Here is a 113,001-nt window from a genome sequence, read left to right on the forward strand (position 1 = left end):
CCCTGCACGTCGGCGTCGACCCGGTGCCCATCGCCGATGCCCTGGCCGACGGGGTGCGCACGGTGGCCCGGGTGGCGTCGGCCGGGCGGGGAAGCCCGTACCAGCTCGCCAGCAGCCTCGGCATGCCTGCCTGGAAGATCGAGCGGGCGCAGCGGCAGGGACGCGGCTGGACGCCAGAGGGTCTGGTCCGGGCCATGCAGGTCGCCGCCGAGTGCAACGCCGCAGTCAAGGGCGGCTCCGACGACCGGGCGTACGCCCTGGAGCGGGCGGTCTTCTCGGTCGCGGCAGCCCGGCAGGGCGGGTCCAGGTGACCGGGACGAACCGCCCGGCGTGGGCCACTGTCGCCGTCGACGAGGAGCGCTACCGGCCCCTCTACGCCCGACTCCTCGGTCTGCGGTTCGTTAACCCCGGCGGCGTGCTGTGCTTCCTCTTCTTCGAGGGCACCATCGCGTTGGCCGTGCTGCTCGCCCTCGCCGAGTTGGTCACCTGGTGGGCGGTGCTGGTGCTGCCCGTGGTGGTGGCGGCGATGGTCAAGCTCAACGACATGGTGGCCGCGATCGTGGTCCGTTCCGCCGCGCTCGTGCCCGAGCAGGAACGCGATCGGTTCCGCAGGCAGATGGAACCGGTGGTCGGCCGAGCCCAGGTGGAGTGGATCTCGCACAGCGTCAGCGGCGTGGTTGTCGCTGCCGATCCGGTGCCACCCACCCGCCGCGCCGACCCGTCACGCTGAGCCCACCCCGTCAGGCCGGCCCGTCCCGTCAGGTCGGTCGGGCCAGCATGTCGGACCGGGCGGTTGGATTGAGCGGTGACCGTGCCGGGCGAACCCGATCTCGCCGGATTGGACGGGTGGTCTGCGGACCTGACGCCGGCCTGCGGACACACGGAAGCCCCGGACCGAGGCCCGGGGCTTTCCGAATCAGTCTGACAGTGAAGTCGTCAGGCGGAGAGCGCAACCACGCGCTTCGCGATCGCGGACTTGCGGTTCGCGGCCTGGTTGGAGTGGATCACGCCCTTGCTGACGGCCTTGTCCAGCTTGCGCGAGGCGTCCAGCATGAGCGCGGTCGCCTTCTCGACGTCACCGGCCTCAGCAGCCTCGTGGAACTTCCGGACGGCGGTCTTCAGCGACGACTTGACCGACTTGTTGCGCAGCCGGGCCTTCTCGTTCTGCCGGTTGCGCTTGATCTGGGACTTGATGTTCGCCACGCGACAGCCTCGTCTTGATAGCTCGGGTTGGTCAGCTTGTGCGCTGGGTGACGAACATGCGTCACCGCCGCGCGAAGAGCCAGGTTACCAGGTTGCCCGGGACGAGCCAAAACGGCTCCGCCGAACGCCAGTGCCACGGTCCGCCGCCCACACCGGTGCTGATCCACTCGGCTTCAAGGAAACCGGGGTGTCCGCAGCGAGTTGACACCGCAGTATCCCGGAACCCGAGTCGATCACCCGAAGTCAGGCCGGCACCGGGCGGCGCGGCCCAGCATCGGGCGGCACCGGGCGGGGATCGGCCCAGCACCGGGCGGCGCGGCCCAGCGCGGGGCGGCGCGGCCCAGCGCGGGGCGGCGCGGCCCAGCGCGGGGCGGGCTGGCATCGGGCGGCGCGGCCCAGCGCCGGGGCGGCGCGGGGCCGGGGTCAGCGCCAGCCCTGGCGGCGGGCCAGCCAGGCCAGTGACTGTTCGCCGCTCCACCGCTGGTGGGCGGGCAGGTGCGGGGAGGCCGTCGGGGGTGCCGCCGCGGCACCGGTGAGGTAGTAGCCGGCCAGTGCGGCAAGGGTCGCGTCCAGCGCGTCCGGGGGTGCACCCGCCGCCGCCGGGTGCGCGGCGAAGAGCCGGTCCGCGTCCAGCCCGCTCGCGTACGCGGTGAGCAGCAGACCGGCAATGTCGAACCAGGCGGGCCCCGAGCAGACCCAGGTCCAGTCGCAGAACCAGGCCCGACCGTCCGCGTCGATCAGCACGTTGTCGACCCGCAGATCGCCGTGGATCAGGCCGGTCGCCTCGGCGGCGTACCGGGGAAGGAGGGACTCCAGCGCCACCAGCTCGGCCAGCCGGCCCCGCACCGGCGCGGGCAGTGGTGGGGTCGGCTCGCGGCCGGCGGCGACCTCCTCCCACCAGAGGATGTCCGACCGGGCCAGGTCGGCCAGGTGCGGCAGGCCGAGCGCGGCCAGTCCGGGCGGCGGGTCGGCCAGGGCGGCGGCGACCTCCGCGTACCCGGCGAGGGTGGCGTCCAACTCGGCGGGCGCCCAGGGCAGGCGTGGGGTGTGCCCGTCGACGGCGTCGGTGCAGAGCACGAACCAGCCGGCCTCGGACAGCGTCCACCGGGGGCGGGGCGCCGGAAGGTCGACCGGCAGCCGGTCCAGGATCGCCGCTTCCCGGGCGTACCAGTCGACCAGGTGCGGTTGCTCGGCGGCGGGTGCCGCCTTGACGAAGGCCCGGCCACCGGCGGCGGTCTGGAGCACGGCGGCGAAGCCGCGGGTGAAGCCCGCCGCAGCGACCCGGGCGGTGACCACCGGCGCGCCGAGCCGGTCGGCGACAGCGGCCCGCAGCTCCGCCGGCAACGCCGACCACGACGGACGCTGGGCACTCGCGTGGTACGGCACCGGCGGCAACGGGGGAGAGGACACCACACCATGCTGCCCCGGGGTGCGTGCGCGACGCGCGGCGACACTGCCAGACTGCCAAGCCATGAGGACCGAGGACTTCTGGCAGCTGATCGACGAGGCGCGGGCCGGGGGCGGGGGAGAGCCCGGGCCGGTCGCCGCGCGGGCCGTCGCCCTGCTCGCCGAGCGCGACCCGGAGGACATCATCGGGTACGCGCGGCACCAGTCGCGGGTGCTGGCCGCCTCGCACAAGGCGGATCTGTGGGGTGCGGCGTACCTGATCAACGGGGGTGCCTCGGCCGACGGTTTCGAGTACTTCCGGGGCTGGTTGATGACCCAGGGGCGGGCGGTCTTCGCCCGCGCGGTCGCCGAACCGGACTCGCTTGCCGAGTTGCCCCAGGTGCGGGCGGCCTCGCTCAGCGGCGAGGAGTTCTCCGCCGAGCAGATGCTCTCGGTGCCCTGGGACGCGTACCGGAAGGCCACCGCCAGCGAACTGCCGGCGGACCGCGACCCGGTGCGGACGCCGGACCTCAACGACTTCTGGGACTTCGACGACGAGGAGGAGGCCCGCCGACGACTGCCCCGGCTGGCCGCGCTGTTCGTCGAGCCGCCGATGGAATGACGGGGCCTCGGGCCGATCCATCGCCCGCGCAGCGGGCGTACCCCGGCGGCGTGGGAACATAGAGGGGGTCGGCGGCGCGCCGGCCTGTTCACGTCAGCCGACCAGAACGGACCGCTGTGCCACCGAAGCTCGATCCCGGCGCGAACGCCCCTGGTGCCACCGACCCCGGTCGCATCCGGAACTTCGGCATCATCGCCCACATCGACCACGGGAAGTCGACCCTGGCCGACCGGATGCTGCAGCTCACCGGTGTGGTCGACCCCCGGCAGATGCGCGCCCAGTACCTGGACCGGATGGACATCGAGCGCGAGCGCGGCATCACCATCAAGAGCCAGGCCGTTCGCATGCCGTGGACCATCCGCGAGGGTGAGCGGGCCGGCGAGCACGCGGTCCTCAACATGATCGACACCCCGGGGCACGTCGACTTCACCTACGAGGTGTCCCGGTCGCTGGCCGCCTGCGAGGGCGCCGTGCTGCTCGTCGACGCCGCGCAGGGCATCGAGGCGCAGACCCTGGCCAACCTCTACCTGGCCCTCGAGAACGACCTGCGGATCATCCCGGTGCTCAACAAGATCGACCTGCCGGCCGCGCAGCCGGAGAAGTACGCCGAGGAACTGGCCCACCTGATCGGTGGCGACCCCGCCGACTGCATCCGGGTCTCCGGCAAGACCGGCGAGGGCGTACCGCACCTGCTCGACGAGATCGTCAGGCAGTTCATCCCGCCGGTCGGCGACGCCGAGGCGCCCGCCCGGGCGATGATCTTCGACTCGGTGTACGACGTCTACCGCGGCGTCGTCACCTACGTCCGGGTCATCGACGGCCGGATCAGCGCCCGCGAGCGGATCAAGATGATGTCCACCGGGGCCGTGCACGAGCTGCTGGAGATCGGCGTCATCTCGCCCGAGATGGTCAAGGCCGAGGCGCTCGGCGTCGGCGAGGTCGGCTACCTGATCACCGGTGTGAAGGACGTCCGGCAGTCCCGGGTCGGTGACACGGTCACCATCAACAGCCGGCCGGCGGGCGAGGCGTTGGGTGGCTACAAGGACCCGAAGCCGATGGTCTACTCCGGGCTCTACCCGATCGACGGGTCCGACTACCCCAACCTGCGTGAGGCGCTGGACAAGCTCAAGCTCAACGACGCCGCCCTGGACTACGAGCCGGAGACGTCCGGCGCGCTCGGGTTCGGCTTCCGCTGCGGCTTCCTCGGCCTGCTCCACCTGGAGATCATCCGGGAGCGGCTGGAGCGCGAGTACAACCTCGACCTGATCTCCACCGCGCCGAACGTCGTCTACCGGGCGATCACGGACGACGGCGCGGAGATCGTGGTGACCAACCCGAGCGAGTACCCCACCGGCAAGATCGCCGAGGTGTACGAGCCGGTGGTCCGGGCGACGGTGCTGACGCCGAACGACTACGTGGGCGCCGTGATGGAGCTCTGCCAGGGCCGACGCGGCACCCTGCTCGGCATGGACTACCTGTCCGCCGACCGGGTGGAGTTGCGCTACACGCTGCCCCTCGCGGAGATCATCTACGACTTCTTCGACCAGTTGAAGAGCCGCACCAAGGGCTACGCCTCGCTGGACTACGAGCCCTCCGGCGAGCAGGCGTCCGACCTGGTGAAGGTGGACATCCTGCTGCACGGCGAGCCGGTGGACGCGTTCAGCGCCATCGTGCACAAGGACAAGGCGTACAACTACGGCGTCACCATCGCCGCGAAGCTGCGTACCCTCATCCCCCGCCAGCAGTTCGAGGTGCCCATCCAGGCGGCCATCGGCAGCCGGGTCATCGCCCGCGAGACCATCCGGGCGATCCGCAAGGACGTGCTCGCCAAGTGCTACGGCGGTGACATCAGCCGCAAGCGCAAGCTGCTGGAGAAGCAGAAGGAAGGCAAGAAGCGGATGAAGATGGTCGGCCGGGTCGAGGTCCCGCAGGAGGCCTTCATCGCCGCCCTCTCCTCCGACTCCGGCGACGGCAAGGCCGCCGGAAAGAAGTAGCCCGGACGTCCGGCCCCGCGGTCAAGATCCGCGCAGGTTCGGGGAAGTGTCGCCTGGAGTCAGGTTGAGGCGGCAGTTTCCCCCGAGGTTGCGCGGATCTTGCGTGTCCGCCCTGGCTCGCGTTCGCGTGGCGTGCGTCTGCGGTGGTCCGCGCCTGCCGTGGCTCGCGTCTGCGTGGTCCGCCCTGCGCTGGTCTGACTGTGCTGACCTTCCCCGTTCATGCGGTCTGGCAGACCGTCGTAGGGGCCAGCGGGGGCGGGGTCACCGAGGCGTGACGGAAAAATTTTCTGGGCCGCCGCGAGGGCGGTCGGGCCCGACGAGATGGGCTCCTACCTGTGTGGACGCGCCCGCGCGCCAACCGACGCACCCGTCGGAAATTGACGTCTGACTGTGCCGTTGGCGGTGAGTCGGTTTGGACTTTCGGCCGCTCGGGCACTTAGCGGTCACGACAGGAAGCACACATCGTGTGTCGGACATTCTTTAGAAGGAGGGCGACCGTGGAGTTCACCGTGTGGGGCATCATCACTGCGATCGTTGTTGGTCTCATCGTCGGCGCGCTCGGCCGTCTGGTCGTCCCGGGCCGGCAGAACATGCCGATCTGGCTGCACCTGCTGATCGGTATCGGCGCGGCCCTGCTGGGCACGGTGCTGGCGCGGGCCATCGGCATCGCGACCGAGACGAGCGGTATCGACTGGGGCGAGCTGCTGGTCCAGGTCGTGGTTGCTGCGATCGCGGTCGCCCTGGTGGCCGGCGTGGGTGGCCGCCGCCGAGTGACCCGGTAACACCGAACAGCAGAACTCGTACCACAGCTACACAGTCGATGGGCGCCCGGCCGACAGGCCAGGCGCCCATCGGCGTTCTCGCACCTGCGGCGGCCCTCACCGCGCCGACCAGGCGTTCCGACGCCCGGGTTGGCGTTTTCGGCGCCCCGGACCGCTGTGATCCACTCCGTTTCCCTGGAAGCGGGCTGACCTGCTGGGTCGGTTGCCGCGACGGCGTGGCAGCGCGGCGCTGTGGCGGGGCGGCGGTCTGGTGGAAGGGCGGCCCGGGGCGCGGCGGTCTGGCAGCGCAGCGGCGGCGTGGCGATCCGCCGGCCTGGTGGGACGGCGGCGTGGCGGCCCGGCGGGCGGCGGCGGGGCGGCCTGCCGCGGTTCGGGTACGAGGGCGTCCGGTGGAACCTGCCCTTGTCGGCCAAGACGTGATCGTTTGGTGGCTGAAGTCGGTTTGGATTTTCGGTGGGGCGGGCACTTAGCGGTCACGACAGGAAGCACACATCGCGTGTGTCAGACATTTTGAAGGAGGGTGGCCGTGGAGCTCACCGTGTGGGGCATCATCACTGCGATCGTTGTTGGTCTCATCGTCGGCGCGCTCGGCCGCCTGGTCGTCCCGGGCCGGCAGAACATGCCGATCTGGCTGCACCTGCTGATCGGTATCGGCGCGGCCCTGCTGGGCACGGTGCTGGCGCGGGCCATCGGCATCGCGACCGAGACGAGCGGTATCGACTGGGCCGAGTTGCTGGTCCAGGTCGTGGTTGCCGCGATCGCGGTCGCGCTTGTGGCCGGGGTGGGTCGCCGCCGCAGCCTCACCCGATAACGACCTGGCATCACCTGGCGAGGCAGCAACACCGTAGGACAGCACTACCGAAGGAGCGCCCGGCCGAGAGCCGGGCGCTTTTTCGTGCCATCTGCCCAACTTCGCCCCGAGGTCAGAGCGCCGTTCGTCGGGCCGTTGCGATACCGTCGCCAGACTTTGGTCAATCCTGCCCACTGTCGTAAAGGAATTCTTCGTACTAGGGTGCGGCGGAGAAGGTTAGTTCCATGCGGCGTGAGGGGAGAAGTGGCGTGAACAGGTGGAAGCGGCTGGCCCCGGTCACCGCCGTGGTGGCCTCGGCCGCGATGGTGCTGACCGGCTGTGGAGGCTCCGACGACAAGGCGGGCGACGACAGCAAACTCACGGTCTGGATGATGGGCGAGGGCGGCGACGCGCAGAACAAGTTCCTCGACGGCGTCGAGACCGAGTTCCGCCAGAAGCACCCCGACACCGATGTGGTCGTGCAGTACATCCCCTGGTTGGAGGCGCCCAAGAAGTTCCAGGCCGCGCTCGCCGGCGGTGAGGGACCGGACATCACCGAGCTGGGCAACACCGAGACCCAGGGGTGGGCCGCGCAGGAGGCGCTCGCCGACGTCAGTGCCCGGATGGGCGGCTGGGCCGACGGCAAGGACCTGCTGCCCGACCTGGTGCGCAACGCGCAGCTCGACGGCAAGCAGTACGGCGTGCCCTGGTACGCGGGTGTGCGTGCGATCTACTACCGCACCGACTGGTTCGCCGAGGCCGGTGTGCAGCCGCCGAAGACCTGGGACGACCTGGTCACCGTGGCCAAGGCCGTGCAGGCGAAGAAGAAGGGCACCTACGGCATCGCCCTGCCGGGCAACTCCGAGCTGCCGTTCTACTCCTTCCTCTGGGGTGCCGGCGGCGAGATCGCCAGCAACCAGGGCGGCACCTGGAAGTCCGGCTACACCACGCCGGAGGCGCAGCGGGCCGTCAAGTTCTGGACCGACCTGGTGACCGTGCACAAGGTCGCCCCGCCGGCGGCGGCGGGCTGGAACGAGATCGACGCGCGCACGCAGTTCGCCACCGGCAAGGCCGCGATGGCGTTCGCCGGCAGTTGGCAGCAGGCCGCCATCAAGAAGGACAACCCCGAGATCGAGAAGGTCTGGGGTACGTTCCCGATCCCCGGCCCGGACGGCAAGGCCGCACCCGGGTTCGCCGGCGGCTCGGACGTGGCGATCTGGAAGGACAGTGAGCGCCAGGATCTGGCCTGGGACTACCTGACAGTGCTGCTGAACAAGAAGAACTCGCAGAGCTTCGCGAGCAGCCTCGGCTTCTTCCCGGTCTACCAGGACCTGGTGGCCGGTGACACGTACGCCAACGACAAGGTGATGGCGGCGTTCGCCACCACCATGCAGAACACCAAGCTCACGCCGCTCACCCCGAAGTGGGTGGAGGTCAGCCGGACGAAGACGGTGACCCAGGCGATGAACAGCTCGGTCATGAAGGGTCAGAAGACGGTCGAGAAGGCTACCGCCGATGCGGCCGGTGAGATGGAAAGCATCCTCAACGCCAAGTGACCACGCTGACCGAGGTGCCGGAGACGGCCGCCGCGCGGGAGACCCCCGCGCGGCGGCGTCGCCGGGTGGACCGCCTGCCCTACCTGCTGCTCCTGCCCGCACTGGTGATCATCGGGGTGTTGCTGCTCTGGCCGCTCGGCCAGGTGGTGGTGATGTCCTTCTACCGGCTCGACAGCGTCCGGCAGTTGCGCGGCGACCGGGAGTGGCCGTGGGTGGGGCTGGGCAACTACGCCGACATCCTCTCCGACCCGTTCTTCCTGACCGTGCTGCGCAACACGGTGCTGTTCGCCGCGGCCAACGTGCTACTCACGATGGTGCTCGGCACGCTCGTCGGGCTGCTGCTCAACCGGCTCGGCCGCAAGATGGCGACCTTTGTGGCCAGTTGCGTGATGCTCGCCTGGGCCACGCCCGCGCTGACCGGCACCATCGTCTGGAAATGGATCTTCGACGACACGAGCGGCCTGGTCACGTGGATGTTCAACGCGCTGCCCGACGGGCTCTCCAACAGCCTGTTCGGTCGTAGCGACTGGACCGGCTACGGCTGGTTCAACTCGCCACTGCTCTTCTTCGCCATCCTCACCCTGGTGGTGGTCTGGCACTCGTTCCCGTTCATCGCGGTGAGCGTGCTGGCCGGCCTCAAGAGCGTGCCGAGCGAGCTGCACGAGGCGGCCCGGGTGGACGGTGCCAGCCCTTGGCGGGTCTTCTGGAAGATCACCTTCCCGTTGCTGCGCCCGGTCTTCGGGATCCTGATCGTGCTCTCCACCATCTGGGACTTCAAGGTGTTCACCCAGCAGTTCGTCCTGGCCGGCGGCACCCAGGACCGACCGACGTTCATGCTCGCCATCTACTCGTACGCCGAGGCCTTCTCCCCGCCGCCGAAGTACGGACTCGGTGCGGCCATCGCGGTGATCCTCACGCTGATCCTGCTCGTGGTGACCGGCTTCTACGTACGGATGGTGCTCAGGCAGGAGGACGAGTCGTGAAGAAGGTAGCCCTCAACGCCGCCGGGCTGCTTGTCGCGCTCTTCGCGGCGTTCCCGGTCTACTGGATGATCTCGACCTCGCTGAAGCCGAGCAACGAGATCTTCTCGGCCACCCCGCAGCCGGTGCCGACCCACCCGACGCTTGCGCACTACCGGGAGATCCTGACCGGCAACCTGATCCCCGGTGTGACTTTCTTCGACTTCTTCCTCAACAGCGCGCTTGTCGCGGTCTCCACAGTGGTGCTCAGCGGCCTTGTCGCGTTGCTGGCCGCGACAGCTGTGGCGCGGTTCCGCTTCCGGCTGCGGACCAGCTTCCTGATCATGCTGCTGGTGGTGCAGATGATCCCGCTGGAGGCGTTGGTCATCCCGCTCTTCCTGATGATCCAGCGGCTGGGGCTCTACAACACCCTGCCCAGCCTGATCCTGACGTACCTCGGCTTCTCGCTGCCGTTCGCGGTCTGGATGCTGCGCGGTTTCGTCGCCGCGGTGCCCAAGGAGTTGGAGGAGGCGGCGGCGATCGACGGCGCCAGTCGGGCCCAGATCTTCCGCCGCGTCCTGTTTCCGCTTGTCGCGCCCGGCCTGGTTGCCACAAGCATCTTCTCCTTCATCACCGCGTGGAACGAGCTGATCTTCGCGTTGACGTTCATCAACGACCAGGGCAGCTACACCCTGCCGGTGGCGATGACGTTCTTCTTCGGCCGCGACGACACCAACTGGGGGCCGGTGATGGCCGCGTCCACCCTGTTCACCCTGCCGGTCATCATCTTCTTCCTGCTGGTGCAGCGACGGATGGTCTCCGGCCTGGTGGCCGGCGCCGTCAAGGGCTGACGGGCCGGACCGACGCCCGACGGTCAGGCGGAGGGCGGCTCCGCCAGCCGCTCCATCCGGTTCCAACCGGACCAGCCGCGCTCGCGCATCAGCTCCCGCAGCCGCCGCACCCGCGGGTCGGACTCGACGGCCAGCGCGTCGATCAGGTCGTGCGGGAGATCGTCGTCGACCACCTCGGCGTGCAGGACCTCGCCGGCGGCGTACGCCTGCTCTGCCAAGCAGGCCATGATGTCGGCGGCCTCGGCCAGGCGCGGGTCGTCGGCCTCGTCGCCGTCGAAGATCTCCGAGAGCACCCGGTAGAGCCGGACGACCTGCGGATCGTCGAGGTGGGCGATCTTGCCGGGCATCCACTCGACGATGCGGTCGGGCCAGCGCGCCGCGACCAGGATCCACCCGTCGCGTTCGGCCTCCACCATCCGCTGGGACGCCCCAATGGCCCGGAGCCGGTCGAGATAGGCGGTGACCTCCGGTGGGAGCGCCAGGGCGTCCCCGGCGGCGAGCTGCGCGATGTGTCGGCGGCTGGTCTGGAGCCGTTCGATCTCGTCGCGCAGCTGGTTGTCGATGGTCCGGATGGCGTCGGCAAAGGCTGGCGCGTCGGCTTCGAGCATCCGACTGATCTGCGACAGCGGCACACCGGCGTCGGCGAGGGTGCGGATCTTGATGAGGGACACGACCGCGGTCGCGCCGTACCGCCGGTAGCCGGAAGCGTCCCGCTCCGGCTCCGGCAGCAGGCCGATCTGGTGATAGTGCCGCACCGCCCGCACCGTGACGCCGGCGTACGCCGCGAGTTGGCCGATCGTCAGCATGCTCTGATCCTGCCCGCAGTTGGTTCAGCCCTGGCCGTCACCGGTTCAGGAGATCTTGCGACGGTAGGTGACGTTGGCGAACAGGTAGGCGACGACGAGGATGCCGACGCACCAGGCGAGGGCGATCCAGATGTCCGTACCGACCGGCTGTTGGCTGAACAGGTCCCGGATCGCGTTGACGATGGAGGTCACCGGCTGGTGCTCGGCGAAGGCACGCACCGGGCCGGGCATCGACTCGGTGGGCACGAATGCGGAGCTGACGAACGGCAGGAAGATGAGCGGATAGGAGAAGGCGCTCGCGCCGTCCAGGGTCTTCGCGGTGAGACCGGGGATCACGGCGATCCAGGTCAGGGCCAGGGTGAACAGGACCAGGATGCCGGCGACCGCGAGCCACTGCGACACGCCCGCGCCCGTCCGGAAGCCCATGATCAGGGCGACGCCGACGACGACGACGATCGAGATCAGGTTGGCGACCAGCGAGGTCAGGACGTGCGCCCACAGCACGGATGAGCGGGCGATCGGCATGGACTGGAACCGTTCGAAGATGCCGCCCTTCGTGTCCAGGAAGAGGCGGAAGGCGGTGTAGGAGATTCCCGAGGCGATCGTGATGATCAGGATGCCGGGCAGCAGGTACTTCACGTACGAGTCGGTCCCGGTCTCGATCGCGCCGCCGAAGACGTACACGAACAGCAGCATGAAGGCGATCGGCATGATCGCGGTGGTGATGATGGTGTCCGGGCTGCGGGCGATGTGGCGCAGCGAGCGTCCCAGGAGAACAGCGGTGTCGCCGACGAAATGCCTGTTCATCGTTCTTCCTTGTTGGTTCGGGAGCCGACGAGGGTCAGGAAGACGTCCTCCAGGCTCGGCTGCTTCTCGACGTACTCGATCTTCGCGGGTGGGAGGAGCTGCTTGAGCTCGTCGAGGGTGCCGTTCACGATGATCCGGCCCTCGTGCAGGATCGCGATCCGGTCGGCCAGGTGCTCCGCCTCGTCGAGGTACTGAGTGGTGAGCAGAACGGTCGTACCCCCCTTGACCAGTTCCTTGACGGCATGCCACACCTCGATGCGTGCCTCCGGGTCCAGCCCGGTCGTCGGCTCGTCAAGGAAGATCACCGGCGGGTTGCCGATGAGGCTCATCGCGATGTCCAGCCGGCGGCGCATGCCGCCGGAGTACGTCGCCACCCTCCGGGTGCCCGCTTCGGTCAGCGAGAAGCGCTTCAGCAGGGCGTCCGCGATGGCGCCCGGGTCCTTGAGGTGCCTGAGCCGGGCGACCAGGACGAGGTTCTCCCGTCCGCTGAGGATCTCGTCGACCGCCGCGAACTGCCCGGTGAGACTGATCGACTCGCGCACCTCGGCGGCCTGTGCCGCGACGTCGAAGCCGTTGACCCGGGCGGTTCCCGCGTCGGCCTTGAGCAGCGTGGCCAGGATCTTCACCACAGTGGTCTTGCCGGCTCCGTTGGAGCCGAGCAGGGCGAAGACGGTGCCGCGCGCCACGTCGATGTCCACACCGCGCAGCACCTTCAGTTGCTTGAACGATTTCTCCAGCCCCTGCACGTGTATCACGGCCTGCTGGACCTGATCGGTTGGCGGGATGTTCATGGCCGCCAGCATGGAGGGTTGACGCAGCGTCAAGGTCAAGCCGGAGCCGCGAATTCACCTAGGCTGTCCGTCATGACGGGCAGGGTGGCAGCGGTGAACCTCGGCATCGTGACCGAGGCGGAGTGGGCCGGCGACGCGAGCGGGCGCAGCGGCATCGACAAGCGACCGGTGGACGCGCCGGTGCTGTTCCGCGTCGACGGGGTGGTCGGCGACTTCATCGGCGAGCGCGCCCACCACGGCGGCGAGGACCAGGCGGTCTACGCCTACGCGGAGGAGGACGCCGCCTGGTGGTCTACCGAGCTGGGGCGCGGCATCGGGCCCGGCGGCTTCGGCGAGAACCTCACCACCTACGCGGTGGACCTGACCGGCGCGGTGATCGGTGAGCAGTGGCAGGTCGGGTCGGCAGTGCTTCAGGTGACCAAGCCGCGAACGCCGTGCACCACCTTCGCCGGCTTCTGGGGAGTACCGGATCTGATCAAGCGGTTCACCGTCCGGGCGTTACCCGGGGCCTACCTGCGGGTGCTTCGCGAGGGGGAGGTCGGCCCGGGTGACCCGGTCGAGGTGGTGGACCGGCCCGCGCACGGGGTGACAATCGGTGAGGTGTTCCGGGCCACCAGCCTGGAACCGGAGCTGCTGCCCCGCCTGCTGGAGGCACCCGACCTGCCGGAGTCGATCCGGGACAAGGTCCGCCGCCGTCTCACCGCCCGTTAGCCGCCGTCGAAGGCGCCGAGCGCCCAGGCGGCGCTATCATTCTCATTATCGAGAGTGATATCGTTCGGTCGTGGAGATGTCGAGAGAGCGCTGGGCGGACCTGGCGCTGCATCCGGTGCGGATCCGGATCCTGCGTGCGGTCGCGGGCACGCGCCTGACCACACAGGGGCTGCTCGAGCTGCTGCCCGATGTCCCGCAGGCCACGATGTACCGGCACCTGGCGATCCTGGTCAAGGCAGGGCTGGTCGAGGTGGTCGATGAGCGCAGGGTGCGCGGCGCCGTCGAGCGGGTGTACGCGTTGCCCGCGCACGGCGCGACGCTCGACCCGGCGGCCCTGGCCACGGCCACCCGGGAAGACCACGCGCGTTACTTCACGGCGTTCATGTCGAGTCTGCTGTCGGAGTTCTCCCGCTATCTCACCCGGGAGCGGGTCGACTTCACCGCCGACGGTGTGGGCTATCAGCAACTCGTGCTGCACCTGACCGACGCCGAACTGGGCGAGTTCGCCGCCGGTTTCAACGCACTTGTGGGCCCGCTGCTCGGCAACCAGCCCGGCGGTGGACGGACACCGCGACTGTTGGCGACAGTCCTGCTGCCCACCGATCCGTCGACGGCCGACAGGCGCGCACCGGCACCGACTGACGACTCCGACACGACGAAAGGGGATGACTGATGGCATCGGTCATGGTGACCAACGATGTGATCGACATTCGGTTCACCGGATGGGAGCGGGTCTGGGTCGGGCGGGAGCAGTTCGCACTGCCCCTCACCGCGGTGCGGCAGATCGCCCTGGTGGACAACCCGCTCCGTCTGGCCCGTGGCGCCCGCCGGGGATACGTGGTGTCCGGCTTCGCCAAGATCGGAGTGTGGGGCCTGTACGGCGGTCCTCGGCAGCTCGTGGCAGTCCGCCGGGCGGAACCAGGGCTGCACCTCGTTCTGGACCGGGCTGCGGCAGGCGGTGAGTTCGACGAGGTAGTGCTCTCCGGTCCGGCCGCGCCAGGTCTCGTGGAGACGATCACGCGTGCCATGGCGGCCCGCGCGTGACCGGCGACCACCTCGCGATCGAGGTGTCGTGCCTGACGAAACGCTACGGTGACGTCACCGCCGTGCATGATCTGAGCTTTGTCGTGCAACCCGGCGTGGTCACCGGATTCCTCGGCCCGAACGGCTCCGGCAAGACCACCACGATGCGCATGATGACGGGGCTGGTGTCGCCGACCAGTGGCACCGCCACGATCGGCGGCCTGCCGTACGGCCGACTTGCCCGGCCGTCGCGCACTGTCGGGGCCGTGTTCGACGCCAACGCGTTCCATCCTGGACACACCGCCCGTGAGCACCTGCGCGTCTACGCAGCGATGGGCGGACATCCGGACAGCCGGGTCACCGCCCTGCTCGACCTGCTCGGCCTCGCCGAGGCCGCACACCGTCGTACCCGAGGATTCTCCACTGGCATGCGGCAGCGGCTCAACCTCGCCACGGCGTTGCTCGGCGACCCCCGCGTCCTGCTGCTGGACGAGCCCGGCAACGGTCTGGACCCGGAAGGCGTGTCGTGGCTGCGCGGCTTTCTGCGTCAGCTCGCCGACGAGGGCCGCACCGTGCTGATCTCCAGCCACGCGCTCGGCGAGATCCAGCAGCTCGTGGATGACGTAGTGGTGATCCGGCGTGGCGAACTCGTCGCCGCCGGACCCTGTTCCCGGCTCGCCGGCCCGCCAGCTGTGCTGGTCACCTCACCCGACGCGGACGCGCTCGCTGCCGTTCTGACGGCCGACCCGGTCAACGGCGGCGGCACGGCACCGCACGTCGAAGCCGCCGGGCCCGACCGGCTGCGGGTACGAGGGCTGGACGCGCCGAGCGTCGCCGACCTCGCCGTCGCCCACCACCTTCGGGTGCACGAGCTGGTCGTCGAGACCACCAGCCTCGAAGAACTCTTCCTCCACCTCACCACGGACAAGGCGGTCACCTGATGAACCACCTGATCAGGGCGGAGTTCCGCCGGCTGCTGGCCACCCGGATGTGGGGCGGCCTGCTGATCGCCGCCGCTGTGCTGGGCGGGGGCATGTTCGGGGCCATGGCGCTGGCGGGGCCGGAGAACTTCGACCCACCGATGCCCGGTCTGGACACCGAGGCCGGCCTCCGCGCGATCCTCGGCATTCTCGGTTACACCGCGTTCGTGCCGGCCGCCGCCGGGGCCCTGGCTGTCACCTCCGAGTACCGACACCACACCGCCGCGGTCACCTTTCTCTTCGCTCCGCGCCGTGGGCGGGTGCTCACCGCCAAACTCGCCACCTACGCGGTCGTCGGTCTCGCGTACGGGCTCGTCCTCGCGGGCACGGCCGCGGTGGCGTTGTTCGCTGTCGCCGCCGCCCGCGACGTCTCACTCGGTCTGCCCGCCACCACGGTGCTGGCACTGCTCGGCCGCATCGCCGTCGCGATGGTGGTCTACCTGCTCCTCGGGGCCGGGATGGGCGCCCTCATCCACCACCAGATCGCGGCGCTGTGCGTCGTGATCGGCTATCTGTACGTGGGGGAGCCGGTGCTGATGATGATCCCGGGCGTCAACACGCTCTACCCGATCCTGCCCGGCGGAGCCACCGCCGCGCTCACCGATTTCACCTACGTGGCCGATGCCATCTCCGCGGAACTCGGCAGCGGTGCGGTCCACCTGCTTCCACCGGTGGCCGGCGCTCTCCTGCTCACCGCGTACGCGGTGGCCGCCTCGGTGATCGCCGTGCTGCTGCCCCTGCGTCGGGATGTCACCTGACCGGCCGAGGACGCGCGGCCGGTCGCCCTGCCGAGGCGACACGCCGACGTTGGGCGGCCGGTGGCCGGTAAGAACCGGATGACGGGGCTGGGCGCCAGCCGTTGCCCGTATCGTCCCCCTTGGGGCATGCGGTGGAGGCCGGGTGAAGCGCGATGTCGATGGCAACGGACGGCGGCGCCACGGCAGCGGCGTCCGCAGATTCGGACCTGGAGCGTCCGGCGTTCCTGGAACTCTTCTTCGACCTCGTCTACGTCTTCGCGCTGGTCACCTTGGCGACCATGCTGGCCGGCGACCTGACCTGGACCGGCGTCGTCAAGGTGCTGGTGCTGCTGTTCGCGTTCACGATGATCTGGGCGCTGACCGTGTGGACGGCGGACACCATCGACCTGACCAGTGCTTCCGGGCAGGGGCATCTCATCTGGGTGGCGGCGGCCAGCCTGCTGTTGGCGGCGGTCGCGGCCGACGCGTACGGAGATCGCGCGTTGCTCTTCGCGATCACCTTCGTGATCATCCCCCTGAGCACCACCGCCTACTACGCCGTCGTCGTCTCGAAGGGCCGGCCCCTGCGGCGTTCGACGATCCGGATCCAGACCTGGAAGTCCGTCACCGCTGTCGGCTGGATCGGTGGGGCGCTCGTGGGCGGCTCGGGCCAGTTGCCGATCTGGGCGACCGCTGTCGTCGTGGAGTACGTCGGGGCGGTGTGCGGCTGGCCGCTGCCCCGGATCGGCCGCTCGCGACCGGGGGACTGGCGGCTGATCCACGCGCGGGTGGCCGAGCGCTACCGGCAGTTCGTCATCATCGCGCTCGGGGTGTCGATCTTCGTGACCGGGACGACCTTCAGCAGGAGCGACTACACGCTGGTGAGGGCAGCGGCGTTGCTCGTGGTGTTCAGCACTGTGGTGCTGATGTGGCGGATCTACATCTACCGCGCCGGTGAGCTGCTGACCGACGCGATCGCCCGGTCGACAGACCCGGCGTTGCTCACCCAGTCCGCCGCGGCCACCCATCTGATCATGGTGGCCGGCATCGCCGGCGCGGCGGTCACCAGCGACCTCGTGGTGGGGCGCCCGTTGGGCGAGACCCCGCCGTCGTGGGCCGCGGTCATCCTCGGCAGCCCCGCGTTGTTCCTGCTCGGCCGGGGCCTCCTCGATTTCACCGTGTTCGGACGCATCTCGCGGTCCCGGCTGGCCGGCGTGGTGCTGCTCGCGTGCCTGGCGCCGACCACGCCCGTGCTGCCGCCGGTCATGGTCGCTCTGCTCGCCATGAGCGTGCTGGCCCTGATCGCCGTGGCGAACCTGGTGAGCACCCGACGGCACGCCCGTACGCCAGCGCCGCCGATGCTCGGGTGAGACCCCGCGCGGCGGCGGGGCGACCCTCATCGGGCCGGCGCGGTGGCCTCGACCAGCCCGCGACGTGCGCCCAGCGCTTCCCCGGCCAGGGTGAGCAGCAGGACCAGGTTCGCCACCACCAGGACGGTCAACGGCGGTAGCCGGAACACGCCGGGCGCGACGAGCGCGCACAGCAGCACGGCCGCCAGCAGCACGATCGCCAGCACCCGGGACCAGAGAATCCGGGCCGTCACCACGGCGTCGAACAGCACGCTGCCGAGCAGGAACAGCGCCGGCCCGCCGAGGATGGCAACCATGACATCCACCGGCGTGTGACCGGACGGCCGAGCGATGACCATCGAGGTGCCGGTCGAGACCAACACCACCCCGGCCACCATCACCAGATGGGTGTACGAGGTGGAGGTGCCGGAGCGGACCCGCTCCACAGTCGTGACCCTGGGTCGGGCCAGGATCCGCTGGACGCGCTGGAAGTAGAGCTGGAACAGCAGGACCGCGCTGACGAACGCCACAGCGCTGGCGGTCATCTGACCGACGGTGAACCCGCTGCCGGCCAGCCCCATGCCGGTGCTCAGGATCAACTCACCGAGCGCGACGATGAAGATCGCCCGGTGCCGCTCGGAGAGGTGCACCCCGGTGAAGATCTGGCTGGCGAGTTCGGTGCGCCCCAGCCCCGGTGTCGGCCAGCCGAACCGTGCCGAGCCGAGGTCGACCGCCACCGCGAGCGACCAGAGCACCAGCCGAGCCGTCTCGTCCACGAACACCCCGGCCACCCAGGGCGCCACTGTGACACCGAACCAGAAGAAGACCCGGATGCTCCGGGCCTGGATCCGACGATTGACCCGGGTGCCGGGGATCAGGACGGCGTCCCGGACCAGGTGGATGCCGAAGTACGCGGCGACGAAGAGCCACCCGTACCTGCCGAAGGCGTGCGGCGTGGCGATCGCCATCAGCAGCGTGCCGAGCATGACCAGCAGGACGGTCGCCTGGATGATCGGCAGTCGGGGGTTGAACAGGTCGGTGAGCCACGCCGTGAGCACCCAGACCCACCACGCGGCCAGCAGCAGGACGGCGGTCTGCGCCGCGTTCCGGACGGTGAGGCTCTCGCCCAGGCTGGCCGAGAGCCGGGAGAGCAGGAAGATGTAGACCAGGTCGAAGAAGAGTTCCAGGAAGGTCGGATATTCCGGCTCGCCGCGACGGCGGAGGATCCGGGGGAGCGGAGCGGACGTCACTGCGGCTGCCTCCTGTGCCACCCCCGCGCCCCGGCCAGGCGCTACGCCCCGGCTCTGCCTACCCGTCACGCTACCGACAGCGCGGCGCCTGGTGGCCCGGAAGCGCGCATACGAAAACGGCCCCCCGCCAACGGTGGCGGGGGGCCGTTCTCAGACGCGGGTGATCAGCGGAGCCAGGGGATGTTACGGTCCAGCAGGCCGCGCTCCTTGAGCTCCTTGCGCAGCGGGATCTCGTCGTCGACGTACCCGTCCCAGTTGATGCCCCAGTAGTTGGCGGTGTGGGTGCCCTCACCGATGAGCTGACGCTGCACCGGGGTGCGGTTGCGGTACCACTCGCCGTTCACGTCGGGGTGCAGTTCGTCGAGCGGACGGATCCACCGGTAGGTGTAGCCGACGAAGAGCATCTTGCGGGTGATCGTCGACAGGTTCGTCGAGCGGGAGTGCCACTGCCGGCGGTCGAAGATGAACGCGTCGCCCGGGTTGGCGGTGATCTCTACAGTGCCCTCAGGGTCGGGGTTCTGCACGGTGAGGTCCGCCGGCCGGGGCAGCGAGTTCTTCAGGTGGCTGCCCGGAATGACCTTGGTGGCGCCGCGGCCGGTCTCGGAGAGGTCCGAGAGCACGTACGCGACCTTCAGCGAGAACATCGGCCGGGGCAGGTTCGGGTCCATGGTCTCCGGGTCGGAGTTCTGCCGGTACCCGTCCTGGTGCCAACCCCAGTACGGCTTCTCCGGCTCGGCGGCCGGCGGGGTGACGTCCAGGTGGTTGTGGTGGGTGTAGATGTTCCAGCCGGCCAGCCCCCACATGTACGGGAAGGCGATCGGGTGGGTGAGTAGCTCGCCGAACAGCTCGTCGCGCTCCAGGAAGCCCAGCAGGTGCAGGGTGCCGTCCTTCTTGGTGGTGCCCTTGGCCTGCTCCTCCGCGTAGACGCGGTCGACAGCCGCCTCCAGCGCCGCCCGGTGGTCCTCCGTCAGGACGTTGCGCAGCAGGAGGAAGCCCTGCTCGTGGAACTCCTTGCGGTCAGTGTCGCTGATCGGTTCGTAACCGGTCCGGTCGCCGTAATCGAACACCGCGTCGTACCCCTCCCCATGAGGTGAAACCTTTTCTGGCACAGGCCGCCGATCGTAACGCGGTGGCCAAGGCGCCGGGGAGGCCGCGTTGCGGGAGTGGACCCCGGCTGGAACCCCGTGCAGCGGGAGGGTTGCGCAAAGTGAGATATTCGTGATCGAGGACGAAGTTTGAGGGTTTTTGTCCGATTGTGCGGTGACTGCCGGTTAAGAGATCCAGGGCCGGTCAGCCCTCGTTGAACACCTCGGCCACCACCTGGCCGGCGGAGTTCTGCCGGCCGTCCACCCGACCCCAGGTGCCGCCCCGGGCGGTCCACTCCAGGTCGCCGAACTGCACCCGCTTCACCCCGTGATCCTGGGCGTGCGAGACCAGCCAGTGCGCGTACCGCCAGCCGTCGCGCTGGTCGCCCGGAGTCACCGTCAGCCCGGTCGGATCGTTCGGGTCGAGGCCCTTCAAGCCCCAGTCCAGCCCCAGGTTGCGGGTGAGCTGCGCGGTGGCCGCCGCCCCCTGCATCACCGGGGTACGCCCCACCGTGCAGGCGACCGCGCCGGTGGCGTCGCCCATCAGTGCCCGGCTGAGCACCTCGGAGTTGTCGGCCCACTTCTGGTAGGCCTCCGGAAAGGCCGAGCGCTGCACCCGCTGGGCGGCGTCGGTGACGCGCATCTTCTCCCAGCCGCGGACCTTCTTGAGCGCCGCGTAGAACCGGTTGGCCGCGTAGCGCGGGTCGCGGATCTGTGCCGAGGTGCCCCAGCCCTGACTCGGCCGCTGCTGGAACAGGCCGACCGAGTCGCGGTCGCCGTCGGCGAGGTTGCGCAGCCCCGACTCCTGGTACGCCGTGGCCAGCGCGACCACCACGGCCCGTTCGGGCATGCCGCGTTGGGCGCCGATCGCCGCGATGGTCGCCGCGTTTGCCATCTGGTCGGCGTCCAGGGCGACCCGGCCGTCGGCCTGCACCGTGCACTTGCGTGCCGCCAGCGGCAGTTGTAGGCCACCCCCGACCTGCCGTGCGACGAGCCAGATCGCGATCACGGCGACGAGGATGAGGACCACTCCACCCGCAACGGCTGCCCGAGTTCGCACCCACACCCCCAGATCGACAAGTCTGCCAAGCGTACGTCTCCGTCGCGCCCATCGGGCCGTCCGCGCGGGTTCGGGGTCGGCTCGGCGGCTCCGTCCCGGTTCGGGGTCGGCTCCGCCGACGCGTTCCGATCGAGGCATTCCCGCTGCGGGCGCGCTCTCACCTGCCCGGATAGCCCGCCCGCCCACCCCGGCTCAACGACAATCCGCAGTAGGTGGTGCCGGGGTTGCCGCCGCCCGGGAGGCGTTGCCCCGGGCGGTCGGGCCGCTGCCTGTCGGGTGGGTCGCCGCCCCGACCGCACGGGAAGTGATTGACCGGTCAAGGAGTTGTCACGGTTGACATGTCAATCGCTGGCCCGCCCGGTGGTTCGCGAAGCCGACCGGACCGGGCCACGGAGCGAGGAGGAATGCCATGGGAACGCTCGACGGCAAGGTTGTGCTCATCACCGGCACCGGCGGCGGCCTGGGGCGCGTCGCGGCGCAGATCTTCGCCAGGGAAGGCGCGAAGGTCGTCGGGGCCGACATCCAGGTCGCCGGCAACGACGAGACTGTCGAACTCGTTCGTGGCGCCGGCGGTGAGATGACCGGCATCGCGCCTGTCGACCTCACCGATCCGGAACAGGTGCGGACGTTCGTCGAGGACGCCGCAACGGTCTACGGCGGGCTCGACGTGGTCTACAACAACGCCGCCGCCCTGCGCTTCGGCCCGATGCCGGACTTCTCCGTGGCGGACTGGCGCTACACCATCACCGGTGAACTGGACATGCCGTACTTCGTGTCGAAGTTCGCCTGGCCACATCTGGTTCAGCGGGGCGGCGGCGTCATCATCAACGCTGCCTCCATGGCTGGCATGATCGCCGGTCACGTACCCCCGATGGTGGGTCACACCGCCGCCAACGCCGGCGTGATCGGCCTGACGCGACAGCTTGCGCTCGAAGGCGCACCCCACGGGATCCGCGTGGTGGCGGTCAGCCCGGGGCCGATCATCAGCCCGGCAAGCGAGCGCGACCTGGGCGACAACCAGGCGGCTCGGGACGCGATCACCGGCAAGACGCTGCTCAAGCGGTTCGCTCAACCCGAGGAGGTCGCCGAACTTGTGGTGTTCCTGGCCTCCGACCGGGCGTCGTACATCACCGGAGCGAACTACCCGGTCGACGGCGGCGCGACCGCCTGGTGACCCGACCGAACGGACGCGGGGGCGCCGCGGCTCACCGGCGGCGTCCCGGCGGTCCCCGTCCTACCCGGCATGATCAGCAGAACCACCGCCCAGAGCGGCCACCCATCGAGTCGGTCGTTTGTCGCGGAAGGCCATGACCCCCTCGCGTCCCTCCTCGGAGAGGAAGTAGCCGGTCGACAGGGCGGACAGCCGGGCCAGGTCGGCGCGCAGCTCGGCGGTGCCCGGTCGGCGCAGCAGCTCCTTCGCGCCGGCCAGGGCACCCGGGGCGCCGCGCACCAGCGAGTCGCAGTAGCGCCGCACCGCGTCGTCCAGCCCGTCCGCCGGCACGCTGGCCGTGACCAGGCCGATCTCGGCGGCTCGCCGACCGTCGAAGGTGTCCCCGGTCAGGTACAGCTCGGCGGCGGCGCGCGGGTGCAGCCGGGGCAGCACGGTCGCCGAGATCACCGCCGGGATCACCCCGATCCGCACCTCGGTGAACGCGAACGTCGCCTCGTCGGCGCAGACCGCCAGGTCGGCGGCGGCGATCAGGCCGAGCCCGCCGGCCCGGGCCGGCCCGCCCACCCGGGCCAGCACCGGCTTCGGGCACTCCCAGAGCGCCGCGAGCACGTCACCGAGCATCCCGGCGGGCACTGTGCCGCTGGCGTACGCCGCTGCCGTCTCCTTCAGGTCCGCGCCCGAGCAGAAGACCGGGCCGGTGTGGTCGAGCACGATCACCCGGACCGTCTCGTCGGCGACCGCGTCACCCAGCCCGGCCAGCAGCTGGGTCATCAGGCCGGTGGAGAGCGCGTTGCGGTTGTGCGGGCTGTCCAGGGTGAGGGTGGTCACCCCACGGGCCGTGGCGACCCGCACGAGGACGTCGGGAGAGGTCATGCCGGGCACACTAGTGGCCATGCCCGGCCTCCTTCCAGATGGTGAGACCGTCCCCGTCGACGGATCGCTGCCCGCCACCGCCACCACGGCGGTCGGCGCGCGCGGCTTCGGCGTGTACGTGCACGTGCCGTTCTGCGCCAGCCGCTGCGGCTACTGCGACTTCAACACCTACACGGCCGCCGAGCTGGGCGGCGGTGCCAGCCGCGACGGGTACGCCGACACCGTGCTGGCCGAGCTGGCCCTCGCGGCCCGGGTGCTGGGCGACAGCCCGCCGCCCCGGGTCGACACCGTCTTCGTCGGCGGCGGCACCCCCACCCTGCTCCCCGCCGACGACCTGGCCCGCATCCTCGACGGCATCGACAGCACCTGGGGGCTGGCCGCCGACGCCGAGGTCACCACCGAGGCCAACCCCGAGTCGGTCACCCCGGAATCGTTGAAGCTGCTGCGGGCCGCCGGCTACACCCGGATATCGCTGGGCATGCAGTCCGCCTCCCCGGGGGTGCTGGCGATCCTGGACCGCAAACACAGCGCCGGCCGGGCCACCGCCGCCGCCCTGGAGGCACGCGACGCCGGGTTCGAGCACGTCAACCTGGACCTGATCTACGGCACCCCGGGGGAGCGGGCCGAGGACTTCGCCGCCTCGCTGGAGCAGGTGGTGGCCGCGGGGGTGGACCACGTCAGCGCGTACGCCCTGATCGTCGAGGACGGCACCCGGCTCGCCGCCCGGATGAAGCGCGGCGAGCTGGCGTACCCCAGTGACGACGTGGCGGCGGACCGCTACCTGGCCGCCGAGGCCGCCCTCGACGCGGCCGGGCTCTCCTGGTACGAGGTCTCCAACTGGGCCCGCACCGACGACGCCCGCTGCCGGCACAACCTGCTCTACTGGAGCGGCGCGGACTGGTGGGGGCTCGGGCCGGGCGCGCACAGCCACGTCGGCGGGGTGCGCTGGTGGAACGTCAAACACCCCTCGGCGTACGCCAAGCGGTTGGCCGCTGGTGCGTCTCCCGGCCTGGCCCGGGAGGTGCTCACTGTCGACGAGGCGCACATGGAGGACGTGATGCTGCGGCTGCGGCTCGCCAGTGGCCTGCCGCTGGCGGTGCTCGACGCCGCCGGCCGGGCCGGCGCCGAGCGGGCGCTCGCCGACGGTCTGCTGGCCGCCGACGAGTACGCGGCCGGTCGGGCAGTGCTCACCCTGCGCGGGCGGCTGCTCGCCGACGCGGTAGTGCGCGACCTGCTGCCCTGAGCCAGCCCCGCCGCCCCGGAGCGGGGCAGCGGGGCACCGACCGGCCGGGGGAGCGGCCGGCCGGGTCACTTGATGAAGTTGACCGACATCGGGTAGCGGTAGAGCTGGCCCTCGTTGGCCTTGATGCCGGCGACGATGCCGAACACGGTGCCGAGGATGACGGCCGCTCCGACCCCGAGGAAGCCGATCAGGATGCAGGACAGCACCCAGCCGACCAGGCCGACGATCGACCAGAGGAGCTGGAAGTTGAGCGCCGCCGTAGCGTGCGAGCGCGTCGTGGGGGACTGGTTGCCCCGCGCCAGCAACGCCACAAGCGGGCCGATCCAGCCCAGCACCCCGGCGCTGAGGATCATCCCGGCGGCACCGCCGAAGTGCGCGACGAGCGCCCAGGTCTTGTCCTCGTTGCTGGCGAAACCGCCGCCGGGGCCGCCGTAGGCGCCGCCGGTCGGATATCCGCCACCCGGGTAGCCACCGGGCGGGTAGCCCCCGGGCGGTGGGTAGCCACCTGCCGGTGGGTAGCCGCCCGACGGCGGTTGGTCACCGGCAGGCGGCGGATAGCCACCGGCCGGGGGATAGCCGCCCGGGCCAGGCGCCCCGGACAGTGGTGCGGTGGGTGGCTCGGCCGACGGGTACGAGCCGGGAGAGGTCGGCTCGGGCGGGTAGTTACCAGGGTCACCCGCGCCGGGAGGGCGAGGAGGTTCAGTCATGCGTGTCACGGTAGGTGCCCGTGGCAACGCCGCACCAGTGGACGTTCGTTGATCATCGCGCCGGCGGGTACACCGACGTAGACTGGCACTCGTTACAGTCGAGTGCCAGGACGGCCCGACCGGGGCCACGGCACCGGCGGCCGACGTGCGACAGGAGGTGCGGAGGATGGGTCTCGACGACCGGAAACTCGCAGTGCTCCGCGCGATCGTCGAAGACTACGTCTCCACCCAGGAGCCGGTCGGCAGCAAGGCGCTTGTCGAGCGGCACCAGCTCGGGGTCTCCCCGGCCACGGTCCGCAACGACATGGCCGTGCTGGAGGAGGAGGGCTACATCCGGCAGCCGCACACAAGTGCCGGCCGGGTGCCCACCGACCGCGGCTACCGACTCTTCGTCGACAGGTTGTCCCGGGTCAAGCCGCTCAGCCCGGCGGAACGCCGGGCCATCGAGCGCTTCCTGGTCGGCGCTGTCGACCTCGACGACGTGGTGCACCGCACGGTGCGACTGCTCGCCCAGCTGACCCGGCAGGTGGCCGTCGTGCAGTACCCGAGCCTGGCCCGCTCCTCGGTGCGGCACCTGGAGTTGGTGCCGATCTCCACCACCCGGCTGATGCTCGTCATGATCGCGGACACCGGGCGGGTCGAGCAACGACTTGTGGAGCTGCCCGCTCCGGTGCCGGCCGACGACGTCATCGACCTGCGCCGGCTGGCAAACGAAAAGCTCGCCGGCGCGCGGCTGTCCGACACGCCGCCGTTGGTGCAGGCGCTCGTCGAGGAGGTGCCGGCCGAGTTGCGTCCGGCGATGACCACGCTCTCCACGGTGCTCCTGGAGACGCTCGTCGAGCGGCACGAGGAACGCATCGCGCTGGCCGGCACCGCGAACCTCACCCGCGGCGGCCTGCTCGACTTCCAGGGTTCGCTGCGTCCGATCCTGGAGGCGCTGGAAGAGGAGGTGGTGCTCCTCAAGCTCATCGGCGAGACCGAGCCGAGCACGACCCGGGTGCTGATCGGCGACGAGAACGAGTTCGACAACCTGCGGGCCGCCTCGGTGGTCAGCACCGGGTACGGCCCGGGCGCCACGATCGTCGGTGGCCTGGGGGTGCTGGGGCCGACCCGGATGGACTACCCCGGCACCATCGCCACGGTGCGCGCCGTGGCACGCTACGTGGGCGAGTTGCTGGCCCAGAACTGACCAGTCAGGGCCGACGGCCGGCTGATCGCCGCCGGATCGGCGCAACGCGAGACGAACATGAGGACACGGAACGCAGTGGCCAGGGACTACTACGGCATCCTCGGTGTGAGCCGGGAAGCCTCCGATGACGAGATCAAGCGCGCCTACCGCAAGCTGGCACGCCAGTTCCACCCGGACGTCAATCCGGACCCGGAGGCTCAGGAGAAGTTCAAGGACATCAACGCCGCGTACGAGGTCCTCTCGGACGACCGGAAGCGGCAGATCGTCGACCTGGGTGGCGACCCGCTCGCCCCGGGCGGCGGTGGTGCCGGCGGCCCCGGTGGCCCCGGCGGCGCCGGCCCGTTCGTCGGTTTCCAGGACATCATGGACGCGTTCTTCGGCGGTGCGGGCGGCAACGCCCGCGGCCCTCGACCGCGGACCCGGCCCGGTGCCGACGCGATCCTGCGTCTCGAACTCGACCTGCACGAGACGGCTTTCGGCGTCGAAGCCCCGATCACCGTCGACACCGCGGTGCTCTGCACCACCTGCTCCGGCGCCGGCACGGCCGCCGGCACCCACCTGGCGACCTGCGAGGCGTGCGCCGGTCGGGGCGAGGTGCAGTCGGTGCAGCGCACCTTCCTCGGCCAGGTGGTCTCCGCCCGGCCGTGCACCGTGTGCCAGGGCTACGGCACCACCATCCCGCACCCCTGCCCCACCTGCGCCGGCGACGGCCGGGTGCGCACCCGCCGCTCGCTGACCGTCAAGATCCCAGCCGGCGTCGAGGACGGCATGCGGATCCGGCTGGCCCAGCAGGGCGAGGTCGGCCCGGGTGGCGGCACCGCCGGTGACCTCTACGTGGAGATCCACGAGCGGCCGCACGACGTCTACTCCCGCAAGGGTGACGACCTGCACTGCCGGGTCACCGTGCCGATGACCGCGGCGGCGCTGGGCACCCGGCTGACCATCAAGACCCTGGACAGCGAGGAGACCGTCGACGTCAAGGCCGGCACCCAACCGGCCAGCACACTGCGACTACGCGCCCGGGGCGTGCCGCACCTGCGCGGCACCGGCCGGGGCGACCTCTACGTGCACCTGGACGTGCGGACGCCGACCAAGCTCGACCCGGACCAGGAGAAGATGCTGCGCGACTTCGCCAAGACCCGCGGTGAGGAGGTCGCCGAGTTGTCCAAGCAGGGCGGCTTCTTCTCCCGGATGCGCGACGCGTTCAACGGGCACGCCTGAGGTGTCCGCGCCGCTGTTCCTGGTCGAGGCGCTGCCCACCGGTGACGCGTTGACCCTGGCGGGTCCGGAGGGGCACCACGCGGCCACCGTGCAGCGGCTGCGCGTCGGTGAGGAGCTGCTGCTCGCCGACGGTCGGGGCGGCACGGCCGCCGCAGTGGTCACCGCCGTCGGCCGGGGCAGCCTGGAGGTGGCCGTCACCTCCCGGGGGTACGCGGACGCGCCCGTCCCCCGGCTCGTGGTGGTGCAGGGCATCGCCAAGGGCGACCGGGGTGAGCTGGCCGTGCAGGCGATGACCGAGGTCGGGGTGGACGAGATCGTGCCCTGGGCGGCGTCCCGCTCGGTCACCCAGTGGCGCGGCGACCGGGGCGTACGGGCCAGGGAAAAGTGGTTGGCCACCGCCCGGGAGGCCGCCAAGCAGGCCCGCCGGCCGTGGTTGCCGGTGGTGGCCGGCGCGCCCGACGAGTCCACCGCCACCGTCGCCCGTCGGATCGGCGGCGCCGCCGCGGGGTTCGTGCTGCACGAGGAGGCCGACGAGCGGCTGACCACCGCCGACCTGCCGACCACCGGTGAGGTCGTCCTGGTGGTCGGCCCGGAGGGCGGCATCGCCCCGGCCGAGTTGACAGCGTTCCGCGAGGCCGGCGGTCGGCCGGTGCGGCTCGGCCCGTCGGTCCTGCGTACCTCGACCGCCGGGGTGGCGGCGCTCAGCGTGCTCGCCACCCGCCTCGGCCGCTGGTGACCGTTCAGGGCCGCGGGAACACCGGCACGACCTCCTCCTCCGGCCCCAGGTCCAGCCCGGCCGGCCCGATGATCTGCGGGTCCGGTGTGCCGACCACAGCGGGGTCCTTGCCGGTGTAGTCGAAGCGGTGCAGCACGTGCCGCATCGCCTCGACGCGGGCCCGCTTCTTGTCGTTGCTCTTCACCACCGTCCATGGCGCGTCCGCGGTGTCGGTCCAGAAGAACATCGCCTCCTTGGCCTCGGTGTACTCGTCCCACCGGTCGAGTGAGGCGATGTCCATCGGGGACAGTTTCCACTGTCGGACCGGGTCGACCTGGCGGATCGCGAACCGGGTGCGCTGCTCGTTCTGGGAGACGGAGAACCAGAACTTGACCAACCGGATGCCCGAGCGCACCAGCATCCGTTCCAGCTCCGGGGCCTGCCGCAGGAATTCCAGGTACTCCTTGCGGGAGCAGAAGCCCATCACCCGTTCGACGCCGGCCCGGTTGTACCACGATCTGTCGAACAGCACGATCTCACCGGCGGCCGGCAGATGCGCCAGCCAGCGCTGGAAGTACCACTGGCCAGCCTCCCGCTCGTCCGGCTTGGCCAGCGCCACCACTGACGCGCCGCGCGGGTTGAGGTGCTCCATGAACCGCTTGATGGTGCCGCCCTTGCCGGCGGCGTCCCGACCCTCGAAGAGGATCACCAGGCGCTCGCCGGACTCCTTGATCCAGTCCTGGAGCTTGAGCAGCTCGATCTGCAGCAGCCGCTTGTCGCGGTCGTACTCGTCGCGGTCCATCCGCTCGGCGTACGGATAGTCCTCCCGCCAGGTCTGCACCGGCGTGCCGTCCGGGCGCAGCAGGACGGGGTCGTCGTCGTGGCCATCGGCCACCCGGTAGTCGGCGGTGAGGTCAAGCAGCGCGGGTTCGGCCATGTCGGAGACCTTTACCCGCCCGTGTGCCGCCAGCCACCTGATCGACCAGGTGATCTGCCGCCGGGTGCGGGATCAGCTGCGCAGGTAGGAGGCGCCGTTGAGGTCGACGATCGTGCCGGAGGCCCACTCGGCCTGCGGCGAGGCGAGCCAGTGCACGGCGGCGGCGATCTCCTCCGGTTGGCCCACCCGGTCGAACGGGCTCTGCGCCCGGATCGCCGCACCCTCCGCACCGCGCAGGTACTCGGTGACCATGTCGGTCGCCACGAAGCCCGGCGCGACGGTGGCGACAGCGATGCCGTACGGGGCGAGCGCCACGGCGAGGGACTGGCCCAGCGCGTTCAGCCCCGCCTTGCTGGCGCCGTACGCCGGCTGGTGCGGCTCGCCCCGGAACGCGCCCCGGGACGAGACGTTGACGATCCGCCCGCCGCGTTCCCGCATGTGCTGCGCCGCGCACCAGATGACGTTGCCGGCACCGGTCAGGTTGGTCGCCAGCACCTGTTGCCAACGCTGCTGCCACTGCTCGTACGAGGCGCCGAAGATCGGGTGCGGGTCGTCCCGGTCGCCGTACGTCCCGGCGTTGTTGACAAGCACGTCCAACCCGCCGAGCAGTTCGGCGGCCCGGTCGACCATGGTCCGGACCGCAGCCGGGTCGGTGAGGTCGGCGCGGACCACCACGTGCCCGGTGCCGGGCAGTTGCGTGCGCAGCTCCTCGGCCGCGTCGGCCGAGTCGCGGTGGTGGATCGCCACCCGGTCACCACCGGCCGCGAACGCCGTCGCCACCGCCCGGCCGATCCCGCGTGAGGCCCCGGTCACCAGTACCGCCCGATCCGTCATGCCGGCCATCCTGCCCCAGCCCCGACCGAGGTGTCGGAAGGGCCCCTTCCGACTACCGCAGGCGTTCACGGGGGCCCTTGCGAACAGGCCCATGCTGCGCCGGAGCGCCCCCGGCCCGTTAGTCCTTACACTGCCCCGATGGGATCCGACTGCCTGTTCTGCCGCATCGTCGCCGGGGAGATCCCGGCCACCGTGGTCCGGGAGACCGACACCACGCTCGCGTTCCGTGACATCGACCCGAAGGCGCCGGTGCACGTCCTTGTCATTCCGAAGGAGCACTACGCCGACGTCGCGACGCTCGCCCAGGGTGACCCGGCGCTGGCCGCCGACGTGCTGGCGACGTCCGCCGCGGTGGCCGAGGACGAGGGCCTGCTCGGCGACGGCTTCCGGTTGATGTTCAACACCGGCGCGTACGGCGGGCAGGAAGTGTTCCACGTGCACGCGCACCTGCTCGGTGGCGCGCCGCTCGGCCCGATGCTCGCCCGGAACCTGGCGTGAGCGGGCGGACCGGACGGCTCGGCGTGGCACTACCGCGCCGCGTGCGGCGACGTGGAGCGGTGGCGTGAGCGCGGGTCCGGGGTTCGACGCCCGGCTGGACGAGCGCCTGGGTCGGCTGGTCCGCCGGGTGCAGGCCGACGCCCGGGTGCCCGCGGTGTCGGCGGCGCTGCACCGGGCCGACCGACCGCTGTGGAGCTGCACCGTCGGCGCGACCGGCACCGACAGCCCGTTGCAACCGGGCACCCAGTTCCGGATCGGCTCGGTCACCAAGACGTTCACCGCGGTGCTGGTCCTGCAGTGCCGCGACGACGGGCTGCTGGACCTGGACGGTCCGGTGGGCCGGCACCTGGACCTCCCCGCCCACGGCGAACTGACCGTCCGCCGGTTGTTGTCGCACACCGCTGGCCTGCAACGCGAGCCGTTCGGTGATGTCTGGGACAGCCTGCGCGCGCCGGACGACGACCAACTGGTGGCCGAGCTGGACCGGGCCGAGCGGGTGCTGCCGACGGCCCGGCGGTTCCACTACTCCAACCTCGGCATGGCCGTGCTCGGTCAACTTGTCGCCCGGCTGCGCGGCGAGAGTTGGGCGCAGTCGCTCGCCGACCGGGTCCTGACCCCGCTGGGGCTGGCCGACACCGGCGTGACCCCTCGGCCGACGGCGGCCACCGGGTTCCTGGTCGACGCGTACTCCGACGAGGCACACCCGGAGCCGCCCACCGACTTCGGCGCTGTGGGCCCGGCCGCCCAGCTCTGGAGCACCGCCACCGACATGGCCCGCTGGGCCGCCTTCCTCGCCGACCCGGCCGCCCTGGACCCGGCCGGCGCGGTCCTCGCCCCCAGCACGCTCGACGAGATGCGCTGGCCGGTGACCACCACCGACGAGACCCTCTGGGGCGCGGGCTTCGGTCTCGGGCTGATCCTCATCCCGCAGGGCGAACGCGTGGTGCACGTGGGGCACGACGGGGCGATGCCCGGTTTCCTCGCCGCCGTGTACGGCCGGCGCGGAGGTGACGGCACGGCCGGCGCGATGGGTGCCGCGGTGCTCGGCTCCTCCGGGACGGCGACCGAGGTGCTCGATTTGCCGCACCGGCTGCTCGCGGAGGCGGTCGAGCACGACCCGGCCGAGGTCGAGCCGTGGCAGCCCGGCCCGCCAGCTCCGGCGGCCCTGCGGGGAGTGCTCGGCCGGTGGTGGGGCGAGGGCTTCGAGTACGTCTTCTCCTGGCACGACGGCACCCTGCGGGCGCGCGGGGCCGGCGACCCGGCCGGACGTCCGCCGGCGATCTTCACAGCACTGCCGGACCAGCCGGACGTGTTCCGCACGGTCTCCGGGCGGGAGGCCGGTGAGCTGCTGCGGCTGACCCGGGACGAGGCCGGCGCGGTGGTCCGGATGCACTGGGCGACGTACCGGTTCACCCGTCACCAGGAGACCTTCGACAGGTACGACTTCCGGACCGGGAGTTGATCGCGGCCAGCGGAAATGGGCGCGGTGCGGCCCACGTTCAACAGATACGATGGGTGTAACGTCCGCACGCCGTGCCAGCAGGGCCGGCGCCGAGATCGAGAGCAGGTGCGCAGGGCCCTTCGGCCCAACCTATGACCGGCACCCCACCTCCCGGCCCGCCCCGGGTGCAGACCAGGATCACCGTGCCCGACCCGAAGATCATGGTCAATCTGCTCGGCGCAGGCGACGAGATTCTCCGGCTCGTCGAACGCTCGGTCAGCAGTGACGTGCACGTTCGCGGCAACGAGATCACCATCACCGGTGACCCCGCGGACAACGCCCTCGCCGAGCGGGTCTTCAGTGAGCTGCTCGAACTCATCGAGAAAGGCGAGACCCTGACCACTGACGCCGTCCGGCGTACCGTCGGCATGCTCGAGCAGGGCAGCGCCGAGCGGCCCGCCGAGGTTCTGACGCTCAACATCCTCTCCCGTCGCGGGCGCACCATCCGCCCCAAGACGCTCGGCCAGAAGCGTTACGTCGACGCGATCGACTCGAACACCATCGTCTTCGGCATCGGCCCGGCCGGCACCGGTAAGACCTACCTGGCGATGGCGAAGGCCGTCCAGGCGTTGCAGGCCAAGCAGGTCAACCGGATCATCCTGACCCGGCCGGCGGTGGAGGCGGGGGAGCGACTGGGCTTCCTGCCCGGCACGCTCAACGACAAGATCGACCCGTACCTGCGCCCGCTCTACGACGCGCTGCACGAGATGCTCGACCCGGAGACGATCCCGAAGCTGATGGCCCAGGGGACGATCGAGGTGGCCCCGCTGGCGTACATGCGGGGCAGGACGCTCTCCGACGCGTTCATCATCCTGGACGAGGCCCAGAACACGACGCCCGAGCAGATGAAGATGTTCCTCACCCGGCTCGGCTTCAACTCCAAGATCGTCGTGACCGGTGACATCACCCAGGTGGACCTCCCGGGCGGGACCAGCAGCGGCCTGCGGGTCGTGCGGGAGATCCTGGAAAACGTCGACGACGTGCACTTCTCCCAGTTGTCCAGCTCCGACGTGGTCCGCCACCGGCTGGTGGGGGAGATCGTCGACGCGTACGCCCGCTGGGACGCCGAGCGGGAGAACCAGCAGGCGCAGGGCGTCCACGCCGTGCCCGGGCGACCCGCCCAGGGCGGCCGGGCCGGCCGCCGCCGCTAAAGCAGAGGAAAGCAGTTGTCCATCGAGATCGCCAACGAGTCCGGTGTCGAGGTTGACACCGATGCCGTGCTCGCCGTCGCCCGGCACGCCCTCGACGAGATGGGGGTCAACCCCCTCGCCGAGCTGTCCGTGCTGCTTGTCGACATCGCGTACATGACCGAGCTGAACCATCGCTGGATGGGTGGCGACGGTCCGACCGACGTGCTCGCCTTCCCCATGGACGAGGGCAGCGTCGACCACGGCCCGGGGGAGTCCGCGCCGGCCAGTGGTGAGCCCGCCCTGCTCGGCGACATCGTGCTCTGCCCCGAGGTCGCGGCCAAGCAGGCGGCGACCGCCGGGCACACCCCCGCCGACGAGCTGCACCTGCTCACCGTGCACGGAGTCCTGCACCTGCTCGGCTACGACCACGCCGAGCCGGAGGAGGAACGGGAGATGTTCGCCCTCCAGGCGCGTCTGCTGTCCAGCTGGCGGTCGACCCGCACCCAGTGATGTCCACTCCTCCGTTACTTGCGGCCGGTGCCACCGCCGGCCTGCCCGACCTGCAGCTGATCGTCTTCGCGGCCGGCCTGGTGGTGCTGGCCGGCCTGATCGCGATGACCGAGGCGGCGCTCGCCGCGGTCTCGCCGGCGCGGGCCGCCGAGCTGGCCCGCGACGGGGTGCGGGGCGCCCGCACCCTGCAGACCGTGGCCGGCGACGTCGTCCGGCACCTCAACCTGCTCCTGCTGTTGCGGCTGCTCGCCGAGCTGACCGCCACCACTCTGGTGGCGCTGGTCGCGGTGGACAGCTTCGGCGCCGGCTGGCGGGCCGCGTTGGTGACCGCCGGCGCGATGACAGTGGTCAGCTTCGTGGTGGTCGGCGTCGCGCCGCGCACCATCGGCCGGCAACACGCGTACGCCGTGGGTCGCGCGGTGGCGCCGCTGGTCCGCTGGCTGGGCCGGGCGCTCAACCCGCTCGCCTCGTTGCTGATCCTGATCGGCAACGCGGTCACGCCGGGGCGCGGCTTCCGGGAGGGGCCGTTCGCCAGCCAGGTCGAGTTGCGGGAGCTTGTCGACCTGGCCGAGCAGCGCGGCGTGGTCGAGCACGGCGAACGCCAGATGATCCATTCGGTCTTCGCACTCGGTGACACCATCGCCCGTGAGGTGATGGTCCCGCGTACGGAGATGGTGTGGATCGAGGAGGGCAAGACGCTCGCGCAGGCGCTGGTGCTCTTCCTGCGTTCGGGTTTCTCCCGCATCCCGGTGATCGGCGAGAGCGTCGACGACGTGCTCGGTGTGCTCTACCTCAAGGACCTGATCCGGCGCTCCCGTGGTGGCGACCCGGCAGCCGAACAGTTGCCGGTGGCCGAGCTGATGCGCCCGGCGACCTTCGTGCCGGAGTCCAAGCCGGTCGACGACCTGCTGTCGGAGATGCAGGCGGCCCGCAACCACCTGGTCATCGTCGTCGACGAGTACGGCGGCACCGGCGGTCTGGTCACCATCGAGGACATCCTGGAGGAGATCGTCGGGGAAATCACCGACGAGTACGATGTCGAACGCCCACCCGTCGAACGTCTGACGGACTCCTCGGTGCGGGTGACCGCCCGCCTGCCGGTGGAGACCCTGGGCGAGTTGTTCGACACCGAGTTGCCCACTGACGAGGTGGAGACGGTCGGCGGCCTGCTGGCCCAGTCGCTGGGACGAGTGCCGATCCCCGGCGCGGAGGCCGAGGTCGCCGGGCTTCGGCTGCTCGCCGAGGGCACCACCGGCCGGCGCAACCGGATCGACACAGTCCTGGTGCACCGGGTGGAGCCGGGCCAGGAGCAGGACAGCACGGGGCGCGGCGAGCACGCCGGCCCCGGGGACGACACAGACAACCACCGAGACGACGAGAGGCAATCCGCCGATGCCTGACACACCCGCCGTGCCCGCCGCTCGGTCCGCCCCCGGTGCCCCGGCACCCCTGAGCGCCGAGGACGCCAAGCTCGTCGTCCTGGCCCGGGGAGCCCGTGCCCGGGTCGCCGCCGTGGAGGGTGCCGCGGTCCGAGATCAGGATGGCCGGACGTACGCGGCGGCGAGTGTCGCGCTGCCCTCGCTGACGCTCACCGCGTTGCAGTTGGCAGTCGCGTCGGCGGTGGCGGCCGGGGCGAGTCGGCTGGAGGCCGCGGTGGTGGTGACCGAGGCGTCGACCCTGGACGGCGCCGGGCATGCCGCAGTTCGTGACCTCGCGGCGGATGCGCCGATCCACGTGGCCGCCCCGGACGGCACGGTCCTCGGCACGGTGGCCGAGTGAGCCCGGTGCGGGATCCGGAGACGCGGCCGTACCGGGCCGGTTTCGGCTGCTTCGTCGGCCGGCCCAACGCCGGCAAGTCGACGCTCACCAACGCCATCGTCGGCACCAAGATCGCGATCACCTCGAACAAGCCGCAGACCACCCGGCACGTCATCCGGGCCGTGCTGCACCGACCGGAGTCGCAGCTGGTCCTTGTCGACACCCCGGGCCTGCACCGCCCCCGTACGCTGCTCGGCGAGCGCCTCAACGACCTGGTCCGGTCCACCTGGACGGAGGTCGACGTGATCGGCCTTTGTATCCCGGCCGACGAGCCGGTGGGCCGCGGCGATCGGTTCATCACCGGTGAGCTGGCCGAGTTGAAGGCGACGGTACTGGCGGTGGTCACCAAGACCGACCTGGTCGACAAGCGTCGCCTGGCGGAGCAGTTGCTCGCGGTGAGCCAACTGGGGGAGTTCGCCGAAATCGTGCCGGTGAGCGCGGTCGCCGGGCACCAGGTGGACACCCTTGTCGACGTGATGACCAAATATCTTCCGCCGTCGCCGCAGCTCTACCCGGACGACATGCTGACCGACGATCCCGAGCAGGTGCTCGTCGCGGAGCTGATCCGGGAGGCCGCCCTGGAGGGGGTCCGCGACGAGCTGCCGCACTCCATCGCCGTGGTGGTGGAGGAGATGATCCCCGAGGGTCAGGTCATGAAGATCTACGCCGACCTGTACGTGGAGCGGCCCAGCCAGAAGGCCATCGTGCTCGGGCACAAGGCGAGCCGGCTCAAGGAGGTCGGCACGAACGCCCGCCGGCAGATCGAGGAGCTGCTGGGCAGCCGGGTCTATCTCGACCTGCACGTGCGCGTCGCGAAGGACTGGCAGCGCGACCCGAAGCAGCTGCGCAAGCTGGGTTTCTGATCCACAAGCGCCTACCGGGCGGGTGATCCGGTCCGGTCGGTGCGGGTGGGGCACCGCCGTACCTCATGATTCGGCCCAGAAGCGGACCAGGAACCGTTCCACGTCCGTGATGGGGGTGGGGTGGCCCGGTCGGGCTTCGACGCGGCGCAGCTCGGCACGCCCGGTGACCTCGACCCGGGCGTGGTAGCGGCCCGGCGGACCGAGGGTCAGGATCGGGCTGGCCTGGAACTCCAACATGCCGGAGACGTGCACGGTGCCGTCGCTCAGTGCCAGTGTCACCTGCTGCTGAGCGTCCACGTCCGGCCGGTCGTCCGGCGGGGCGGCGGCCCACGACTCGAGCACTATTCGCGCGCGGTGATAGGAACCCGAAGCGCTCATCAGGTAAAGGACGTCGTCGCCGACGTAGCACAGTGCGCTGGCCCGGCCGGGCAGGTCCAGAAACTCGGCTGCCGCGCCCGCGACGATGATGACGCGGTGAGCTGGCGCCAGCAGCGCCGTCACGCTGTCCAGTGGTTCAGTCATCGTCCCTCACTGTGGTTGCGGGGCCGCCGGCCGAACCGCGACCGGTTACGCTGCCGCGGTGCACCCACAGGCTACGGTCACCGGCCCCGCCTGGGCCGCGTTGGTAGGGCTCGTGCTTGCCGGCCTGGCACTCACGGCCTGTGGGTCGCAGGCCTCGGCGCCACGCGGCGGGTCCACCGCCTCGGTGCCGGCACCGAGGCAGAGTGATCTCGACCCACCTGCTCCGGTCGACACGTCCTCTGCCGTCCTCTGCGCCGGGGCTGGCCCGGCTGGCGGGGACGACTCCCTTGCGTACTGCCAGCGGGTTACGGACGACAAGCTCCGCCGCGGCAACCTCACCTCCGGGCAGCGCGCCGAGGCGGAGACCGCGGCAGCTGCCGTCGCCGCGGCAGTCGGCCGGGTGACGCTGGAGTGTGCCGAGCCCGTCAGCCAGGAGTGCCTGGCGCAGGAGGCCCGCCGGCGGATGTTTCCGGCCACGGGCAGCCCCGAGCAGACCGCCGACCGGATCCAGCGGGCGCTCACCGCCGCCGGCTTCACCGACATCGTGGTACGGCCCGCCGGACCGGCGGATCCCGCACCCCGGCACGCCATCGTCTACGCGGTACGGGCAGGCGCCGGCTGCGTGGTGGGCCACCTCGACGGAGGTGGTCGGAGCGCCGGGCAGCCGCAGGCGGTCGGTGCGCTGCCGCACGGCGGATGCCTCGCCTGAGCGGACGCCCGTCGACAGGCCGGAAACGGGCCCCGGTGGAGCCGGGGTTGCCGCGCCACCCGAGCGCCTGCCGCGTCACCTCGCCCATCGGGTCATCGCGGTTAAGTGGCCGCATGCCGGGCAACCTCATGATCATCTTCGGTCAGCTGGGTGGAAAGACTCACGTTTGGCCGGGGGTGGTGACTGTTTCGCGCGAGCACCGCGCAGGGTAGGGGAGTTACGCCCGGCGTCCCCGACCCAGATGCAGGCTGATGCGCAACCGGTATCTCGATCTGCTCCGTTTCCTGGCCATCGTTCGAGTTGTCGTCTACCACGTCACGGGTTGGGCGACCCTCACCCTCGTCTTCCCCGCCATGTCGGTGATGTTCGCACTGGCCGGCTCGCTGATGGCCGCGTCCCTGACCCGATCCGGGCCGGTGGCGGTCGGGCGGCGGCTGCGGCGGCTGCTGCCGTCGTTGTGGGTGCTCGCTGTGGTCTTCGTGCCGGCCATGCTGCTCAGCGGGATGCCGATGAGCCCTCGGGTGCTGCTGTGGCTGTTACCGGTCGCCGACCCGCCGGCCAACAACTGGGGCGCCCTGGCGCTGAGCATCATCTGGTACCTGCGCGACTACCTGTGGTTCGTGCTCGCCTCACCTGTCGCGTTCTGGCTGTTCCGGCGTGCCCCGCTGCTCACTCTGCTCGCCCCGTACCTCCTGCTGGTGGCGATCGAGGTGGGGATCTACCCGGCGCCTCCGATGCTGCGCGAGTTCGGGCTCTACTTCGGAGCGTGGCTGCTCGGCTTCGCCCACCACGCCGGGATGCTGCGCCGGCTCGCCGGTCGGGTGCTGTACCCGGCGGCGCTCGCGCTCGCGGTGGCCGGCGGCACCTGGATCGTCGGGCATCCCGGCCCGCGCGGGTACGACCTCAACGACAACCACCTCGGCAACGCGCTCTGGTCGGCCGCGTTCATCCTGATCGTGCTGGGTCGAGCGCCCGCCGGGGTGGCCTGGCTGGGCCGAAGCCGGCTGGCCGACCGGGTGGTGACAGTGGTCAACCGGCGGGCACTCACCATCTATCTCTGGCACATGCCGTTCGTGGTGGCGCTCACTCCGCTTGTCGACGTGGTCGGTTGGTCCCATCAGGACCCGGTGGGACTGGCCATCCGGGTGGTGCTGGTCTTCGCGCTGGTCGGGCTGGTCACCCTGGCCGTCGGTTGGGTCGAGGACGTCGCCGCCCGTCGCCGCCCGGAGCTGATCCCCGGCGGCCCGGTCCAGGCCACCGAGCTGGCCGGCCAGCCCGACGCCGAGCGCCGCGACCGTCCCGATACCGTGCGCCGCGACCGTCCCGACACCGAGCGCAGCGACCGTCCCGGCGAGCAGCCGGCCGGGGCCACCCCCGGGCGGGCGGTGGTGCCGCCGCAGCGGGCTGCGGCGGCACGGAGCGACGTCAGCGCTGGACGATCGTGACGTCGCCGCTGCCGGCCGAGCCGTCGAGCACGTCGGTGGCGGCCGGGTCGTGCGTGACGGTGATCCTCGCGTCGCCGGAACCGGTGCTGGAGCGCACCTGGTAGCTGCCTGGCGGCACCAGCATCGTGACGTCGCCGCTGGAGGCGTGCGCCCGGGCCGAGGTGGGCTTTTCCAGCTCGACTGTGACATTGCCGGAGCCGGCCTCGGCGTCCGTCGCGCCACCGAGCCGGCGCGCCGTGATGTCCCCCGAGCCGGCGCGCAGGCGGATCGTCCCGCTGGCCTCGCTCACGTCGATGTTCCCGGACCCGGTCTCCACCCCGACCGTGCCGGAGGCGCCGTTGACCCGGACGTCACCGGAACCCAGCCGCAGGTCCACCGCGCCGATCCGGCTCAGCTCGACATCGCCGGAGCCGGACTCGCCCTCAACGGCGACGCCCTCCGGCACTGCCACCTCGTAGGAGACGCTGCACCGGTCGCCGCAGTCGGTGTCCAGCACCAGCTCGCTGCCCTTGATCTCGTACCGGGCCCGGGGCTCGCCGCCCTGGTAGCGCACCACCCGCTTGATCCGCGCCTCCCCGGCGGCGGCGGTGCCCCGGACGATCAGGTCGCCGGCGCCCGGCAGCACCCTGATGGTGGTGATCTTCACGGACTCGGTGTCGTCGTAGTCGAGCCGGCGCATGGCCAGGTTGTCGCACCCGGCGAGCACGATGAGGGCGGTTGCCAGTCCCAGGGCGATGGGGGCGGCGGCACGACGACGGCGGGCGTCGGTGGTGGATTGCGTTGCCATGGCCAGCACGCTACGGCCGGTGCCGAGCCGGGCACATCGGGGTTCGTCCGCGCATCCACCCCGAACCGACCCTGATTTCACACCCCGAGGGAGAATGGCCCGATGGCCGGGTACCGCCGACAGCTCTACCGCGACGACGCGGTGGTGCTGCGTGTGCAAAAGCTCGGCGAGTCCGATCGGATCATCACCCTGCTGACCCGCCGACATGGCCGGCTGCGCGCGGTGGCCCGAGGGATCCGCCGCACCACAAGCAAGTTCGGCGCCCGGCTGGAGCCGTTCGGCCACGTCGACCTGCAACTCGCCGGTGACCCGAAGGGCAACCACGGCAGCTCACTGCACACCGTCAGCCAGGTCGAGGGCATCGACCTCTACGGCAAGCGGTTCCTCGGGGATTATCCCCGCTACACGGCGGCCAGCGCGATCGCCGAGACCGCCGAGCGGCTGACGCCGGTCGAGCGGGAGCCGTCGCTGCGGCTGTTCCAGCTCACAGTGGGCGCGCTGAAGGCGCTGTCCCGGGGCGAGCACGCCACCACCCTGGTGCTCGACGCGTACCTGCTGCGCGGGATGGCCCTCGCCGGCTGGGCGCCGGCGCTGATCGCCTGCGCGGTCTGTGGCACCCCCGGGCGGCATCGGGCCTTCTCCGTGCCGGCCGGCGGCGCGGTCTGCCCGGACTGCCGGCCACCCGGCGCGGCCCACCCCGCGCCGGCCACCATCGACCTGATGTCCGCGCTCACCACCGGCGACTGGGTGCTCGCCGACGCCACCGACACCGGGGTACGCCGGGAGTGCAGCGGCCTGGTCGCGGCTCACCTGCAATGGCACCTGGAACGCGCGCTACGCTCGCTGCCGCTGGTCGACCGGGGTCCCTCGGCGGCCGGCACGGCCTCGCCGCCGGACGGCACCGGGGTCGTGGTGCTCCGGCCACATGGCGACGTCGAGGCCGGGGCGGACGGCGCGAACAGGGAGTGACCAAGTGATCCGATCGAAGAAGGCTGGCCGGCGCGAGCCGACGCCACCGACACCGCACCCGTCCGGCGCCCGGCCGCCGGCGCTGCCCACCGAGGCGGTGCCGAAGCACGTGGCGGTGGTGATGGATGGCAACGGTCGCTGGGCCAAGGACCGCGGGCTGGCCCGCACCAAGGGGCACGAGGCGGGGGAGCACAGCCTCTTCGACACCATCGAGGGCGCGATCGAGATGGGCATCCCGTACCTGTCGGCGTACGCGTTCTCCACCGAGAACTGGCGGCGCTCGCCCGACGAGGTCCGGTTCCTGATGGGGTTCAACCGGGACGTGATCCGTCGTCGCCGTGACCAGCTGGTCGACCTCGGCGTCCGAGTGGTCTGGTCGGGTCGGTCCGGCCGGTTGTGGAAGAGCGTGATCTCCGAGTTGCAGACGGCCGAGGAGATGTCCCGGGACAACTCGACGTTGACCCTGCAGTTCTGCGTCAACTACGGCGGGCAGGCCGAGATCGGCGACGCGGCTGCCGCGATCGCCCGCGACGTGGCGGCCGGCCGGCTGGATCCCGCCAAGGTCAACGAGAAGACCGTGGCCAAGTACCTCTACCACCCGGAGATCCCGGAGGTGGACCTGTTCCTGCGCCCGTCGGGGGAGGAACGGATCTCCAACTTCATGCTCTGGCAGTCCGCGTACGCCGAGCTGGTCTTCCTGGACACGCTCTGGCCCGACTTCGACCGCCGCCACCTCTGGTATGCGTGCGAGTTGTACGCGCAGCGCGACCGCCGCTTCGGCGGGGCGCTGCCCAACCCGGTCGCCCCGGTGATCTGAGCCGACGCGCTTACGCTCCCGTCACTCTGGGTATCACCCTTGTCAGAAGCCACTGACGGAGGTGAACCCACATGATCCAGAAGCGCATTGCCCAGTGGGCGGTGATGGCGGTCGCGGTACCCCTGGCGGCTGCCGGTGCACGCCGGCTCAGCCACACCCTGGAGGCCCGACGTGGTCCCTCCGGGATGACCCGGCTGCTCACCAAGGGCGCGGACTTCATGCGTCCCCAGAAGGCCAGGCGACGCCGGATTTTCTGACCCCTCGACCTCAGGCGCCGCCCGCACCCCCGCGCGGGCGGCGCCTCCCGCCTCCCCCACCCGCACCCCGCACCCGCACCCCGCGCCCCTTCCCCGTCGATCATGGAGTCGTGGTGGCCGAATTAGGCGGTTTTGCGACCTTTATCCACCACCACAACTCCATGATCGACGGCGGTGGGCGGGCGACGGACGGCGGTGGGCGGGCGGCGGACGGCCGACGGCGGTGGGCGGGCGGTGGGCGGCGGGCGGCGGGGTGGGGCTGGGTTTGGTGGGCTCGGTGTTTTGGGGTGGCGGGGGATTGGGCCGGGTAGGGTCCGAAGGTGGCGGGACGACAGCGGTGGGGGTGGCTGTGCGGGATCTCCGGTACAAAATGATCATGGCGTTGAACGCCGCGGATCTGGGCGAGCCGATCTGTGCGCAGGTGGCCGACATCTGTGCCGAGATCGCCGAGCAGCACTGCGCCGAGTTCGGGCACACGCCGCAGCTGCGCACCGGTGAGATCGCCGAACTGGCCACCGGCGAGCCGGCCCTGACCTGGGCGCCCACCACCCCCGACACCACGCGGAGTGCCTGGTGACCGCTCCCGCGCCCTCGGTCGACGTGCGTCGCGCCGACGACCGCTTCGCCACCCGGATCTCCTGGCTGGACTCCAAGCACTCGTTCTCGTTCTCCCGGCACTACGACCCGGCCAACACCCACCACGGTCTGCTGCTTGTCAACAACGACGACGTGGTGCGCCCGGGGGCCGGCTTCGAGACCCACCCGCACCAGGACATGGAGATCATCACCTGGGTGCTGCGCGGCTCCCTGGTACACCAGGACTCCACCGGCCACTCCGGGGTGATCTACCCGGGCCTGGCCCAGCGGATGAGCGCCGGCACCGGCATCCTGCACTCGGAGAAGAACGACGCCTGGCGACTCGACAACCAGGAACCGCACACCGACCCGGTCCACTTCGTGCAGATGTGGGTGCTCCCCGACGAACAGGGCGTCGACCCCGGCTACGAGCAGCTGGAGATCGAGGACGAACTCCTCCAAGGCGGCCTGGTGCCGATCGCCTCCGGGATGGACCGCTACGACGGTGCGTCCGCGATCCGGATCCGCAACCGGTACGTGACCCTGCACGCCGCCCGGCTCACCCCCGGTGCGGAGGTCACCATCCCCGACGCGCCGTACGTGCACGTCTACGTGCCCAACGGCACGGTGACCCTGGAGGGCAGTGGCCCGCTCGGCACCGGCGACGCGGCTCGCCTCACCATGACCGGCGGCCGGCGGGTCACCGCCGACGAACCGGCCGAGATCCTCGTCTGGGAGATGCACGCCACGATCAACTGACGGGCGCCCGCGCATCCGCCGTCTCCCGTGCCGCGCCGTCTCCCATGATCGTGCCGCAACATGGATGTAGTGGCCTCCCATCATCGGGAGGCCACTACATCAGGGATCGAGCACGATCTTGCCGTGGGCCGTGGGCCGTGGGCCGTGGGCCGTGGGCCGTGGGCCGTGGGCCGTGGGCCGTGGGCCGTGGGCCGTGGGCCGTGGGTTGCGGTGCGGGCCGTCGGCCCTGGGTTGTTTACGCCGGGGACTCGGTCTTGTCGCCGGCCCAGGTGGTGTGGAACGAGCCCTCGCGGTCCACCCGCTGGTAGGTGTGCGCGCCGAAATTGTCCCGCAGGCCCTGGATCAACGCGGCGGGCAGGCGCTCGGCGCGCAGCGCGTCGAAATACGCCAACGACGAGGAGAACGCCGGCGTCGGCACACCCGCCCTGGTCGCGTCGGCCACCACCCGCCGCCAGCTCGGCACGCCAGCGGCGACGGCCTCGGCGAAGTACGGCGCCACCAGCAGCGTCGGCAGGTCAGGCTTCTCGTCGTACGCCTCGCGGATCCGGTCCAGGAAGCGGGCTCGGATGATGCAGCCGCCCCGCCAGATCGTGGCCGTGCCGCCGAGGTCGATGTCCCAGTCGAACTCCTGGCTGCCGGCGCGGATGTGGTCGAAGCCCTGCGCGTACGCGACGATCTTGGAAGCGAGCAGCGCCCGGCGGACGTCCTCGACGAACGCGTCCCGGTCGGCGACCTGCCACTGCTCACCCGAGTCCGGGAACGCCCGCCGGGCCGCCTCGCGCTGGTCGACGTGCCCGGAGAGCGAGCGGGCGAAGGTCGCCTCGGCGATCCCGGTGATCGGAATGCCCAGGTCAAGGGCGCTCTGCACGGTCCAGCGGCCGGTGCCCTTCTGCTCGGCCCGGTCCTGCACGATGTCGACGAACGGACGGCCCGTCGCCGCGTCGGTGTGCGCGAGCACATCGGCGGTGATCTCGATGAGGAACGACTCCAACTCGCCGCCGTTCCAGTCGCGGAAGATCTCCGCGATCTCCGCCGGCTTCGCGCCCAGACCGGCCCGGAGCAGGTCGTACGCCTCGGCGATGAGCTGCATGTCGGCGTACTCGATGCCGTTGTGCACCATCTTGACGAAGTGCCCGGCGCCGTCCGGACCGACGTGCATGCAGCACGACACGCCGTCCACCTGGGCGGCGATCTTCTCGAACATCGGCCCGAGCTTGGCGTACGACTCGGCGGAGCCGCCGGGCATGATGCTCGGCCCGAGCAGCGCGCCCTCCTCGCCACCGGAGACGCCGGTGCCACTGAAGTGCAGCCCCTGCGCGCGCAGCGCCTCCTCCCGACGACGGGTGTCGGCGAAGTGGGCGTTGCCGCAGTCGACGATGATGTCGCCCTCCTCCAGCAGCGGCACCAACTCGTCGATCACCGCGTCGGTGGGCGCACCCGCCTTGACCATCACGATCACCGCGCGGGGCCGTTCCAGCGACGCCACGAAGTCAGCCATCGTCTCGCCGGGCACGAACGTGCCCTCGTCGCCGTGCTCGGCGATCAGGCTCCGGGTACGCGCCGGCGTCCGGTTGTGCACCGCCACCGTGAAGCCGTTGCGGGCCAGGTTGCGGGCCAGATTCCGGCCCATCACCGCCAACCCGGTCACACCGATCTGCGCCGTCGCCTGCTCAGCCATTCGTGCCGCCACCTCTCGCCGTCGAACTTCCGTGCTTGGACCGTATCGCGGTGCGGCGAAACGTGGGCATGTCGTCTCGACAGCCGGTTATCGGCAAATGATGCTCAGCTTTGCCGGGCCAGACGATCCTCCACATGAGCCACCTTCGCGGTGAGCGCGTCCGTCACCCCCGGGCGGACGTCGGCCTTGAGCACCACGCTCACCCGGGGCGCCTGCGCGGCAACCACGTCGACCGCCCGCTTGACGACCGCCATCACCTCGTCCCACTCACCCTCGATCGTGGTGAACATGGCGTCGGTGCGGTTGGGCAGGCCCGAGTCGCGGACCACGCGTACCGCCTCGGCGACCAGGTCACCGACGGACTCACCGACACCGAGCGGGGTTACCGAGAACGCGATAAGCATGCCGTCGATGGTGCCAGGAAAATCGACTGCGCCGACGAACGACCAGCCGATAGTGTGCGGGCATGCGCTACTGACGCCCCTTCTCCGAGCCGGCCCGCCGCCCCGCGTCGCGGTCCGTGCGCTCCCGGGCGTCCCGCATCCCACCCGCAGTTCGGCGGCGCTGGCGCGACCCGACCCCCGGTGAGCAGTCTCTCTCCCGTTCGACCGTCGCGCCGCGGCGGTCACCAGCCGATCCGACCGGCCGCCGAGACGCGGGACCGGCCGAGCCGGTCGGCACCGAAGGAGGCCCGGATGCCTGCCAGGCGCAATCCGAAGAAGTCCCGTACCCCCCGTGCGACGCCGCTCGGCATCGACCCGGCGGCCGAACGCGGCCCGCACCCGCCCACCCGCCCCGACCTCGCCGTCGAACCGATCGAGCCGGCGCTGCCGGCGGCGGCCGTCCCGGACGCGTTGGCGTTGCCGGTCGACGTGCCTGCGGCGGTCGACAACGCGTTGGCGTTGCCGGTCGACGTGCCGGTGGCGGTCGACGCGCCGCCGGTGGAAGGTCTGCCGAAGACAGCCGGGCGACCGCCGGCACCGACGGCCGGTCCGCCGCAGGGTGGCGGCAACCGCTCGGGCGGCGGCGGTCGCGGCCAGCAGGCCGGCCAGACCCGCCGCTACGCCTTCCGCCGCAGCTGACCGATCCGCGCCATCCCATCACGCTGGAGGCGCCGGAGGGTGACAGCAACATCAGGGATGTAGTGGCCTCGGTCGCCGACGAGACCACAACATCCCTGATGTTGTGCCGATCTTGCCCGAGGACAGCGAAGGACGCGCGGGGCGGCGAAGGATGCGCGGGGCGGCGAACGGCGCGCGGGGCGGCGAACGGCGCGCGGGGCGGCGAACGGCGCGCGGGGTGGCGCGGGCTGCGGACAGCGGGCGGGCGGCGAGCAGCGGGCGGCGTGTGCCGGGCGAGTCGGCGTCGTGCGGGCGCCCGGCGGAGGGCTCAGCCGATCAGGGGGCGGAACGTGCCGACCAGGATGCTTGTCGTGAGGGCGGCGCCGGCCAGCACGGCGGACCCGGCGATGAGCAGCGCGTCGGCGCGGGTGAAGCGTTGGTGGCGGGCCACGGTCCGGGGCGTGCCGGCGTCGAAGCCGCGGGCGTCCATCGCGACGGCCAGCCGGGTGCCCCGGCGGATCGCCCCGACGAGCAGCGCGAACGCGGTGGAGGCGAACAGGCGCAGCTTCGCGAGCGGGTTGCGTCCCGCGTCCACGCCGCGCGCACGGCGGGCCATGCTGATCATCTGCCACTCCTGACCGAGCAGCGGCACCAGACGAAACGCGGCGAGTGCCCCGATGGCGAACCGGGCTGGCGCCCTGGCGTTCTGGATCAACGCGTCGGCCAGGTCGGTGGGGTCGGTGGTCGCGAAGACGATCACACCGGGCAGGGCCACCGCGAAGACGCGCAGCACCAGCCCGAGGGCGGTGAGCAGCACGCCGGTGGTCACCAGTACCGGTCCCGCGTCCAGGAGGACCCGGCCGGACCGGTCGGCGGCGAACAGCACCAGGGTGACCAGGATGCCGGCGGCGCTGAGCAGCAGCGGCCAGGCCCGCCGGGCCAGCATCAGGTAGCCGATGCCGAACAGCGGCAGCACGGCGAGTTCGAGGGCGATGGCGATCGCCGGAGCCAGTGGGTCCAGGGTGGCGAGCAGGGTGAAGGAGAAGACCAGCGCCGCGGCGACCTTCGCCACCGGGTTGCGGCGGGCCAACGGCGCACCGGGCGCGGCGATCGGCTCGATGGTGATCATCGGGTGTGGTCCGGGGCGCGTCGCAGGGTGACGGTTCGGTCGGCGAGCGCGGCCACGAAGTCCGCGTCGTGGGTGACCGCGACCACGCCGTGCCCGGCGTCGCGGAGGTCGGCGAGGAGATCGACGAGCTCCCGCCAGGTCCGCCGGTCCTGACCGAAGGTGGGCTCGTCGCAGATCAGCAGGCGGGGCGCGGTGGCCAGGGCGGTCGCCACGCTCAGCCGCCGCGCCTCCCCGCCGGAGAGGGTGTACGGGTTGGCCGCGGCGAGGCGGACCAGTCGCAGCCGTTCCAGCAGCCCGGTCACTGTCTCCTTGACGGCAGTCTCGGGTTGACCGGTCCGGCGCGGGCCGAGCGCCAACTCGTCGAAGACGGTGCTTGTGACGAACTGGTGCTCCGGATCCTGGAAGACCGACCCGATCCGGCGGGCGAGTGCGGGAGCCCGCCAGCGGTGCGGGGGAGTGCGGTGGTCGGCGCCGGCCAGCTCGACGGATGCGGTGACCCGTCCGGCGCCCGGCTTGAGCAACCCGCCGAGCAGCAACGCCAGGGTGGACTTGCCGGCGCCGTTGGGTCCGCGTACGGCGAGTGCCTCACCGGCGCGTACCGCAAGGTCGGTGTGGCTCAGCCGGGGCGGCAGGCCGAGCCGGTCGGCGGTGAGCAACAGGTCGCCCGGCGCGGCGGTGGCCGGCCGGGAGGGGACGGGGTGACCGGGCACCCAGACCCCCTCGGCGGCCAGCGCGGCACCGTGGGCGGCGAAGACCGCATCGGGGGTGCCGTCCGCCCGCACCCCGCCGCCCGGTTCCAGGACCACCACCCGGTCGACCAGGGGCAGCGCCTCGGCGACCCGGTGCTCGACCAGGATCAGCGTGGTGTCGGCGTGCAGCGCGCCGGCCACCGCCTGGCGGACCAGGTCGGCCCCGGCCGGATCGAGGTTGGCGGTCGGCTCGTCGAGCAGCAGCAGTTCGGGACGCAGCGCAAGCGCACCGGCCAGGGCCAGGCGTTGCTGCTCGCCGCCGGAGAGGGCGGCGGTGCGGCGATCCTGGGGGTACGGAAAGCCGACCCGGTGCAGCGCCTCGTCCACCCGGGGCCAGATCTCGTCGGTCGGTACGCCACGGTTTTCCAGCCCGAACGCGACGTCGTCGCCGCAGCGCGCCATCACCAGCTGGGTTTCCGGGTCCTGGAAGACGATGCCGACCCGTTCCCGTCCTTTGCGTGGGTCCAGACCGTCGATCTCGACGATGCCCTCCTGCTCGCCGGAATCGTCGGGCAGCAGCCCCGCCAGTGCGCTGAGCAGGGTGCTCTTACCGGCCCCGGAGGGCCCGAGCAGCAGTACCCGCTCCCCAGCCTCGACCCGGAGGTCAACGCCGCGCAGGGCCCAGGCCCGCCGCCCGGCGTGCCGCCACCCGAACCCGCGCAGGACCACCGCGCCCACCCGACCCCCTCCCATCCCTCGGGCTCCACCCTGCATGGTCGATCATGAGGTTGACGGTGGTTCTGAAGATCCACCCGCCCGTCAACCTCATGATCGACACGAGTGGGCCGGGTTAGATCAGGGCCCGGTCGCGGGCTACCGGGAAGCGGTCCAGGACACCGGTTCTGGCCAGGGCCTGGGTCAGCAGCCAGCCGCCGGCGCCGGCGATCACGGTGGCGCTGACGATGGTGATCAGCGCATACGGGATGCGGTAGTCGACCAACGCGTAGTCGACGTTCCAGATGAAGAAGTCGAAAAGCGCGGCGCTGAGACCGGTGAGCGCGCCGGCCAGCATCGCCGTCGGCAGCCGGTACGACCGGTAGCGGAAGGCGGCGAACGCCAGCTCGGCGCCGATTCCCTGCACGATGCCCTGCGGGATCACCGTGCCGGCCCACTGGCTGCCCAGCAGCGCGGAGAGGACGGCGGCCACCGTCTCGCAGTAGAGCGCCGCGCCGGGCTTGCGGATGACCAGGCCGCCGATCACGGCCGGCATCAGCCACACGCCGTAGAGCAGCGTCTGCGCCGGTGGGAAGAACGCGAACGCACCCTCGGTGGCGCTCCAGACCAGGCCCCAGGCCCAGAAGATGACGCCGAAGGCGACAGCGATCACCGAGGCGACCACGATGTCGATGGTCCGCCAGCGGCCGGTGTCGATGCTCGATTTCATGTGTTGCTCCCAGTTCTGCGTGCGAACCAGGAGAAGACGCACGCCGCGCGTCCGGTGGCACCGGACGGCGGCGCGGCTGGAGGTCGACCGAACTCCCTGCGCTGGCATTACCCAGATCAGGTTCGAGGGTCTGCGGGCGTGCCCGCACTCTCAGCGCTGTGCGCTCCCCTGTCGGATGTGAAGTTGTCTCGATGACGCTAACACCGACAAGGGGTGCCGGCCCAGCAGGGCTTCCGTGCAGCTCGCCGGGCGGCCAGCCGGACGCGGGCTGGGTAGGCTGACGATCATGCGGGTCGACGCGCGAGGTCTCACGTTCGAGGTAACCGCCGGCGGTCCGTCGGACGGCGTACCCGTCCTGCTGCTGCACGGCTTCCCCCAGCACAGCGGCGAATGGGACGACGTGGCGCCCGCCCTGCACGCGGCCGGCCTGCGCACGTACGCGTTGGACCAGCGCGGCTACTCGCCCGGCGCGCGGCCGACGGCGGTGGCCGACTACCGGATCCCCGAACTGGTCGCCGACGTGGTGGCGGTGCTCGACGCCCTGGGGCTGGACGCCGTGCACCTGGTCGGCCACGACTGGGGCGCGATAGTGGCCTGGGCGGTCGCCGCCGGGCGCCCCGACCGGGTCCGCACGCTGATCGCGGTGTCGGTGCCGCATCCGGCCGCCATGGCGTACGCCCTGAGAAACGATGCCCAGCAGAAGGCCCGGTCGTCGTACATCACCCTGTTCCGCAAGCCGGGCACGGCGGAGAAGGTGCTGCTGGCGTGGCACGCGGCAGCGCTGCGCAAGCTGCTCGGCGGAGTGGGCGACGGACCGCGGGTGGACCGATACGCCGCCCCGATGCGCGAGCCGGGGGCGCTCACCGCCGCCCTGAACTGGTACCGGGCGATGTCCCGCGCCGACCTGGCCGGCGTCGGCCCGGTCACGGTGCCCACCACCTACGTCTGGAGTGACCGGGACGTCGCCATCGGCCGGACCGCCGCCGAGGCGTGTGCGGCGAACGTCACCGGGGACTACCGCTTCGTGCAACTGGCCGGTGTGAGCCACTGGATCCCGGACGCGGCCCCGGGCCCGCTCGCCGAGGCGGTCCTGGCCCGAGTCAGCGCAACGGCCTGAGTCGTGCGGGTCAGCAGGGGAGGGCCATCATGACGACGGACGGCAGCGGGCCGGGCAGCCGCCGCTCGATCGCCGCGCAACTACGCCTGCTGGGCGTACGCCCCGGCGCGACGCTGCTGGTGCACGCCGGCCTCCGTCCGCTGGGATTCATCAGCGGTGGTCCGCACGCGGTGGTGCTGGCCCTGCGTGACGCGCTCGGTCCGGACGGCACGATCGTCGTGCCCACCCACACACCGGAGAACAGCGATCCCGCGCAGTGGCGCAGACCGCCGGTGCCGATGGACTGGTGGCCGCTGATCCGCGCCGAGATGCCGGGCTTCGACCCGGCGGTGACCCCGAGCCGGCACATGGGCGCGGTCGCCGAGACGGTTCGCGGCTGGCCCGGTGCCCTGCGCAGCTCGCATCCGCACGTGTCGTTCGCCGCGCTCGGTCCGGCCGCCGAGCAGGTGGTGGCCGGTCATGGCCTGGCCGACATGCTCGGTGAGAGCTCCCCGCTGGCCCGGCTCTACGACCTGGACGCCGACATCCTGCTGCTCGGCGTGGACCATTCCGCGAGCACCTCGCTGCACCTGGCCGAGTACCGTCGCCGGGGTTCGCCCCGCGAGCGGGTCGGCGCCGCGGTGCGGACCGGCGACGGTGGCCGGGAGTGGGTGTGGTGGCAGGACGTCCGGCTCGACGCGGACGACTTCGCCGCGTTGGGCGCGGACCTGGAGGCCACCGGGGCGGTTCGCACCGGGTCGGTCGGCACCGGGACCGGCAGGTTGATGCATCAGCGCGCGGCTGTCGACTTCGCGGTGCGCTGGCTGGACCAGAACCGGACGACGGAGGACGCATGACGGTGAGTGCCGAGGCCTACCTGGCCGTGGTGACCGAGACGATCGGCAGGGTGGCAGCCAGCCAGCGGGAGGCGGTGGGGCGGGCCGCCGACCTGATCGCCGACGCCGTCCGGGCCGACGGGGTGGTGCACGCGTTCGGCACCGGGCACTCCGAGGCGCTCGCCATGGAGATCGCCGGCCGGGCCGGAGGGCTGGTGCCGACCAACCGGATCGCGCTGCGTGACCTGGTGCTGATCGGCGGCGAACCGGCCGAGCGGCTCGGCCCGCTGCTGGAGCGGGACCCGGCGGTCGCGCACCGGCTCTACGAGCTGGCGCCGGTGCGGCCCGCCGACGTCTTCGTGCTCGCCTCGAACTCCGGGGTCAACGGCGCGATGGTGGAGTTCGCCACCCTGGTCAAGCAACGCGGCCACGCCCTGGTGGCGATCACCTCCGCGCAGCACTCGGGCCGGATGACCTCCCGGCACCCGTCCGGGCGCAAGCTCGCCGACCTCGCCGACGTCGTCCTCGACAACGGTGCTCCGTACGGTGACGCGACGCTGCCGCTGCCCGGCGGCGGCGCGGTCGGCGCGGTCTCCTCGATCACCGCGGCGCTGCTGGCCCAGCAGGTGACGGTGGAGGTGGTGGCCCGGCTGCTGGCGGCGGGGGAACGGCCACCGGTCTACCTGTCGGCGAACATCCCGGACGGCGACGCGCACAACACGGAGCTGGAGGCCCGGTACGCCGGTCGGATCCGACGCGGGTCCTGACCCTGGGGCGGCCGACATCGTCCGGCATCCACCCAGCCGGCCGGTGCGGTGTGAACCGGTGATGAACAGCGGATGTCGTGAACTTGTTTCGCGCTCAGCCGGGTGGGGCATTGGCGTTGCTGCCGGCGGCCGGGACCGTCGGCAGTACCGTCGCACCGGAGGTAGCGCGTGTCCAAGGAGACCGAGAAGCAGCGTTGGCAGCGAAATTTCGCCGACCTGTTGCAGGAGTTGCGGGTCGCACAGACGGGCGTGCAGATCCTCTTCGCCTTCCTGCTCACCCTGCCGTTCAGCAACGGGTTCACCCGGACCAGTGAGTTCCAGCGGGACGTCTACATCGTCGCGCTGCTCGCGGCGGCCGCCGCCACCGCGATGATCATTTCGCCGGTGGCGTTCCACAGGGCGTTGTTCCGGCAGGGGCGCAAGCCGGAGCTGGTGCGCTTCGCGCACCGGATGGCCACCGGCGGTCTCGCCTTCATGCTCATCTCCATGGTCAGCGCGGTGCTGCTGATCACCGACTTCGTGCTGGACCGGCCGATCGCCTTCGTGCTCAGCGCGCTGACCGGGCTCTGGTTCCTGACGTTCTGGGTTGCCCTGCCGTTCGCCCGCCGCAGCTGGGGTGAGGACGACATCGACGACGAGGACGACGACCCGGACGAGGTCGCCGGCCGCTGATCGAGCGGTTCTCCACCGAGCGCTACCCCTGGGTAACACCCGGGGGTAGCGTGACGGTAGTCGCACACCGAGCAGCCGCACCGAGGTTCGAGGGGGCAGCCGTGACCACGACACAGGACGGTCGACAAGCACCGGACGGGCCGGATTCCGAAACCACACCGCAGACCGTCGGTGCCGCCGCACCGCTGCCGACGGAGGCCGGGCAGGTTTCCGAGAAGGAGGCCCGGCGGGTCGCCGAGGCCGCTCGCGAGTCCTCCTGGGACCGGCCCAGCTTCGGCAAGGAGTTGTTCCTCGGCCGCCTCCGACTCGACCTGATCAACCCATGGCCACGGTCCGACCCCGACGACATGGCCCGCGCCGAGGAGTTCCTCGGTCGGTTCCGCGCGTTCCTCACCTCCGAGGTGGACGGCGCGGCCATCGAACGCGACGCGTCCATTCCAGACTCGGTGTTCCACGGCCTGGCCGACCTCGGCGCGTTCGGCATGAAGATCGACCGGAAGTACGGCGGGCTCGGGCTGAGCAACCTGCACTACTGCCGGGCGCTGATGCTGGCCGGTTCGGTCAGCCCGGCCATCGGCGCGCTGCTCTCCGCACACCAGTCGATCGGGGTGCCGCAGCCGCTGAAGATGTTCGGCACCGCCGAGCAGAAGCAGCGCTTCCTACCCGGGCTCGCCGCCGGCGAGGTGTCCGCGTTCCTGCTCACCGAACCGGACGTCGGCTCCGACCCGGCCCGGCTGGCCACCGTCGCCGAGCCGACCGAGGACGGCACCGGTTACCGGCTCAACGGGGTGAAACTGTGGGCCACCAACGGCATCGTGGCCACCCTGCTGGTGGTGATGGCCCGGGTGCCGGCCACCGAGGGGCGGCGGGGTGGAATCACCGCGTTCGTGGTGGACGGGGACAGCGCCGGCATCACCGTCGAGCGGCGCAACGAGTTCATCGGCCTGCGTGGCCTGGAAAACAGCCTCACCCGGTTCCACGACGTGTTCGTACCCGCCGAGAACGTCATCGGTGGCGAGGGCAAGGGGCTGAAGATCGCCCTGACCACGCTGAACACCGGCCGGCTGTCGCTCCCGGCGATGTGCGTGGGCGCCGGCAAGTGGGCGCTGAACGTGGCCCGGGGCTGGTCGGCCGACCGGGTCCAGTGGGGCCGACCGGTGGGTGCGCACGAGGCGGTGGCGCAGAAGCTCTCCTTCATCGCCGCCACCACGTACGGCATGGAGACCATGCTCGACCTGTGCTGCCTGCTCGCCGACGACGACCGCAACGACATCCGGATCGAGGCCGCGCTGGTCAAGCTGTACGCCAGCGAGATGGCCTGGAAGATCGCCGACGAACTGGTCCAGATCCGGGGCGGGCGTGGCTACGAGACGGCCGACTCGTTGGCCGCCCGCGGCGAACGCCCGGCAAACGTCGAACAGGTGCTCCGTGACCTGCGCATCAACCGGATCTTCGAGGGCTCCACCGAGATCATGCACCTGCTGATCGCACGGGAGGCAGTCGACGCCCATCTGTCGGTGGCCGGCGACATCATCGACCCGGACGCGGGCCTGGGCCGCAAGGCACGCGCCGGCGCCCGAGCCGGTGCCTTCTACGCGAAGTGGCTGCCCACGTTGGCAGTGGGCCGGGGGCAGAGCCCGTCTGCGTACGCCGAGTTCGGGCCGCTCGCCGCCCACCTGCGGCAGGTGGAGCGGTCGTCGCGCAAGCTGGCCCGGTCGACGTTCTACGCGATGTCCCGCTGGCAGGGAAAAATGGAACGTAAGCAGGCGTTCCTCGGCCGCGTGGTGGACATCGGCGCCGAGTTGTTCGCGATGTCGGCGGTCTGTGTCCGGGCCGCCGCCGACCGCGACACCCGACCGGAGAACGTGGAGTTGGCGGACCTGTTCTGCCGGCAGGCGCGCGTGCGGGTGGACGCCCTGTTCTCGGCCCTCTGGGACAACACCGACTCGGTCGACACCGCCGCCGCGAAGCGGATCCTCGCCGGCCGCTACGCGGGTCTGGAGGAGGGTGTGCTCACCCCGTCCGACGAGCTGCCCTGGGTGGCCCGCTGGACGCCCGGCCCGTCCACCGCCGAGGACGTCCGCCGCCGCATCCCGCCGAAACCGTAACCGCACCGCCCGGCGTCACCCGCGCCACCGCTGGGGGCGCGGGTGGTGACGGTGCCGGTCAGCGGGCGACCGCGAAGGCCAGCACCGCCGCCAGGATCAGGCCGTTGAGCGCGGCCAGACCCAGGTAGGCCGCGGGCGGGATCTTCTTGCCCCGACGGACGAAGGAGATCAGGACGGCGGCGTAGCCGAGCAGAAGGACGGCGATGACGACCAGGAAGTAGAACACCCGAAGACCTTAACGGTCCCGGCCGCGCGCACCGAGGCGGTGCGGGATCGCGGGCACGTCGGCCTCAGCGGGTCCGGCCGCGCAGACCGAGGTGGCGCAGCTCCAGCGCGGCCAGCGCGTCGACTGTCGCGTCGTCGCCGCGTCGCCACGCCTCGGCCACGTCGGGAGCGATCCGGGTCAGCTGGCCCAGCGGCTGGGTGGCCAATGCCCGCAGGGCGAGCAGGTCCCGGCCGGCCGGCCCGGCGGCCAGCTTCGCTGCCGACCCGGCCCGCCGCATCCAGCGCAGCCGCAGCGGCAACCAACCGAACAGCACCAGCCCGAGCGGGAAGATCAGCACCGCGACGGTGAGGGCGAGGGCGAGCTGGTCGACAAGGTGCTGCTGGTCCCGGCCGGCGTCGGCGAGCCCCCGGGCGGCGTCGGCGGCCCGCTGGAAGGGCGCGGTCAGCTCGTCGCCGACCAACGGCACCCGGCGAACCTTGCCGCCGGCGTCGGCGAGGTTGTCGGCGAGACCACCGCCGGCACCCTCCAACTTCTGCCCCGGTACGGCGAGCTTCTGCACCAGGTCGTGCAGCCACAGCGCGCCCCGGACCGCCGCGTACACCCAGGCGACGACGAGCAGGTCGGTGAGCAACTGACGGGCGGCGGTCGGAAAGCGATCAGCATAGATTTTCACGCCGGACAGCGTGTCACGAACGCTCAGGTTCTTACAGGTGTGGAATCAGCCCGAGGGCCCGACCGGGCGTCGACTACTCGCAAGATCGTGCATCATCCAGTATGTAGTGGCATCGCGGTGGCCCGCAGGCCCCAGAAACCATGATCGAGCACGATCTTGAGGCGCTGGTCCCGGCGTGGCGCCGGAGTGTGGGCCGCGGCGCGACGCCGGGCGTCGTCAGCGGACGCAGGCCGGGCAGGTGCCGAAGATCTCCACTGTGTGACTGACGTCGGCATAACCGTGCTGCGCGGCGACCCGGTCGGCCCAGCTCTCCACCGCCGGCCCGGCCACCTCCACGGTGTTGCCGCAGACCCGGCAGACCAGGTGGTGGTGGTGCCCCTCGCTGCACCTGCGGTAGAGGTGCTCGCCGCCCGGCGGGCGCATCACGTCGATCTCGCCGGCGTCGGCCAGCCCCTGCAGGGTGCGGTAGACGGTGGTCAGGCCGACCCGCTCGCCGCGCTGACGCAGCATGGCGTGCAGGTCCTGGGCGCTGTGGAAGCCCTCCATCTCGCCAAGCAGCGCGCTGACCGCCGAGCGCTGGCGGGTGTTGCGCACCGCGGCGCCGCTCTCGCTCATGATCCCTCCCCGGCGTGGCTGACCGCGTCCGCCACGATATGCGCGACGTGCTCGTCGACCAGGCTGTAGGCGATCTCCCGGCCACGGCGGGAACCCCGTACCACCCCTGCGCCGCGCAGCACCCGCAGGTGCTGGGAGACCAGCGGTTGCGCGGCCCCGAGCTTGTCCACCAGTTCGTGTACGCACCGCTCACCGCTTGCCAGCTCGCTGACGATGGCCAACCGGATCGGCGCCGACAGGGCGCGGAGCAACTCGCTGGCCCCGTCGAACCCCTCATAGCCCGTCGCGCTGGTCATCCCGCAACGGTAACCAATACCACCGTCATCTCCCCGCTCAGGATCGACCCAGCACTACCTCGTGGGGTTCCGCCGTTGACGCTGCGACAGGCGTCGACCGCTGGCGCAGCTTCCGCCAGACCCCGCCGGCAACGGCGACCACCAGGAAGGAGGCGATCGCCACAAGCACCACCGAGGCGCCCGGCGCGGTGTCCGCGGTAGCCGCCACCCAGATGCCGGAGCCGGCGGCGAAGAGCCCGAGTGCCATCGCGGCCGTCATGGTGCTGCGGAAACCGCGGGTGATCTGTTGGGCGGTGGCGACCGGCACCACCATCAGCGCGCTGATCAGCAGCACCCCGACGGCCCGCATCGCGATGGTCACGGTGACCGCTGTGGAGACCGCGATCAGCAGGTTCAGCGTGCGGACCGGCAGGCCGGAGACCCGGGCGTACTCCTCGTCGTGGCTGACCGCGAAGAGCGCCGGGCGCAGCGCGATCATCGTGACCAGGATCGCCGCGCCGAGCACCGCGATGGTGATCACGTCGGCGCGGGAGGTGGTGATCAGTGACCCGAACAGGTAGGCGTTGAGGTTCGCGCTTGTCGCGTCGGAGAGCCCGACCAGCAGCACGCCGCCCGCGATGCCGCCGTAGAAGAGCAGGGCCAGGGCCAGGTCACCGGAGGTACGCCCACGGGCCCGGACCACCTCGATGGCGATCGCGCCAGCGGTGGCGACGAGCACCGCGACAAGCACCGGCGAGCGGTTGAGCAGCAGGCCGGCCCCGACGCCGGTAAGCGCGACGTGCCCGACCCCGTCGCCGATCAACGCCAGTCGGCGCTGCACCAGGTAGATGCCGAGCGCCGGCGCGGCCAGGCCGATCACCAGTGCGCCGATCAGGGCGTGCTGCATGTAGGAGTACTGGAAGAGTCCCATGGGTCAGTTGCTCCACAGCCCGGCGGGCTCGTCGTAGCAGTGCGGGTGCACGTGGTCGTGGTCGGGCTCCGCGTGATGGCCGGCCGGGTCCGGCACCGCGCCGTCGTGCGCGATGCGACCCTCGTGGACGACCACCGCTCGGCTGATCACCGGTCGCAGTGGGCCCAGCTCGTGGGCGACGAGCAGCACCGTCCCGCCGTCGGCGACGAAGTCGCGCAGCGCGCTGGCGAATGCTTCCTGACTGGCCGCGTCCACCCCGGCGGTGGGTTCGTCGAGGACCAGCAGCTCCGGTTGACCGGCCAGGGCGCGGGCGATCAGGGTGCGCTGCTGCTGGCCACCGGAGAGCGTGGCCACCGGGTCGCCGGCCCGGTCGGCGAGCCCGACCGCCAGCAACGCGGCGTCGACGGCGGCGCGGTCGGCGCGACCCGGCGGGCGGAGCACCCCCCGGCGGGCCAGCCGACCGGAGGCCACCACCTCACGGACGGTGGCCGGTACGCCGCCGCCGGCGCCCAGGCGCTGCGGGACGTACCCGATGCGGGCCCACTGCCGGAACCGGCGCAACGGCCGGTCGAAGAGGGTTACCGAGCCGGCGCTGAGCGGCACCAGCCCGAGCACGGCGCGGATCAGGGTGGACTTGCCGGAGCCGTTGGCCCCGAGTATGGCGACCACCTCACCGGCGGTGACGGTGAGTGAGACGTCCCGGAGCACCGGGCGGCCGTCGTAGCCGACCACCCCGTGCTCGACGGCGATGACAGGTGTGCTCACGAGCAGCCCAGGGCCGTCTGCAGGGTCCGCAGGTTGGTACGCATCACCGAAAGGTAGTCCCCGTCGCTGCCGGCGGCGAGTCCTTCGATCGGGTCCAGAACGGCGGTCTTCGCGCCGACCTGACCGGCGATGGTTTCGGCGACCTTCGGGCTGACCAGGGTCTCGAAGAAGATCGTGGTGGCGTGGTGCTCCTTCGCCTCCTCGATCGTGTCCGCGAGTCGTTGCGGTGCGGGCTCGACGTCGGGGCTCAGCCCGGTGATGCCGACCTGGTCGAGCTGGTAACGGTCAGCGAGGTAGCCGAACGCGGCGTGGCTGGTCACGATCTCCCGCCGTTGGCAGGTCGCCAGGCCGTTCTTGAACTCGCCGTCCAGGGCCGTCAGGTCGGCGCGCAGCGCCTCCGCCCGCGCTGTGTAGTCGGCGGCGTGCGCCGCGTCGGCCTTGCCGAGCCGCTGGGCGAGCTGGTCGCCGATGCCGGCCAGCCGGGTCGGGTCGAGCCAGACGTGCGGGTCCTTGCCGCCGCTCTCGTCGGCGTGTCCCTCTTCGCCGTCGTGGTTGTGCCCACCGGCGGACGCGTCCAACAGCGGCTGCACGCTCGTCACGTCGAACGCCCGGTCGCCGCCGTTCTGGGCGACGGCGTCGTCCACCGCCGGCTGGAAACCCTTCAGGTAGACGATCAGCTCGGCCTCGCTGACCTGGCCGACCTGACTGGGGTTGAGTTCCAGGTCGTGCGGTTCGGCGCCGGGCTTGGCCAGGTTGGTCACCCGGACCGCGTCGCCGCCGATCCGCTCGGCCAGGAACTGGAGGGGGTAGAACGCGGCCACCACGTCGACCCGTTGGGGGTCGGCGCCGCCGGCGCTGCTGGCACAGCCGGCCCCGGCGGCGAGGGCGAGCACTGCGGTAGCGGCGGCCAGGACACGGATCGTGGTGCGGTTACTCATGTCGCCAACTGTCCGTGGCAACGATAATGATTGTCAACAACGCATGATTGCATGTCAGAGCAGCTTCGCGAGGCCCACCGTCACCAGCAGGGTGAGCATCACCAGCCGAATCAGCCGGGTCTGCGGCGCCTGAACCGCCCAGGTCGTCGCCAACAGGGCGATCAGGGCGGCGGCGAGCGCGAGCGTCAGCAGCCCACCGATCACCCCGGGCGTGAAGAACGCCACAAGCACCACCACCAGGGTGAGCAGGAACACCGACGTCGGGTTGGCCCCGGCCAACCGGGCCAACAGAGGGCGCTGCGTACGCTGCATCCCACAGACTCTACGAGGAGGCACCCCCGTTGCTGGTGACCAACCGGTTCGTGGTCGACGTCGATGTCGCCGACGACTTCACCGAACGGGCGCACGCCGCCCTCACCGCACTGGCCGCCTGCCCCGGCTACCTACGCGGTCAACTGGTCCGGGCGCTCGACGACCCCCGGTACTGGTCACTCGTCACCGAATGGGAGTCGGTCGGCACCTACCGTCGGGCACTCGGAGCCTTCGAGGTCAAGGTCAGCGCCGTGCCGCTGCTCGCCGAGTCGGTCGACGAACCCTCCGCCTACGAGGCGCTGGCCACCGCCGCCCCCGGCGGGGCCGTGGTCATCGCCGAGAGTGATCGGGCTGCGGGTCCTTACCGCTGAGCCGCCGGACACTACGCTGCTCCTATGACCGCACCCGCCCCGCCACCCGGTCCCGGCGTGGCTCCGCCGTTCGCCGCGCCCCCCACCGAGGGTCGCCGGACCCGGCTCTGGATCGGCCTCGGCATCGGCGCGCTCGCCGTGGTGCTCTGCTGTGGCGGGGGCGGCAGCGCCGTCATCGGCCTGGCCGTCACCGGCGTGCAGGCCATCGGGGAACAGGCCCGCACCGTGACCGGCGACTACTACCAGGCGCTTGTCGAGCGGGACTACGGGCGGGCGTACGAGCAGCTCTGCGACGACGCGCAGCGGCGCGAGTCCCGGCCCGAGTTCGAACGGCGAGCCGCCGCCGAGCCGCAGGTCACCGGGTTCCGGCTCGGTGAGGTCGACACCATCAACCTGACAGTGCCGGTGGACGTGACGCTCTCCGGTGGCGATCGGGAACAGCAGCAGGTGAGCCTGGGTCGGGACGGTCAGACCGGCGGCGTGGAGGTCTGCGGGGTCAACTGACCCGCCCCCGGTATTCTGCTGGGCTCAGGGCCGCGGTGGTCGTACCGTGGTCCCGAACCGACCGATCCATCCACATCTGCCCCCGCCGACCGCCAGCCGGCGTAGGAGGAAACATGCCAGCCGACCGTATCGACGCCGTCGTCAGCCTCGCCAAGCGTCGAGGCTTCGTCTTCCCCTCCAGCGAGATCTACGGGGGCACCCGATCGGCGTGGGACTACGGTCCGCTCGGCGTGGAGCTCAAGGAGAACGTCCGCCGGCAGTGGTGGAAGACCATGGTCCAGCAGCGTGACGACGTCGTCGGCCTCGACTCCGCGGTGATCCTGGCCCGCAAGGTGTGGGAGGCGTCCGGCCACATCGCCGAGTTCGTCGACCCGCTCACCGAGTGCCAGTTCTGCCACAAGCGGTTCCGGGCCGACCACCTGGAGGAGGCGTACGCCGAGAAGCACGGCAAGCCGCTCACCTCCCTCGCCGAGCTGAACTGCCCCAACTGCGGCAACAAGGGCACCTTCACCGAGCCGAAGATGTTCAACGGCCTGATGAAGACCTACCTGGGCCCGGTGGAGAGCGACGAGGGGCTGCACTACCTGCGCCCGGAGACCGCGCAGGGCATCTTCGTCAACTACAAGAACGTGGAGACTGTCGCCCGCAAGAAGCCGCCGTTCGGCATCGCGCAGACTGGCAAGTCGTTCCGCAACGAGATCACCCCGGGCAACTTCATCTTCCGGACCCGCGAGTTCGAGCAGATGGAGATGGAGTTCTTCGTCGAGCCGGGCACCGACGAGCAGTGGCACGAGTACTGGCTCCAGGAGCGTTGGAACTGGTACCTCGATCTCGGCCTGTCGGCGGACAACCTGCGCCTGTACGAGCACCCCAAGGAGAAGCTGTCGCACTACTCGAAGCGGACCGTCGACATCGAGTACCGCTTCCAGTTCGGCGGCACCGAGTTCGCCGAGCTGGAGGGTGTGGCCAACCGCACCGACTTCGACCTCTCCACCCACAGCAAGCACTCCGGCGTCGACCTGTCGTACTTCGACCAGACCAAGAGTGAGCGCTGGATGCCGTACGTCATCGAGCCGGCCGCCGGTCTGACCCGCGCGGTGCTCGCCTTCCTGCTGGAGGCGTACGACGAGGACGAGGCGCCGAACACCAAGGGCGGCGTGGACAAGCGCACCGTCATGCGGTTCGACCCGCGGCTCGCCCCGGTCAAGGTGGCGGTGCTGCCGCTGTCCCGCAACGAGGCGCTGTCGCCCAAGGCGAAGGACCTCGCCACGCTGCTGCGTAAGCGTTGGGTGGTGGAGTTCGACGACTCGCAGGCGATCGGCCGCCGCTACCGCCGGCAGGACGAGATCGGCACCCCGTTCTGCGTGACAGTCGACTTCGACACCCTGGACGACAACGCCGTGACGGTCCGCAACCGGGACACCATGGCCCAGGAGCGGGTCTCCCTGGACCAGGTCGAGCGCTACCTGATCGAGCGCCTCCCCGGCTGCTGAGACGCTGCGCACGGGGCCTCGGCCGACGCGATGAGCGCCGGTCGGGGCCCCGTACACTTGTGCGGTGACTGCCTCGACCATGCCCGTGCTGCGGCCGTTGACTCTCGGGCCGTACCAGGTGTGGCCGCCGGTGGTGCTCGCGCCGATGGCCGGCATCACGAACGTCGGTTTCCGGCGGCTCTGCCGTGAACAGGGCGGCGGGATCTACGTCTGCGAGATGATCACCACCCGGGCACTTGTCGAGCGGAACCCGAAGACGCTGCGCATGATCGCCTTCGGTGACGACGAGAAGCCGCGCAGCCTCCAGCTCTACGGCACCGACCCGGAGATCACCGCCGCCGCCGTGCGGATCGTCGTCGAGCGCAACCTGGCCGATCACATCGACCTCAACTTCGGCTGCCCGGTCCCCAAGGTCACCAGGCGTGGCGGCGGCGCGGCGCTGCCGTGGCGGCGCCGGCTCTTCGCCCGACTGGTGCGGGCCGCGGTGGACGCCGCCGCACCATCCGGGGTGCCGGTCACTGTCAAGATGCGCAAGGGCATCGACGACGACCACCTGACGTACGTCGAAGCCGGGCTCGCCGCCCAGGAGGCCGGCGTGGCAGCGGTGGCCCTGCACGGGCGCACGGCCTCGCAGCGTTACTCGGGCACCGCCGACTGGGACGCGATCGCCACCCTGAAGCAGGCCCTCGACGTGCCGGTGCTCGGCAACGGTGACATCTGGGAGGCCGACGACGCGCTGCGGATGATCGCGCACACCGGCGTGGACGGCGTGGTCGTCGGTCGCGGCTGCCTGGGCCGCCCCTGGCTCTTCGCCGACCTGGAGGCCGCCTTCAACGGTCGGCCGGAGCGGCGGATGCCGACCCTGGGCGAGGTGGCGGTGACCATGCGGCGGCACGCCGAGCTGCTCGTCGACCAGTTCGTGGCGGGTGCCCGCAATCCGGCCCGGGGCGAACGGGACGGCTGTACCGACTTCCGCAAGCACGTCGCGTGGTACCTGAAGGGTTTCCCGGTCGGCGGCGAACTGCGCCGCTCGCTGGCGATGATCGAGAGCCTGGCCCAGCTCGACGACCTGCTCGGCAAGCTCGACCCGACCGAACCGTTCCCGGTGACCGCGCTGGGCCAGCCGCGCGGGCGCACCAACTCGCCGGGCAAGGTCGCCCTGCCGGACGGCTGGTTGGCCAGCCGGGACGACGACACAGTCCCCGAGGGCGCCGAGATGGACGACTCCGGCGGCTGACGCCGGACCGCGCCTGCCACGCTGCGCGCGGCCTCGCCCCCCGCTGCGGCTGTGCTCCGGTCCCCGCCGTGGCCCGCCCCGGCCGGCGTGGCGCGAGCGGTCGGGCTCTCTGGTTGGCGCGCTTTGGAGCTGATGCTGTAAACGAATCATCTCCTCGTGGCGGCGCTCGTGGCCGTGCCGTCGTGGAGGTCGGGCTCTCTGGTTCGCGTCCTTTGGAGCTGATGTCGTGGACGGATCACCGCCAGTCGGCGGTGTCACCGCGGTCTCACGGTGCCTCGTAGGGTGCCGCGGCGGTCTCACGGTGGCCGCGTAGGGTGCCGCGGCGGTGCTCGCAACAGCATCGGCCGTGGGGTGAATGCTTGCGGCAGTCGGACGTCCGGATCGGACGACCGTCGCCCCGGAACGCGCCCCTTCCTGAACCCCGTTTGTCGTCACGTCAGCCGAGGCCGACTCGGTGCAACGCGAGCGCCACGAACCCGCGCACGGACCGGTCCCAGCCGGGTACGGCGGCGTCGAAGTCCGAGTAACGGGCGTCGGTGAGGACGTCGAGGGCCAGGTCGGGCAGCAGGTCGCCGAGCCGGTACGTCAGCCCGACCGCCGCCGTGACCCGGACGACAGCGGTATTCGCGGACAACAGCTCGCGGAGGCGTGCGTCGATCCGTTCCGACCCGCCCCGACAGTGGCCGAGGGCCAGATTGGCGCTGGCGCGGACGGCGGCGCGGGCGTCATCGTCCGGGATCGCGATGAGCCCGGCCAACGCGGCCTCGTCGAGGGCGAACCAGGCGAGTAGTTCTGCGGCGTATCCGGCCACCTGCCGGTCTGGATCGGTGAGCCAGCGGACGTACCTGTCGGTGTATCGGGCTCCGGCATGGAAGGCGTCGGCCTCCCAGCGGACCACCACGCTGTCGGCCAGCTCCGCGGCCTCCTCGTGGTCGAACAGGTCTTCGGTCTCCAGATGCCGTTCCACGAGCGCCGCCTGCTCGTCGGTGACCCCCTCGGCGGCGGTGAAGGCCCGCTGCGGATCGAAGGGCAGCTCGTCGTCGCGCCGGTCGCCGAGCACCACCGAACGGAGCAGGTCGACCACCGCCGCCCTCTCCGGCGTGTCCTGGTCGTCGGCGAGCGCCACCAGAAACGGCACCACCTGACAGCTCGCCCCCCACCGCGAGCCCTGGTGGTAGACGTTGCCGAACAGCTCGGACAACGCACCACGTCGGACCGGCACCTCCGCCGAGCGCAGTGCCCGCAACTGGTCCGGTACGTCGACGGCCGGCCCGTACGCGTGGTGCAGGGACTCCCACGGGACATCGTCGAGCCCGGTCAGCGGGTCGGTCCGTTGATCCATCCGGCGGTTCTACCACGCGAGCCGGACCGGGAAGGCCCCCTGTGGTGCGGGTGTGCGTGGCGTCGGATCGTGCGACGGCGCTCCACTGATTCGTCTGCGGCATCAGCTCCAAAGGACGTGCGCGCAGAGGTAGGCGGCCCGGGGCGGCGGCGATCGGGACGTGCCGAAGCGCCTGCCCCGAACGGGCCCGGGCCCGTTCGGGGGCAGTCTGGTGCCCGACCTCGCTGGCGGATTTGGCCCCGGCCGAGCGCTCAGTGCCGTCCCGGCGGGCTTCGCGTGCCGGACCCGACCGCGCTCACGGGCGCACCGAGGCTGAGGTCAGGGCGTCGCGGGGCGCTGGCCGGGGATGGTCGGTGCAACCGGCCAGGGAATCTCGGGCGCGCGGTGGAAGGCGATCCCGGCGGTGGCCCAGCGTGGGCCGTGTCCGGCCAGCCGGTCGCGGAACCCGGACCAGTCGTGGGTCGCGCGTGGTGACCAGCCGAGTTCGGCGATGGCGGGCAGGCGGGGCAGCAGCATGAACTCGATCTCGGCGAGCGAGGTGACCGTCTCGGTCCAGAGGGGGGCCTCCACGCCGAGTACGGCGGTGTCGGGAACGTCGGCGACGTGGGCGCCGGGATCCCAGTCGTACGCGGTGCGCACGTCGACAAGCCCCGCCCAGTCGAGCCCGATCGGGGTGTCCGGCGCGTACTTCATGTCCAGGTAGGCGCGGTTGCCGGGGGAGACGATGAGCCGCGCGCCACGACGTACCGCGTCGGCCGTCACCTGGTCCGCACCATCGCCCGTGCCCCACCACTGCAGGACCCGTCCGTCGACGTGGCCGGCGGGCGCGAGCTGGTGCCATCCGACGACGGTCTTGCCGAGGTCGGCGACGATGCGCTGCACCCGCTCGACGAAACCGGTGTAGACCTCGCCCTTGACCTTGAACGCCTCGTCGCCGCCGATGTGCAGCCATGGCCCGGGAGTGAGCGCGGCGACCTCACGCAGCACGTCGCTCACGAAGTCGTACGTCCGCTCGTCGGTCGGGTCGACGTAGCTGAAACCGACCTCGGTGCCGGTGTACGGCGGCGGCGCGACCTTGTCGGGGGCCAGCTCCGGGTACGCGACGAGCGCCGCGTTCGTGTGCCCGGGCAGATCGATCTCCGGTACGACCGTGACGTGCCGGTCGGCCGCGTAGGAGACGATCCGGCGGTAGTCGGCCTTCGTGTAGTGCCCGCCCGGGCCGCCGCCGACCTCGGTGGCCCCGCCGACGGCGCTCAGTGCCGGCCAGGAGTCCACGGCGATCCGCCAGCCCTGGTCGTCGGTGAGGTGCAGATGCAGGTGGTTGATCTTGTAGCGGGCCAGGTGGTCGACGACGCGCAGCACGTCCTCGACGGCGAAGAAGTGTCGTGCCACGTCGAGCATCACGCCCCGGTACGGGAACCGGGGTGCATCGGTGATGGTCCCGCCGGGAAGCGTCCACCGTTCGGTGACCGGGACCGGGCTCTCGATCGCCGCCGGTAGCAGTTGACGCAGTGTCTGCACGCCGTGGAAGAGCCCGGTGGCGGTGCCGGCGGTGACGCGTACCCCGGTGGTGGTGATGTCGAGCCGGTAGCCCTCCGGGCCGAGGGCGGCGGCGGTCTGGTCCAGCACCAGCGCGATGCCGTCGGCCGGTGCCGGGGCGGCGGCGTCGGTGACCGGCAGCGGGTAGCCGGTGGCCGGGCGCAGCAGTTCGGCGAGCTGTTCGGCGACAGCCAGCGCGGCCGGGTCCGCGCTGGCCACGATGACCGCTTCGGCGGGCAGTGTCCAATCTCCGGTCGGGTCCGGCTGGACCTGCCGGGGGGCGGGCACCACGTCGGCCAACCGGTGCGGGGCCGGTGGGGCGAGCGCCTCGCGCGCGGCCCGCTCGGCCGCGCGGGCCAGCGTGGCCGCGTCGGGTTCCACCGCCGGCAACGACACCGGGCTGGCGGCGGGGGTGGCGGTGGGGAGGGGGGAGGGGGTGGTCGACACGGCGGCGACTCCGGGGGGTGTATTCGCGTCGGTTATGGCAAAAGTGAGGTTCACCGGCTGACGTGGCGTCAAGCGTACGACGCTCGGCCGGGATGCGTGATGGTGCGCATGGAAGCGTTCCCAGAAAACGGTACGAACACGGATAGTCGTGATGGCTGTGCCAATTGTCACCGAACGGTCCCAGGTCACCTGATGGTCGCTTAGCCTTCGCCCACCGATCGGCGTCGACTCCGGGATTACCGGTGGTCCGTCCCGGGGTAGGAAAAAACTGAACCTTCGTTAAGTGTCCATCCGGCGCGTGTGTGGAGGCTTTGGTGGCAGCGCAAGAACCCGTCGATCACAAGTACGTCTACGACTTCTCCGAAGGCAACAAGGATCTCAAGGACCTCCTCGGCGGCAAGGGCGCGAACCTCGCCGAGATGACCAATCTCGGCCTGCCCGTTCCCCCCGGCTTCACCATCACCACCGAGGCCTGCCAGGCGTACCTCGCCACGGGACGGGAGCCGGACGGACTCGCCGGGCAGATCGAGGCGCACCTGGAGTCCTTGGAGCGCGCGATGGGCAAACGCCTCGGCGACCCGCAGGACCCCCTGCTGGTGTCCGTCCGCTCCGGCGCGAAGTTCTCCATGCCCGGCATGATGGAGACAGTCCTCAACGTGGGCCTCAACGACCAGAGCGTGGTCGGCCTCTCCGCGCAGGCCGGAGGCAACGACAGGTTCGCCTGGGACTCCTACCGGCGGCTCATCCAGATGTTCGGCAAGACCGTCTGCGAGGTACCCGGCGAGGAGTTCGAGCACGCCCTCGACGAGGCCAAACACGCCAAGGGCACCGCCAACGACCTGGATCTGGACGCCGACGACCTGCGCGGGCTCGTCGACGCGTACAAGAAGATCTTCGTGAAGCACACCGGTCGGGAGTTCCCGCAGCAGCCGCGTGAACAGCTCGACCTCGCCATCCGGGCGGTCTTCGAGTCGTGGAACGCCGAGCGCGCGGTGCTCTACCGCCGCCAGGAGCGCATCCCGGCCGACCTCGGCACCGCTGTCAACGTGGTGACGATGGTCTTCGGCAACCTCGGCCCGGACTCCGGCACCGGCGTCGCGTTCACCCGTGACCCGGGCAGCGGTGCGCAGGGCATCTACGGCGACTACCTGGCCAACGCGCAGGGCGAGGACGTCGTCGCCGGCATCCGCAACACGGTGCCCCTGCAGGAGCTGGAGCAGCTCGACAAGTCCTCCTACGACGAGTTGCTCGGCATCATGGCCCGGCTGGAGGAACACTACAAGGACCTCTGCGACATCGAGTTCACCATCGAGCGCGGCAAGCTGTGGATGTTGCAGACCCGGGTCGGCAAGCGCACCGCAGCCGCCGCGTTCGTCATCGCCGGGCAACTCGTCGACGAGGGCCTGATCGACCTGGACGAGGCGTTGCACCGGGTGAACGGCGCGCAGCTCGCACAGCTGATGTTCCCCCGCTTCCAGCTCGATCATGAGTTCGAGGCGGTCGCCACGGGCATCGGCGCCTCTCCCGGCGCGGCGTCCGGCACCGTGGTCTTCACCTCCGCGCGGGCCGTCGAGCTGGCCGCCGAGGGAAAGTCGGTGATCCTGGTCCGCCGGGAGACCAACCCCGACGACCTGAACGGCATGATCGCCGCGAAGGGCATCCTCACCTCGCGGGGCGGCAAGACCAGCCACGCCGCGGTGGTCGCCCGGGGCATGGGCAAGACCTGCGTCTCCGGTGCCGACGCGATCGAGGTGAACGTTCCGGCGAAGCGGTTCACAGTGGCCGGGCAGACCGTCAACGAGGGCGACGTCGTGTCCATCGACGGCACCACGGGCAAGGTGTACCTGGGTGAGGTCCCGGTCATGCCGTCGGAGGTGGTGCAGTACTTCGAGGGCAGCCTCGACCCCGAGCACATCGACAACGCGCTGGTCCGGGCCGTACACCGGATCATGACGCACGCCGACGGGAAGCGGCGGCTGGCGGTCCGCACGAACGCCGACACCGGCGCGGACGCGGCCCGGGCCCGGCGCTTCGGCGCGGAGGGCATCGGGCTGTGTCGCACCGAGCACATGTTCCTCGGCGACCGGCGGGAGCTGGTCGAGCGCCTGATCCTGGCCCGCGCCGAGGGGGAGCGGGACGAGGCGCTGGCCGCGCTGCTGCCGTTGCAACGGGCCGACTTCGAGGAGATCTTCCGCGAGATGGACGGCCTGCCGGTCACCGTCCGGCTGATCGACCCGCCGCTGCACGAGTTCCTGCCGCCGCTTGAGCAGCTCGCGGTGAACGTCGCGGTCGCCCAGGAGCGCGGCGAGGACGTCGCCAAGGAGGAGGCGTTGCTCGCCGCGGTGCGGCGGATGCACGAGGAGAACCCGATGCTCGGGCTGCGCGGCGTCCGCCTCGGCCTGGTCATCCCGGGCCTGTTCGCGATGCAGGTCCGGGCCATCGCCGAGGCGGCGGTCGCGGTCACCCGCGCGGGCGGCACCGCCCGCCCGGAGATCATGGTGCCGCTTGTCGGTGCCGTGCAGGAGCTGGAGACGGTTCGCGCCGAGGCCGAGAAGATCATCGCCGAGGTGGTCGGGGACAGCGGCGTCGAGGTGCTGATCGGCACGATGATCGAGGTGCCCCGCGCCGCGCTGACCGCCGGCCAGATCGCCGAGGCGGCGCAGTTCTTCTCCTTTGGCACCAACGACCTGACCCAGATGGCCTGGGGTTTCTCCCGGGACGACGTCGAGGGAGCGTTCTTCTGGCGCTACCTGGAGCTGGGCATCTTCGGCATCTCGCCGTTCGAGTCGATCGACCGGGACGGCGTCGGCCGGCTGGTGCGGATCGCCGCCGAGGAGGGCCGGGGCGCCCGCCCCGGGTTGAAGCTCGGGATCTGCGGCGAGCACGGTGGCGACCCGGACTCGGTGCACTTCTTCCACGAGGTCGGCCTGGACTACGTGTCCTGCTCGCCGTTCCGGGTGCCGGTGGCCCGGCTGGAGGCCGGCCGGGCGGCGGTGCAGACCCAGGGTTCGGACAGCCGCTGACGGGGGCCGGCGGCGGACCGGGCGACCCGGCCGCCGCCGGCACCGACGATCAGATCGGTGGGCGCCGCCAGGTCGGTCGCGTCGCGCGGCGCAACTGGGTGGGCAGGGTCGCCATCGGGGTACGCACGGCGAGCGGCGCGTGCCCGTCCGGAACCGCGGAGGCACCGCCGCCACCGGTGGTGCGCGTGTCCACCACCGAGCCGGTCCGCCGCGCCACCGCCCGCGCCTCCTCGTGCAGGGGCTCCAGATCCTCCACCGCCGACGCGGTGACCAGGGTCAGCAGGGCGGTGCGCCCGGCCGGGTAGGTCACCACGCAGCCGGCAGTGGTGCAGACGACCGACTCCCGGAACTCGCCCCGCCGGACGGTGTCGGCCACCCGGTGGCCGAGCCCGAAACTGGCGGCGGCCAGCGCGGCGAGGTGGGTGGCGTCGGTGCTGGGCAGGTCGCTGGAGATGAGCAACCCGTCGGTGCCGGCCAGCACCGTCCCGGCGACCTCCGGTCGGCGTCGACGCAGTCCGCGTAGCTCCGTACCCAGGACGGTGTCTGCGTCCACGAGCTGCTCCCTTACCGGTCGGGATCTGCGTGTCGGTCGGCTCGTCACGTTCCGCGCTGGGAACGCTACCGGTGGCCACCGCCGCCCGCGAGCCCGTAACCCAGGGCGATCGGTTCACAACTCCAGGCCGATCGGCGGTTGTGGACGATTCGCCGACGCGTCGGGGGCACGTCGACAGGCCGTGACGGGCGTAGCCTTGGCTCGCTCGCAAACGGCTGATTGTGTAGGCCGTCGAACGGGAAAGGTGACTGAATGACAAGCGTCTGGGAGAGCCTCACCGTCGATGCCCGTGATCCGGCACGGCTGGCCCGCTGGTGGGCCGAGGCGCTCGGCTATCAGATCGTCACCGAGAAGCCGGGCGGCGTGGAGATCCGCCAGTCCGCGGATCGGTCTCCCGCCCTGTTCTTCGGTCCGGTGACCGAGGGCAAGGAACGCAAGAACCGGCTGCACCTCGACCTGCGGCCCGCCGACCGGGAGGCCGAGGTCGAGCGGCTCGTCGACATGGGCGCCCGGCACGTCGACATCGGCCAGGGCGACGTCGACTGGACGGTGCTCGCCGACCCGGAGGGCAACGAGTTCTGCGTCCTGCGTGAGCGCGAGGAGTGAGCCGGTTTTGCGAGCCCCGCAGTCGCGAACAGCGGCGGCTGCGTGAAGAGTGAGCCGGATGCGCGGCTGGTTGAGGAGGCGCCCAAGGACACCGGGCACCGCCGCTCACCGTACGAGCGCGACCGTGCCCGGGTGCTGCACTCGGCGGCGTTCCGGCGGCTGGCCACCAAGACCCAGGTGCACACCGCCGGGACTGACGACTTCCTGCGTACCCGGCTGACGCACTCGCTCGAGGTGGCGCAGATCGCCCGGGAGATGGGTGCCCGGTTGGGCTGCGACCCGGACGTGGTCGACGTCGCCGGGCTCGCTCACGACCTGGGGCATCCGCCGTTCGGGCACAATGGCGAGTCCGCGCTGGACCTGTTGGCCACGCCCTGCGGTGGCTTCGAGGGCAACGCGCAGACATTGCGGGTGCTGACCCGGCTGGAGGCGAAGGTGCTCGCCCCGGACGGCTCGCCGGCGGGCCTCAACCTGACCCGCGCGTCGCTCGACGCGATCGGCAAGTACCCGTGGCCGCGCCGCCCCGGGCAGCGCAAGTTCGGGGTGTACGCGGACGACGCGCCGGTCTTCGGTTGGATCCGGGCCGGGGCGCCCGGCGACCGGCGCTGTCTGGAGGCGCAGGTGATGGACTGGGCCGACGACGTCGCGTACTCGGTGCACGATGTGGAGGACGGCATCCACGGCGGGTACGTCACGTTGGGCCCGCTGCTCGCGGACGCCGACGAGCGGGCGGCGCTCTGCGCCGACGTGGCCGCCGCCTACTCCGGTGAGTCCGCGGCCGACCTGGCCGAGGTGCTTGTGGACCTGCTCGCCGACCCGCTGCTCGCGCCGCTCGCCGACTACGACGGCAGCCACCGCGCCCAGGTCGCGTTGAAGGCGACCACAAGCGGGCTGACCGGCCGGTTCGTGGCGGCGGCGGTGGCCGCGACGGAGGAGCGCTCCGGTCCCGGCCCGCACCGCCGCTACGACGCCGACCTGGTGGTGCCGAGGCTGGTCCGAGCCCAGTGCGCGCTGCTCAAGGGCATCGCCCTGCGGTACGTGATGCGGCGGTCGGGTTTCCGGGGCCGCTACGAACGGCAGCGGACGATGCTTGCCGAGTTGGTGGCCGCGCTGCTCCGGCGCGCGCCGGACGGGCTCGATCCGATCTTCGCCCCGCTGTGGCGGGCGGCCCCGGACGACACCGCCCGACTGCGGGTGGTGATCGACCAGGTCGCCTCGCTCACCGACCCGGCGGCGGTGACCTGGCACACCAGGCTCGTCAGGCGCTGATCGGTCGACCTGCTGGCCGGGGTTGTGCGGGAGCGGTACGGACAGCTTGACAACAGCGCCGAGACAACGACCGACATCATGCTCTTCCCCAGTGCGAACAATCGACGATCTGGGGGATCTGCATGAAACGAACAATTCTCGGCGGACTGTGTGCCGTGCTGGCGCTGGCCGTCGGCGTCGCTCCTGCCGCCCAATCCGCCGCGGCGGCCTCGCCCGCGCCGGCCGTTGGCGACGAGTTCCCGGCCGCGTCGATGACTGCGGCGTACGCGACGGCTCCCTGCTCCACGAGCGGACCGAGCAGCGCGGACGCCTCGCTGGCCACCAGCCTCAACAGCCGGCTCAGCGGCACTATGGACGGCTACATGACCGCCTACCGGGTGTCCTGTGCCCGCAAGGTGGTGCAGGCGGTACAGGCGCGGGGGTTGGCCGAGCGCGCCGCGGTCATCGCCGTCACCACCACCATCGTCGAGTCGACCATCCAGAACGTGGCGGAAAAGGTCGACCACACCAGTCTCGGCCTGTTCCAGCAGCAGGACTCCTGGGGGTCCGAGTCGCAGCGGCTGGACCCGACGTGGGCGACCAATGCCTTCCTGAACAAGATGATCAGCCTTTATCCGAACAACTCCTGGGCGAGCGAGCCGATCGGCGAGGTCTGCCAGCGGGTGCAGGTCTCGGCCTATCCGGACAGGTACCAGGGGCAGGCCTCGGACGGGCAGATCATCGTCGACGCGCTCTGGACCCCGCCCGCCGTGTCGGTGTACGGGGTGCTGGCCGATGGCAGGTTGACGTACTCGGAGATCGAGTCGGGTACGGGCCGCCGGTTGAAGACGGTGCTGTCGGAGGAGCCTCTGGGTTTCACGCCGAAAGCGTTGGCGACGTTGAATTACAACACGCTGTTGGTGACGTCGACCGCTGGTGATCTGCACCGGGTCAACATCATTACGAACAAGACGGGTGTGGCGTTCGAGAAGCCGTCGAGGATCAAGGTTGGTGGGTGGACGCACACCCAGCTCAGCTACGACGGGCACGGCAGTCTGTACGGCATCAATTCCGTTGGGGAGTTGCTGCGTTATGACGTGACGTCGACGAAGCCGACCGGCGACAACATCGTCAATGGTACGAGGATCGGTGGTGGGTTCGTGCTCAAGACGATGACCACGACGGGTCAGGACTGGATCCTGGGTACGACGGCGGATGGGCGGCTCCTGTCGTACAAGATCAATGGTGCGGGTTCCTGGTCCTCGGGTGAGCTGAAGGACAGCACCTGGCAGGGCATGACCCACCTGGTCTCGCCCGGCGCCGGCATCTACTACGGCCGCACGAGCAACGGTGCGCTGCACCGCTACCTCGATCAGGATCCGTACGACCGCGACGGCAGCGACCTCATCGGGCAGGGCACCGTCGACGACTCCGGCTGGACCCAGACCCTGCTGTCCGCCCAGCCCTTCGCCAACTGAGGCGCCCGACCATGGCCAACCTCCGGTACCTCCAGATCTCCGCCATTGAGGAGCGACGAGACATGACTCAGCCCCACCGGGTACGACGCCTGACGGCGGCAGCCCTGGCCGCCATGGCGCTGGCCGGGACCGGCGTTTCGGCGCTGGACATCGTCGATTCGGCCGCCGCCCAGGCCGCTGGCGCCCGGCCGAACTTCCAGCTTCCGTTCGCCTGCGACGACGTGTGGCGGATGTCCACCTATCCCGGCCACGACGACTACGACATTGACATGTTCGCCACCACGGGGACCACGGCCGGCCGGCCCATTCTCGCCTCTGCCGCGGGCACCGTCGCCTACGCCGGCTATGACAGCGGTGCGGGCAACTACGTCAAACTCAATCACGGCGGCGGCTGGGAGTCGCTCTACCTGCACATGGTCTCGACGCCCGCTGTCTCGACCGGTCAGCAGGTCGGCCAGGGTCAGTTGCTCGGCCGGGTCGGCACCACCGGCAATTCCAGCGGCGAACACCTGCACCACGAGCAGCGACGTGACGGGGCCAAGGTCGAGTCCTACTTCAACGGTGCCCCGTCCGGCATCACCACCGACGGCTCGCCAAGCGGCGAGCCGAAGTCGCCAGAGGTTCGGGCGGTGAGCGCGAACTGCGGCAACATCTTGGTGTACGGGGTGCTGGCCGATGGCAGGTTGACGTACTCGGAGATCGAGTCGGGTACGGGCCGCCGGTTGAAGACGGTGCTGTCGGAGGAGCCTCTGGGTTTCACGCCGAAAGCGTTGGCGACGTTGAATTACAACACGCTGTTGGTGACGTCGACCGCTGGTGATCTGCACCGGGTCAACATCATTACGAACAAGACGGGTGTGGCGTTCGAGAAGCCGTCGAGGATCAAGGTTGGTGGGTGGACGCACACCCAGCTCAGCTACGACGGGCACGGCAGTCTGTACGGCATCAATTCCGTTGGGGAGTTGCTGCGTTATGACGTGACGTCGACGAAGCCGACCGGCGACAACATCGTCAATGGTACGAGGATCGGTGGTGGGTTCGTGCTCAAGACGATGACCACGACGGGTCAGGACTGGATCCTGGGTACGACGGCGGATGGGCGGCTCCTGTCGTACAAGATCAATGGTGCGGGTTCCTGGTCCTCGGGTGAGCTGAAGGACAGCACCTGGCAGGGCATGACCCACCTGGTCTCGCCCGGCGCGGGTACGTACTTTGGTCGTACCGGGACTGGCGGGCTTTTCCGCTACACCGACCGCAACCCCTACGACGGCAGCGGCGGCGACCTCTTCGGTCTGGGCGCGGTGGACGACTCGGGGTGGACGCAGGCGCTCCTTTCCGCGGTGCCCTTCAACAGCTGACCTCCCCGAGCACCGGAAACCGGGTGTCCGCCATCTGAGGCGGACACCCGGTTTCCGCCATCTCCGGAATGAAGTCGATGACCCGCCGACGACGGGGCCGCGCCGGAACAGACCCCGTATTAGAATGGCGTCGATTCACGGGGGTGATCATTTTGATAGATAAATTTTATTGGAAAGACGTCGGTTTCGGTCGATATTTGCAGCGTTTGCGGGAGCGGAGTGGCCTGACGCAGCAGGAGTTGGCCGATCGGTCTGGGCTGAGCGCAGCGACTATTCGCGACCTCGAACAGGGGCGCAGCCGCCGCCCGAGACCGCGCTCCATACGCGCCCTCAGCGTGGCTTTGGGACTGTCCGACCACGAGGCCGCGACTCTGCGGGACTCGGCGCTGGCCGCCGCCGGCCCGAACGACGATCGGGCGGAGTCGCCGACAATCAAGCTGTTCGGTCCTCTCTCGCTGTATCGAGGGTCCACGGCCGTGCCACTCGGCGCCGGCCGGCACCGGGTGGTGCTCGCCCGGCTGGCCCTGACGCCCAACGCGGCGGTGTCCCGCGACGAACTGATCGACCTGCTCTGGGGCGCGCAGCCGCCCTCCACCGCGGTCAACCTGGTGCAGACCTATGTCAGCCGGCTGCGTCGGTCGCTGGAGAGCGGGTGGTCCACGGAACGGGTTCGTCAGCCGTTGGCGCTGGTGCCCGGCGGTTACCGGCTCACCGTGGCCACCGAGCAGCTCGACCTACTGATGGGGCAGGAGTTGCTGGCACGGGCCGATGCGCACGACGACGGGCCAGCCGCGTTCGCCCTGCTCGACGAGGCGATCCAACAGTGGCGCGGCAGCCCGCTCGCGGACGTGCCGGAGCTGCGTGGTGACTCGTTGCTGATCGCGGTCGAGGAGGAGCGCATCGCCGCGACGATCCGCCACGCCAAGCTGGCCGGGCCGCTCGGCCGCTTCGACCGAGCGCTGCGGACCGTGCGGGAACTGTCCGGCCAGTATCCCCTGCACGAACCACTGCAAGCCCAGCTGATCTCCACGTTGGCCGGGGTTGGCCAACAGGCTGCCGCGCTGCGGGCGTACGAGGACGTCCGCCGACGGCTGTCCGAGGACCTCGGCATCGATCCCGGCCGGGAGCTGGTCGAGGCGTACCGGTCGGTGCTCGGACCTCCGGGCCGGCGGGGGTCGGTCGAAACCGGGTCGCCCACGCCACGGGGAGTGCCCTTGCAGACTCCCGCGCCGCCCGCGGACTTCACCGGGCGGGCGGAGCAAATACGCCATCTCCTGCACCTGCTCGGTCGAGATCCGCAGCGACCGTTGCCGGAGTCGGTGACAACCTGTGTGATCACCGGAGCCGCCGGGGTCGGCAAGACGGCACTGACGCTGCGCAGCGCACAGCTGCTGCGGCCGTCGTTTCCGAACGGGCAGCTGTACATCGATCTGCAAGGCTTCGGTCGCCTCCCGGTGTCGCCGCTGGACGCATTGGCCGGTTTTTTGCGCGCGCTCGGCGTGCCCGCCCGCCGGATACCACGCGACGAGGCGGAGTGCTCGGCACTGTTCCGCAGCGTCCTGGCTGACCGCCGGATGCTGATCGTGCTGGACAACCCGCGCAATGCGGCGCAGGTGCGGCCGTTACTGCCAGGAACTGGCGGCAGCGCGGTGCTGGTCGCCAGTCGTCGTCGGCTCGCCGACCTGGCCGGTGCCGTGATCGTCGACCTGGCCGTGCCCTCGGCCGTCGACGCGATCGACATGCTGGCAGCATCGGTGGGTTCGGCCCGCGTGGCGGCGGAGCACGAGGCCGCCGTCGGCGTTGTGCGCGCCTGTGGGCACCTGCCGATCGCCTTGCGCGTGGCGGGCAGCCGATTGGTGAGCCGGCCGTCCTGGACGGTGCGGGCGGTGATGGAGCAGCTGGCCGACCGCCACGTGCGGCTGGACGTGCTCCGGATCGGCGACGTGGGGGTGGAAGCCAGCTTCGACCTCAGCTACCAGCAGCTCCCCGCTGCCACGGCCCGGACGTTTCGCATGTCGGCGCTTCTGCCCGGCGCCCACTTTGGCCTGCCTGCGGCGGCTCGGATGGTGGGCGAGGACGAGGCGCTGGTCGAGGAGGCACTGCACGAACTGGTGGACGGCAACCTCGTGCAGGTCTGCGCGAAGGGCCGCTTCCGCTATCACGACCTGCTGCGCCTTTTTGCCGAGCGGCGGGCGCGGACCACTGATCCGGTGCCGGACCGGACTGCCGGGCTGGACCGGCTGATCGAGTGGTACATCGAACAGGTTGCCGCGGCGCTCCGGGTGGTGCGTCGCGAAACGACGGGCCGAGGCGGCGCCACGGCCTTCACCGACGCGGCCGCGGCGAGCCAGTGGATGGACATTGAGTCGGCCGGTCTCAACGGGGCCATCCGGGCGGCGGCCGACGGCGCCCTGTCGGACCGTGCTCGCACACTCGAGGACGGGCTCAACGCCTATCTGCTTGCCCGGCATCTGCTTGCCCGGCGGAGAGCGGTCCCGGAGCAGATGGCCTGGCGGGACCTCGATTGGCGGCCCGAGCTGGTTAGGCTAGCCTAACCAACATGACCGAACGGCCTAGAGCAGTGACGTCGGTCCGCGTGCTGCGCACCGAGCGGCCCACCCCGCACCTGGTCCGGCTCGTCCTCGGTGGGGACGAGTTGGCCGACCTGCCGGTGGGTGAGTTCACCGACCACTACATCAAGCTGGTGTTCCCGCAGCCCGGCGTCGTCTATCCGCAGCCGATGGATCTCGCCGCGATCCGTCGGGACCTGCCCCGGGAGCAGTGGCCCCGGCTGCGCGCGTACACCGTACGGCGGTGGGATCCGCTTGCCGAGGAGTTGACCGTGGACGTGGTGTACCACGGCGACGAGGGGTTGGCCGGCCCGTGGGCCGCCGCGCTACGGCCGGGCGACCCGGTGCACTTCGTCGGCCCCGGCGGGGCGTACGCGCCGAGCCCGGACGCGGACTGGCACCTGCTGGTCGGCGACGAGAGCGCCCTGCCGGCGATCGCCGCCGCATGCGAACGGCTGCCGCTGGGCGCGCCGGCCCACGTCTTCGTGGAGATCGGCGACCCGGCCGACGAGCAGAAGCTGCTCAGCCCCGGCGCGATCGAGGTGACCTGGGTGCACCGGGGCGAGAGCCCGGTCGGTGCGGCGCTTGTCGCGGCGGTACGGGCGTTGGAGTTCCCGGCCGGTCAGGTGCACGCGTTCGTGCACGGCGAGGCAGCCTTCGTCCGGGACCTGCGCCGGTTGCTGCGCGGCGAGCGGGGCATCCCGCTCGGTCAACTCTCCATCTCCGGCTACTGGCGGCGTGGCATGGACGACGAGGGCTGGCGCTCCACCAAGGCCGACTGGAACAGCCAGGTGACCGCCGAGGAGGCCACCGCCGCCTGAGGGTTGCTCATCCCTCGGGTGTGCGGTTCGCCGCGCCGGCTCTGGCCAGTCGCCGGCTGACCAGGACGGCATAACCGACGACCGCCAGGGCGAGCAGCGACAGCAGCACCCTTGGTTGGCGCACCGTCGTGGTGATCAGCGAGACCGAGACCACGCCGTAGACGGCGATTGCCAACCGGGCGGCGCTGGGTCGGGTCCACAGCCAGTACAGGGCAAGACCACAGAGCGTCCAGATCACCATCGATGCGCCAAGCAGCAGCCGCAGCTCCAGTGGCAGGTGGTCAGCGTTGCTGTCGATCAGCCGGACCACCTGTCCGAGCGCCCAGCCGAGCAGCAGCAGGGCACCGCCGAGCGGAATGTGCAGGTAGCTGTACGCCTGCCCGCCGCGCAGCCGGCGCTGGAGCAGGCGGGTGGTGACGAACGTGGTGTAGACCCACCAGACGGCCGCCGGGATCAGGAAGGCCAACGCGGCGGTGAGGATCATGTGTGGCGGGGGATGGTCCGGCACGGCGAAGAGCAGGCTGGCCAGCGCGCTGCCCAGCACGATGATGGTGAACTGGCCGATCCGTTCCGGTAGGTGCCGGTTGTCCACCGGCCAGCGGTTGAGCCAGCGTACGCCGACCCAGGGCGTGCTCAGTTCGATGACCATCGCGACCACCCACAGCACCGGGCGCAGCTGACTGGGCACGGTCAGCGACACCAGCCAGAGCAGCCAACCGGACCCGAAGCCGATCAGGTAGACAGTCGTCACCGTACGCGCCATCGGGCTGGTCGGACGGGCCCGCAGGTACAGCAGGAGCAGCACGCCCCGCACGATCAGGTACCCGACCGGCAGAAGCACGCTCTCCGGCACCTCGTCGACCCCGAGCGTCATCGCGCCCGCGCCGACCAACGCGACGAGCACCAGCAGCCGGTGCAGCGCGTCGTCCGGGTCGAACCGGGTGTCGTAGTAGACCTGCCCCAGCCAGGCCCACTGGATCACCACGAAGAGCCCGATGACGGCCAGCACCGCCCTCGGCGACGGCGAGGGGTCGTCGCCCAGCCGGGCCGTCACCGCTGCCAGCGCGTACACGAAGATGAGGTCGAGGAAGAGTTCCAGCCAGGTGGCGTGCCGGTGGCCGGCCTCGTCCGTCCGCGGGGCCTGGCCGCGTAGCCCCAACCACGTGCCCAACCAGCTCGGCACGTGCGGGCGGTCGGTCCGTACCCTGCGCATCTGGTCATGGTCCCCGGGTGGGCCCGGCCGGCGGGCCGGAACCGGTGAGCGCGGGGTCACCCGGCCGCACCGGTGACCCCGCGATGGTGCCCGTCAGCCGAGGTTGGCCCAGCTGGACCAGGGACCGCTGGTGGTGGTCTGCCAGGTGCTGTAGAGGCTCCCGTTGCCGCCGACGACGAAGACCTGGAGGCGTCCGTCGGCGTTGGTGGCGACGGCCAGGTCGGTGGTGAGGTCGTTGCCGCCGAGGCTGGTCCAGTCCGCGAACGGGCCGTTAGCCGTGTTCTGCCACTTGTGGTAGAGCCTGGCGTCACCGCCGATGGCGAACAGCTCGATCCGACCGTCGGTCTTGGTGACGGCCTTGACGGCGCTCAGGTCGGTGCCGTCGAGGTTGGTCCAGTCGGCCCAGGAGCCGCTGGTGGTGGTCTGCCAGATGCTGTAGAGGGCGCCGTTGCCGCCGATGACGAAGACCTGGAGGCGTCCGTCGGCGTTGGCGGCGATGGTGAGGTCGGTGGTGAGGTCGTTGCCGCCGAGGCTGGTCCAGTCGGAGAACGGCCCGTTGGCCGTACTCTGCCACTTGTGGTAGAGCTTCCCGTCGCCGCCGATGGCGAACAGTTCGATCCGGCCGTCCTTCTTCTTCACGGCGCTGAGCGAGCGTAGGTCGGTGCCGCCGAGGTTGGTCCAGGCCGACCAGGGGCCGCTGGTGGTGGTCTGCCAGATGCTGTAGAGGCTGCCGTTGCCGCCGATGACGAAGGCTTGCAGGCGTCCGTCGGCGTTGGTGGCGGTGGTGAGGTCGGTGGTGAGATCGTTACCGCCGAGGCTGGCCCAGTCGGCGAACGGCCCGTTCGTGCTGCGCTGCCACTTGTCGTAGAGCTTCGAGTCGCCGCCGATGGCGAGCAGTTCGATCCGGCCGTCCGCCTTCGTCACCGCGGTCGGGGCCTGCAGGTGGGTGCCGCCGAGGTTGGCCCAGTCGCCGAAGACGCCGTTCGGGGAGGTCTGCCAGGTGCTGTACACCGCGCCGGAGCCGCGGGTCTGGAACGCCTGCAACCGGCCGTCGGCATTCAACGCCACCGCCAACGACCGGGCGGACGGCCGGCTACCCCACTGGCCGAAGTCGATGGCCCAGGCCTCGTTGCGGTCACATTGGGCTCCGGCGATGGTCACGTTGTTCTCCACCTGCCGCAGCTGTGCCCGGCTGTCCCACTGGCCGGACGACCAGGCGTACGTCTGCCAGCCCCAGCGGATCTTGCCGGCGTCGAAGAGTCGCTTGATCACGTAGTAGCCGCCGTAGGCGCCGACCCGGGCCCGGCCCAGCACGGAGGCCAACCCGTCGAAGTAGGCGTTGATGACGGTCTGCTGCGACGCCGATGCGTCGAAGTCCACGCTGAAGTAGATCGGCTTGCCCGCCGGCATGCCGCAGGCCAGCGCCTGGCTCTGCGCCTTGGTGGCGTTCTCCACCCCCTTCGCGTACCCCTGCAGCGCCTCGCTGGCGGTGTACTCCCAGTTGCAGACGACGTCGATGCCGGCCGCGATGAGGGCGTCCGCCTCACCGCGGGTGAGGTTCTTGCCATCGGTGCTGTCACTCAGATATCGGCAGGCGAAGGTGTAACCGGCGGCCTTGAGGCCGCTGATGCTCGGGCGACCCCACGAGTAGTCGACACCACGGCGGTAGACGGCCGCGGCCGCCGGGGATCCGAAGGTCAGCCCGGTGACGCCGCCTGCGACAACGGCGGCCAGACCGGCCAGGACGCCACGTCGGGAAATCTGGTTCGGCAGGTGCGGGGCGGAGGAAACACGCATGGAAGAAGTTCCTTTCGAGGGCTACCGGGGCGTACGAGGGCGCGGCTCCGCCGGAGGCGGACCGGTGATCTGCTGTGGAGCGGGGGGCACCGGCGCGGCCGGTGCCCCCCGCGGGTGGTGCTGGGGTCAGCCGAGGTTGGTCCAGTCCGACCAGGAGCCGCTGGTGGTGGTCTGCCAGATGCTGTAGAGGCTGCCGTTGCCGCCGATGACGAAGACCTGGAGTCGTCCGTCGGCGTTGGCGGAGATGGCGAGGTCGGTGGTGAGGCCATTGCCGCCGAGGCTGGTCCAGGGGGAGAACGGCCCGTTCGCTGTGGTCTGCCACTTGTGGTAGAGCTTTGAGTCGCCGCCGATCGCGAACAGTTCCATCCGACCGTCGGCCTTGGTGACAGCCCGGACGGCGCTCAGGTCGGTGCCGTCGAGGTTGGTCCAGTCGGCCCAGGCGCCGCTGGTGGTGGTCTGCCAGATGCTGTAGAGGGCGCCGTTGCCGCCGATGACGAAGACCTGGAGGCGTCCGTCGGCATTGGCGGAGATGGCGAGCTCGGTGGTCAGGTCGTTGCCGCCGAGGCTGGTCCAGTCGGAGAACGGCCCGTTGGCCGTGCTCTGCCACCTGTGGTAGAGCTTCCCGTCGCCGCCGATGGCGAACAGCTCGATCCGGCCGTCCTTCTTCTTCACGGCGCTGAGCGAGCGCAGGTCGGTGCCGCCGAGGTTGGCCCAGGCCGACCAGGGGCCGCTGGTGGTGGTCTGCCAGATGCTGTAGAGGCTGCCGTTGCCGCCGATGACGAAGACCTGCAGGCGCCCGTCGGCGTTCGTGGCGACGTTCAGGTCACTGCTGAGCGCACTGCCGCCGAGGCTGGTCCAGTCGGAGAACGGGCCGTTCACGGTGCTCTGCCACTTGTCGTAGAGCTTCCCGTCGCCGCCGATCGCGAACAACTCGATCCGGCCGTCCGCCTTCGTCACCGCCGTCGGCGACTTCAGGGCGCTGCCGCCGAGGTTGGCCCAGGCGCCGAAGACGCTGTTGGGGGCGGACTGCCAGGTGCTGTACACCGCGCCGGAACCACGGGTCTGGAACGCCTGCATCCGGCCGTCCGCGTTCAGCGCGACCGACAACTTCGTGGCCTGCGGCTTCGCGGGAGCCGACGGGGAGGCGATCAGACCGGTACGGCGGATCGGCTTGAAACTCGCCAGGTCACCCGCGCTGTTGAAGCCCAGGTTGCCTAAATTGCTCCTCTCGCGCGGGTTCTGGACCGTCTCGCCGTCTCTGTTGAACGAATAGACGTAGGCGCCCTTGCTGTGGTCGTTCCGGTCGGCCCAGAAAGCGAACAGTTCGATGTGGCCCGAGCGCACCATCGCGTCGCCGGGCTGCCAGTCGTCTCTGCTGCCGAGAGTGAACCAGCGGGAGTTGGACCCCTCGAAATCGTCCGTGTTGTAGTCCCAACCGCTCGGCTTCTTGTCCAGGTGCCAGACCATGGAAACCAGTCCGGAGCAGTCCCGGCGGTACCTGTGGGAACCCTCTTCGTCGGACGCCGGCTCACTCTGCGCCTGGCTGTAGGTGAGGCCGCGGTCCACCCAGTTCTGGGCGCGGCGCATGATCTCGCCGCGATCGATGGGTCCTTCGAGTGTGGAGGCCTGCGCCGGGGCCGGCGACAGGCCGACCAGTCCCGCGGCGATCATGGCCAGCGCGCCGACGATGCCGCTCGCTCGGCGAGTACGGCCGAATCGTGACTGCACAACTTTTCCCTTCAGGGTGGATGAGTGGGGGGTGGTGGCGCCGGACCGGAATGCATCGAGACTCTTGGCTGAAGTCGACGCGTCCGGATAAGATCCGCGACGCAGGCGTCACCGTGGGTTCCGTCCGCAGTGGTCGGTCCCAGATGGTCCTGCTATGCGGTTGTCGGCCGGCAGCCTTCCCTTCTGATGAGGACACGAGAGCCGTGGCACCGCTGAGTGGTGTCGCGTGCGGTTCGGCGGTGGCTGGCTGGGAAGACCCTCGCAGCCGGATCCGGTAGCGAACCTGAACGGATTCTTGACAACTTGAGCGGCCCGCTCCGGGCCGTGTAGGCACTACGGGCTCGGGGGCGAAGCCGTGGAACTACGTATATTGGGTGACCTGCAGGTTGTGGTCGACGGACGATCGGTGGAGCTGGGTCCGCCGAAGCAGCGGCTGGTGTTCGCCGCGCTCGCCGTTGACGCGGGTCGAAGCGTGCCGATCGAGACCCTTGTCGACCGGGTCTGGGACGAGACGCCGCCAGCCGACGCACGCGGCGTGCTGTACACCTACCTGACCCGCATCCGGCGGATCCTGGCCACCGCCCGGTCGGCCGAGACGGCGCCGATCACCGTGGGGCGCAGTCAGACCGGCTATCTGCTCGCCGCCGACCCGGACCGGGTGGACCTGTACCGACTACGCCGCCTCGCCGAGCAGGCGCAGGGCCTGCCGGTGGAGCATCCGGACCGGCCCGCTCTGCTGCGGGAAGCGATCGACCTGTGGCGCGGGGAGCCCCTCGACGGCCTGCCCGGCGACTGGGCGGCCCGGATCCGGGAAGGGCTGCGTCAGCAACTCACCCGGGTCCTGCTCGACTGGGCCGACAGTGAGATCACCCATGGCCGGCCCGGCCCGGTCACCGAGCGGCTCACAGTGGCCATGGATCGGAGCCCGCTCATCGAGCCGTTGGCGCTGAGCCTGATGCGAGCCCTCTACTTCAATGGACGCCGAGCCGAGGCGCTCGAGGTGTACACCCGGACCCGCGCCCGGCTCGCCGACGATCTCGGGATCGACCCGGGCACGGACCTTCAGGACCTGCACCGGGAGATCCTGCGCGGCACCCTACGGCCACCGGCAGCGCTCGCGACCGCGGCCCCGGCCCCGACGCCGACGCCGGCTCCGGCGCAGCCGTCGGCCGTCGTGCCGACACCGGTCGCGACCGCACCGGAGCATCCGCAGCCCACCAGCGGGGGGCTCGGGTGCCAACTCCCGGCCGACCTGCCCGACCATGTCGGGTGCGAATCGGAGATCTCCCGCGCGCTGAGCGTCCTGCGCCCCGACGGTCGGGGTGACGAGGGGGCCGCCGCACCCGTGCTGATCCTCTCCGGCCCGGGTGGGGTCGGGAAGACGGCCCTCAGCATCCGACTGGCGTATCTGCTGCGGCAGGCGTACCCGGATGGTCAGATTTTCGTCACCCTCAGTGGTCGCGGCCGTGACTCGGGGGAGGCGGTCGACCGGGTGTTGCGCGCCCTCGGCGCCACCAACATCCACCAACTCCCCACGATGGCGGACAAGCTCGGGCAGTACCGGGCCATGCTGAGCGGTCGACGTCTCCTCATCGTGCTCGACTCAGCGGTCAGCGCCGAGGAGGTCCGGCCCCTGGTGCCCGGCGGCCCGGGCAGCGCCCTGATCGTCTCCAGCCGGGCCTGGCTGACCACCGTTCCGGGTGCCGGACACGTCGAGGTGCCGCTGCTGGATCAGGCCGACTCGGTCCACCTGTTGGATCGCATCATCGGGCCGGCCCGGGTGGCGGCGGAACCGGAGGCGGCGGACGCCCTCGTCGAGATGTGCGCGGGGCTACCACTCGCTCTTCGGATCGTCGGCGCGCGGATCGCGGCGCGACCGCACCGCCGGATCGCCCGCCTGGCGGAGCGGATGCGGGACGAACGTGGGCGGCTCGACGAGATGGCCACAGACGGGTTGGCCGTACGGGTCAGCGTCGGAATCGGCTACCAGGCGCTCGACCCGGCGGCCCGCCGGGCGTTGCGGCTGCTCGGCTTCCTCGGGGTGCCGAGCTTCGCGGAGTGGCTGGTGGCGGCGCTCATCGGCGGCTCGGTGGACGAGGCCGAAGAGCTGTTGGAGCAACTCGCCGACGCCCGGCTGGTGACCGCCCTGCCCGACCCGACGCACCGGTTGCTCCGCTACCACATGCACGACCTGGTTCGACTGTTCGCCTGGGAACGCGCCGTCGAGGAGGACGCCGACGGCGCGCTGCGCGCCGCGGTGGCCCGGGTCCTGGCAACCGCCACCGACCTTGCGGAGCGGCTCAACCAGCGGCAGCCGTACGCCGTTCCGCCGCTCTATCGGCAGCGGCCGCAGCCGGTGGACGTGCCGACGGTTCCGCTCCCGACGGACCACCAGCTGCCCGGTTGGCTCGATGTCGAGGCGTCGACACTTGTCGTCGCGGTAGAGCGGGCCGCGGAGCTCGGCATGGACGTGGCGGCGTGCGCGCTGGCCGACGCGCTGGTCTACGCGTCCTTCGCGGTCCGGAACGACTTTGTCGGCTGGGGGCGCACCCACGCGGCGGCGGCCGCGGCGGCCCGGGCTGCCGGGAACTCCGTCGGCGAGGCGGTGATCGCCTGCGGCATCGCGCTGCTGCGCCACAAGGAGGACCGGTTCGTCGAGGCCGAACAGAATTTCCGGAGCGCCATCGAGCTGTTCGAGGCGTCCGGTCATGAGCACGGGTCGGCGGCGGCGCGCAGCGGGCTGGGCGCCGTGCTGCGCGAGGTCGGCCGGCACCGGGAGGCCGTCCCGTTGCTGACCGCGGCGGCCGACGTGCTGAACCGAATCGGCGGCGACAACGCGGCCGCGCACGCCACCTACGGGATCGGTCACTGCCTGCGGGAGCTTGGCGACGACGATGAGGCGATGCGCTACATCAGCCTGGCCATGGACGCCTACCGGGGGCTCGGTCACGTCCGGGGCGAGGCCATCGCTGCTCGGGGGATCGGCCTCGTGCACCGGGCCCGGGGTGAGCTGGACGACGCGCAGCGCTGGTGCGTCCGGGCCCACGAGCTGATCGTGGCGAGCGGTGACGAGCTGCTCGCCTGCTACACCGAGCAGGCGCTGGCGAAGGTGTGGCTCCGGCAGGGGGACGTGGGTCGGGCGCTGGCACCGCTGGAGCGCAGCCTGGCGACGTGCCGTCGGTTGAACGACCGGTTCGGCACGGCGCTGGTCCAGCGAACCATTGGTGAACTGCACCTGGCGGCCGGCCGGCCGGAGGTCGCCCTGGAGGCCCTCCGGCTGGCCCATGACGGCTGGGTCGAGCTACACCATGATCTCGGCGCGGCGCGCACGCTGCGCGACCTCGGCGCGGCGCACGCCGCGTTGGGTGACGTCGAGTCGGCGCACCGGGTGTGGGACACCGCTGCGGCGACCTTTCGGCGGCTCGGCACCCGGGAGGCCCGCGAAGCGCCGGGTTGGCACGAGCGGTGGTGGTGCGAGTGCGCGGCGGCATCTGTGGCGGACCGGATCGAGACCGGTACGCAGCTGGTCTGAGCAGCCGGCGACCTGCGCTTCCAGGTTTCGTCAAGACCACACGCAGGCCGCTTTCCTAGCGTCGGACCAGCACCGGGCATCGCCCCGGACGGCAGTCCGACGCGAGGGAGAAACGATCATGACGATCCGACGCAGTGGCGCGTACCTGGTGGTGGCGGTGGCGCTGGCCCTAACGGTGGCCGGATGCGCGCACGAGGAGCGCACCGGCGGCGCGGCCAGTGCTCCCACGCCGACCTCGAACGGGCCGGTCGCCGCGCCGGAGCCGACCGTTTCCGGATCGCCGGCGACCGCCCCTACCTCCAGCGTCCCCGCGCCACCGGCTTCCGCCCCGGCCCGGCCCGGTGCGGGAGCCGGTCGGGCGGTCGACCCGGCCCCGACCACCGCCAAGCCGATCCGGCTCGACGACCAACACGTCACCGACACCCCGTCCTGCCGCCCGGAGGTCCTGCTCGCGACCACCAGAGCGGCCCTGAGCGGGCAGACTGTGCAGGACGTGGCGGTGTTCTCCTGCCGCAACGGCTACGCCCGGCTGATGGCTGTCGCCCCGCAGGGGGAGATTCCCGACGGCCAGGTGTTCCTGCACCAGGATGCCAAGGGCTGGCAGGTCGTGGCGCGTACCTCGGCAGCCACCGACTGCGGCGACACGGGCCTCAGCGCCGCCATCCAGACGGCCTGCGCCGGCCTGGCCTGATCGCACGAGGCCCGGCCCGCGGGCCGGAACCGCCCAGCCGGCAGCGGTGCCCGCCACACCGGCATCCCCCGGCCGGCGTGTCGTCGGTCCGGCAGGGCAGGATGTACGCCGAGGGGGTGGCGTATGGCTGGGCGGATCCGGGACGAGGACATCGCACTGGTCCGGGAACGCACCTCGATCGGGGATGTGATCTCCGAGACGGTCACCCTCAAGTCCGCAGGTGGCGGCAACCTGAAGGGCCTGTGCCCGTTTCACGACGAGAAGAGTCCGTCGTTCAACGTCTCCCCGGCCCGCAACGTCTGGTACTGCTTCGGCTGCGGGGCCGGCGGCGACGCCATCAAGTTCCTGATGGACGCCGACCACCTCAGTTTCGTGGAGTCCGTGGAGCGGCTGGCCGGCCGCGCCGGCATCCAGCTGCGCTACATCGAGGACGACAAGGGCACCCCGCGCCCCCGCCCCCAGCAGGGGCAACGGCAGCGTCTGGTCGCCGCGCACGCCGCCGCTGTCGAGTTCTACCGGGCGCAGCTGAGCACGGCCGGGGCGCGGCCGGCCCGGGAGTTCCTGGCCAAACGGGGCTTCGACCGGGCCGCCGCCGAGCGCTACGGCTGCGGCTTCGCGCCGGAGGGCTGGGATCTGCTCACCAAGCACCTGCGCCAGCAGGGTTTCACCCACCAGGAGTTGGTCACCGCCGGGCTGTCCCGGGAGTCCCGCTCCGGCACCCTGATCGACAGGTTCCGCCGTCGGCTGCTCTGGCCGATCCGCGACCTCGCGGGCGACGTGATCGGCTTCGGCGCACGCAAGCTCTTCGACGACGACGACGGCCCGAAGTACCTGAACACCCCCGAGACGCCGATCTACAAGAAGTCGCACGTGCTCTACGGCATCGACCAGGCCAAGCGGGAGATCGCCAAGCAGGGCCGGGCGGTCATCGTCGAGGGTTACACCGACGTGATGGCCTGCCACCTCGCCGGGGTGACCACGGCGGTGGCGACCTGCGGCACCGCCTTCGCCGCGGACCACATCTCCGTCCTGCGGCGGCTGCTGTTCGACAGCGACGAGGTGGCCGGCGAGATCATCTTCACCTTCGACGGTGACGCCGCCGGCCAGAAGGCCGCGCTGCGCGCCTTCGAAGACGATCAGCGGTTCGTCGGGCGCACGTTCATCGCGGTCAGCCCGGACAACATGGACCCGTGCGACCTGCGGCTGGCCAAGGGAGACCTGGCGGTGCGGGATCTGGTCGCCCGCCGCGAGCCGCTCGTCGACTTCGCGCTGCGGCACGTGATCGGCCGCTTCGACCTGGACACCGTCGACGGCCGGGTCGAGGCCATGCGCCACGCCGCGCCGCTCGTCGCACGACTCAAGGACCGGGAGAAGCGCCCGGAGTACGTCCGCAAACTCGCAATGGACCTGGGGATGGAGATCGAGCCGGTGCAGCGGGCGGTGCTCGCCGCCGCCAACACCCCGCCACCCGGCACCCGCGACACCGGCCCGGGCAGCCGCGACGCCGCCTCCACCCGGCCCGCCCCGGCTCGTCCCGAGCCGGCCGTGGACAGCCCGCAGTCGATGGTCGAACGGGAGGCGCTGAAGCTCGCCCTCCAACAGCCGGTCCTGGCCGGGCCCATGTTCGACGCGGTCGAGTCGACCGAATACCGCCACCCGGTGCACGTCGCGGTGCGGACCGCCATCGCGGCGGCCGGGGGAGCCGCCTCGGCGACCGGTGGCGCGGTGTGGATCGAGTCGGTCCGGGACGCCTGCGACGATCTGGCCGCGGCGGCGTTGGTCGGCGAGTTGGCGGTGGAGCCGCTGCGCATCGACGGCGAACCGGACCCGCGCTACGTGTCGATCACCATGGCGCGGGTGCAGTTCGGGTCGGTGACCGCCCGCGTCCGGGATCTCAAGTCGCGCATCCAGCGGATCAACCCGGTCAACAACAAGGACGAGTACTTCGCCGCCTTCGGTGAGCTGCTGTCCCTGGAGCAGCACGCCCGGGCGCTGCGCGAGCAGGCTGCGGGAGGCCTCTAGATGGGACTGTTCAGCCGCAAGCCGAAGCTGCCACCGGCCGACCGGCCGCCGCTGGCCCCCGACGAGCGGGTGCTGGCCTGGGCGGCTGCCGGCAACGGCGAGGGCGACGGGGTGGTGGTCGCCAGCAACCTCGGGCTGTGGCTGCCCGGTCGGGGGCACCGGCTCGGCTGGCACACCATCCTCAAGGCGGTCTGGTCGGGCCGGGAGTTGGCCGTCACGCCCGCCGAGACCGTCGTCGAACGCGACGGCTACACGGTGGTCGCCGATGGCCCGACGGAGACCTACCTGCTGCTCGACCCGGGTGAGCTGCCGCACCAGGTGCGGGCGCGGGTGACCCGTTCGGTCGCGTACACCGAGCACCAGCCGGTGCCCGGCGGCGCGGCGCGGGTAGCGGCCCGGCGGGTGGCCGGGGTCGACGGTCTCACCTGGACTGTCCGACTCGACCCCGGCACTCCGGCGGACGACGAGGCACTGCTCGCCGAGACCGACCGGCTGGTCGGTGTGGCCCGCGCCGCCACCGCGCCGGGCGACGTCTGACCGGGCGGGTCAGCTCGCGCCGAGATCGGTGAGCGCCTTCTCCGCGCCTCGGTGCAGCGGCACCGGCAGGGTCCGGCGGGCGGTTTTCAGCGAGATCCCCTTGGCCGCCGGGTTGGCCTGGGCGAGGGCGTCGCGCTTGTCGAAGACCGTCCGGGTGATCGCGCAGGCGACGTTGGCGTCCAGGTCCTTGCGGACCAACAGCACGTTGGGTACGACGATGGTCGGGGTGTCGGTAGCCGTCCGGTACGCGTCCCGCCCGATCGTGCCCTCCTGGTAGCCGGGGCTCAGCGCTGCCATCTTCGGCAGCAACGACGAGAGGTCGACGAACCTCACCGAGTCGCCGGCAGTGGTGAACAGGTCGGTGAGACCTCCGGTGGGCAGGCCACCGGACCAGAAGAAGCCGTCGATGCTGCCGTCCTTGACCCCCTCGACCGTCTTGGTCAGGTCCAGTCGCTGCGCGCGGATGTCCTTGGCCGGGTCGAGGCCGGCGGCCTCCAACAGCCGGTTGGCGATCACCTCGGTGCCGGACTTGGGCGAGCCGGTGGAGATCCGCTTGCCCCGCATGGCGGCCACCGAGGTGATGCCGGAGTCGTTGCGGACCACCACCTGGGTGTAGTTGTCGTAGATGCGGGCCAACGCCTGCACCGGCTGCGGCGTGGTGAAGCTGCCCTGGCCCTGCACCGCGTTGACCGCCGTGTCGAACAGCGAGAACGCCACGTCGTACTGGCCGGCGACCAGTTGTTCGACGTTCTGCACCGACGCGCCGGTCTCGGCGGCGGTGCCGCTGAGTTTGCCGCCGGTCGCCCCGGACAACTGCCCGGCCAGGGCGTTGCCGACCACGTAGTAGACGCCTGTCGCGTTGCCGGTGGCGATGCCGACGCGGGTCTCCTTCGTCACCTCGCAGGTGACCTCACGCGCCGCGTCGTCAGTGGCCGCGCCGCCCTGCTGACCTCCGCAACCCGCGACGAGGGCGAGCACACTGAGACCCGCCGCGAGCCGTACGTCGATTCGTCTCACAGTTTCTCCTCCACAGGGTTGGACGATGGTCGGCCGGCGGATGCGCGTCGGACGAGGACGCCCGCCACCGCGACGGCGGCGAGCGCCGCGCCGACAGTTACCGGCACGGGTTCGAGCCAGAGCAGGGTGACGCCGGCGAGGACGCCCAGCACCCGTTCCGGGGCACCGGCCGGGCCCACGCCGGGCAGCCAACCACCGGCGGCGACGGCGAGCACCGCCACGCTGAGCGCGGTGACCACTGCGGCGAAGGCGATCCGCTGGACGCCACCGATGCCGAGCAGGCCGAGCCCGGCCGGCGTGATGACGAACGCGATCGGGGTCAGGTACGCCGGCAGCGCGTACCGCAGGGTCTGCCACATGGTGGGCACCAGCCGGCCGCCGGTGACCGCGGCGGCGGCCACCGCGGCGAGCGCGGTCGGCGGGGACACCTCGGACAGCACCGCGAAGTAGAAGACGAACATCGCCGCCGCCGGCGCGGTGACGCCCAGGTCGAGCAGGGCCGGGCCGACGATCACCCAACCGATCACGAACGACGCGGTGACCGGCACGGCCAGGCCCAGCAGGCTGAGCGCGACGGCGGCGAGCAGCGCGGTGAGCACCAGCACCAGCGTCGGGTCCGAGGTGGCCGCCTGCGCGCCGCCGATCAGCAGCGCCGCCGCCTGCGGCCCCAGGCCGGTCTTCGTGGTGGTCGCCGTGATGATGCCGGCGGCGGCGCAGACGGCGGTGACGGCGAGGACACCGCGTACGCCGGTGACGAGCGCGGTCACCAGCCGGCCCGGGGTGAGCCGGTGCGCGCGGTCCAGGAAGGAGAGCGCGACGGCCAGGACGGTGGCGAACACCACGGCCCTCGTCGCGGACACTCCTGCCGCGAGGAACGCGATGATGGCGATCAGCGAGGCGAAGTGGTAGCCGAACCGGCCCAGCAGACGCCAGGGCGAGCCGACGTCGACCGCCACCTGGCGTACGCCGGAGCGGCGAGCGTCGATCTCCACGGCGAGCAGAATGCCGAGGTAGTAGAGCACCGTCGGTACGGTTGCCCAGCCCAACACCTGTAGGTAGGAGACGCCCAGGTACTCGGCGATGATGAACGCCGCCGCCCCCAGGGTGGGCGGGGAGAGGATGGCGCCCACGCCGGCCGCCGCCAGCATGCCGCCGGCCCGCTCCGGCGGGTAGCCGGCGCGGCGCAGCAGCGGCCAGGTGACCGCGCCGATGCTCACCGTCGTCGCCGCGCCGGAGCCGGAGACGGTGCCGAGCAGGAAGCCGGAGGCCACCGCCGTCCGGCCGGCGGCGGTACGCGAGCGCCGGAACGCCGCAGCCGACAACTCGACGAAGAACCGCCCCGCCCCGGACAGTTCCAGCACCGCGCCGTAGATGGTGAACAGCACGATGTACGAGGCGGCCACGTCGAGCGGCGTGCCGTAGAAGCCGCTGTCGGAGTTGTAGAACGCGTCGACCAGCTGACCGAAGTCCAGCCCGGCGTGCGCGACCGGCCAGGACTGCGGCAGCAACCCGCCGTAGTAGCCGTAGCCGAGGAAGAGCAGGCAGACCGCGGGCAGGATCCAACCGGTGGTCCGTCGACAGGCTTCGAGCAGCAGGAGCAGCAGGACGGTGCCCAGCACCAGATCCGTCGGCGACAGCAGGCCCTGCCGGTCGAGGAACGCGTTGTAGCCACCGCCACCGCCGCCGATCCGGATCGGCAGGACGGGGTAGAGGCAGGCGGCGACCGCCAGGGCGACCAGAACCCAGTCGATGACTGTGGGTCGCGTCGACGCCGGAGCCGGCAGAGCCGGGTTGTCATCCTCGGTGGCGGGGGCCGTGCGACGCCGCCACGTCGGCAGCCGCAGGCCGGCCGGGTAGGCCAGGAAAACCAACGGGAGTACGCCGGCCAGGAAGATGATCAGGTAATACTTGCTGCCCTGCGACAGGGGGCGGAACACCTGCCACAGGGCGAGGGCGCCGACCGCCAGCGCGGCAGCGGTGAGGAGCAGACCCGCCGGCCCGGAGAGCACCCGGCCCGGCTTCTCGTCCTCGAACTGGGCGGCCAAATCCCGCGTCGCCCGCTCGGTGACGTCAGGCCCGCGCTGCGCCGGCTCTGCTCCCGATCGCGGTCGGGGTGGGCCACCGCTGGGGCTCGCCGCGGTCTCGTCGGCGGGAGAGTTGGCTGGTCGGGCGGGTGGAGACGAACCATCGGGTGTGCTGATGGGCGACACGAGGGGACGATACACGTCAATTGAGCGAGCTGTGGGGCATCGATCGGCGTTTCGTTGTGGTGGGCTCGGGCGGGGCGGCCGGCGTCTCGCCGGGTGCGGGTATTTGCGTGGAGGGTTGTCGCACCGGGCGGTTAGGGTCGGGCGGTGACTTCGGGGCGACCACTGATTCAGGCTCGTGGGCTGGTGAAGCGGTTCGGCGAGTTCACCGCCGTGGACGGCATCGATGTCGAGGTGCGCTCGGGTGAGGCGTTCGGCTTCCTCGGGCCCAACGGCGCGGGCAAGTCGTCCACCATGCGGATGGTCGGCTGCACCTCCCCGCCCAGCGGTGGCCAGCTGCGCATCCTCGACATGGATCCGGTGCGCGACGGGCCGGCGATCCGCGCTCGCCTCGGTGTGTGCCCCCAACTGGACAATCTCGACCCGGAGCTGACCGTCCGGGAAAACCTGACCGTCTACGCCCGCTACTTCGGCATCTCCCGTCGGGCGGCCCGGGAGCGCGCCGCCGAGCTGCTCGACTTCGTCCAGCTCACCGAGCGGGCCGACAGCAAGGTCGAGCCGCTCTCCGGTGGCATGAAGCGGCGGCTGACAATTGCCCGTGCGTTGGTCAACGACCCGGAGATCGTGCTGCTCGACGAGCCGACCACCGGGCTCGACCCGCAGGCCCGGCACCTGGTGTGGGAGCGGCTGTTCCGGCTCAAGCAGCAGGGCGTCACGCTGGTGCTCACCACGCACTACATGGACGAGGCCGAGCAGCTCTGCGACCGGCTGGTGGTGATGGACGGCGGGCGGATCGTCGCGGAGGGCTCGCCCCGGGCGCTCATCGAGCAGCACTCGACCCGCGAGGTTGTCGAGTTGCGCTTCACCGCCGAGTCGCAGGAGCCGTTCGCCAGCAAGCTCGACGGCCTGGGGGAGCGGGTCGAGGTGCTGCCCGACCGGGTGCTGCTCTACGTGTCGGACGGCGACGAGGCGGTCGCCGAGGTCGCCGCGCTGGGGCTGCAACCGGCGAACGTGCTGGTCCGGCGCAGCGGCCTGGAGGACGTCTTCCTGCACCTGACCGGCCGCACCCTGGTCGACTGACCACGGGGGCCCGACGGCCTGCCGAGCCGCCGACGACCACAGTTCAGCGGGCTCTGGCCCAGGTGAGGAAGCGGTCGGTCAGCCCGTCGTGCCCGGGGAGATCCCCGGCCGCCTCGTGGTGCACCGCGGCGAGGTAGACGAGCAGGCCGATCCGATCCTCGCGGTACTCGCCGAGCAGCGCCAGGCGGGCCGGCGAGCAGGGCCACGCCGCGCCGCACACCCGGCAGCGCCAGGACGGCCGGGCCGCCACGTGTGGGCGGTACCGGGGCATCAGTGCCCGCCACCGTGATCAGCCGGCCAGGTGAGTCGCACGGGATCCTCCATCGCTGGGTGGGAGCGCCCCGGATCGGGGGTCACGGGGCGCTCCCGGCCTGGTTCCGCCCGCCGTCCGATCCCGTGAGCGGTTCCGCTGCGTGACAGTCTGGTGACGATCCGACTACGGTGGGAGGTTCCGCACGCCGACGACCAGCGCGTACGGCGATCGGCCCGGCGCGGTACGGGAATGTACGGGGGTTGTCCGTGGAGAGTTCGTCAATGCTGGATCACTTCGCCGAGGAGCTGCGGCTGGCCCGGGCCACCAGTGGGATGTCACAGACGGCGCTGGCCGAGGCGTTGAGCTATTCCGGCGCGCTGGTGGCCAAGGTGGAGACATCCGAGCGCCGGCCGAGTCTGGACTTCGCCCGCCGATGTGACGCCGTGTTCTCAGCCGACGGTCGGTTCGAGCGCATCCAGCGGCGGATCAGCCGGGAGGCGGTGGTGCCGTGGTTCCGCGACTGGGCCGGCATCGAGCAGGAGACCACCGCACTACGGTGGTTCGAGCCGCTCTACGTGCCCGGCCTGGTGCAGACCGAGGGCTACGCCCGCGCCATTCTGGCCGGGGCCGGGCTGTTCGCGGCGGACGAGGTCGAGCAACAGGTGACCGCCCGGCTCGACCGGCAGGGCGTGCTCACCCGGAACCGGCCACCGTTGCTCAGCCTGGTCGTCGACGAGTACGCGCTGCGCCGCCGGGTCGGCGGGCCGGAGGTGATGCGCGAGCAGTTGCGGCACCTGGTGAAGCTCGGCTCGGCCCTGCCCCGGGTCCGAATCCAGGTCGTGCCGCTGTCGGCCGGTGCGTACGCTGGGCTCGATGGTCCCTTCGTGATCGCCACCGCAGCCACCGGCGAGGATGTCGTCTACCTGGACGGGCAGCGCCACGGGCAGGTGATCGACCGGTCCGAGTACGTTCGGCAGATGGTCGAGGTGTGGGAGTCGATCCGGGGTGAGGCACTATCGCAGCAGCAGTCCCTCGACCTGATCACGGAAGTGGCGGAGACATGGAGCTGACCGGCGCCCGCTGGCGCAAGAGCACCCGCAGCAACGGCAGCGGCGGCGCCTGTGTGGAGGTTGCCAGCAACCTGCCTGGGTTCGTCGCTGTCCGCGACTCCAAGGACCCGACCGGCCCCGCGCTCGTCTTCCCGCCGGACGCGTGGCGCGCATTCGTCGAGTCCGACGCGGTTGGCCGGTAGCTGGCGGCCACGCCGTCCAGATCGACTCGGCTTTCAGGAAGTCGGGGCATCGGGGCGGCTCTGACACCGCGGCTTCCTGAAAGCCGAGTCGATCAACCCGCTGAAACCCGGGCGACACGTCGGCGGGGTCGTCGTAGGGTGACCGACGGTTTGTCGTACCCCGGGGGTAGACAGGGTCGTGGTGGGGGGTGGTCGGGTGAGTGTGGCGGGATCGACGCGGTTGCCATGGGTGCCGGCGTGGGCGGTGTTCGAGCACTACCTGGTGGGTCTTCGACGCACCTGGCGGGCCGGGGTGTTCTCCTCGTTCCTGCTGCCGGTGCTGACCGTCCTCGGGTTCGGGCTTGGTGTCGGCGCCTATATCGACCAGGGCGTCGGCGGGGTGCGATACCTCGACTGGCTGGTCCCCGGGCTGATCGCCTCGACCGCGCTGCAAGCGACGATCGGTGAATCGACCTGGCCGGTGTTCAGCAACTTCCAGTGGGTCAAGACCTACTACGCGCAGAGCGCCGCGCCGCTGCGGGTGGGCGACATCGTGGCCGGGCACCTGGCCTTCGTGCTGTTCCGGTCGCTCGCCACCATTACGGCGTTCCTGCTGGTCACCGGGCTGTTCGGCGCATTGCGGTCGCCGTGGGCGGTGGCCACCCTGCCGGTGGTGGCGTTGCTCGGGCTGGCCGTCGCCACGCCGACCTTCGCGTACACGGCGTCGGTGTCGCACGACAGTTGGCTCGCGATGCTGTTCCGGTTCGCGGTCATCCCGATGGCGCTCTTCGCCGGGGTGTTCTTTCCGGTCGAGTCGTTGCCCGACGCACTGCGCTGGCTGGCGTACGCGACGCCGTTGTGGCATGCCGTGGACCTGTGCCGCGCGGCCACGCTCGGCGTTGCCCCGCAGTGGTCGATCGTCGGGCACCTGCTCTACCTGGCGGCCTGGGCGGTCGCCGGCTGGTTGCTGGCGGTGCGGGCGTTCCGTCGCAAGCTCGTGGTCTGAAAACCAACCCGTCGTCTGACGACCAAGCAGAGAGGCTGCCGTGCTCACGCTGATCCTGCCCCGACTGGTGGACGTCATGGCCGCGTCGCGGCGATCGGCGTCGGTGGTGGGGCGCAACGTCGCGGCGCTGAAGTCGGTCTACTGGCTGCTGCTGCTCTCCGGTTTCGTCGAGCCGCTGCTCTACCTGCTCTCCATCGGCGTCGGCGTCGGCACGCTCGTCGGTGACCTGCCGCTGCCCGACGGGCGGCTGGTGTCGTACGCCGAGTTCGTGGCCCCGGCGATGCTCGCCTCATCGGCGATGACCGGGGCGCTCTCGGAGACCATCTTCAACTTCTTCGGCAAGCTGAAGTACCTGAAGCTGTACGACGGGATGATCGCCACCCCGGTCCGGCCGTTCGAGATCGCCACCGGTGAGCTCAGTTGGGCGATGCTGCGGGGCAGCGCCTACTCAGCCGCCTTCCTCGCGGTGATGGTCGGGTTTGACCTGACAAGTGTCGCCCGCGCGGTTGCCGCCCTCCCGGCCGCGGTGCTTGTCGGGTTCACGTTCGGGGCGCTCGGCATGGCGATCTCCACCTTCATGCGCAGTTGGCAGGACTTCGACCTGCTGGCCTCCGCGCAGTTCACCCTCTTCCTCTTCTCCGGCACGTTCGTGCCGGCGCAGGCCTATCCGACACTGCTGCACTGGTTGGTCGAGATCACCCCGCTGTACCGGGCGGTGCACCTGATCCGCGCCCTCGCGCTTGGCGGCGGTGGCTGGGTCGGGCTGCTCGACGTGCTCTACCTGCTGGCGATGATGAGTGTCGGCCTGTGGGTGGCCGCGCGCCGAATGAGCAGGTTGCTCTACCGGTAGGGGTTACCGGCGCCCGTCGACGGGGCATGTCGGAGGTGACACCACCGACGACGAGGAGAGGCGATGACCTCGGACGACTCTGCCGCCGGCCGGGCGCGCACCGACGCCAGCGCGCCGGTCGGCCCGGACGCGGGGCCGGACAGCCCCACCGATCTGCCCGGCAGCGGCTGGCAGGCGGCGCTGCGGCGCACCGTAAGGGAATTCCAGGACGACAGCCTGACCGACTGGGCGGCGGCGCTCACCTACTACGGGGTGCTGTCCATCTTCCCCGGCCTGCTGGTGCTGATCTCGATCCTCGGTCTGCTCGGCGAGAGTGCCACCGACGGCGTCCGGGACACCGTCAACCAGGCCGTGCCCGACGACAGCATCCAGGAGATCATCAACGGTGCGATCGGCACCGCCCAGGAAAACGGCGGGTTGGCCAGCCTCGCGGCGATCATCGGTGTGCTTGCCGCGTTCTGGTCCGCGTCCGGCTACATCGGGGCGTTCATGCGCGCCTCGAACACGATCTACGACGTGCCGGAGGGTCGGCCGATCTGGAAGACGCTGCCGATCCGCCTCGGCGTGACCGCGGTGATCGGAGTGCTGTTGCTGGTCAGCGCGGTGATCGTGGTCTTCACCGGCCGCCTCGCCGAGGCGGTCGGGGACGTGGTCGGCCTCGGCGCGACAGCGGTCACGGTGTGGGACATCGCCAAGTGGCCGGTGCTGCTGATCCTGGTCAGCCTGATGTTCGCGATCCTCTACTGGGCGTCGCCGAATGCCCGGCACGGCGGGTTCCGCTGGGTCAGCCCGGGTGGGGTGCTGGCCGTGGTGATCTGGCTGGTGATCTCCGGTCTGTTCGCCCTCTACGTGAGCAACTTCGGCTCGTACAACAAGACGTACGGGGCACTGGCCGGGGTGATCGTCTTCTTGGTCTGGCTCTGGCTGAGCAACATCGCGATCCTGCTGGGTGCCGAGTTCGACGCCGAGTTGGAGCGGAGCCGGGCCATCGCGGCCGGGCACGCCGTCGACGATGAGCCGTACGTCGAGCTGCGTGACGACCGCAAGCTCCGCAAGAAGCGCAACTCCGCCAACCGCCGCTGACGCCACCGCCCCGCGCCGACCGACCCGCGCACCGACCGACCCGCGCACCGACCGACCGGGCCGCACCGACCGGGCCGCACCGACCGGGCCGCACCGACCGGGCCGCACCGACCGGGCCGCACCGACCGGGCCGCACCGACCGGGCCGAACCGACCACCCAGCGCACCGCGCCGCCCCGCCACCGAAGATCGGCTGGCGGGGCGGTTTGGTCTGCGTCGATGAAACTGCGGGCGAGCGGACGCAGGCGGGCGGTGATCCTTTTCTTGATCGTCTAGTAGCTTTTGTTCTTTCGGACAAAAGTTCATCTCAGAACGGTTGAAGCTCTGGACACGCGGTGCGGAGCGCTCCTACTGTGTCGGACACAACACTTCGACATTGCGTCGATGTGAACGATGCCAATGAAGAGGTGGCCTCCCGGTGCGGACCGTCGACCCCCTGCACGTACGACTGTTGCGGCTGCTCCGCGACGAGGGGGCCGTCTCCCGCGCCGAGTTGGGCGATCGACTCCAGATGCCGCGCCCGCGCATGCTGGCCGAGTTGGATCGCCTGGTCGCGTTGGGTTACGTAGCCGAGGCGGGGCTCGCCGCCTCCCGGGGTGGGCGACGCTCCACCCTGGTCGAGCTGAACCCGAACCTGCGCTTCGCCGCCGTCGACCTCGGCGCCAGCTCGATGGACATCGAGGTGGTGAACGGTCGACTCGAACCGGTCGCCCAGTACGCCGAGCCGGCCGACATCCGCAACGGGCCGAAGGTGACCCTGCAACGGGTAAACGAACTGCTGCACAAGGCTCGGGTCGACGGCGCGTACGAGCGGTTGGATGCGGTGGGCATCGGCGTGCCCGGCCCTGTCAGTTTCCGCGACGGCGTACCGGTCTCGCCGCCGATCATGCCGGGCTGGGACCGCTACCCGGTGCGCGAGCTGCTCAGCCGGGAGCACGGCTGCCCGGCGGTGGTCGACAACGACGTCAACATCATGGCGATCGGCGAGCGGCACGGTGGGGTCGCCCACTCGGTGGACGACTTCCTCTTCGTGAAGATCGGCACCGGCGTCGGGTGCGGCATCTACCTCACCGGCGAGGTCTACCGGGGCACCGACGGCTGCGCCGGCGACATCGGCCACATCCAGGTCGACTCGCACGGTCCGATGTGCTCGTGCGGCAACGTCGGCTGCCTGGAGGCGCTGTTCAGCGGGGCCGCACTGGCCAAGGACGCCGCCGCGGCCGCCCGCAGTGGCACGTCGCCAGCGCTGGCCGAGCGGCTGGCCCTGCGGGGTGTCGTCACCGCGTTGGACGTCGCCGAGGGTGCCGTCGAGGGTGACCTGACCTGCATCCAGCTCATCCGGGACGGCGGACGGCGCATCGGTGGCGTGCTCGCCGGCCTGGTCAGCTTCACCAACCCGTCGATGATCGTGATCGGCGGCGGGTTGGCCCAGCTCGGGCACATCCTGCTCGCCGAGATCCGCAGCGTGGTCTACCGCCGGTCGCTGCCGCTGGCCACCGGCAACCTTCCCGTCGTGCTCTCCGAGCTCGGTGGACGTGCCGGTGTCGCCGGCGCGGCGGTGCTCGCCAGCGACGTCGCCTTCGCGGAAGCCGCATGAACCTGACCGAAATCCTGTCGTGAGCGAGGAGGAGACTGTGGCTCTGCCCGAGGATGACCCCGCCACCGCGTCGGCCGAGGCCGTCGCCGAGGCACCGCTGGTCGAGGCTCCCGCCGACACCGTCGCGGGCGAGGTGGTCCTGCGCCTCACCGATGTGGTCAAGACGTTCCCCGGCGTACGCGCACTCGACGGTGTGCAGTTGGAGGTGCGTGCCGGCGAGGTGCACTGCCTGCTCGGGCAGAACGGCGCCGGCAAGTCGACCCTGATCAAGGTGCTGTCCGGGGTGCACCAACCGGACTCCGGGCAGGTGGAGTGGCGCGGCGAACCAGCCACGTTCGCCAACCCGCAGGCCGCGATGAAGGCCGGCATCGCCACCATCTACCAGGAGCTCGACCTCGTCGAGGACCTGTCGGTGGCGGAAAATGCCTTCCTCGGGCACGAGTACCGCAGCTTCGGATTCGTCCGGCGCGGCCGGATGGCCCGGCACACCCGGCAGATCCTCAGCCGGCTCGGCCACGGTGAGATCCCGCCCGGACGGATGGTCCGGTCGCTGCCCGCCGCCGGCAAGCAGATCGTCAGCATGGCGCGGGCGCTGTCGCACGAGGCCCGACTGATCATCATGGACGAGCCGAGCGCGGTGCTGGCCCACGACGAGGTCGGCAACCTGTTCCGGATCATCCGGGAGCTGACCGCGCAGGGCATCGCCGTCATCTACATCTCCCACCGGATGGAGGAGATCCGCGAGATCGGGGACCGGGTCACCGTACTCAAGGACGGCCGGACCACAGCGGCGAACCTGCCGGCGCGCGAGACCCCGACCCGCGACCTGGTCAGCCGGATGACCGGCCGGACCATCGAGTACGTCTTCCCGGACCGGCCGGCCGACGACCCCGCGGGCGCCGACCTGCTCCAGGTGGAGGGGCTGACCCGCACCGGCGAGTTCGCCGACGTCTCGCTGAACGTGCGGGCCGGGGAGATCGTCGGCATCGCCGGCCTGGTCGGCTCGGGTCGTTCCGAGCTGCTGGAGACGATCTACGGCGCCCGCCTGGCGGAGGCCGGTTCGGTCCGGATGGACGGCAAGGTCCTGCGGCCCGGTGTTGGCGCCGCGGTGCGGGCCGGCATGGGGATGGCTCCGGAGGAGCGCAAGAGTCAGGCGCTGCTGCTCGGCGAGCCGATCTACCGCAACGTCACGCTTGCCACCTTCGGCCGGTACGCGCGGCTCGGCTTCACCAACGCCGCCAAGGAGCGCGCCGAGGCGGACCGGATCGCCGAGAGCCTGGAGCTGCGGCCCCGGGACGTCGACCGGCCGGTACGCACGCTGTCCGGCGGCAACCAGCAGAAGGTGGTGGTCGGGCGGTGGCTGCTCGGCGGCACCAGGTTGTTGCTGCTCGACGAGCCCACCCGGGGTGTGGACGTGGGCGCTCGGGCTGAGCTGTACCAGGTCATCCGGGGTTTGGCCGAGCAGGGCGTCGGGGTGCTGCTGGTCTCCAGCGAGGTGCCCGAGGTGCTGGGTCTGGCCGACCGGGTGCTGGTGATGCGGGAAGGGCGGGTCGTGCGTGAAGCGGCGGCCGGCGAACTCGACGAGAACACTGTGCTCGACCTCGTGATGGCGGGGTCCTTGATGGAAGGCGCACCGGCATGAGCGACGCGACTCCCACTCCCACCGCGACACCGGAGCGCCCGCAGCTTCCGGCCCAGTCGCCGCCGGTGGACCCGGCGGAGACGGCGGTGGCAAGCGACAAGGCAGCATCCTCGGGCCGGCTCTCCTGGTGGCGGGGTGACGGCGGCGACGGCGCCAAGCGCAACCTCGGCCTGGTCGGGGTGCTGGCGGCGCTCATCGTGGTCGGCGCGGTCACCAAGCCGGACCTGTACGGCGACCCGACCTGGGTCTGGAACAACGTGCTGGCCATCCTGCAGCTCGCCTCGGTCGTCGGCGTGGTCACTGTCGGGATGACCTTCGTGATCATCGGCGGCGGGATCGACCTGTCGGTCGGTGCGATCGTCGCGTTGGCCGGCGTCTGGTGCACCACCGTCGCCACCCAGAGCTACGGCGCCGGCGGCATGATCTTCACCGCCCTGGTGGTCGGCATCTGCGTCGGCCTGGTCAACGGTGTGCTCATCTCGTACGGCCGGTTGGTCCCCTTCATCGCGACGCTCGCGATGTTGGTGGCCGCACGAGGGCTCGCGGCATCGATCTCCAACAAGCAGACCCAGGTCTCGAGCAGCACCTTCATCAACGACATCGCGGCGCGCAAGGTGATCGGGATCCCGATCCTCGTCTACATCCTGGGCGCTGTGGTGCTGGCCGGATGGATCCTGCTCAACCGGACGACGTTCGGCCGGCGGACCATCGCCGTCGGCGGCAACCCGGAGGCGGCCCGGCTGGCCGGTATCAACGTCCGGCGGCACACCATGCTGCTCTACGCGCTCTCCGGCCTCTGCTGCGGCATCGCGGCGATCATGCTCACCTCGCAGGCCACCTCGGCGCAGGCGGCGATGGCCAACCTGTACGAGTTGGACGCGATCGCCGCGGCGATCATCGGCGGGACCCTGCTCAGCGGCGGTCGCGGCACGATTGTCGGCTCGCTGCTCGGCGTGATCATCTTCGCCACGATCACCAACCTCTTCGCCATCAACGGCCTCTCCATCGAGGCGCAGAACATGGTCAAGGGCGGCATCATCGTCGCCGCCGTCCTGATCCAGCAGTTCCAGTTCAAGTCCGTCACTCGGCTCTTCGCGCGGAACAGGGTCACCACCGCAACCTGACGCACCGCACCGTTGTCCCTGGCCACGTCGAAACTTTCGACGTGGGCAGGGCCCCGCACACCCTCATCAAGTCAGATACCGTTCCCAGGAGGTCGTTCATGACCCAGCACAGTCGCGACCTGTCGCGCCGCCGGTTGCTCTTCGGTGGAGCCGCAGTTGGCGCCGCCACCCTGTTGACCGCCTGCACCAGTAACGAGACTCCGGCGGCCAGCACCCAGACCAAGGCCGCCGGCAACGCCGAAGGCAACAACGCCCCGGGCAAGAAGGTCGTCATCGGCTTCTCCGCCCCGGCCGCCGACCACGGCTGGATGGGCGCCATCCACGCCAACGCCAAGGCGCAGGCGGCGGCCTACTCCGACGTGGAGTTCAAGGAGGTCGACGGCGGGTCGAACTCGGAGGCCCAGCGCTCCACGCTCGGCACGCTCATCGCCCAGAAGCCGGACATCATCGTCGTGCTGCCGCACGACGGCAAGGAGGTCAACGCCGTTGCCCTCCAGGCGATGCAGGCGGGCATCCCGATCGTCAACCTCGACCGGGCGTTCCCCGACGCGCTTGCCTCGCGGCTGGTGATCAAGGGCGACAACTACGGCATGGGCGTGTCGGCCGGGCACTTCATCGGCAAGCAGCTCAAGGACAAGGGCATCAGCAACCCGATCATCGGTGAGATCGCCGGTCTGGAGATCCCGCTGACCGTCGAGCGCAGCGACGGCTTCAAGGCCGCCCTGGCGACGTACGGGTTCAAGGTGAACAACCGGCGCTCGGCCGAGTTCACCTCGGACAGCGGTCAGCGCGAGGCGGCCCAGCTGCTCCAGGCGCTGCCGAAGATCGACGCCATCTGGAACCACGACGACGACCAGGGCATCGGTGTGCTCGCCGCCATCAAGCAGGCCAACCGGTCGGAGTTCTTCATGGTCGGCGGCGCGGGCTCCAAGCTCGCCATCGACGCCATCAAGGCCGACAACAGCGTGCTCAAGGCGACTGTCACCTACAACCCGTCGATGGCCTCCTCGGCGATCTCGCTCGCGCGGCTCATCGCACAGGGCCGGGGCCTGGGTGACCTGACGGAGCTGCAGGTGCCCAAGGAAGTGACCCTGGCCTCGGAGACGATCACCAAGGAGAACGCGAGCAGCTACGACAAGCTCGGGTTCTGATATATCGGGGGGAGACCCACCTTGTCCACGACAGACAAAGAACTGCGGATCGGCATGGTCGGCTACGCGTTCATGGGCGCCGCGCACTCACAGGCGTGGCGCACCGTGAACCGCGTCTTCGACCTGCCGGCGCGGGCCCGGATGGCGCTGATCTGCGGCCGAGACACCGAGAAGGTGGCTGACGCCGCTGACACGCTCGGCTGGGACGCGTACACCACGGACTGGCGTGACCTGATCAACCGGGACGACATCGACGTTGTCGATATCTGCACACCGGGCGACAGTCACGCCGAGATCGCCCTCGCCGCGCTGGCCGCCGGTAAGCATGTGCTGTGCGAGAAGCCGTTGGCCAACACGGTGGCGGAGGCACGGGCGATGACCGCCGCGGCGGACGTCGCCCGGGCCGCCGGAGTGCGGTCGATGTGCGGGTTCAACTACCGCCGGGTCCCCGCGGTCACGATGATGCGCCAACTGGTCGCCGCCGGACGGCTCGGGGTGATTCGACACGTCCGTGCGACGTACCTGCAGGACTGGATCGTGGACCCGCAGTTCCCGCTGGTCTGGCGGTTGCAGAAGGACAGGGCGGGCTCCGGCGCGCTCGGTGACATCGGTGCGCACATCATCGATCTGACCCAGTTCGTTACCGGTCAGCGGATCAGCGGGGTCAGTGCGGTCACCGAGACCTTCGTCAAGGAGCGGCCGTTGCCGGCCGAATCCAGCGGTCTCGCGGCTACTGTGGACGGCGGCTCGGCGCCCACCGGGCCGGTCACCGTTGACGACGCCGCGGTCTTCGTGGCCCGACTCGACGGTGGCGCCCTGGCCACGTACGAGGCGAGCCGCTTCGCCACCGGTCGCAAGAACGCGCTGCGCGTCGAGATCAACGGTTCGCTGGGCAGCGTGGTCTTCGACCTGGAGCGGCTCAACGAGCTGGAGTTCTACGACGCCAGCCGGCCCAGCGCGGAACAGGGCTTCAGCCGCATCCTGGTGACCGAGGGTGACCATCCGTACATGTCGGCGTGGTGGCCGCCGGGCCACATCATCGGCTACGAGCACTCGTTCACGCACGAGATGCGCGACTTCATCGAGGCGGTCGCCACCGGCGTCGACCCGACTCCCTCGTTCGCCGACGCGTTGCAGGTCCAGCTGGTGCTGGACGCGGTGGCCCGTTCGGCGGAGCTCGGCTCCTCCTGGGCCGAGGTGGAACCGGCGCTGGTTACAGCCGCCGCCTGACAGTTGACCATCCGCGTTGGCGGTGTTCGCACCGCCAACGCCCGACCGGCTTTCCGACGCCGACCGGCGAGGGACCGACAGCGGATTGCGCCCCGCGGTCGGGACGAGGTCGGCGACGGAGAGCGTGCAGCCGGGCCGTACGGCCCGGTGGCGCACGAGCAGGACGGTCGTCCGGTGCGACCGGACCGGGATTCCCCGGCCGCACCGGAGGGCCGCCACCACCTCAGCACGTCGCAGGACGCGGGGGAGACAGGGTCGAGACGCCGACCCGACCCTGTCTGCCAGCCCCGTCTGCCCGCACCCGTACCGGGAACCGGTCCGGCGTCGTCGCCGCCGACGCCGACGTCGGAAACCGGTCTCCTTTCGGTGCGGAGCGGGTGGGCGGGGCCCATCCAGGCGGCCCGAAATGTTTCCGAAACCGGGCCGTATCTTTCTGAAACATATTCTGATATTCCTATATTTAGCGGTACCGACGATTCCTCGTGGACGGGGAGGGAGCACCATGCGAACAGGTGTCTGGCTGGTTGGAGCGCGCGGTTCTGTCGCGACCACCTGCATCGTCGGAGGGCTCGCGTTGCGAGCCAATCTGGCCGGCCCGACCGGCTGCGTCACCGAGTCGCCCGAGCTGCGCGGCCCCGCCCTGCCGGCCTTCGCGGACCTCGTCTTCGGCGGGCACGACCTGACCACCACCCCGCTGTCCAAGCGGGCCGAGGCCCTGGCCGACGCCGGTGTCATCCCCTGGCGGCTGGTCGCCGCGCTCCGCGACGAGCTGGCCGCGGTCGAGCAGGAGCTGCGCCCCGCACCTGTCGGTGCCACCCAGGCCGATCGGGCTGCCGCAGTGGTCCGCGACCTCACCACCTTCCGCGAGCGGCACGGGCTGGAGCGGGTGGTGGTCGTGAACGTCTCCGCCACCGAAGCCGCCCCACCACCGCACCCGGGGCACGCCGACCCCGACGCGCTGCGCGACGCGCTCAGCGGCCCGGACGAGGTGCTGCCACCCAGTTCCCTCTACGCGTACGCGGCGGTGCTCGCCGGCTGCCCGTACGTCGACTTCACCCCGTCCACCGGGCTGCGGCTGCCCGCGCTCGTCGCGCTTGCCGAACAGGCCCGCCTGCCCTACGCCGGGCACGACGGCAAGACCGGGGAGACCCTGGTCAAGTCGGTGCTCGCGCCGATGTTCGCGATGCGCAACCTGGACGTGCGGTCCTGGTCCGGGTTCAACCTGCTCGGCGGCGGCGACGGTGCCACCCTCGCCGACCCGGCCGCGAACGCCGCGAAGGTGCAGAGCAAGCAGAGAGTGCTCGGCGAGACGCTTGGCTACGTCCCGCAGGGCGGCACCCGCATCGAGTACGTCGAAGAGCTTGGCGACTTCAAGACCGCCTGGGATCTGATCACCTTCGCCGGTTTCCTCGGCACCGGCATGCGGATGGAGTTCACCTGGCACGGCTGCGATTCCGCGCTGGCCGCGCCGCTGGTGCTCGACCTGGCCCGGCTCACCGCCGCCGCGCACGCCGCCGGGCACGTCGGGCCGCTCACCGAGCTGGGCTTCTTCTTCAAGGACCCGCTCGGCTCGCCCAGCCACTCGCTGGGCGAGCAGTGGGCCCGGCTCACCGAGTTCACCCGGCTGCTGCACGACGGCGGGAACGGTGCCGATGAGCACGCTGGCTGATCTCGCCGAGCTGGTCCGGGCACCGGCCGCGCTCTCGGTGCCCGGTGACGTGGTCGCCGGAGCGGCGGCAGCCGGCACGCTCGGTGCGCGTACCCCTGCCCTGGCCGGCGCCTCGGTGCTGCTCTACTGGGCCGGCATGGCCGCCAACGACTGGGCCGACCGGGGCCTGGACGCCGTGGAACGGCCCGAGCGGCCGATCCCCAGCGGGCGGGTCACCCCGGCCGCCGCTGTCGGTCTCGCGGCGGGCCTCACGGCCGCCGGCGTGGGCCTGGCCGCCGCCGTGGGCGGTCGCCGCGCCGCCGCGCTCGCCGTGCCGCTGGCCGCCAGCATCTGGGGGTACGACCTAATCGCCAAGAACACCGCCGCCGGGCCGGCAGTGATGGCCGTCTGCCGGGGGCTGGACGTGCTGCTCGGCGCGTCCGGTGGCCGGGTGACACGGGCCCTGCCGGCGGCGGTCACCGTCGCCGCGCACACCTGGACGGTCACCGCGCTGTCCCGCCGGGAGGTCACCGGCGCCGATGCGGCCCTGCCGATGCGTACCCTCGCGGGCACCGCGCTTGTCGCCGCCAGCGCCGCCGTCGCCGTGCCGGGTGCCCGGCGCGCCCGAGCGGCCGACCGGGCCGCTGGCACCAACCGGGCCGGGTCCGTCGACGAGGCCGGCGCGAGACGGTCGGCAGGTGTCGCGGCAGTGCTGCCCGCCGTGCTGGCCGGGTGGTACGCGGCCCGCTACGGCGCGGCCCAGGTCGAGGTGGTCCGGGACCCGTCGGCCGGGCGGGTCCGCGCCGCCGTCGGCGCCGGGATCACCGGCCTGCCCGCCCTGCAGGGAGCGCTCACCGCGCGCGGTGGCGCCGGCCTGCTCGGACTGGCGGTCGCGGCGGCCGCGCCGCTTGGTCGACGGTTGGCCCGGAAGGTCTCCCCGACATGACAGCTCCCCAGCCCCGACCCGCGCCGCCAGCGGCCGACGGCACCCGGTCCCCGTCGCCGTCCGGCGACGCGACGACGCTGCGGTTCGGGTACGGCACCAACGGCTTCAACAACCACCGCCTCGACGATGCGCTCGCCGTCATCGCCGACCTCGGCTACGAGGGGGTGGCGCTCACCCTGGACCACGACTACCTGGACCCGTTCGCGCCCGGCCTCACCCGTCGGGTCGCCGCGGTCAGCCGACGCCTGACCGAGCTGGGTCTGGCCGTGGTGATCGAGACCGGGGCCCGGTACCTGCTCGACCCGTGGCACAAGCACGCGCCCACGTTGCTGCACGACGACCCGACCCGGCGGATCGAGTTCCTGCGCCGGGCCGTGCGGATCGGCGCCGACCTGGGCGCGGAGGCGGTCTCGTTCTGGGCCGGTGTCCGGCCCGAGACGGTGCCGCCGCAGTGCGCCTGGGACCGGCTGGTGGCCGGCTGCGCCACAGTTGTCGACGCCGCCGACACCGCCGGCGTCACCCTCGGCTTCGAGCCCGAACCGGGGATGCTGGTGCAGGACATCGCCGACTGGCGTCGGCTGCGCGCCGCGCTCGGCGACCCGGCCCGGTTCGGCATCACCCTCGACATCGGCCACTGCCGCTGCCTGGAGCCGTGGCCGGTGCCGCAGTGCGTCGCGGAGGTCGCCCCGCACCTGGTCAACGTGCAGATCGACGACATGCGCCGGGGCGTGCACGAACATCTCGAGTTCGGGGTTGGCGAGATCGACTTCCCGCCGGTGCTGAGCGCCCTGGCCGAGGCCGGCTACCGCGGCCTGGTCGCGGTGGAGCTTCCCCGCGACTCACACGCCGCCCCGGCCGTGGCCGCCCGGTCCATCGAGTTCCTGCGTGCCGCCGCCGCGACCGCGGCGGCCCGCCGCACGGAAGACGAGGTGCCCACAGGCACACCTGGGGTGCCCGCGTAGCAACAAGGGGAGGAGACGGGATGACACCGGATTCACTGCGGGCCGCGTTGCGAGGCGTACCCGATCCCGACTGGCTGGACACGGCGCTGCGCCAGGTCACGGCCGAGCCCACCGCGATCACCCGGCTCTTCCCCACCGTCGGCAGGCGTTGCGGTCGGGCCGCGCTGCCGGACGCACCCGGCTGGACCGCCGACGACGCGGCCCGGGTGCTGCTGCTCACCAGCCTGCCCGGCGACCACGCCGCGTACGCCGAAAGCCTCTACCGGCACGGTGACGCCGCCGAGCGGCGGGCCGTGCTGCGGGCCCTGCCGCTGCTGCCGATCGGCGCGGCCGGGGTGCCGCTGCTGCACGACGCGATCCGCACCAACGACACCCGGCTGGTCGGCGCGGCCCTCGGCCCGTACGCCCGGCACCTCGACCCGGCCGCCTGGCGGCAGGCGGTGCTCAAGTGTGTGTTCAGTGGCGTGCCGTTGGCCGTCGTGGCCGACCTGGAGACCCGTGCCGACGGGGAGTTGGCCGCGATGCTGGCGGCGCTTGCCGCCGAGCGGCACGCCGCCGGCCGGGAGTTGCCCGCCGACGCCAGCGACCTGCTCGACCGGCTCACCGCCGCACTGCCCAGAGAGGCGTGACATGCGTATCTTCGACCCGCACATCCACATGACCTCACGTACCACCGACGACTACGAGCGGATGGCCGCCGCCGGCGTACGCGCCGTGGTGGAGCCGTCGTTCTGGCTGGGTCAGCCACGCACCAGCGCCGCCTCGTTCACCGACTACTTCGACTCGCTCATCGGCTGGGAGCCGTTCCGGGCCGGGCAGTTCGGGGTGCGGCACTTCGCCACAGTGGCGCTGAACCCCAAGGAGGCGAACGACCCGCGCTGCCGGCCCGTGCTCGACCTGCTGCCCCGCTACCTGGACAAGGACGCGGTGGTGGCGGTCGGTGAGATCGGGTACGACTCGATGACGCCCGAGGAGGACGAGGCGTTCGCCGCGCAGCTCGCCCTCGCCGTCGCGTACGACCTGCCGGCGCTCGTGCACACCCCGCACCGGGACAAGGCGCGCGGCTGCGAACGCACCCTCGCCGTGGTCGCCGAATCCGGCATCGAGGCGGGTCGCGTGGTGGTCGACCACCTCAACGAGGTGACCGTCAAGCTGGTCCGCGACAGCGGCTGCTGGCTCGGCTTCTCCATCTACCCGGACACGAAGATGACCCCACAGCGGATGGTCGAGTTGCTGCGCGAGTACGGCACCGAGCGGATGCTCGTCAACTCGGCGGCCGACTGGGGGCGCTCCGACCCGCTGCTGACCCGGGCCACCGGCGAGGCGATGCTGCTCGCCGGGTTCAGCGACGACGACGTCGACAAGGTGCTGTGGCGCAACCCGGTGGAGTTCTACGGGCAGTCCGGCCGGCTCGACCTCAGCGACCTGGACGTCGCCGCCAAGGTGGACCCGCAGACCGGCAACTCGATCCTGCGCGGCGGCAGCTGATGCGGCTGCGACATGCCGGCGGCGAGACGGTCCACCTGGGCTACTGCACGAACGTGCACCCCGCCGAGGACCTCGCCGGCATTCTCGGTCAACTGGACACCTACGCCGTGCCGGTCCGCGAGGCGCTCGGCAGTGACCTGCTCGGGCTCGGCCTGTGGCTGGCCGCCCCGGTCGCCGCCGAGCTGGCCGCCGACCCGACCCTGCGCCGCCGGCTGCGCACCGAGCTGGCCGCGCGCGGGTTGGAGGTGGTCACCCTCAACGGCTTCCCGTACGCGGCCTTCCAGGCCCCGGTGGTCAAGCAGGACGTCTACCACCCGGACTGGACCACCGAGCAGCGCCTGAACTACACCCTCGATCTGGCCCGGGTGCTTGCCGACCTACTGCCCGACGACGCCGCCCGGGGTTCGATCTCCACCCTGCCACTGGCCTGGCGGCAGCCCTGGGACACCGCCCGGGCCGACGCGGCCCGCCGCCGGTTGGACCAGTTGGCCGCCGGCCTGGCCGCCGTGCAGCGCGACACCGGCCGCGAGGTGCGGGTGGCCTTCGAACCGGAGCCCGGCTGCGTCGTGGAGAGCACCGGCCAGGCCGCCGAGCTGCTGTCCGGGATGGACACCGACCGGCTCGGTGTCTGCGTCGACCTGGCCCACCTGGCCTGCGCCTGGGAGGAACCGGCCGAGGCCCTGCACCGACTGCGGGCGGCGGGGCTGCCCGTGGTGAAGGTGCAGGTCTCCGCCGCCGTCGAGGCGGCCGACCCGGCCGGCGGTGCCGACGCGTTGCGCCGCTGGGTGGAGCCGCGTTTCCTGCACCAGACCCGGGGCGCCGGCTGCGCTGGCGGGGCCGACCCGGCCGACCCGGCGTACGCGGCCGACGACCTGGACGAGGCGCTGGACCGATCGTTGCCCGGACCGTGGCGGGTGCACTACCACGTGCCCCTGCACGCCCCACCCGAGGAGCCGCTCGGCTCGACCCTGCCGGTGCTGCGCGCGGCCCTGAGAGCGCTCTTCGACGGGCCGGTCGCCGGCTGCGACCACCTCGACGTCGAGACGTACACCTGGGGGGTGCTGCCGGCCGCCCGACGGCCGCGCACCGACGCGGAGCTGGCCGCCGGCATCGCCGCCGAGCTGGCCTTCGCCCGAGACGAACTGGTCAGCCTTGGTCTGGCCGAGGAGCGCACCGTGACGATGGGAGGGACGCGATGAGTCGCCGACTTGTGGTGCTCGACGTGGTGGGGCTGACCCCCCGACTGCTGGCGCACATGCCCCGGCTGCGCGGGGTCGCCGACGGCGGCTTCCGGGCCGAGTTGGGTACCGTGCTGCCCGCGGTGACCTGCTCGGTGCAGTCCACCTTCCTCACCGGCGAGCCTCCCAGCGGGCACGGGATCGTCGGCAACGGGTGGTATTTCCGGGAGCTGGGCGAGGTGTTCCTGTGGCGGCAGCACAACGCGCTCGTCGGCGGGGAGAAGCTGTGGCAGGCGGCGCGCAAGGCCGACCCCGACTACACGGTCGCCAACGTCTGCTGGTGGTACGCGATGGGCGCGGACGTCAACTGGACTGTCACCCCGCGCCCGGTGTACTACGCCGACGGGCGCAAGGAGCCGGACTGCTACACCGACCCGCCGGAGCTGCACGACGCGCTGACCGGGCGGCTGGGCACCTTCCCGCTGTTCACCTACTGGGGGCCGACGGCGGGGCTGCCGTCGTCGCGGTGGATCTGCCAGGCGGCCGAGCAAATCCTCGCCGATGTGTCACCCGACCTGACCCTGGTCTACGTTCCGCACCTGGACTACGACCTGCAACGGTTCGGTCCGTCGTCGGCTCAGGCCGCCGCCGCCGCAGCCGAGCTGGACGCGGTGCTCGGGCCCCTGCTGGACGCCGCCCGCGCCCGGGACGCCACGGTGGTGGTGCTGTCGGAGTACGGCATCACCGACGTGTCCCGGCCGGTGGACGTCAACCGGTTGCTGCGTGCCGAGGGGCTGCTGCGGGTGCACACGCAGGCGGGCATGGAATACCTCGACCCGTGGACGTCGAAGGCGTTCGCGGTCGCCGACCACCAGGTGGCGCACGTCTACGTCAAGGACCCGGCCGACGTACCCGCGGTGGCGAAGCTCTGCGCCGGCCTGCCCGGGGTGGCCGAGGTGCTCGACGCCGAGGGCAAGGCCGCGTACGGGCTGGACCATCCGCGCGCCGGTGAGCTGGTGTTGGTGGCCGAGCCGGACGCCTGGTTCACGTACTACTACTGGCTTGACGACGCCAACGCGCCGGACTTCGCCCGCCTGGTGGAGATCCACCGCAAACCCGGCTACGACCCGGCGGAGCTGTTCTTCGACCCGGCCAACCCGGGTGCCGCGAAGGCGCGCGCCGGGGTGGCGCTGGCCCGCAAGAAGCTCGGCATGCGGTATTTGATGAGCGCGGTCGGCCTGGACGCCGGTGCGCGGGCCGTGCGCGGCTCGCACGGGCGGCTGCCGACCGACCCGGCGGACGCTCCGGTGCTGCTCTGCTCCGACCCGGCGGCGGCCCGGGACAAGATCGCCGCGACCGAGGTCAAGGCGCTGCTGCTGGAGCTTGCCGGGCTGGGTGCCGGCGGTTCGGACGGGCCGGGGGAGGGGTCGTGACGGTGACCGTGGCGCCCGCCGATGCCAGCGGGCTGCGGGCACGGTTCGACGCGGAACTGGCCGGGTTCCTGGAGCGGCAGGGCCCGGACTGGCCGGACGGTGCGCCACGCGGGGTGTTCACCGCCCTGCAACGGTTCGTGCTGGCCGGTGGCAAGCGGTTACGTCCACTGTTCTGTTACTGGGGTTGGCGCGGCGCGGGGGCGGCCGACGGCACCCCGATCGTGGTGGCCGCGGCGGCGCTTGAGCTGTTCCATGCGTTCGCGCTGATCCATGACGACATCCTGGACGGCAGCGACCGCCGCCGGGGCGAGCCGTCGGTGCACCGGCTCTTCGCCGACCTGCACGCCCGCTCGTCGTGGCGCGGTGACCCGGAGGCGTACGGGCGCAACACCGCACTGCTCTGCGGGGACCTCTGCGCGGCCTGGTCGGATCAGATGTTCCACGAGTGTGGGCTGAGCACCGAACAGGTGCACCGCGGGTACGGCGTGTTCGCGCTGATGCGGACCGAGGTGATCGCGGGGGAGTACCTGGACCTGGTCTCGGGGGTGGGGGACGGCTCGGTGGCCAGCGCGCTCACGGTGATCCGGATGAAGGCCGCCCGCTACACGGTGACCAGGCCGTTGCAGATCGGGGCGGCCCTGGCCGGGGCCGAGCCCGAGTTGATCGCCGCGCTTGGCGAGTTCGGTGACCCGTTGGGTGACGCTTTCCAGCTCCGCGACGACGTGCTCGGGGTCTTCGGGGACCCGGCGGTCACCGGC

General features: G+C 71.2%; 109 protein-coding genes, 1 pseudogene and 1 riboswitch (2 of these 111 running past the window's edge). Of the genes and pseudogenes, 74 read left to right on the forward strand and 36 right to left on the reverse strand.

Annotated elements, in window-relative coordinates; translation table 11 throughout:
- Positions 1–311: the 3' end of a DNA polymerase III subunit delta gene (gene holA, locus AB0B86_RS11820; protein WP_357412079.1), read on the forward strand. Its footprint begins 670 nt before the window's first position; the window shows 311 of its 981 coding nt (coding positions 671–981); its start codon lies beyond the left edge, outside the window; the stop codon is at positions 309–311.
- On the forward strand, positions 308–730 hold the full coding sequence (locus AB0B86_RS11825) for a hypothetical protein (RefSeq protein WP_357417702.1): 423 nt from the start codon (positions 308–310) through the stop codon (positions 728–730). The genes holA and AB0B86_RS11825 overlap by 4 nt, the downstream gene beginning before the upstream one ends.
- 206 nt (positions 731–936) lie before the next feature.
- Here AB0B86_RS11825 and rpsT read toward each other — a convergent pair whose 3' ends face one another.
- Positions 937–1,203, reverse strand: a complete 267-nt coding sequence (gene rpsT / locus AB0B86_RS11830; protein WP_030336508.1) for a 30S ribosomal protein S20 — start codon at positions 1,201–1,203, stop codon at positions 937–939.
- A gap of 423 nt (positions 1,204–1,626) precedes the next feature.
- Positions 1,627–2,613 (reverse strand): aminoglycoside phosphotransferase family protein, encoded by a 987-nt coding sequence (locus tag AB0B86_RS11835; RefSeq protein ID WP_357417704.1) that lies wholly within the window; start codon positions 2,611–2,613, stop codon positions 1,627–1,629.
- A 61-nt stretch (positions 2,614–2,674) separates the two neighbouring features.
- On the opposite strand from AB0B86_RS11835, the gene AB0B86_RS11840 reads away from it, so the two are divergent.
- The 7 genes from AB0B86_RS11840 (at position 2,675) to AB0B86_RS11870 (ending at position 10,143) form a co-directional block, all read left to right on the forward strand.
- Complete coding sequence (locus tag AB0B86_RS11840) at positions 2,675–3,211, forward strand: DUF4240 domain-containing protein (protein WP_357410536.1); 537 nt, start codon at positions 2,675–2,677, stop codon at positions 3,209–3,211.
- A gap of 116 nt (positions 3,212–3,327) precedes the next feature.
- The gene (gene lepA / locus AB0B86_RS11845) at positions 3,328–5,205 is read left to right on the forward strand and encodes a translation elongation factor 4 (RefSeq protein ID WP_357410538.1); all 1,878 of its coding nucleotides are present in this window, start codon (positions 3,328–3,330) and stop codon (positions 5,203–5,205) included.
- Between the two features lie 497 nt (positions 5,206–5,702).
- Positions 5,703–5,987, forward strand: a complete 285-nt coding sequence (locus AB0B86_RS11850; RefSeq protein WP_357410540.1) for a GlsB/YeaQ/YmgE family stress response membrane protein — start codon at positions 5,703–5,705, stop codon at positions 5,985–5,987.
- A gap of 526 nt (positions 5,988–6,513) precedes the next feature.
- Positions 6,514–6,798 (forward strand): GlsB/YeaQ/YmgE family stress response membrane protein, encoded by a 285-nt coding sequence (locus AB0B86_RS11855; protein ID WP_357410542.1) that lies wholly within the window; start codon positions 6,514–6,516, stop codon positions 6,796–6,798.
- Positions 6,799–7,046: 248 nt separating this feature from the next.
- On the forward strand, positions 7,047–8,333 hold the full coding sequence (locus AB0B86_RS11860; protein WP_357410544.1) for a sugar ABC transporter substrate-binding protein: 1,287 nt from the start codon (positions 7,047–7,049) through the stop codon (positions 8,331–8,333).
- A complete protein-coding gene (locus AB0B86_RS11865; RefSeq protein WP_357410546.1) occupies positions 8,330–9,316 on the forward strand; it encodes a sugar ABC transporter permease in 987 nt (328 codons plus the stop codon). The genes AB0B86_RS11860 and AB0B86_RS11865 overlap by 4 nt, the downstream gene beginning before the upstream one ends.
- A complete protein-coding gene (locus AB0B86_RS11870; RefSeq protein ID WP_357410548.1) occupies positions 9,313–10,143 on the forward strand; it encodes a carbohydrate ABC transporter permease in 831 nt (276 codons plus the stop codon). Before AB0B86_RS11865 ends, AB0B86_RS11870 begins: the two co-directional genes overlap by 4 nt.
- Before the next feature lie 23 nt (positions 10,144–10,166).
- On the opposite strand, the gene AB0B86_RS11875 is transcribed toward AB0B86_RS11870, so the two are convergent.
- Genes AB0B86_RS11875 through AB0B86_RS11885 form a run of 3 tightly spaced genes read right to left on the reverse strand, consistent with a single transcriptional unit; the run spans position 10,167 to position 12,547 of the window.
- Entirely contained in the window at positions 10,167–10,949 is a 783-nt protein-coding gene (locus tag AB0B86_RS11875) for a MerR family transcriptional regulator (protein WP_357410550.1), read from the reverse strand.
- Positions 10,950–10,994: 45 nt separating this feature from the next.
- Positions 10,995–11,756, reverse strand: coding sequence for an ABC transporter permease (locus tag AB0B86_RS11880; protein WP_357410552.1), 762 nt, complete (start codon positions 11,754–11,756; stop codon positions 10,995–10,997).
- Entirely contained in the window at positions 11,753–12,547 is a 795-nt protein-coding gene (locus tag AB0B86_RS11885) for an ATP-binding cassette domain-containing protein (protein ID WP_357417709.1), read from the reverse strand. The genes AB0B86_RS11880 and AB0B86_RS11885 overlap by 4 nt, the downstream gene beginning before the upstream one ends.
- 72 nt (positions 12,548–12,619) lie before the next feature.
- Between AB0B86_RS11885 and AB0B86_RS11890 the strand changes: the two genes are divergently transcribed.
- The 6 genes from AB0B86_RS11890 (at position 12,620) to AB0B86_RS11915 (ending at position 17,368) form a co-directional block, all read left to right on the forward strand.
- Positions 12,620–13,258, forward strand: a complete 639-nt coding sequence (locus AB0B86_RS11890) for an MOSC domain-containing protein (protein ID WP_357410556.1) — start codon at positions 12,620–12,622, stop codon at positions 13,256–13,258.
- A 76-nt stretch (positions 13,259–13,334) separates the two neighbouring features.
- A complete protein-coding gene (locus AB0B86_RS11895; protein WP_357410701.1) occupies positions 13,335–13,931 on the forward strand; it encodes a helix-turn-helix domain-containing protein in 597 nt (198 codons plus the stop codon).
- The gene (locus tag AB0B86_RS11900) at positions 13,931–14,302 is read left to right on the forward strand and encodes a hypothetical protein (RefSeq protein WP_357410558.1); all 372 of its coding nucleotides are present in this window, start codon (positions 13,931–13,933) and stop codon (positions 14,300–14,302) included. The genes AB0B86_RS11895 and AB0B86_RS11900 overlap by 1 nt, the downstream gene beginning before the upstream one ends.
- Complete coding sequence (locus AB0B86_RS11905; protein WP_357410560.1) at positions 14,299–15,222, forward strand: ATP-binding cassette domain-containing protein; 924 nt, start codon at positions 14,299–14,301, stop codon at positions 15,220–15,222. The genes AB0B86_RS11900 and AB0B86_RS11905 overlap by 4 nt, the downstream gene beginning before the upstream one ends.
- Positions 15,222–16,019 (forward strand): ABC transporter permease, encoded by a 798-nt coding sequence (locus tag AB0B86_RS11910; protein WP_357410563.1) that lies wholly within the window; start codon positions 15,222–15,224, stop codon positions 16,017–16,019. Before AB0B86_RS11905 ends, AB0B86_RS11910 begins: the two co-directional genes overlap by 1 nt.
- A gap of 152 nt (positions 16,020–16,171) precedes the next feature.
- Entirely contained in the window at positions 16,172–17,368 is a 1,197-nt protein-coding gene (locus AB0B86_RS11915; protein WP_357410565.1) for a low temperature requirement protein A, read from the forward strand.
- A gap of 26 nt (positions 17,369–17,394) precedes the next feature.
- Here the strand turns inward: AB0B86_RS11915 and AB0B86_RS11920 are convergent, their stop codons facing one another.
- The 3 genes from AB0B86_RS11920 to AB0B86_RS11930 form a co-directional block, all read right to left on the reverse strand.
- Positions 17,395–18,597, reverse strand: coding sequence for a low temperature requirement protein A (locus AB0B86_RS11920; protein WP_357410567.1), 1,203 nt, complete (start codon positions 18,595–18,597; stop codon positions 17,395–17,397).
- Positions 18,598–18,761: 164 nt separating this feature from the next.
- The gene (locus tag AB0B86_RS11925) at positions 18,762–19,664 is read right to left on the reverse strand and encodes a phytanoyl-CoA dioxygenase family protein (RefSeq protein WP_091409805.1); all 903 of its coding nucleotides are present in this window, start codon (positions 19,662–19,664) and stop codon (positions 18,762–18,764) included.
- A 223-nt stretch (positions 19,665–19,887) separates the two neighbouring features.
- Positions 19,888–20,748: a hypothetical protein gene (locus AB0B86_RS11930; protein ID WP_357410569.1), complete on the reverse strand. Its 861-nt coding sequence runs from the start codon at positions 20,746–20,748 to the stop codon at positions 19,888–19,890.
- Between the two features lie 403 nt (positions 20,749–21,151).
- On the opposite strand from AB0B86_RS11930, the gene AB0B86_RS11935 reads away from it, so the two are divergent.
- Positions 21,152–21,916 (forward strand): SDR family NAD(P)-dependent oxidoreductase, encoded by a 765-nt coding sequence (locus AB0B86_RS11935; RefSeq protein ID WP_357410571.1) that lies wholly within the window; start codon positions 21,152–21,154, stop codon positions 21,914–21,916.
- A gap of 60 nt (positions 21,917–21,976) precedes the next feature.
- Here the strand turns inward: AB0B86_RS11935 and AB0B86_RS11940 are convergent, their stop codons facing one another.
- Entirely contained in the window at positions 21,977–22,786 is an 810-nt protein-coding gene (locus AB0B86_RS11940) for an enoyl-CoA hydratase-related protein (protein ID WP_357410573.1), read from the reverse strand.
- A gap of 19 nt (positions 22,787–22,805) precedes the next feature.
- Between AB0B86_RS11940 and hemW the strand changes: the two genes are divergently transcribed.
- Positions 22,806–24,029, forward strand: a complete 1,224-nt coding sequence (gene hemW / locus AB0B86_RS11945) for a radical SAM family heme chaperone HemW (RefSeq protein ID WP_357417931.1) — start codon at positions 22,806–22,808, stop codon at positions 24,027–24,029.
- 65 nt (positions 24,030–24,094) lie between these two features.
- Here hemW and AB0B86_RS11950 read toward each other — a convergent pair whose 3' ends face one another.
- Positions 24,095–24,736, reverse strand: coding sequence for a DUF4870 domain-containing protein (locus tag AB0B86_RS11950; protein WP_357417715.1), 642 nt, complete (start codon positions 24,734–24,736; stop codon positions 24,095–24,097).
- A 166-nt stretch (positions 24,737–24,902) separates the two neighbouring features.
- On the opposite strand from AB0B86_RS11950, the gene hrcA reads away from it, so the two are divergent.
- The 3 genes from hrcA to AB0B86_RS11965 all read left to right on the forward strand — a co-directional run bounded on the left by hrcA (position 24,903) and on the right by AB0B86_RS11965 (position 27,882).
- Positions 24,903–25,925 (forward strand): heat-inducible transcriptional repressor HrcA, encoded by a 1,023-nt coding sequence (hrcA, locus tag AB0B86_RS11955; protein ID WP_357410577.1) that lies wholly within the window; start codon positions 24,903–24,905, stop codon positions 25,923–25,925.
- A gap of 75 nt (positions 25,926–26,000) precedes the next feature.
- Entirely contained in the window at positions 26,001–27,146 is a 1,146-nt protein-coding gene (dnaJ, locus tag AB0B86_RS11960) for a molecular chaperone DnaJ (RefSeq protein WP_030491782.1), read from the forward strand.
- Position 27,147: 1 nt separating this feature from the next.
- Positions 27,148–27,882, forward strand: a complete 735-nt coding sequence (locus AB0B86_RS11965; protein ID WP_357410579.1) for a 16S rRNA (uracil(1498)-N(3))-methyltransferase — start codon at positions 27,148–27,150, stop codon at positions 27,880–27,882.
- 4 nt (positions 27,883–27,886) lie between these two features.
- Here the strand turns inward: AB0B86_RS11965 and ppk2 are convergent, their stop codons facing one another.
- Both ppk2 and AB0B86_RS11975 read right to left on the reverse strand, forming a co-directional pair.
- Positions 27,887–28,798: a polyphosphate kinase 2 gene (gene ppk2 / locus AB0B86_RS11970; protein ID WP_357417717.1), complete on the reverse strand. Its 912-nt coding sequence runs from the start codon at positions 28,796–28,798 to the stop codon at positions 27,887–27,889.
- A gap of 72 nt (positions 28,799–28,870) precedes the next feature.
- Positions 28,871–29,632 (reverse strand): SDR family oxidoreductase, encoded by a 762-nt coding sequence (locus AB0B86_RS11975; RefSeq protein WP_357417720.1) that lies wholly within the window; start codon positions 29,630–29,632, stop codon positions 28,871–28,873.
- A gap of 138 nt (positions 29,633–29,770) precedes the next feature.
- On the opposite strand from AB0B86_RS11975, the gene AB0B86_RS11980 reads away from it, so the two are divergent.
- The 7 genes from AB0B86_RS11980 to era all read left to right on the forward strand — a co-directional run bounded on the left by AB0B86_RS11980 (position 29,771) and on the right by era (position 35,952).
- On the forward strand, positions 29,771–30,130 hold the full coding sequence (locus tag AB0B86_RS11980) for a histidine triad nucleotide-binding protein (protein WP_124774517.1): 360 nt from the start codon (positions 29,771–29,773) through the stop codon (positions 30,128–30,130).
- Positions 30,131–30,194: 64 nt separating this feature from the next.
- Positions 30,195–31,592 carry a serine hydrolase domain-containing protein gene (locus tag AB0B86_RS11985; protein ID WP_357417722.1) on the forward strand — a complete coding sequence of 466 codons (1,398 nt, stop codon included), beginning with the start codon at positions 30,195–30,197 and terminating at the stop codon, positions 31,590–31,592.
- A 131-nt stretch (positions 31,593–31,723) separates the two neighbouring features.
- Positions 31,724–32,782: a PhoH family protein gene (locus tag AB0B86_RS11990; protein ID WP_357410587.1), complete on the forward strand. Its 1,059-nt coding sequence runs from the start codon at positions 31,724–31,726 to the stop codon at positions 32,780–32,782.
- A 15-nt stretch (positions 32,783–32,797) separates the two neighbouring features.
- Positions 32,798–33,271 carry an rRNA maturation RNase YbeY gene (ybeY, locus tag AB0B86_RS11995; RefSeq protein WP_357410589.1) on the forward strand — a complete coding sequence of 158 codons (474 nt, stop codon included), beginning with the start codon at positions 32,798–32,800 and terminating at the stop codon, positions 33,269–33,271.
- On the forward strand, positions 33,247–34,671 hold the full coding sequence (locus AB0B86_RS12000) for a hemolysin family protein (RefSeq protein WP_357410705.1): 1,425 nt from the start codon (positions 33,247–33,249) through the stop codon (positions 34,669–34,671). The genes ybeY and AB0B86_RS12000 overlap by 25 nt, the downstream gene beginning before the upstream one ends.
- Positions 34,664–35,050 carry a cytidine deaminase gene (locus tag AB0B86_RS12005; protein ID WP_357410591.1) on the forward strand — a complete coding sequence of 129 codons (387 nt, stop codon included), beginning with the start codon at positions 34,664–34,666 and terminating at the stop codon, positions 35,048–35,050. Before AB0B86_RS12000 ends, AB0B86_RS12005 begins: the two co-directional genes overlap by 8 nt.
- Positions 35,047–35,952: a GTPase Era gene (gene era, locus AB0B86_RS12010; protein ID WP_357410593.1), complete on the forward strand. Its 906-nt coding sequence runs from the start codon at positions 35,047–35,049 to the stop codon at positions 35,950–35,952. Before AB0B86_RS12005 ends, era begins: the two co-directional genes overlap by 4 nt.
- 63 nt (positions 35,953–36,015) lie before the next feature.
- Here era and AB0B86_RS12015 read toward each other — a convergent pair whose 3' ends face one another.
- Positions 36,016–36,474 (reverse strand): hypothetical protein, encoded by a 459-nt coding sequence (locus tag AB0B86_RS12015; RefSeq protein WP_357410595.1) that lies wholly within the window; start codon positions 36,472–36,474, stop codon positions 36,016–36,018.
- Positions 36,475–36,532: 58 nt separating this feature from the next.
- Here AB0B86_RS12015 and AB0B86_RS12020 point away from each other — a divergent pair, with 58 nt between their 5' ends.
- Positions 36,533–37,183, forward strand: coding sequence for a hypothetical protein (locus AB0B86_RS12020; protein WP_357410597.1), 651 nt, complete (start codon positions 36,533–36,535; stop codon positions 37,181–37,183).
- A 251-nt stretch (positions 37,184–37,434) separates the two neighbouring features.
- Entirely contained in the window at positions 37,435–38,628 is a 1,194-nt protein-coding gene (locus tag AB0B86_RS12025) for an acyltransferase (protein WP_357410599.1), read from the forward strand.
- Here AB0B86_RS12025 and AB0B86_RS12030 read toward each other — a convergent pair.
- Complete coding sequence (locus tag AB0B86_RS12030; RefSeq protein ID WP_357410601.1) at positions 38,609–39,415, reverse strand: DUF4097 family beta strand repeat-containing protein; 807 nt, start codon at positions 39,413–39,415, stop codon at positions 38,609–38,611. The two genes, AB0B86_RS12025 and AB0B86_RS12030, sit on opposite strands and share 20 nt — an antisense overlap.
- Before the next feature lie 102 nt (positions 39,416–39,517).
- On the opposite strand from AB0B86_RS12030, the gene recO reads away from it, so the two are divergent.
- From recO to AB0B86_RS12055, 5 genes are all read left to right on the forward strand, one after another.
- Positions 39,518–40,384: a DNA repair protein RecO gene (recO, locus tag AB0B86_RS12035; protein WP_357410603.1), complete on the forward strand. Its 867-nt coding sequence runs from the start codon at positions 39,518–39,520 to the stop codon at positions 40,382–40,384.
- 4 nt (positions 40,385–40,388) lie between these two features.
- On the forward strand, positions 40,389–41,201 hold the full coding sequence (locus AB0B86_RS12040; RefSeq protein ID WP_357410605.1) for an isoprenyl transferase: 813 nt from the start codon (positions 40,389–40,391) through the stop codon (positions 41,199–41,201).
- A 71-nt stretch (positions 41,202–41,272) separates the two neighbouring features.
- Positions 41,273–41,458 carry a hypothetical protein gene (locus tag AB0B86_RS12045; RefSeq protein WP_357410607.1) on the forward strand — a complete coding sequence of 62 codons (186 nt, stop codon included), beginning with the start codon at positions 41,273–41,275 and terminating at the stop codon, positions 41,456–41,458.
- Positions 41,459–41,834: 376 nt separating this feature from the next.
- Entirely contained in the window at positions 41,835–42,035 is a 201-nt protein-coding gene (locus tag AB0B86_RS12050) for a thioredoxin reductase (protein WP_357417728.1), read from the forward strand.
- Positions 42,032–42,793, forward strand: a complete 762-nt coding sequence (locus AB0B86_RS12055; protein WP_357417730.1) for a pirin family protein — start codon at positions 42,032–42,034, stop codon at positions 42,791–42,793. The genes AB0B86_RS12050 and AB0B86_RS12055 overlap by 4 nt, the downstream gene beginning before the upstream one ends.
- Before the next feature lie 235 nt (positions 42,794–43,028).
- Here the strand turns inward: AB0B86_RS12055 and gndA are convergent, their stop codons facing one another.
- Together gndA and AB0B86_RS12065 are read right to left on the reverse strand one after the other, a co-directional pair.
- The gene (gene gndA, locus AB0B86_RS12060) at positions 43,029–44,471 is read right to left on the reverse strand and encodes an NADP-dependent phosphogluconate dehydrogenase (RefSeq protein WP_357410613.1); all 1,443 of its coding nucleotides are present in this window, start codon (positions 44,469–44,471) and stop codon (positions 43,029–43,031) included.
- A 104-nt stretch (positions 44,472–44,575) separates the two neighbouring features.
- On the reverse strand, positions 44,576–44,875 hold the full coding sequence (locus AB0B86_RS12065) for an MTH1187 family thiamine-binding protein (RefSeq protein WP_357417733.1): 300 nt from the start codon (positions 44,873–44,875) through the stop codon (positions 44,576–44,578).
- 291 nt (positions 44,876–45,166) lie between these two features.
- Between AB0B86_RS12065 and AB0B86_RS12070 the strand changes: the two genes are divergently transcribed.
- Positions 45,167–45,553, forward strand: a complete 387-nt coding sequence (locus tag AB0B86_RS12070) for a hypothetical protein (RefSeq protein ID WP_357410615.1) — start codon at positions 45,167–45,169, stop codon at positions 45,551–45,553.
- 307 nt (positions 45,554–45,860) lie between these two features.
- On the opposite strand, the gene AB0B86_RS12075 is transcribed toward AB0B86_RS12070, so the two are convergent.
- The 3 genes from AB0B86_RS12075 to AB0B86_RS12085 form a co-directional block, all read right to left on the reverse strand.
- A complete protein-coding gene (locus tag AB0B86_RS12075; RefSeq protein WP_357410617.1) occupies positions 45,861–46,661 on the reverse strand; it encodes an energy-coupling factor transporter transmembrane component T in 801 nt (266 codons plus the stop codon).
- On the reverse strand, positions 46,658–48,088 hold the full coding sequence (locus tag AB0B86_RS12080) for an ABC transporter ATP-binding protein (RefSeq protein ID WP_357417736.1): 1,431 nt from the start codon (positions 48,086–48,088) through the stop codon (positions 46,658–46,660). Before AB0B86_RS12080 ends, AB0B86_RS12075 begins: the two co-directional genes overlap by 4 nt.
- A gap of 112 nt (positions 48,089–48,200) precedes the next feature.
- Positions 48,201–48,794 (reverse strand): ECF transporter S component, encoded by a 594-nt coding sequence (locus AB0B86_RS12085; protein ID WP_357410621.1) that lies wholly within the window; start codon positions 48,792–48,794, stop codon positions 48,201–48,203.
- 75 nt (positions 48,795–48,869) lie between these two features.
- A riboswitch (TPP riboswitch) is annotated at positions 48,870–48,974 on the reverse strand.
- Positions 48,975–49,080: 106 nt separating this feature from the next.
- On the opposite strand from AB0B86_RS12085, the gene AB0B86_RS12090 reads away from it, so the two are divergent.
- The 5 genes from AB0B86_RS12090 to AB0B86_RS12110 all read left to right on the forward strand — a co-directional run bounded on the left by AB0B86_RS12090 (position 49,081) and on the right by AB0B86_RS12110 (position 54,273).
- Positions 49,081–49,911, forward strand: coding sequence for an alpha/beta fold hydrolase (locus tag AB0B86_RS12090; RefSeq protein WP_357417739.1), 831 nt, complete (start codon positions 49,081–49,083; stop codon positions 49,909–49,911).
- 29 nt (positions 49,912–49,940) lie between these two features.
- Entirely contained in the window at positions 49,941–50,747 is an 807-nt protein-coding gene (locus AB0B86_RS12095) for an AAC(3) family N-acetyltransferase (protein ID WP_357417741.1), read from the forward strand.
- A complete protein-coding gene (locus AB0B86_RS12100; protein ID WP_357417743.1) occupies positions 50,744–51,493 on the forward strand; it encodes an SIS domain-containing protein in 750 nt (249 codons plus the stop codon). Before AB0B86_RS12095 ends, AB0B86_RS12100 begins: the two co-directional genes overlap by 4 nt.
- Positions 51,494–51,661: 168 nt before the next feature.
- A complete protein-coding gene (locus tag AB0B86_RS12105) occupies positions 51,662–52,165 on the forward strand; it encodes a DUF6328 family protein (protein WP_357410629.1) in 504 nt (167 codons plus the stop codon).
- Positions 52,166–52,266: 101 nt separating this feature from the next.
- Complete coding sequence (locus AB0B86_RS12110) at positions 52,267–54,273, forward strand: acyl-CoA dehydrogenase family protein (protein WP_357417745.1); 2,007 nt, start codon at positions 52,267–52,269, stop codon at positions 54,271–54,273.
- Between the two features lie 58 nt (positions 54,274–54,331).
- On the opposite strand, the gene AB0B86_RS12115 is transcribed toward AB0B86_RS12110, so the two are convergent.
- From AB0B86_RS12115 to AB0B86_RS12150, 8 genes are all read right to left on the reverse strand, one after another.
- The gene (locus AB0B86_RS12115) at positions 54,332–54,499 is read right to left on the reverse strand and encodes a hypothetical protein (RefSeq protein WP_357410633.1); all 168 of its coding nucleotides are present in this window, start codon (positions 54,497–54,499) and stop codon (positions 54,332–54,334) included.
- Positions 54,500–54,563: 64 nt separating this feature from the next.
- Entirely contained in the window at positions 54,564–55,172 is a 609-nt protein-coding gene (locus tag AB0B86_RS12120; protein WP_357410635.1) for a hypothetical protein, read from the reverse strand.
- 216 nt (positions 55,173–55,388) lie between these two features.
- Positions 55,389–55,787, reverse strand: coding sequence for a Fur family transcriptional regulator (locus AB0B86_RS12125; RefSeq protein ID WP_357410637.1), 399 nt, complete (start codon positions 55,785–55,787; stop codon positions 55,389–55,391).
- Entirely contained in the window at positions 55,784–56,083 is a 300-nt protein-coding gene (locus tag AB0B86_RS12130; protein WP_355030824.1) for a metalloregulator ArsR/SmtB family transcription factor, read from the reverse strand. Before AB0B86_RS12130 ends, AB0B86_RS12125 begins: the two co-directional genes overlap by 4 nt.
- 37 nt (positions 56,084–56,120) lie before the next feature.
- Entirely contained in the window at positions 56,121–56,993 is an 873-nt protein-coding gene (locus AB0B86_RS12135; RefSeq protein ID WP_357410639.1) for a metal ABC transporter permease, read from the reverse strand.
- A 3-nt stretch (positions 56,994–56,996) separates the two neighbouring features.
- Positions 56,997–57,758 carry a metal ABC transporter ATP-binding protein gene (locus tag AB0B86_RS12140; RefSeq protein WP_357410641.1) on the reverse strand — a complete coding sequence of 254 codons (762 nt, stop codon included), beginning with the start codon at positions 57,756–57,758 and terminating at the stop codon, positions 56,997–56,999.
- Positions 57,755–58,696, reverse strand: a complete 942-nt coding sequence (locus AB0B86_RS12145) for a metal ABC transporter substrate-binding protein (protein ID WP_357417749.1) — start codon at positions 58,694–58,696, stop codon at positions 57,755–57,757. Before AB0B86_RS12145 ends, AB0B86_RS12140 begins: the two co-directional genes overlap by 4 nt.
- Before the next feature lie 54 nt (positions 58,697–58,750).
- The gene (locus AB0B86_RS12150; RefSeq protein WP_357410645.1) at positions 58,751–59,008 is read right to left on the reverse strand and encodes a hypothetical protein; all 258 of its coding nucleotides are present in this window, start codon (positions 59,006–59,008) and stop codon (positions 58,751–58,753) included.
- Between the two features lie 29 nt (positions 59,009–59,037).
- On the opposite strand from AB0B86_RS12150, the gene AB0B86_RS12155 reads away from it, so the two are divergent.
- The 4 genes from AB0B86_RS12155 (at position 59,038) to dusB (ending at position 62,613) form a co-directional block, all read left to right on the forward strand.
- Positions 59,038–59,379, forward strand: a complete 342-nt coding sequence (locus AB0B86_RS12155; RefSeq protein WP_357410647.1) for an antibiotic biosynthesis monooxygenase — start codon at positions 59,038–59,040, stop codon at positions 59,377–59,379.
- Between the two features lie 24 nt (positions 59,380–59,403).
- Positions 59,404–59,883 carry a hypothetical protein gene (locus tag AB0B86_RS12160; RefSeq protein ID WP_357410649.1) on the forward strand — a complete coding sequence of 160 codons (480 nt, stop codon included), beginning with the start codon at positions 59,404–59,406 and terminating at the stop codon, positions 59,881–59,883.
- A 113-nt stretch (positions 59,884–59,996) separates the two neighbouring features.
- Positions 59,997–61,376 carry a glycine--tRNA ligase gene (locus AB0B86_RS12165; protein ID WP_357410652.1) on the forward strand — a complete coding sequence of 460 codons (1,380 nt, stop codon included), beginning with the start codon at positions 59,997–59,999 and terminating at the stop codon, positions 61,374–61,376.
- A 79-nt stretch (positions 61,377–61,455) separates the two neighbouring features.
- Positions 61,456–62,613, forward strand: coding sequence for a tRNA dihydrouridine synthase DusB (gene dusB / locus AB0B86_RS12170; RefSeq protein WP_357417933.1), 1,158 nt, complete (start codon positions 61,456–61,458; stop codon positions 62,611–62,613).
- 436 nt (positions 62,614–63,049) lie between these two features.
- Here dusB and AB0B86_RS12175 read toward each other — a convergent pair whose 3' ends face one another.
- Positions 63,050–63,955 carry a hypothetical protein gene (locus tag AB0B86_RS12175; protein WP_357410654.1) on the reverse strand — a complete coding sequence of 302 codons (906 nt, stop codon included), beginning with the start codon at positions 63,953–63,955 and terminating at the stop codon, positions 63,050–63,052.
- Between the two features lie 318 nt (positions 63,956–64,273).
- On the reverse strand, positions 64,274–65,941 hold the full coding sequence (locus tag AB0B86_RS12180) for a beta-N-acetylhexosaminidase (RefSeq protein WP_357417752.1): 1,668 nt from the start codon (positions 65,939–65,941) through the stop codon (positions 64,274–64,276).
- Between the two features lie 314 nt (positions 65,942–66,255).
- On the opposite strand from AB0B86_RS12180, the gene ppdK reads away from it, so the two are divergent.
- A complete protein-coding gene (gene ppdK, locus AB0B86_RS12185) occupies positions 66,256–68,964 on the forward strand; it encodes a pyruvate, phosphate dikinase (RefSeq protein ID WP_357410659.1) in 2,709 nt (902 codons plus the stop codon).
- A gap of 49 nt (positions 68,965–69,013) precedes the next feature.
- Here ppdK and AB0B86_RS12190 read toward each other — a convergent pair whose 3' ends face one another.
- Positions 69,014–69,517: a roadblock/LC7 domain-containing protein gene (locus AB0B86_RS12190; protein ID WP_357410661.1), complete on the reverse strand. Its 504-nt coding sequence runs from the start codon at positions 69,515–69,517 to the stop codon at positions 69,014–69,016.
- A 252-nt stretch (positions 69,518–69,769) separates the two neighbouring features.
- Between AB0B86_RS12190 and AB0B86_RS12195 the strand changes: the two genes are divergently transcribed.
- The 6 genes from AB0B86_RS12195 (at position 69,770) to AB0B86_RS12220 (ending at position 77,598) form a co-directional block, all read left to right on the forward strand.
- Complete coding sequence (locus AB0B86_RS12195; RefSeq protein WP_357410663.1) at positions 69,770–70,123, forward strand: VOC family protein; 354 nt, start codon at positions 69,770–69,772, stop codon at positions 70,121–70,123.
- Between the two features lie 42 nt (positions 70,124–70,165).
- Positions 70,166–71,392: a deoxyguanosinetriphosphate triphosphohydrolase gene (locus tag AB0B86_RS12200; protein WP_357417755.1), complete on the forward strand. Its 1,227-nt coding sequence runs from the start codon at positions 70,166–70,168 to the stop codon at positions 71,390–71,392.
- A gap of 122 nt (positions 71,393–71,514) precedes the next feature.
- Positions 71,515–72,849, forward strand: a complete 1,335-nt coding sequence (locus AB0B86_RS12205) for a tachylectin-related carbohydrate-binding protein (protein WP_357417757.1) — start codon at positions 71,515–71,517, stop codon at positions 72,847–72,849.
- A 104-nt stretch (positions 72,850–72,953) separates the two neighbouring features.
- On the forward strand, positions 72,954–74,207 hold the full coding sequence (locus AB0B86_RS12210) for a M23 family metallopeptidase (protein WP_357417935.1): 1,254 nt from the start codon (positions 72,954–72,956) through the stop codon (positions 74,205–74,207).
- A gap of 143 nt (positions 74,208–74,350) precedes the next feature.
- Positions 74,351–76,762 (forward strand): BTAD domain-containing putative transcriptional regulator, encoded by a 2,412-nt coding sequence (locus AB0B86_RS12215; protein WP_357410667.1) that lies wholly within the window; start codon positions 74,351–74,353, stop codon positions 76,760–76,762.
- Positions 76,763–76,767: 5 nt separating this feature from the next.
- Positions 76,768–77,598 (forward strand): siderophore-interacting protein, encoded by an 831-nt coding sequence (locus AB0B86_RS12220; RefSeq protein ID WP_357410669.1) that lies wholly within the window; start codon positions 76,768–76,770, stop codon positions 77,596–77,598.
- 7 nt (positions 77,599–77,605) lie between these two features.
- Here AB0B86_RS12220 and AB0B86_RS12225 read toward each other — a convergent pair whose 3' ends face one another.
- The 3 genes from AB0B86_RS12225 to AB0B86_RS12235 all read right to left on the reverse strand — a co-directional run bounded on the left by AB0B86_RS12225 (position 77,606) and on the right by AB0B86_RS12235 (position 82,336).
- Positions 77,606–78,811: a low temperature requirement protein A gene (locus AB0B86_RS12225; protein WP_357410671.1), complete on the reverse strand. Its 1,206-nt coding sequence runs from the start codon at positions 78,809–78,811 to the stop codon at positions 77,606–77,608.
- Between the two features lie 93 nt (positions 78,812–78,904).
- Entirely contained in the window at positions 78,905–80,608 is a 1,704-nt protein-coding gene (locus AB0B86_RS12230; protein ID WP_357417761.1) for a glycoside hydrolase domain-containing protein, read from the reverse strand.
- 126 nt (positions 80,609–80,734) lie between these two features.
- On the reverse strand, positions 80,735–82,336 hold the full coding sequence (locus tag AB0B86_RS12235) for a hypothetical protein (RefSeq protein ID WP_357410675.1): 1,602 nt from the start codon (positions 82,334–82,336) through the stop codon (positions 80,735–80,737).
- Positions 82,337–82,691: 355 nt separating this feature from the next.
- Between AB0B86_RS12235 and AB0B86_RS12240 the strand changes: the two genes are divergently transcribed.
- The 4 genes and pseudogenes from AB0B86_RS12240 (at position 82,692) to AB0B86_RS12255 (ending at position 89,118) form a co-directional block, all read left to right on the forward strand.
- Positions 82,692–85,868: a BTAD domain-containing putative transcriptional regulator gene (locus AB0B86_RS12240; RefSeq protein WP_357417763.1), complete on the forward strand. Its 3,177-nt coding sequence runs from the start codon at positions 82,692–82,694 to the stop codon at positions 85,866–85,868.
- Positions 85,869–85,986: 118 nt separating this feature from the next.
- Positions 85,987–86,559 carry a hypothetical protein gene (locus AB0B86_RS12245; protein WP_357417765.1) on the forward strand — a complete coding sequence of 191 codons (573 nt, stop codon included), beginning with the start codon at positions 85,987–85,989 and terminating at the stop codon, positions 86,557–86,559.
- Between the two features lie 101 nt (positions 86,560–86,660).
- Positions 86,661–88,581: pseudogene (dnaG, locus tag AB0B86_RS12250) on the forward strand (DNA primase).
- On the forward strand, positions 88,582–89,118 hold the full coding sequence (locus tag AB0B86_RS12255; protein ID WP_357417767.1) for a hypothetical protein: 537 nt from the start codon (positions 88,582–88,584) through the stop codon (positions 89,116–89,118).
- A gap of 9 nt (positions 89,119–89,127) precedes the next feature.
- Here the strand turns inward: AB0B86_RS12255 and AB0B86_RS12260 are convergent, their stop codons facing one another.
- Both AB0B86_RS12260 and AB0B86_RS12265 read right to left on the reverse strand, forming a co-directional pair.
- Positions 89,128–90,135, reverse strand: a complete 1,008-nt coding sequence (locus tag AB0B86_RS12260) for a TAXI family TRAP transporter solute-binding subunit (RefSeq protein WP_357410683.1) — start codon at positions 90,133–90,135, stop codon at positions 89,128–89,130.
- Positions 90,132–92,345 carry a TRAP transporter fused permease subunit gene (locus AB0B86_RS12265; RefSeq protein ID WP_357410685.1) on the reverse strand — a complete coding sequence of 738 codons (2,214 nt, stop codon included), beginning with the start codon at positions 92,343–92,345 and terminating at the stop codon, positions 90,132–90,134. Before AB0B86_RS12265 ends, AB0B86_RS12260 begins: the two co-directional genes overlap by 4 nt.
- A 144-nt stretch (positions 92,346–92,489) precedes the next feature.
- On the opposite strand from AB0B86_RS12265, the gene AB0B86_RS12270 reads away from it, so the two are divergent.
- Positions 92,490–93,422: an ABC transporter ATP-binding protein gene (locus tag AB0B86_RS12270; RefSeq protein WP_357410687.1), complete on the forward strand. Its 933-nt coding sequence runs from the start codon at positions 92,490–92,492 to the stop codon at positions 93,420–93,422.
- A 43-nt stretch (positions 93,423–93,465) separates the two neighbouring features.
- On the opposite strand, the gene AB0B86_RS12275 is transcribed toward AB0B86_RS12270, so the two are convergent.
- Positions 93,466–93,693 carry a flavin reductase gene (locus AB0B86_RS12275; protein ID WP_357410689.1) on the reverse strand — a complete coding sequence of 76 codons (228 nt, stop codon included), beginning with the start codon at positions 93,691–93,693 and terminating at the stop codon, positions 93,466–93,468.
- 263 nt (positions 93,694–93,956) lie between these two features.
- Here AB0B86_RS12275 and AB0B86_RS12280 point away from each other — a divergent pair, with 263 nt between their 5' ends.
- The 18 genes from AB0B86_RS12280 to AB0B86_RS12365 form a co-directional block, all read left to right on the forward strand.
- Complete coding sequence (locus AB0B86_RS12280) at positions 93,957–94,745, forward strand: helix-turn-helix transcriptional regulator (RefSeq protein ID WP_357417770.1); 789 nt, start codon at positions 93,957–93,959, stop codon at positions 94,743–94,745.
- Positions 94,736–94,927: a DUF397 domain-containing protein gene (locus AB0B86_RS12285; RefSeq protein WP_357410693.1), complete on the forward strand. Its 192-nt coding sequence runs from the start codon at positions 94,736–94,738 to the stop codon at positions 94,925–94,927. Before AB0B86_RS12280 ends, AB0B86_RS12285 begins: the two co-directional genes overlap by 10 nt.
- A gap of 196 nt (positions 94,928–95,123) precedes the next feature.
- On the forward strand, positions 95,124–95,912 hold the full coding sequence (locus tag AB0B86_RS12290; protein WP_357410695.1) for an ABC transporter permease: 789 nt from the start codon (positions 95,124–95,126) through the stop codon (positions 95,910–95,912).
- A 40-nt stretch (positions 95,913–95,952) separates the two neighbouring features.
- The gene (locus AB0B86_RS12295) at positions 95,953–96,762 is read left to right on the forward strand and encodes an ABC transporter permease (protein ID WP_357410697.1); all 810 of its coding nucleotides are present in this window, start codon (positions 95,953–95,955) and stop codon (positions 96,760–96,762) included.
- Positions 96,763–96,825: 63 nt separating this feature from the next.
- Positions 96,826–97,845: a YihY/virulence factor BrkB family protein gene (locus AB0B86_RS12300; RefSeq protein ID WP_357410699.1), complete on the forward strand. Its 1,020-nt coding sequence runs from the start codon at positions 96,826–96,828 to the stop codon at positions 97,843–97,845.
- A 417-nt stretch (positions 97,846–98,262) separates the two neighbouring features.
- On the forward strand, positions 98,263–99,441 hold the full coding sequence (locus tag AB0B86_RS12305) for an ROK family protein (protein ID WP_357405694.1): 1,179 nt from the start codon (positions 98,263–98,265) through the stop codon (positions 99,439–99,441).
- 133 nt (positions 99,442–99,574) lie between these two features.
- Complete coding sequence (locus AB0B86_RS12310; RefSeq protein ID WP_357406052.1) at positions 99,575–101,083, forward strand: sugar ABC transporter ATP-binding protein; 1,509 nt, start codon at positions 99,575–99,577, stop codon at positions 101,081–101,083.
- Positions 101,080–102,207 carry an ABC transporter permease gene (locus tag AB0B86_RS12315; RefSeq protein WP_357405695.1) on the forward strand — a complete coding sequence of 376 codons (1,128 nt, stop codon included), beginning with the start codon at positions 101,080–101,082 and terminating at the stop codon, positions 102,205–102,207. The genes AB0B86_RS12310 and AB0B86_RS12315 overlap by 4 nt, the downstream gene beginning before the upstream one ends.
- Positions 102,208–102,305: 98 nt before the next feature.
- On the forward strand, positions 102,306–103,358 hold the full coding sequence (locus AB0B86_RS12320) for a substrate-binding domain-containing protein (RefSeq protein ID WP_357405697.1): 1,053 nt from the start codon (positions 102,306–102,308) through the stop codon (positions 103,356–103,358).
- Positions 103,359–103,379: 21 nt separating this feature from the next.
- Complete coding sequence (locus AB0B86_RS12325; RefSeq protein ID WP_357405699.1) at positions 103,380–104,588, forward strand: Gfo/Idh/MocA family oxidoreductase; 1,209 nt, start codon at positions 103,380–103,382, stop codon at positions 104,586–104,588.
- A gap of 502 nt (positions 104,589–105,090) precedes the next feature.
- Positions 105,091–106,257, forward strand: coding sequence for an inositol-3-phosphate synthase (locus tag AB0B86_RS12330; RefSeq protein ID WP_357405701.1), 1,167 nt, complete (start codon positions 105,091–105,093; stop codon positions 106,255–106,257).
- Complete coding sequence (locus tag AB0B86_RS12335) at positions 106,241–107,182, forward strand: SCO3242 family prenyltransferase (RefSeq protein WP_357405703.1); 942 nt, start codon at positions 106,241–106,243, stop codon at positions 107,180–107,182. The genes AB0B86_RS12330 and AB0B86_RS12335 overlap by 17 nt, the downstream gene beginning before the upstream one ends.
- Positions 107,179–108,144: a sugar phosphate isomerase/epimerase family protein gene (locus AB0B86_RS12340; RefSeq protein WP_357417774.1), complete on the forward strand. Its 966-nt coding sequence runs from the start codon at positions 107,179–107,181 to the stop codon at positions 108,142–108,144. The genes AB0B86_RS12335 and AB0B86_RS12340 overlap by 4 nt, the downstream gene beginning before the upstream one ends.
- A 20-nt stretch (positions 108,145–108,164) precedes the next feature.
- The gene (locus tag AB0B86_RS12345; RefSeq protein WP_357405708.1) at positions 108,165–108,773 is read left to right on the forward strand and encodes an EboA domain-containing protein; all 609 of its coding nucleotides are present in this window, start codon (positions 108,165–108,167) and stop codon (positions 108,771–108,773) included.
- A 1-nt stretch (position 108,774) separates the two neighbouring features.
- Positions 108,775–109,632, forward strand: a complete 858-nt coding sequence (locus tag AB0B86_RS12350; protein WP_357405710.1) for a TatD family hydrolase — start codon at positions 108,775–108,777, stop codon at positions 109,630–109,632.
- Entirely contained in the window at positions 109,632–110,831 is a 1,200-nt protein-coding gene (gene eboE / locus AB0B86_RS12355) for a metabolite traffic protein EboE (protein WP_357405712.1), read from the forward strand. Before AB0B86_RS12350 ends, eboE begins: the two co-directional genes overlap by 1 nt.
- Positions 110,828–112,243, forward strand: coding sequence for a nucleotide pyrophosphatase/phosphodiesterase family protein (locus AB0B86_RS12360; protein ID WP_357417776.1), 1,416 nt, complete (start codon positions 110,828–110,830; stop codon positions 112,241–112,243). Before eboE ends, AB0B86_RS12360 begins: the two co-directional genes overlap by 4 nt.
- Positions 112,240–113,001 carry the 5' portion of a polyprenyl synthetase family protein gene (locus AB0B86_RS12365; protein WP_357405716.1) on the forward strand. It continues 306 nt past the right edge of the window, so 762 of the gene's 1,068 nt are visible here — the first part of the coding sequence; the start codon lies at positions 112,240–112,242; the stop codon falls past the right edge of the window. The genes AB0B86_RS12360 and AB0B86_RS12365 overlap by 4 nt, the downstream gene beginning before the upstream one ends.

This window comes from Micromonospora sp. NPDC049047, from assembly GCF_040649135.1.
In the GTDB taxonomy this organism is placed as follows: Bacteria; Actinomycetota; Actinomycetes; order Mycobacteriales; family Micromonosporaceae; genus Micromonospora.

Excerpts from the sequence above, each read along its gene's own strand:
- AB0B86_RS11840 (WP_357410536.1), top strand. The coding sequence starts at position 2,675 with ATGAGGACCGAGGACTTCTGGCAGCTGATCGACGAGGCGCGGGCCGGG.
- AB0B86_RS11875 (WP_357410550.1), bottom strand. The coding sequence starts at position 10,949 with ATGCTGACGATCGGCCAACTCGCGGCGTACGCCGGCGTCACGGTGCGG.
- AB0B86_RS11880 (WP_357410552.1), bottom strand. The coding sequence starts at position 11,756 with ATGAACAGGCATTTCGTCGGCGACACCGCTGTTCTCCTGGGACGCTCG.
- AB0B86_RS11885 (WP_357417709.1), bottom strand. The coding sequence starts at position 12,547 with ATGAACATCCCGCCAACCGATCAGGTCCAGCAGGCCGTGATACACGTG.
- AB0B86_RS11890 (WP_357410556.1), top strand. The coding sequence starts at position 12,620 with ATGACGGGCAGGGTGGCAGCGGTGAACCTCGGCATCGTGACCGAGGCG.
- AB0B86_RS11895 (WP_357410701.1), top strand. The coding sequence starts at position 13,335 with ATGTCGAGAGAGCGCTGGGCGGACCTGGCGCTGCATCCGGTGCGGATC.
- AB0B86_RS11900 (WP_357410558.1), top strand. The coding sequence starts at position 13,931 with ATGGCATCGGTCATGGTGACCAACGATGTGATCGACATTCGGTTCACC.
- AB0B86_RS11910 (WP_357410563.1), top strand. The coding sequence starts at position 15,222 with ATGAACCACCTGATCAGGGCGGAGTTCCGCCGGCTGCTGGCCACCCGG.
- AB0B86_RS11915 (WP_357410565.1), top strand. The coding sequence starts at position 16,172 with ATGTCGATGGCAACGGACGGCGGCGCCACGGCAGCGGCGTCCGCAGAT.
- AB0B86_RS11935 (WP_357410571.1), top strand. The coding sequence starts at position 21,152 with ATGGGAACGCTCGACGGCAAGGTTGTGCTCATCACCGGCACCGGCGGC.
- AB0B86_RS11940 (WP_357410573.1), bottom strand. The coding sequence starts at position 22,786 with ATGACCTCTCCCGACGTCCTCGTGCGGGTCGCCACGGCCCGTGGGGTG.
- hemW (WP_357417931.1), top strand. The coding sequence starts at position 22,806 with ATGCCCGGCCTCCTTCCAGATGGTGAGACCGTCCCCGTCGACGGATCG.
- AB0B86_RS11950 (WP_357417715.1), bottom strand. The coding sequence starts at position 24,736 with ATGACTGAACCTCCTCGCCCTCCCGGCGCGGGTGACCCTGGTAACTAC.
- hrcA (WP_357410577.1), top strand. The coding sequence starts at position 24,903 with ATGGGTCTCGACGACCGGAAACTCGCAGTGCTCCGCGCGATCGTCGAA.
- ppk2 (WP_357417717.1), bottom strand. The coding sequence starts at position 28,798 with ATGGCCGAACCCGCGCTGCTTGACCTCACCGCCGACTACCGGGTGGCC.
- AB0B86_RS11975 (WP_357417720.1), bottom strand. The coding sequence starts at position 29,632 with ATGACGGATCGGGCGGTACTGGTGACCGGGGCCTCACGCGGGATCGGC.
- AB0B86_RS11980 (WP_124774517.1), top strand. The coding sequence starts at position 29,771 with ATGGGATCCGACTGCCTGTTCTGCCGCATCGTCGCCGGGGAGATCCCG.
- AB0B86_RS11990 (WP_357410587.1), top strand. The coding sequence starts at position 31,724 with ATGACCGGCACCCCACCTCCCGGCCCGCCCCGGGTGCAGACCAGGATC.
- AB0B86_RS12005 (WP_357410591.1), top strand. The coding sequence starts at position 34,664 with ATGCCTGACACACCCGCCGTGCCCGCCGCTCGGTCCGCCCCCGGTGCC.
- AB0B86_RS12015 (WP_357410595.1), bottom strand. The coding sequence starts at position 36,474 with ATGACTGAACCACTGGACAGCGTGACGGCGCTGCTGGCGCCAGCTCAC.
- AB0B86_RS12025 (WP_357410599.1), top strand. The coding sequence starts at position 37,435 with ATGCGCAACCGGTATCTCGATCTGCTCCGTTTCCTGGCCATCGTTCGA.
- AB0B86_RS12030 (WP_357410601.1), bottom strand. The coding sequence starts at position 39,415 with ATGGCAACGCAATCCACCACCGACGCCCGCCGTCGTCGTGCCGCCGCC.
- recO (WP_357410603.1), top strand. The coding sequence starts at position 39,518 with ATGGCCGGGTACCGCCGACAGCTCTACCGCGACGACGCGGTGGTGCTG.
- AB0B86_RS12045 (WP_357410607.1), top strand. The coding sequence starts at position 41,273 with ATGATCCAGAAGCGCATTGCCCAGTGGGCGGTGATGGCGGTCGCGGTA.
- AB0B86_RS12050 (WP_357417728.1), top strand. The coding sequence starts at position 41,835 with ATGGCGTTGAACGCCGCGGATCTGGGCGAGCCGATCTGTGCGCAGGTG.
- gndA (WP_357410613.1), bottom strand. The coding sequence starts at position 44,471 with ATGGCTGAGCAGGCGACGGCGCAGATCGGTGTGACCGGGTTGGCGGTG.
- AB0B86_RS12065 (WP_357417733.1), bottom strand. The coding sequence starts at position 44,875 with ATGCTTATCGCGTTCTCGGTAACCCCGCTCGGTGTCGGTGAGTCCGTC.
- AB0B86_RS12070 (WP_357410615.1), top strand. The coding sequence starts at position 45,167 with ATGCCTGCCAGGCGCAATCCGAAGAAGTCCCGTACCCCCCGTGCGACG.
- AB0B86_RS12075 (WP_357410617.1), bottom strand. The coding sequence starts at position 46,661 with ATGATCACCATCGAGCCGATCGCCGCGCCCGGTGCGCCGTTGGCCCGC.
- AB0B86_RS12085 (WP_357410621.1), bottom strand. The coding sequence starts at position 48,794 with ATGAAATCGAGCATCGACACCGGCCGCTGGCGGACCATCGACATCGTG.
- AB0B86_RS12090 (WP_357417739.1), top strand. The coding sequence starts at position 49,081 with ATGCGGGTCGACGCGCGAGGTCTCACGTTCGAGGTAACCGCCGGCGGT.
- AB0B86_RS12095 (WP_357417741.1), top strand. The coding sequence starts at position 49,941 with ATGACGACGGACGGCAGCGGGCCGGGCAGCCGCCGCTCGATCGCCGCG.
- AB0B86_RS12100 (WP_357417743.1), top strand. The coding sequence starts at position 50,744 with ATGACGGTGAGTGCCGAGGCCTACCTGGCCGTGGTGACCGAGACGATC.
- AB0B86_RS12125 (WP_357410637.1), bottom strand. The coding sequence starts at position 55,787 with ATGAGCGAGAGCGGCGCCGCGGTGCGCAACACCCGCCAGCGCTCGGCG.
- AB0B86_RS12130 (WP_355030824.1), bottom strand. The coding sequence starts at position 56,083 with ATGACCAGCGCGACGGGCTATGAGGGGTTCGACGGGGCCAGCGAGTTG.
- AB0B86_RS12135 (WP_357410639.1), bottom strand. The coding sequence starts at position 56,993 with ATGGGACTCTTCCAGTACTCCTACATGCAGCACGCCCTGATCGGCGCA.
- AB0B86_RS12145 (WP_357417749.1), bottom strand. The coding sequence starts at position 58,696 with ATGAGTAACCGCACCACGATCCGTGTCCTGGCCGCCGCTACCGCAGTG.
- AB0B86_RS12150 (WP_357410645.1), bottom strand. The coding sequence starts at position 59,008 with ATGCAGCGTACGCAGCGCCCTCTGTTGGCCCGGTTGGCCGGGGCCAAC.
- AB0B86_RS12160 (WP_357410649.1), top strand. The coding sequence starts at position 59,404 with ATGACCGCACCCGCCCCGCCACCCGGTCCCGGCGTGGCTCCGCCGTTC.
- AB0B86_RS12165 (WP_357410652.1), top strand. The coding sequence starts at position 59,997 with ATGCCAGCCGACCGTATCGACGCCGTCGTCAGCCTCGCCAAGCGTCGA.
- dusB (WP_357417933.1), top strand. The coding sequence starts at position 61,456 with ATGCCCGTGCTGCGGCCGTTGACTCTCGGGCCGTACCAGGTGTGGCCG.
- AB0B86_RS12175 (WP_357410654.1), bottom strand. The coding sequence starts at position 63,955 with ATGGATCAACGGACCGACCCGCTGACCGGGCTCGACGATGTCCCGTGG.
- AB0B86_RS12195 (WP_357410663.1), top strand. The coding sequence starts at position 69,770 with ATGACAAGCGTCTGGGAGAGCCTCACCGTCGATGCCCGTGATCCGGCA.
- AB0B86_RS12205 (WP_357417757.1), top strand. The coding sequence starts at position 71,515 with ATGAAACGAACAATTCTCGGCGGACTGTGTGCCGTGCTGGCGCTGGCC.
- AB0B86_RS12220 (WP_357410669.1), top strand. The coding sequence starts at position 76,768 with ATGACCGAACGGCCTAGAGCAGTGACGTCGGTCCGCGTGCTGCGCACC.
- AB0B86_RS12225 (WP_357410671.1), bottom strand. The coding sequence starts at position 78,811 with ATGCGCAGGGTACGGACCGACCGCCCGCACGTGCCGAGCTGGTTGGGC.
- AB0B86_RS12230 (WP_357417761.1), bottom strand. The coding sequence starts at position 80,608 with ATGCGTGTTTCCTCCGCCCCGCACCTGCCGAACCAGATTTCCCGACGT.
- AB0B86_RS12245 (WP_357417765.1), top strand. The coding sequence starts at position 85,987 with ATGACGATCCGACGCAGTGGCGCGTACCTGGTGGTGGCGGTGGCGCTG.
- AB0B86_RS12255 (WP_357417767.1), top strand. The coding sequence starts at position 88,582 with ATGGGACTGTTCAGCCGCAAGCCGAAGCTGCCACCGGCCGACCGGCCG.
- AB0B86_RS12275 (WP_357410689.1), bottom strand. The coding sequence starts at position 93,693 with ATGCCCCGGTACCGCCCACACGTGGCGGCCCGGCCGTCCTGGCGCTGC.
- AB0B86_RS12280 (WP_357417770.1), top strand. The coding sequence starts at position 93,957 with ATGCTGGATCACTTCGCCGAGGAGCTGCGGCTGGCCCGGGCCACCAGT.
- AB0B86_RS12285 (WP_357410693.1), top strand. The coding sequence starts at position 94,736 with ATGGAGCTGACCGGCGCCCGCTGGCGCAAGAGCACCCGCAGCAACGGC.
- AB0B86_RS12300 (WP_357410699.1), top strand. The coding sequence starts at position 96,826 with ATGACCTCGGACGACTCTGCCGCCGGCCGGGCGCGCACCGACGCCAGC.
- AB0B86_RS12315 (WP_357405695.1), top strand. The coding sequence starts at position 101,080 with ATGAGCGACGCGACTCCCACTCCCACCGCGACACCGGAGCGCCCGCAG.
- AB0B86_RS12320 (WP_357405697.1), top strand. The coding sequence starts at position 102,306 with ATGACCCAGCACAGTCGCGACCTGTCGCGCCGCCGGTTGCTCTTCGGT.
- AB0B86_RS12330 (WP_357405701.1), top strand. The coding sequence starts at position 105,091 with ATGCGAACAGGTGTCTGGCTGGTTGGAGCGCGCGGTTCTGTCGCGACC.
- AB0B86_RS12335 (WP_357405703.1), top strand. The coding sequence starts at position 106,241 with ATGAGCACGCTGGCTGATCTCGCCGAGCTGGTCCGGGCACCGGCCGCG.
- AB0B86_RS12340 (WP_357417774.1), top strand. The coding sequence starts at position 107,179 with ATGACAGCTCCCCAGCCCCGACCCGCGCCGCCAGCGGCCGACGGCACC.
- AB0B86_RS12345 (WP_357405708.1), top strand. The coding sequence starts at position 108,165 with ATGACACCGGATTCACTGCGGGCCGCGTTGCGAGGCGTACCCGATCCC.
- AB0B86_RS12350 (WP_357405710.1), top strand. The coding sequence starts at position 108,775 with ATGCGTATCTTCGACCCGCACATCCACATGACCTCACGTACCACCGAC.
- eboE (WP_357405712.1), top strand. The coding sequence starts at position 109,632 with ATGCGGCTGCGACATGCCGGCGGCGAGACGGTCCACCTGGGCTACTGC.
- AB0B86_RS12360 (WP_357417776.1), top strand. The coding sequence starts at position 110,828 with ATGAGTCGCCGACTTGTGGTGCTCGACGTGGTGGGGCTGACCCCCCGA.